We start from the raw sequence: 95,444 nt of genomic DNA on the forward strand, positions 1-95,444 counted from the left end.
CACAGATAAAAAGCTTCTGCACATCATGATGTTCAAATAAATAGGGTAACTGATAGCCGAGCCCCAAACCGAATATGATCATGGATTTAATCACATCCGGTAAGTTACCTTGTGACTCCTCAATATCATTCAGCACAGTCTCAACATCTGCGACTAATTGATAGTGAAAGTAACGTTTTAGTTTTATGCCTCGATAGCCCAGTACCAGACCATCTTTATTCGGACGCTGTGAAAAGCCGTCAATGCTTTGCTCGCACTCTTGCTCCGGCGCTTCACCGTACAACGACACAACTGATGAGACATGAAATACGTTTACATCGCCGTGCTGATTGGCAAGTGGAACCCACTTATCGGGCGTGTACTCACTGAATTCTTTATAAATGGCGGGGAAATACGTTTTCAACGCGGCCAAATTCGCCTCAAAACGTTCACTGTCCAGATAGTCAGACCGCCATGCCGGTAAATTCATCACAGGACGCCATAATGGCACTTGTTCATCTATTCGCGAAAGTTGACGGGCATTAAGTGCCCAATGCGTAAACCCTTGCCAGCTAAGTTCGGACAGCGCACTGACGACCTGGTTAAAGACGGGGTGATTCAGATGCTTATACAGGTAAAAGTGTTCAAACGACACATGCTCGGCCAACTCAGAAATATCAGTCGCAAGATCACGTGCATCTTTGCCAACCTGGAGGTAAAGCGCTGTATTTTTCCGTTTCGCAACATCCAGACAATGTTGCCATGAAACTGCAGAAATTGACGAGCGGAAATACGACGTATCCGGCTCATAAATGATGAAGTGATCGATCTGTACTTTTTCAAGCAGCATTTCAATGTGATAGCCCAGACCAATCCCCAACACAACCATGACGCCGATACGGTCCGGGAGCCGGGTAGAGGAGACCAGTTTTTTTGCGTAGGGGCTGGGGAGATCCGGGTGTGACTTTTCATCCATGCAAGTCGTGTCGGCTATGTCGTAACGCAGCGCATTTTCGCAGTAAGAAAGAAACTGAGAAGTAACCTCTTGCCGCGGATGCAGACCGTAAATAACGCGTGAACTTTGACGGTCAACGATATTTAATTCGCCAAATTTATTGCAAAAGACTGAGGCAGTTTGTACTTCTTTTCTGGCAAGCAGTTGATAAATTGACGGGATATGTCGCTGGAACGCATTCAGGTTGAGCCTGTGCAAGCGAAGAATCTCTGGGGCAGCATCCCGCTCCAGTTGTTTCTGCGCGACGTCATCTGTATCCAAATGGAACAGGATATTCTTTAGCATAGTTATTTGTACTTCTTGATTGCGGCCTGACTTCTTACGAAATGACTCATGTCATCTTTAGCCGAATCAAGCAATTTTCTCGCCACATCGATAAGTTTCTCATTGACCTTATACTCAGCGTCGGCAAAGGCTTTGCGCGCCGCCTCATCCAACGATAAAAGATGCGCCTGAATCAGCGCATCTCGTTGTTTTATAATGTCATTGAAAACGGAATACCAGTCTTCGGCATTGTCCGACAATACCTGCAACAACTGTTCGTTAAGTTGCGCAAGCGCAGGAGGTGTATAGGAGTGATTCAGATCGTTTTCGTTCACACAGCTTGTCGTTTTTGACGCTGAGCTTCGAATGCTTCCTGTTTGGCAGACTCTGGAATCTGAAGCCATGCATCACGTATTGGTGTTAACAGGCTAGTGATTTCATCCAGTATATTCAAGTCGTTCTTTATATGGGCGTCACCAAGACGCTCAATCATGTAGTCATACAGTGAGAACATATTCTGCGCCACTTCGCCACCGACCTCGAGATCAAGCGTATCTCTCAAATGCATAACGATAGCTGTCGCGCGGGAAATATAGTCACCTTTTACACCATACTCTTTTCGCTCCATAGCTCCTTTAGCGTAAGCAATCCGGTCCAGTGCGCCCTGCAACAGCATCAGAGTGAGACGGTGAGGGTCTGCGGTAGCGATATCCTGTTTCAAATTACCTTTACGGTAAGCATTAATACCTTTCAGAGACATGGTAACTCCTGCTGCTTAATTTTAAAGTGACGCTAACAATGCTGCGCCAGTCTGGTTCAGTTGCGCAACGGTGCGGTCCAGATTCAGATATTTATCACGAAGGATCTGTTCATAATTGAGCATACGCAACTCTAAGCGCTCACGGTCATCATTGATTCGATCACGGTTATCCTTCGCTGATCGCTCACGTAAACTCAACAGGCCGCTGAACGAGGTATACTGGTCGGCAAATTCATACAGGCGTGTTGCTATCCCTTCGTTTTCGTCGGTAAACAGTTTGGCAATTTCGTCAAAGCTGTCATCCAGCGCATCCTGTAGCCGATCTTCGCCCGACCCGAGGCCAAAATCCGTAGAGCCTATTTCCAGCTTACCATCACTGTCTATTTCTATACCGAGCTGAAACAAACCACCCAGCGCAGAACTACTGACAGAGCCACCCACAATGGTAGCCAGTCCGCTTTGAATACCGCGTAACAAAGAGTCTCCCGCCAGTGCCCCGTCATCTTCCAGTTCAGACTCACCATAGCGGGTCAGCTTTTTAATCTCATCAATGATACTGTTGTAGTTTTCTACAAACTTACGGATCTTCTCATCCAGTCCTTCCTTGTCATAGCCAATTTCAAGGCGGCTAGTAAGCGGCGTCACGCCGTCAGCAGCCAGTGGCGACAGTTCGTTTGCTTCAAACGACACGTTCTGGATGGTATTTTCAAACTTGTTGGTATCGCTTTCTACCAGGATACCGTCGATGGTTGCCTGCGCATTTTTGGCAGAAGAGAAATAATCCGGATTGGCGGTATCAATATTATTGGTACCGCCCGTAGTCGACAGTCTGTCGAGCTCGGCGTTACCGAAGTCATTATTAATAGTGAGGTCATTACCGGCGCCGGTCACTGTGGATGAAAACACCAGTTTCGGGCCCGCAGCCGTGCCGGTATCAATAATATTGGCATTGATACCAAAGTTATCGCTGGCACTATTAATTTTTTCGCGAAGCTGAGTCAGCGTCATTCCGGCGGTTACTTCTACGGAGAAGCTTTGTGCGCCACCACCGACGTCAAATGTCAGTTGACCGGTGCCAGACGTGAGTACCGCGTCAGAGGCAGCCGTAAACGCGCCATCTTCGGTAGTAACCCGACTTCCGGCAGCCAGCTGCGTGACAGCGATGTCGTACTTTCCACGTAATGCAGAGTTAGAGGCTTCGGCAGAAAACACGTCAGCGTCTTCTGAAGGATTGGTAATTGTCGGCTCCCGGCCGTTGATGTCATTGTCTGAGCGCAGCTCATCAACAATATCTTTGAACTCTGAGAGCTTAGACTTGATCTGTCCAAGGCCGGAGATTTCCGCTTCAATCTTTTCCTCGCGTGCGTTCAGCCGGTCTACTTTCGGTTTTCTCTCCGCTTCGAGCAGCTGACGAACAAGGTCATCAAGCGCAAGCCCTGAACCCACACCCAACGATTGAATAGTCATACGTTACCTCATCACACCTTGTTATTTATGAGCACTCCTACCCGGTTTCCAATATCCTGCTGCAGTTCCTGGATACGTTCGGCAAGTTTTAACACCTCCTCGGAAGGAATTTGCCGTATTACGTCACCAGATTCGCCGTCTTTTACCGTTACCACCGAGCGATTGGTATCTTCATCAATGGTAAACGCCAGGTTTCGGTTTTGGGCCTGTAAGAACGCTTCAACCTCTTTAACCGCCTCGTTCAGCTGAACACTGCGATCCTCTCTGTTCTCGGTATCGGCCTGCTGTTCGGAAACTTGAACAGTATTTTGTGACGCACGGGTTACCGTTTCCCCCACAGACTGTGGCGTCGACGTCTCCCGTGAAGCAACGTCACGAAGCGGCGTTTCCTGCTGTCGTACACGGGTTTCAGTTGCGTCATTTCTTACACTGTTGCCGTTTGTATTACTAGCAAGAGCCTGGCCATTCTGAATATTTGCAATTTCCACGTCACCACCCTCCCATTGAAACGACAAAACGGGGCCGCAGCATGGCGGGCACCCGTTACATCTCAACTAAGGTAATTCTAGTATAGCTTATCCCAGCAGCGATAATGCTGTCTGAGGACGCTGGTTTGCCTGACTGAGTACAGAAACAGATGCCTGCTGGATGATCTGGTTACGCGTCAGCTCTGCTGTTTCAGCAGCAAAGTCAGTATCACGAATACGTGAACGCGCAGCAGACAGGTTCTCAGAAACGTTAGCCAAGTTACGAATAGTAGACTGGAAGCGGTTCTGAAGGGCACCCAGGTCAGCACGAATGCCACCGATGGTAGAGATAGCGGCATCGATAGACGTCAGTGCACCACTGGCGTCAGTAGACACATCCACACTGCCTACGCTCAGACCAGACGCACCAAAACCGCCACTGCGTGACAGATTAACAGAAATCGTCTGACCGGCGTTTGCACCAACCAGGAATGACGCAGAGAAGCTGCCGTCCAGAATGTTAACGCTACCAAACTGGGTATCGCTGCCCACACGCGATATTTCAGTCTTCAGAGCGGATACTTCTTTTTGCAGCGCAAGCTTGTCGGCAGATGAGTTAATGCCGTTTTGCGCCTGTACCGCCAGCTGACGAATACGCTGTAAGCTGGTGGTTACTTCTGCCAGAGCACCCTCTGCTGTCTGCGACAGTGAGATGGCGTCATTCGCATTACGAACAGCCTGATTAAGACCCTCTACCTGAGATGTCAGACGGTCAGAAATCTGAAGACCGGCAGCGTCATCGGCAGCACTATTGATACGAAACCCTGACGACAGTCTTTCAAACGACGTGCTCAGGCGGTTGTTTACGTCAAACAATTGACGCTGCGCATTCAGCGCAGAGACGTTTGTGTTTACATATAAAGACATAGTTACCTCCTAGGGACTCGATGATGACTGTGCTACCATCAACCCCTTCCAGTTCCAGTTGCCTGGTTCACTACTCCCGGACAACCCCTCTTAAAAGTAATATAAATTACCCCTCAACTAGTGGTATCGGCCCGCCCTTGAGCATCTTTAGTTTTTTTTTGAAAAAAACTTCAATTAATTTGCAAGCCATTGTTTTAAATAAATTTTAATAACGAAAATATCTTAGAATTCAGTGGACAGCTCAGACAGGGAGATAGCGGGAAGCACGACAACGCCACTACCTGACTTGTCGGATATCTCACAGAGGTTTAAACTTGGCACGCGTAATGCTTTTGATTTTGCGTGTAATGCTGGCAGTCGCGATTTTGTCGGATTACACCAACAATAACAGTGATGCAGTAAGACGTTGTGTCGGATGACCCGGTAAGAACAAGAAAAAAGGCCGGAACATGATATCCCGACCAATTGCTCACGTTAGGAGATTGAGCAAAACTGTTTTCTGTCGGCTGGCAGGTACTTTAGTAGGATTAACTGGCCTCTCAACCAAAACTTCTACACTCTCAGTCCTGTTAGTCGGCGTTTTCTTGGCGCTGCGGCCAGCTGGCCGCAGCATCCTGGGATGGCCTCTCAACTCCTTCCCTTTACTTTTCCTTAACCACCTAATAGTGACAGGGCCGCCTGTGGGCGCTGGTTCGCCTGCGACAGTACGGTTGTTGTTGCCTGCTGCAGGATCTGGGCGCGGGTCAGTTCTGCCGTTTCGGCGGCAAAGTCTGTATCCTTGATGCGCGATCTTGCCGCTGATACGTTCTCTGAGATATTGCTCAGGTTACGAATGGTTGACTGGAATCGGTTCTGAATCGCACCGAGGTCAGCACGCAATCCACCGATAGCGGAAATCGCGCCGTCAACAGTGGTCAACAGTGATGATGCATTTGCCGCAGATAGTACATCGCTCGTCGCCAGTCCTAAACCGGTTGCACTAAGCCCGTTTACTCCGGCACGCGTCAGAGCCTGACTTGAAAGGTTTACGGAAATTGTCTGACCGGCATTCGCTCCGACCAGGAACCTTGCGGAATAGTCCCCGGAAAGTATCGCGTTGCCGGCAAACTCTGTGGTAACCGCAATTCGCGATATCTCTTGTTTCAGTGCAGACACCTCTTTTTGAAGTGCTAAGCGATCCGATGATGAATTGATCCCGTTTTGAGACTGAATGGCCAGCTGGCGAATTCGCTGCAGTGAGGTAGTAATTTCCTGCATCGCGCCTTCAGCTGTTTGCGCAAGAGAAATCCCGTCATTTGCGTTTCGAACAGCCATATTCAACCCCTGGATCTGGGATGTCATACGATCTGAAATTTGCAATCCTGCAGCATCATCAGCGGCACTATTGATTCTGAATCCCGATGATAGTCGCTCAAACGACGTACTCAGGGAGTTACCCACATCGAACAGCTGACGCTGTGCGTTTAGTGCAGAAACATTGGTATTTACATAAAGGCTCATAATGGCTCTCCTAACAGTTTATATGTGCGCTGTTTTTATTGTTTTATGCGCGTTTTTAAAAACCTGGTATACAACATGCTTAATATTTCTTGTCAGTGACTATTCTCTGACACCCTTCACACTGGCTCTGCCTTTGTGACGTTGGAAAGTCCAACGCTCTTGCTGACGGCAGGTATGTTGTTCCAGACCTCATACCTCTCACTACCTCCTGGCCTCATTCCTGCCAGTCAGCAGTTCCAGTCTGAGTACAAATTCCAGACACAACTCTCCCGTCAAAGCCCTCCTGGCTTTGTTTTCTATAGTGCTTTGTGTGAATTCAGTGGCTACCGGTGATAGCGAACGCGATGCGTCTTCCGGTTATGCCGGTCTGATTAGCAGAGTGTCGACGGACAGATTATCAGCATGGTATTTCTCCTAACGATTTTATTGACGGCATGGTTTTATTGTTATTGCCGCTGCAGCCTCAGGCTTATTATTGTTATGGATGCCTTACTGCTTACTTCAGGGGTCGGTGACTGTGTCATCTGCCGCCTGTATAAACGTTATCGTCCGGACAGGAAAAATCCTTTAGCGGAAATTTGCTAAATAATGCATTTTTTCTTTGGCGGTTAAAAAAGGTCGGGCTGGCGCCCGACCCATCGCTCTACGTTAGGAGAGAGTGAGCGACCTCTCGCGTGGGGATTGATTCCGGCACACTACCTCCTGGCCTCATTCCCACGCGCTTAACCTTAACCCAGTAACTGAAGTGCGGCCTGTGGACGCTGATTAGCCTGAGACAGTACAGTTGTACTTGCCTGCTGGATAATCTGATTACGGGTCAGTTCCGCAGTTTCTGCAGCAAAGTCTGTATCTCTGATACGTGAGCGTGCTGCTGACACGTTCTCTGATACGTTGCTCAGGTTACGGATGGTTGACTGGAAGCGGTTCTGAAGCGCACCCAGGTCTGCCCGAATCCCACCAATGGTAGAGATTGCAGCATCGATATCTGCCATTGCCGCACTGGCATCAGTAGATACGTCGATAGAACCAACGCCTAAGCCAGAAGCACCGTAAGATGCGCCGTCAGACGATGACAGGTTAACTGAAATGGTCTGCCCGGCATTAGCCCCAACCAGGAAAGCAGCCGAAAATGAGCCATCAAGAATGGCAACACCGTTAAACTGCGTTTGCTGGCCGATACGGCTTATTTCTGACTTCAGCGCAGACACTTCTTTTTGCAGTGCCAGCTTGTCTGATGACGAATTAATGCCGTTTTGAGCCTGCACCGCAAGCTGACGAATACGCTGCAGAGCAGTTGTTGTTTCCTGCAGGGCACCTTCTGCTGTCTGAGACAGAGAAATCGCATCGTTAGCATTACGGACGGCCTGGTTCAGACCCTGGATTTGTGATGTCATTCGGTCAGTAATCTGCAGACCCGCAGCATCGTCAGCAGCGCTGTTGATCCGGAAACCTGATGAAAGACGTTCAAAAGATGTGCTCAGTGAATTGCCCACGTCGAACAGCTGACGTTGTGCATTTAATGCAGACACATTGGTATTGACGTATAAAGACATAAGTCTCTCCTACACTCTCAGTCCAGCATGCGCTGGCCGCCGGGGATTCCGGCTGTTACAAACTTAGTAGTCATCAATACCTGAGGGGTAATTGATGAACTGGCTCTCTCAGTAGTGTTATCGACGCAGGGAAAGATCCCTTTAATAAAAATTTGAAAAAAACCGTCTGGCCAGCCACCCTGTGGTCACTATACTTAGCTAACCGGTCGTTTTTTCTGGTGATTTTATGTTCAGCGACGTCCTTACACACCGCACGATCCAGCGTATTTCATCGGTGGCACCGCACAGTGCTTTCTGTGATTTGATCCGCCTCGATCCGGATACCCTGTTATGCTGCTACCGACAGGGTGATACGCATGTGAGTCCGGATGGCATTATTGAAATCTCTGGCATAGGCAATGATGGCCGGGTACGCTTTCGTCAGCGCTTACACCTGCCCGGTGCGGATTTGCGTGATCCCAAACTCAGTCGCGATGCGCGTGGCACGCTGTGGCTGCTGGCCTACGCGAAATATCCCGAGACCAGGAAAATGGTGAGCTGGTTTTCGACAACCGGAAAAAGCTGGTCTTCCTGTCATGACACTGGCGTCAGACGCGACTGGTTATGGCGCACCGTGTGGCACCAGAATGAATCGTGGGGACTGGCCTACCACCGCGCGCGCAATACGTTGGATCTTTACCGTGGTCATCTGGGCAAGCGGATGTTTCTGCATCATGAACAGGCGTTGTCGAAAGACAAACACCGGCTGGGGTATCCCAACGAGAGCGACCTCTTTTTTGATCAGAACCAGACTCTTTGGGCCTTGGTAAGGCGCGATGCCGACACCTTTACTGCACAGTTAGGAAAAGCCGATGCCCCTTACACACGCTGGCAATGGCAGGATCTGGGAGAGTATATTGGCGGTCCCGCATGGCTGCCCCTGACCGGCGATACCATGCTGGTAGCCGGCCGACGCTGGGACGGTAAACATCTGCGCACCTGTTTGTGGTTACTCAACCGCACTTCCGGTGCACTGGAAGTACTCATGACACTGCCCAGTGCTGGCGACAACAGCTACCCCGGACTGGTGATCACCGGTGACACACTGCACGTAGCGTACTACTCTGAGCATGTCGACCGGCAATCGCGGGTCTACCTGGCAACGTTGTCAGGCCTTGAGAAGTTAAGAGATGTAATTAAACAGTGACAGGTTTGCAACACGGGGAAACGAGGCAAGCGCAGCATTAAGCGCGGTTTCCTGTTTAGAAAACTCAATCGACGCCTCCGCGTAGTCGACATCTTCTATCGACGAGCGCGCCTCTTTAGCCGCAATTTCCAGATCAAGATTGGTTTCATAGACAGAGCGCGCGGCATTCAGGCGTCCGCCGACGGAAGACCGTTCAAGCGATACACGCTCAAGCGCGTTATCAATGCCTACAATCGCGTCATTAATCGCGTCATTGTACGCATCGCCGTTTGTCACTGGTGCATTAAGCACGTTGTAGAGATCGTTAATCGTTTCTGCCAGATTCTTTTTTTGTGGGGAATCCAGGGTAAAGTCGACCGTATCGCCAACGCCACCATTAACGGTAAACTCCATGCCCTTGATGGTCACCGGCGTGCCTGACGTAAACGATGATGTACCGACCACCGCGCCGGTACCGACATTGGTCAGTTCAATGGTATTGCCCGCCAGCACGGTCAGACGATAGTCGTTGTTTGCGGCGGTTACCGCGTCATAATTTTGTTTGTAAAAATTATCAAACGTACTCTGTTCTGCCACTCTGGCACTGTCGACCGTCGCGCCACCCGCCGTACCGGTAACGGTAAAGTCATGACGGGCGAGTACATTCTGGAATACTTCATAGCCACTGGTCGACGCCTGGATCCGTGCACTGTCTGACACCTGCACAAAGGTATTACCGCCGTCACCGGCAAAGGTAATCACATCACCCGTCGATGCCGGGTTCATAGAAAACGCCTGAATATCGGACTGGTAGCCGGCAAAAATATAGTTGCCGTCGGCATCCTGGGTATTCATCAGGTCAAAGGCTTCGTTACGCAACTGCTCAAGTTCGGCTGCGATAGCCTGACGGTCGGTGTCTGACAGGATACCGTTGCCGGCTTGCACTGCCAGCACGCGCGCGCGCTGCGCGGTATCAACAATATTGCCCAACACGGCCTCCTGCTGCTCGAGCGCGCCGGTCAGCAAATCATTATTTCGCTGATATTGCGTTAACTGGTCGAGTTCTTCGGTATAACGGATCACCTTCGCCGCGCCCACCGGGTCATCCGACGGCCGGTTCAGTTTTTTCCCCGTTGACAGCGCTTCCTGGGTATCAACCAAACCGCGCTGATTTTCCATAATGGAACGGATATTCTGACTGTAAATCTGACCTGTAGAAATACGCATACTCAATTACCTGGCTGCTGACAGAATGGTATCAAACAAATCCTGCGCCGTAGTAAGAATTCGTGCTGCTGCCGCGTAAGACTGCTGGAAGCGGATAAGGTTTGCCGCTTCTTCATCCAGACTCACACCAGAGACCGATTCAAACCAGTTTTCAGACTGCACCTTCATGGCTTCGGCAGCCCGTAACGATGTATCGGCCGATGCCGCATCTTCTCCAACTCTGCCGACCAACGAAGCATAGGCGTCGTGAAAGGTTCTGGGATCATTAGTGGGTTCACTGCTCACCTGAACCAGCTTTTCATTTTGCATACCGGCCATGGCCAGCGCATTGGTATTATCGGCAAAGCCATTGGTATTGTAGCCAATAGCAAAGGTGTCGCCAGCCTGGGGAACGCCCTGCAGACTGAAGTCATACCCCGGATAGTCATCCAGCGCTGAGAATGCGGCAGGCCAGGCTGGCCCCGCGCCACTCGCTTCAGCCTGGGCCAGCAGATTAGTGTAGTCAGTGACGCCACTTACCGTGGTAATTACGTTGGGTGGCGATTCTCCGTCAAGCACTTCAAAACTGGTCGATGAGGTAAACCGCACCTGGGCTGGCGCGCCCACCGTCGCACTGGGCGAGCCGGCAAGATCATGAATACCACCGGCACCATCAAACGCCGAGCCGGTTGCCGACACTTCGGTGTTCGTTACCGTGACACCACTGACACGTGCGCCACCGAGGTTATTCTGTGATGGCTCAACCCGGATTGGCGCGGCAAATGCCAGATCTTCCGGACGATTGGAAATCAGCGAAATGTTAGCGCCGGCGCGTTTGGTCGGTTGCAGCAAAAATTCATTATCAACGGCATACCCACTGGCATCGGTGAAATCAATTTCAAACCCACCGGGCAGTTCCGTAAAGCCTGTCGCTGATACGGTAATACCGGTATAGATAATGTCGTTACCACTGCCGTCCTTTTTGGGCGTGCCGTCACCATTTAATAATTCAACGGTAATTTCATCCGGCACTCCGCCCGACACACTGGTCACCGTAATTTTATAATCAGCGTCTGTCAGCTCGCTGCCTTTGCCTTCTGTCACCTGCCCGACGACTGACAGCGTCGGGTCAGTGCCTTCGTACGTCAGACCATTCACCGCAGGTAATGCAAACAGGGCACTTCCAAGCTGCCCGTCCAGGTCCATCCCCAGCTTATTCTGCGTATTCATGGCGTCTGCAAATGCGAGTGCGAGCTGACCGACATCCCGTTGTGCCGGTCCCAGGACCTCATCACGATAACGGAATAACCCACCGAGCATTCCGCCGAGATCGGTTTCCAGCACGTTAATGCGGGTCTCCGCCTTAGCCCCGGTGAAACCATTACGCAGTTGTAATTCCTTAAAGCTCAGGTCGGCGTCAGTCCCAACTTCAAACACGTTAAAGCTGCCGTTATCCATGATCAGCGAATCGCCAGATGTCAGGCTGACAGAAATAGCGCCCTGCTGATCACGGCTCTCACGCACCTCAATAGACATAATTTCAGCGAGCGCATTCACCGCTTTATCACGCTCATTGAGCAGCGCAGTGGGCTCGTCACCACGCGGATTATTGCCATAAGCAACAATGACCGCCTGATTCAGCTCACCAATGTTTTTGATCAGCGCATTTGCCTGGTTAACGACACTGGTAAATTCAAGGTTCAGTTCCTCTTCCTTGAACGACATGTAGTTGCTCAGGGTTTCCATGTTCCGTAGCAATGACTCAGCGCCGGTCAGTACCTGTTCACGTGACGCGAGGTTCGTCGGGTCATCTGCCGCGGTCTGCAAAGCAGCAAAATATTTACTTAAACCGGTAGACAGCGCATTTGCCTCATTAGCCAGCATGTTATCCAGGGCATCGGCTTTTTCGGCATAGACCTCAAACTCGGCAACCGCGGTAATATCACGGCGCAGCTGATTCTGTGCAAACACATTAATTATGCGCTCTGTACCGCCAATTTCGACGCCATAGACATTGCTGCTGTCGATGCCCGTACGCTCCCGGACATAGCCCTCGGTATTGACGTTCGCGATGTTTCTGCTGGTCGTTTGCAGCAGCTTATTGCTTGCGTTTACACCGCTTGAGGCAATCGAGAAAAGGTCTGTGCTACTCATGAAATCAACCTGCTATGGTTAGTCATCTGCCTGGGGCAGCAGCGTTTGTAGTCGGTCACTGTGATAGACAGACATGATTTTATCGGCGTAACCAGGGTCAGTGGCATAGCCTGCCTGCTGAAGTGCCTCGGCATAGCCTTTGGCATCCTGTCCGTTATTGAGCGCCTGCTGATAACGTGGCTGCTCAGCAATAAAGCGCCCATAATCTTCTACCGCGTCACTCAGCGAATCATAGGCACGAAACGCAGCTTTTTGTTTGCTCGCAACGCCGTCAACAAACTCAAGGGTATCCACCGCCGCTGATTTTCCGGTCCAGTTGTTGCCGGCCTTGATGCCGAACAAATTATGCGTTGGTTTACCCTGACCATCGTGGATAACGTATTTACCCCATCCGGTTTCAACCGCCGCCTGAGAAATAATCGCCCGTGCATCCAGACCCAGTTCTGCGGCAACCCGCTCAGCATGCGGACGCAGTGCCTCAACAAACGCATCCGGCGAGGAAAACAATGCGTCTTTATACGCGGGTAGCGCCTGATGACTCTGGCTGTCGATTACCGCAGCCTGGGCCTGCAGGGTGTGCTCGCGACGTTGCTGGTTGAGCGACGCGATATTGCCATCGCCGCGCAGCACACTCGCCGGGGTGTAGTTCTCATCTTTCTGACCCAGTTGCTGAATAATGATTTCCGCCAGCCCTAATCCGTCTCCGGACGACAGATCTGCCGCCAGTTGCTGGTCATGCATGTCGCGGTAAAACTTCATGTGTTCTGAGTTAAACGGGCTATCTTCGTCGGCCAGTACATCCTGTGCTTTGCGCATGGATTTCAGCATCATCTGCACAAAAATGGCTTCAAACTGCTGCGCGGCCTCTTCCAGGACCTTGTCATCGCCACTGGCAATGGCATCACGCATCTTGTTGATGCTGCCAAGATCGTGCACATTGCGGCTTAACTCTAACTGGCTTTTGGTGTTCAGCACGTCCATCAGATCACCACTAGTTCACCGCGTAATGCACCGGCCTGCCGAAGGGCTTCAAGAATTGCCATCAGGTCGCCTGGCGCGGCACCCACTTCATTCACAGCACGAACCAGCTGATCCAGAGTCACACCCGGCTCAAACTTAAACATGCGTGAATCATCCAGATTGACATCGACTATCGACTGCGTTGTGACCACAGTGTCACCGTCAGCCAACGCATTGGGCTGTGATACCTGCTGATTTTCTGCAATGGTCACCGTCAGTCCGCCATGGGTAATCGCGGCAGGCAGCAGTCGCACATCCTGACCAATGACGATGGTGCCGGTTCTGCTGTTTATCACAACCCTCGCAGGCGCATCGGCCGGCGTGAATTCAAAATTTTCCAGCGTTGCAAGAAAACCGACCCGCTGGCCAATATCGCGTGGCGCAGTGACGCGCACCGATGCCGCATCAACTGGGGTTGCAATGACATAACCCTGATCCGGCTGGGCACCGAGTTTTTCGTTAATCGTGTCTGCCAGACGCTTTGCGGTTGAGAAATCCGGATAGTGCAGATTCAGTGTCAGTGAGTCACCGTTCGCGAAGCCTGAAGGGACAGCGCGTTCGACCAGTGCACCATTAGGAATGCGTCCGACGGTTGGCGTATTAACGACAATTTTAGAGCCATCACCGCCCTCAGCACCAAAGCCACTGACTACCAGGCTCCCCTGGGCAACGGCATAGACCTGCCCGTCAACACCTTTCAGAAAGGTCTGCAACAGCGTACCGCCCTGCAGGCTGTCCGCCTCACCGACTGACGACACGGTCACATCAATGGTTTGTCCGGGTTTAATAAACGGTGGCAACTCGGCATGGACGGCAACGGCGGCCACGTTTCTGATACGCGGCTGCTGGCCCGGATCAAGCCGGATCCCGAAGTTATTCAGCATGGTTCTGAACGTCTGACCGGTAAATGGGCTTTGCTCCCCCGTCCCCGGCAGACCAACAACCAGACCGTAACCAATCAACTGATTGCTACGGACGCCCTGAACACTGGCAACATCCTTGATGCGCTGCGCAGCAGCGAACTGGCTGGTAAACAGCACGGCAATCGCAATAAAACGGATAAGCTGTTTCATCAGGTTCCCCTTAGAATGGCCACAAACTGGACGAGAAGAAACGGGTCAGCCAGCCTTTTTCCTGGGCTCTGGCAAAGGTCCCGGTTCCGCTGTACTGGATGCGTGCATTGGCAATGCGGGTAGAAAGAATTTCATTCTGCGCATTAATATCGACAGGACGCACAATGCCTGTCAGACGAATATATTCATCGCCATGATTCAGCGTGATCCACTTTTCGCCGCGGATCACCAGATTGCGGTTTGGCAGAACATCCACCACCGTGACAGAAATACTGCCGTTTAAGCTGTTGCTCTGGTTTGCCTGTGCATCACCGGAAAATTCGTTGGTGGAATCCACCCCAAGCTGAATTGACTGATTACCGATGTTGACGGCATTGCCGCCCAGTCCGGTAATCGGCTGCAAATCAACACTGGTCTCTTTGGTGGTTGAGGTCCCCGCGGTTTTCGTCGCGTTGGTATTTTCACTCAGCCGGACTGTGATGATATCGCCGACCTGTCTGGCAGTGATTTCAGAATACAGGCTGCTGGCCATATAAGGCCGGAACAGCGTGCCGTCTTCAACAATCTGGTCGCGCGGATAATCCGGCACCACCGGCGCGAAGCTGGGGTCATTGGCCTGCACCGGCGGCTCTGAAGTACTCATGCAGCCTGACAGTGCAACAAGACAAAAGACAGTGATGAAAGCACGCATAAAATCACCCGTTAAAGTTGCTGAATAACCTGACCAAGCATCTGATCCACCGATGAAATCACTTTTGAGTTCATCTCGTACAAACGCTGACTTTCAATCAGGTTAACCAGTTCCTCAGTAACATTAACGTTAGAGGTTTCCAACGTGCCCTGAGAGATTGTCCCCAATCCCTGTAAACCGGGTATTCCCTGAATAGGCTGGCCACTGCTGCCGGTCTCGATGTACAGGTTCTGCCCTATCGGCTGCAGGCCGGTGGGGTTAACAAAGTCGGTGATGTTGATCTGGCCCAGTACCTGCGGCTCTGCCTGACCACGCACGGTTGCACTGACTTCACCGTCCTGAGAGATGGTGATCTGCTGGGCATCTTCCGGCACTGCAATTTGCGGCTGCAGCGGGAAACCTGCACCTGGTGTCACAATCTGTCCCTGATCATTAAGCGTAAACTGACCGTTTCGGGTGTACGACACCGTGCCATCCGGCATCAGAATTTCGAAGTAACCCCGCCCCTGGATAGATACGTCGAGCGCGTTGTCTGTGGTAAGCAGGTTACCCTGGGTATGCGCTTTCTGGGTTGCCACAACTTTCGAGCCGGAGCCCAGCATCAGGCCTGAGGGTAACTCGGTATCCGCAGATGAACGGCCGCCCGGCTGATTGATGTTCTGGTACAACAAATCCTCGAAAATCGCGCGGTCTTTCTTAAAACCGACGGTTGAGGCATTGGCCAGGTTGTTCGATACCACGGACACGTCGGTCTGCGCCGCGTCCAGTCCGGTTTTACTGATCCATAATGCTGGATGCATAATCCCCTCCTCACATTGCCGCCTGCGGCAATATTTCGTCAGTCGTTAAATAATTCTGAGCAGCATATTGCCGCGTGTATCCAATTCGTCAGCCTGCTTCATCAGTTTCACCTGCAGTTCGTAATGACGCTGCAGGTTCATCATGTTCACCATCTCGTCAATCGCGTTGACATTAGATCCTTCAAGCATGCCCGACATAATTTTGACTGAGGCGTCAGCCTGCGCGGGTTCACCGCTCACCATCCGGAACAAGCCGTCGTTACCCCGTTCCATTTGACGCAAATCCGGATTAACCAGCTTGATGCGTCCCACTTCTTCAGATGCATTTGCCGGCGCGCCGAGTGGACGGGCTGAGATGGTGCCATCAATCGCGATATCCAGGTTGTCGAGCGGCACCGGCAGATAAATCGGACCGGTATCCCCCAACACGATGCGGCCATTGACATCCGTCAGTATGCCGTTGTCACTCAACTGAAAATTACCGTTACGTGAGTACGCCTCATTACCCATGTCATCCTGGACCGTGATCCATCCATCCCCCTGCACGGCCACATCCAGTTCGCGGCCAGTCTGAATCATAGGACCCGACTCATAGTTATTGGACGGACTCTCGGTCATGGAGAACACACGGGTCGGCAAGCCTTCGCCGTAGGCTGACATGGCTCTGGCCTGTTCAAGCTGAGCTTTGAACCCGGTGGTTTGCGAGTTGGCAAGGTTGTTCGCCCTGACGCTGGTTCCTAACAGGTCCTGTTTCGCGCCGCTTGCAGCAATGTAGAGTAATTTGTCCATGACTGTCTTTTGACGAAAATGAATGATTACCCTGATTGCTTGCAAAGCAGATGCCAAAGTTGAATCAGGACAGATGTCAGTGCAGGGAATAAAAAAGCCGCAACGAGTGTGCGGCTTTGTAAGTGGGGTTGTTCAGCGTTATCGGATATTCAGAATTGTCTGATTCAGCTGGTTATTCACTTCCAGCGCACGTGAGTTCGCCTGGAAGTTACGCTGGGCAATGATCATGTCGATCAGCTCGGTCGTCAGGTTAACGTTCGCCTGTTCCAGTGCTGAGGAATTGATTTCACCGAAAGTACCTGTGGTAGCTTCACCCGCCAGGGCTTCACCGGACTCCAGGCTTTCCTGCCATTGGGTTGAGTTCTGCTGCGTCAGGCCCTGCTCATTCGCGAAACGAACCAGTGCAACGCGCACAATCGGTTCCGACGTACCGTTAGAGAACGTCGCACGCACCAGACCGTCAGGCCCGATATCGATTCCCGTCAGACGGCCAACCGGCAAACCATTTTGTTCCAGTGAGGTCACTTCAAAGGCTGAAGCAAACTGGGTTGGTTCGTTTGGCGTTGCAGAGCCTGTACTCAGGTTGAAGTCAATGGCGATTTGCTGAGTATCATCCGAACCATTTGTCAGAATGCCTGCACCCAATGCTTCCGTCACCAGTTTTGTATCCGTCGAGGTATTACCATCAGCTGATTCAATCCCGATAAAATCACCACCCGCGCTAAATTGCAGTTTTGCCGCCGTCACCGCGTTACCGGTATTGGTACCGGCGACATGCACGGCGGTTGCCGGGTCTGCGTCGGTGCCGTCGGCATTGGTCATGTCTACCAGTGTGTCATCGACCGACGTGACCATGTACCACTCGTTGTCTACGCCAGCAGCATTGTCTTTGATGAAGTAATAGGTCATGACGTGGCTGTCACCCAGCGAATCGTAAATGGTTACTGAGGTACTCGCGTTGTAAGTCAGTGGATCATCGGGATCAAAATCGAGCGGATCCAGGCCCGCGTCACCGGCAGGCAGGTTCATTCTGAGGTCAACCTCAGAGGTTTGCTGTGGCGAACCCGACGAGTCAGGGATCCGCACAGGTACTGTAGTACTCAGTGCAACCGATGCACTGGTGCCGTCATCATTCACCGGGAAACCCAGCAGGTTGTCGCCGTTGCTGTTGACCACAAAGTTGTTCTCATCGAGTTTGAACTGACCGGCACGGGTAAACGAAAAATCGCGTGACGTAATTTCAGGTACGGTGGCGAAGAAACCATTACCGGTAATCGCCAAATCCAGCGCGGTATTAGTAAACTGCAGACTACCCTGTGAGAACTGCTGTGCAACGTCCTGTGTCAGTACACCATCACCGACTTTGGTTTTACCACCAGCCAGCAGAGAAGCGGCATACACATCACCGAATTCTGCACGGGACTCTTTAAAACCAACGGTGTTAACGTTGGCAATGTTGTTGGCGGTGACATCCAGATCTTTCTGAGCTGCGGACACGCCGCTTAGTGCGATATTAAAAGACATTGTTCACTCTCTCCTGCTAACTGCCTATCTGAATGACGTCGCTAAGACTAATGCTGACATCACCATCGAGGTTCAAAATAACGCCCTGGCTGCTGCCAGCCAGACTGACACTACCAACATGACGGTTGATAGCGGTTGCAATTTGGGTGCCTTCGCCGTTGACCTTACCGGTCGCGGTGACGACATATTCTCCGGGCGGCATAGGATTGCCGCGTGCATCGGTACCATCCCATTCAAACTGAATGTTGCCCTGGCCCTGTGTGCCGGCATCAATAGAACGAATCACTTCGCCATACTGGTTCTGAATGGTAATTTGCATGTCCTGAACGGTTTGCTCATTGACTACCACCCCGGAAAATCCTGCACCTTCCTGCCCCATGTAGCCAACGTTGCCCTGCACCAGTACATTCTGGCCGATCAGGCTGGATGCCTGCAGTGCCTGATTCGATGTCATTGACGTAGCAAACGCGCTGAACTTTTCATTCAGTTGTGAAATACCATCTGCCATCGTGAACGATGTCATCTGGGCGACCATCTGGTCGTTGTCGACCGGTTTGGTCGGATCCTGGTTTGACAGCTGCTCAGTCAGCATGGCAAAGAAATCTTCCTGGCTCAGATTTTGTTCACTGCCGTCTGACACCTTGACCTTTTCTTCCTGCCAGTAAAGGTCTTTATTGAGGCCGACATTATCGATTATGTTCACCGTGATATCCTCACTTCACCGCAACGGCAAATTATTGCCCTTGTCCTAGCTGCAGTACGCGGCGGAAAATCCGTTTTGTGGTATCCGCAACCTGTACGTTGGTTTCATATGCCTTCGACGCCGACATCATGTTGGCCATCTCTTCCACCACGTTCACGTTAGGTTTGTAGATGTAGCCATTTTCATCCGCCAGCGGATTGTTGGGGGCGTACTCAATCTGCAGCGGCGCGTTGCTTTCAACAATGCCCCGAACCTGGACGCCAACCCCTTTGCTCTGATCATCACTCGCGCGACGCAGCTCTGTCGCAAACACCGCATGGCGTGCGCGGTAGGTGTCGTTTTCGTTGCTGCTGACTGAATTGGCGTTTGCGATGTTGCTGGCCGTAGTATTCAGACGAACGCTCTCCGCTTCCATACCGGTGCTGGAGATGGACATGACGCTAAACAGACTCATTATGCTTGCCCTCCGGAGCCTAGGGCTTTCTTCATGCCCTTAATTTTGCCATTCAGAAACTCGATACTGGCCTGATAGCGCATGCCATTGTCCAGGAAGCGGTTACGCTCGTTCTGAACTTCCACGGTATTGCCGTCGCCAGTGTCAGGTTGGGTAGGAATGCGATATTGCAGTTCGGCGCTGGACACCATACGACCGCCAATATGCTTGTCATGAGTACGCACCATTTCCTGCCCCTGCGCGGCACGGGCTGATTTCATGGCTGACGCAAAGTCAATATCTCTGGCCTTGTAGCCTGGGGTATTTGCATTTGCCAGGTTTCCCGCAATCACTTCCATGCGTTCGGTGCGCAGTGTCAGTGCTTTTTCGTGAAAACCGGTTAGCTGGTCTAAGTTGATTGCCATACTCAATACTCCTACGTTTGCAGGAGATAAAGCAAAGGCAATGCCAACTGTTTATCTGAAGGGAATCAAATTAGCTTTTGCGTTGATAATAAAGGCCTGGGTGGCACTTCACCATGGCAAAAAGATCACCGGCACTACTGATTGACTCGGACGCTCCGAGGAAAAGAATGCCGTTTGGCTGCAGCGAGGCGGCAATTTGTTGCAGTATTTTCTGTTTCACTTCCGGAGAGAAGTAAATCAGCACGTTACGGCAGAATACGATATCAAAGCGACCAAGGCCGGCATAAGAATGCAGCAGGTTCAGGCTTTTGAACGTCACCATCTTGCGCACGTCAGCATTGACCTGGAGCATGCCGCTGTCGTGGGCGCTGAAAAACGCCTCACGACGCTGTGCAGACAATCCGCGCGCCAGCGAAAGCTCATCATAAAGCCCCTGCTCGCATTTTTTCAGCATGGTCGACGACAGATCCGTCGCGACAATTTCCACACCACTGCGAAACGCGCCCGGGTTTGCACGCTTATACTCGAGAATAGACATGGCGATGGAATACGGTTCCTGCCCCGACGAACAGGCTGCACTCCAGATGCGCAGACGCGGCTGTTTCGCCGCCAGTGTCGGCAGGATATTTTTTATCAGCAGGTCGAAAGGATAATTATCACGGAACCACAGTGTTTCGTTGGTCGTCATCGCGTCAATGACACGCTGCAATAACTGGCGATCTCCTCCTTTGACAGCGCTGTTTATCAACGCATCCAGAGAGTCAATATCAAACTCGTATAACAGGTTCGACAGACGGCTTCTTACCAGATACTGCTTATTATCGCCAAGAACAATACCACACTGCTGCTCAAGAAAGTTACTGAAGCTCCGGTAACTATCCTGGGAAACATCTTTATTCTTCAAGCTGATCAGGCTCCGTTATTCGCTTTTGGTTTGCAGCCACTTCTGAACCGCAGTGGCCAGCTCATCCGGATGGAACTTAGCGATAAAGTCATCCGCCCCAACTTTTTGCACCATGGCCTGATTGAACACCCCACTCAGTGAGGTATGCAGCACCACATGCAACTTCTGAAGCTCGGGGGTGTTTTTAATTTCAGCGGTCAGTGTATAACCATCCATTTCCGGCATTTCAATGTCGGAAACCAACACACCGACACGGTTGGTGACATCACCGTATTCTTCGGCGATCTGCTTGAGCCGCTTGAGTGCCTCCAGGCCGTTTTTGGCCATTTCAATTTCGAGACCGAGTGAAGTCAGTGCTTTTTTGACCTGGTTACGGGCAACCGCTGAGTCATCAGCAATGAAAATGATCTTGTCTTCATGACCTTCTGTTGTCAGTCCGGATGCAACTTCTGCACTGACTTCCGCATTCAGTGGCGAAATTTCATTCAGAATTTTCTCTACATCCAGAATTTCGACCAGCTCGTTTTCCACCTCAGTAACGGCGGTCAGGTAACTGGCTCGCCCTGTGCCCTGAGGCGGCGGCATAATTGCGTCCCAGTTAGTGTTAATAATGCGCTCGACAGCACCGACCAGAAATCCCTGTACGGAGCGGTTGTACTCTGCAATCACAATGAAGGCGGTAGAGAGGTCTTCAATTTTCTTGCCCCCGGTCGCCATACTCAGGTCAATCACCGAAATGGTTTGCCCGCGAATATGCGCAACACCACGAACCAGCGAATTCAGTTTAGGCATCGACGTGAGTTTAGGGCACTGAAGCACTTCACGTACCTTAAACACATTGATCCCAAACCGCTGTCGGCCATTCAACCGGAATAACAGCAGCTCAAGCCGGTTTTGCCCAACCAGTTGCGTCCGCTGGTTAACAGAGTCAAGAATTCCAGACATGCATCACCTCTAAAAAAATTCGGGCATGATCATTGCGTACCCGTCAGGTAAAACCATAACACCAAAGAACACGCTGTAAAACGACAGAAAAATGACGCTTACCGCTGTTTTTGAAGTCGGTTTTTTAACACTTGTTAGTAATCATAGTCAAAATGGCATCAACTGAACACGAAAATGTATTTAATGAACAAAGTTATTTTATTACGCAAAACATTCACGTTGGTCTCGATGCTGATATTGCTATCGGCAGGGTTTTCATTTCATGCAGTCGCATCAGACAATCATAAACGCATAGAAATGGGCGTCAGTCATTACCTGCAGCAGGCACTGTCTGATATTGATGGGGATACAGACGTCAGCATTGACGTTATCGGCGTCGACGAGCGCATTCAGGTACCGGAGTGTCCACAGGGCTTTGATTATCACGCTGATGCAGAGTCTTTGTCCCAGCCCTATATTTCGGTCAGGGTCAGTTGCAGACAGTCGGACTGGTACCTTTTCTCGAGTGCTCAGGTAACCCGGACCCGCCAGATTGTCGTGACCGCCGGCATGCTAAGCCCGGGAACGGTGCTGACTTCAGAAAACCTGCGACTTGCCGATATCGATGTAAGACGCCTCAGACACACAGCCTACACGGATATCAGGCAGTTGCTTGGGGCCCGAATGAAGCGCCGGATTCGTGATGGAAGCCCGGTCCAGGCAAATATGTTATGCTTTGTGTGTAAGGGCGATCGTATTACAATCACAGCAAACATGGCTGGCATGGAAGTCAAAACGGCTGGCATTGCTCAGCAGGATGGCGTGGTTGGTGATACCATAGAAGTTGTCAATGCCAGTTCGAAGAAGTCTGTCATTGCCGAGGTCGCCAGCGCGCAGACGGTTGTCGTTAATCTTTGACTGTAACGCGGAAAGCTCTGCTACAAAAAGACGTATAAATCACTAAAGTTACGTCTTTAACGGCCGATAAACTAACTGAGGTAAATTAGGTAGTGGAATTTTTCTATGGCTATCAATAATGTAAATAACAATGGCATTCCTAAGCAGCCATTGGATAATGCGAAAGTTAATCAGCAAAACCATAATCAGGCTGCGCAACAGCAGGCTGTGGCAAAATCGGCTGTGGCGCCACGACAGGATTCCGTGTCGCTGACGCAGTCTGCGCAACAACTGAACCAGGTTCAGAAGCGCAGCAACGAAGCCCCGGTGAATCAGGAAAAAGTGGATAAATTAAAAAAAGCCATTCAGAATGGAGAGTATCGGGTTAACCCCGAGGTACTCGCTCAGAAAATCGCCCGTATGGAATCTGAGATTTTTGGTGGTAAATCGTAAGGTGGTGAATGCAATCGCTCCAGTCTCTGCTGACAAGGCAAATTGAAAACCTGAACGAACTGGTTTTATTACTGGAGTCGGAGCTTCACCACATCAGCAGCCGCGATGCGGAAGCACTGATGACACTGCTGGAAAAGAAGTCTCAGATCCTCGAAGACATACAGGCGCTGGATAAAAACATCGACACTGCCTACCAGGCCGCTACCTCAACTTCCCCGGCTGACCCAGAGACACAATCTTTAATCGATAAAGCACAAGCGCTTGTAGAAGACTGCAAATACCGAACTGAAATAAACCAAAAAGCAGTCGAGCAGGGTCAGCTTCGTCTGTCTCATCTTCGCAACCTCATGCTTGAAGTAAGAGCCAAAGAGTCGCTGACGTATGACAAAAGCGGCAAGCCCAAAGGCTCTGGTCTCGGACCTGGCGTAAGCGCCTGACACACATGCCCTTGATTCTATGCCCGGCTCGTTGCCGGTTTTTTTGCTTGCCTGCAAAACTACACGACATCGCTTAACAAATAAAAATTACAGTTTTATGACACTTTATTGAAAATTTATTGGACAAGAAATAAACGTTGTCTTATTCTCAATAAGCCAAAATAGATAAGGAGGCTTAGTATGGTTAAATCATTGAAGAAATTTTTTAAGCGTAAGCATCCCTACATCGTGGCGTTCTACCTAGGTAGAAAAAATACACAACGTATTTTTGATTGCAAGATTAAGAAAAAGTCTGAGTTAATTTCTAACTGAGTAGTCGTTTCACCCCGGCACCCGGACAGCTTTCACTGCCCGCGACCGGTTACCACAGATGTAACGGAGCTTCTGCCGCTGTCGCCGTCAGTGCCCATTGCAATTTACCAGCATACAGTCTGTATCAGCGACAACGTAAACAAATTTCTTACGCGACTCCGCGTAAAGCAGAAACAGGAAAGGCCCGTACCGGGCCTTTCTTATGTCATTAGCTGACTGATCGTCAGTAATACTTCACGTCACGGATTTTACGGGGTCTGGCGGTGGTCAGATAAATGTCATAGACACGTTTCATATCCAGTTCCAGTTCCGTCACGTACGTATCATCACCTACCGGATAGGTCTTCACCACTTTTGCGCCGCGAATAACGCCTTCAACCGATGAACGCAGCTGCGCATTATTCACGATCAGACTGGACAGTGACTGTTCTCCCTGAATTCGCTGGCCATACACCTGTTCAGCTAATTCCCTGTAAGCATCGAGTTTTGACGCTTTCATCGCCAGTAGCGTTTTGGCCTCATCGTTATCACCGGCCTGCGCGTCAATCGGCGCGTAACCTACCGCCGTTAAAACCGGATAACTGTCTGGTTCGATGGTTTCCCACTCCACATGCTTAGTCAGAAACTGACTGCAACCTGACACCATGAGCAACCATACGATGCCAATTACTGCAATAATGGCTCTGGCCATACCGTCAGATGTAAACTTTTTCTCTTTCATGTGCTTATCCTGCTGCCAATTGCAACCACCTGCGCGGTGTACACTACCGGCCAGAAACATCGCCAATGAGAGCGTCCGGCCAAACCTGCACAACACAATGCAAACACTGTGCCTTTCATTTTTTAAAACAGGAATGAAAAATGCAGCAGACGCCTGGAGTCCCATGGTTGTATCCCGACGTCGTCAAAATGTCGACAACAGTGCGCATCAATAACGTGTCGGGATACGTGCTGAGAAGAAGTTAAGAGTAAGCATTATGTACAAAACCCTATCACCGCTGACAACCCGCAATGTGACACGCTGGAGCGTGTTCCGTTTCGTGTCTGCTGAAATACTGGTGGTTGCTTGCCTTTTTATTCTGCCTGCGTGGCAAGTTTCTGCCGCCTGGTTTGAAGCGTCCGGTCAGGCGGTTATTGTTGACGGTGACAAAGCGTCGGCACGTCAGCAGGCCACTGAAGAAGCCATTAAACAGGCGATGCTGTTTTCCGGCGCATCAGTACGCAGTATTCAGACACTGACCAACGGCTTGCTGAGCGACGACAGGTTCCAGGTTGCCAGTACCGGTGAGGTTGCACAGCTTGAGCTAATTGATGAAGTCTGGGATAACGACTACGTTACCGTAACAATTCGTGCTGACATTTTTGTTCAGGCCAGTCAGTGCAGCGTTGCAGCGTACCGTAAGACATTGTCTACCACGGTGTTCCCGGTCAGTAACCGCCAGCACATGCAGGACGGTCAGATTCAGTCGTTGCCTGAAGTCTTTGTACGACGTTTGCAGGAACGTTTTCGCGACACATCGGATACCGTGTCTCTGCACTATATCGCACCTTATGCAGCACAGTGGGGTGAGGCGACGGTGGCTGCACAGGCCCCGGCGCTCGCCCGACAGACAAAAACCCAGTATGTGATTGCCGCCGAACTTTCTGATCTCAGCGTCGAACGCCATGCAGCCACAATGCTGACGTTCTGGCAGGGGGAACAGGCAAAGCGGCATTTCGGCATTTTGATCAGGGTCATTGATGGAATGAATGGCGGTACGCTGTTAGAGAAGCAGTATCGTACCAGCGCCCCGTGGCAGCAAGACCGGTTTACCAACGTTGATGTTACGTCGCAGACGTTCTGGCAAAGCCCGTATGGGCGTGCTGTGAGTAAAGTCGCCAATAGCATAGTGACCGACATTACCGACGCCGTTGCCTGTCAGCCGCTGATCGGACGGGTCATTCTTGCACAGGGGGACCAACTTCAGGTGTCACTGGGTCGCGACCACGGCGTCAGCGTCGGAGACGAGTTATTTATTTACAAAACCCGCCAGATCACCGATGCCTTTGGCCAGCATTTCCAGCAATATAATATTTATCCGGGAAAGGTCCGCATTGTCGCGGCGTATGCTGACACGTCAACCGTCGAACCGGTGGAAGGGGCCATCCTGAGCAATATTCAGCCTAATGATTTCGTTGCCTTTCGTTAGACGACAGGTGGTTCACCTAAAGCAGGGTAACTGACAGCTCGGTGGATTCTTTGAATTCGTTAAACAACCGGTGACGGTGATTGCCGTCGGGCACCACGGCATAACAAGGAGGTCTGGGCGAGACTTCCTGCAGTTCGAACCAGAGCGTATCAAGTGCCTCTTTTCCAGGCACGAGAAACGTCTCGCCCCATGTCGTTGAATAAATGACCACCTGCTCTTCCACTGTGGCCTTTATTCGGCTGATGTTGAAATTAATCACGATCATACAACTGCTGACCCGCTCCGGCGCCAGTAACGCATCGCGTGGTAAGGTACTGACCCTGACCGGAGGAAACACGCTTTCCAGATGCTTCACCAGCCCTTCCATGTCGAACTCGGTAACTGGCTCGGAATCATAATCCATCAGAATGGATGATCGGGAGTCAAGGATACGGTTAGTCACACACCACAGCATCAGTTCAATCGGGGACGCAGCCTGCGCAATTCGGCTGCCTTCCAGCGCACGTCCGGACTTGCTGAGCTTGTCTCCGGCATAGACAGTCCACAGCTCGGTGTTGTTTTTGCGTCGGGTCACTTTCACCGTAACGCAGGAACAATACAGTTTTTCATCAAAGGCGCTGCGTAAGAAATCAATTTTATGGTCCTTACGGCCATAAAACGTATTCAGACGACGGCCCAGTACGGTCATATCCTCTTTGCTGACTGACTGCTTTTCCATTGTCAGCTGCGCGGAAATACGGCGATAGCACTGAAGCAGAAAACGGTGAATGCGGCGGCTCATTTTTACCCGTTCCTGGAAACTCCAGTCATGGATATTGTCCAGATGTCGCAAATCGGCACGGGTCCATCCCCACTGTTTGACATAGCCCGCGAGAATACGGCGCTTAAACGTGATCTTTTCGTCCTCACCCAGTGGCACACTGAGTGTGCATCCGCACTTTATATACAGACACTGCTGCAACAGCAGCACCACCTCGTCCTGCTCCTGTGCGCTAAAGTGGGCTATCAGCTGGTCAAACATCAGCGCATAAGGGTCAATGTTCGCCACCTGCCCCGGCGCTTCTGCACCATGATGCACCCGTTTTTTTAACAGATTACACAGCGGTTGTTCCTGGCCCAGGTTGTCGAGAAAGACTTCAAGTTTGGCCATTTTTAGTACCGATTTAAACGGCGAATCCATGGCTTTACCCAACTGCCATATGGCTGCGCCGAACAATTCATTGGGATCGAGTTGTTCAAGGTTGCCCAGATCCATAAACCAGCTGGCATCTGGCGAGCCTCCTTTTTCGAGACTATTCAGCAAAGAATAATACTGAGCATCACTGGTTGACTCGGGGGTCAGCCACCAGAACGGCGCTTTCCCGGCCACCACAATATTCGTGGTGTAAAATTCTGCTTTCAGGAACACTGCTTGCGCTGAGCCCGCGCTTTCACCCTCAGCCACCCCAAAATCATTCTGACGCACTTTATCGATTTCCGTCAGAAAAAAATGGACTTCGATGTTGTGATGCTGCTCGGCCCATTTTTCAATTGCGGTGAGTTTAGTCTGCAGCGCCGCCATCGCTTCCGGCGACAAGGCACTGCCATCTACACAAACCCAGTAATCAAAGTCAGAATCGTCTGCTTGTGCGATGGTGCCGATACTGCCCATTAAAACCAGGGCATCAATGGCACGCTGACGCGGCCAGATTTGTTTAATGTCGTCTATCAGCGCCTTTTGAAGCGGAAAGGACTCTGCCAGCGCCTGTGTCACTTCTGTACGCAACGAGTAGTTATTGAGCCCGTAGGGAACGTCATCACTGTCGACGTAACCGGGTAAATCAGGGTGATTGATATGAAGTAAAAACGGCAGCACGTGAAAGAGAGGACGTCTTTCTTCCGGCAACAGCACCAACGCCCGCTCAATTCTGGCTTTGTTATAGCGTAAAACCCGCAATAGCCGTATTGTCAGGTTTTGCTGTAGAGAAAGAGTTTGCTGCGACGTCATGTGTTGTTTTTGCGTCCTGTAGTACGTCCAGAATACCGTTTTTTTAACGCTAACGCCCGAAGTTTAGCGGCATCGGGCAATTTTCGAAACTCTGTTTGATCATAACGAATAGTCTGTCGGTCTCTTTCTCCACGCTGTTACACATTTTGTCGTCACATCACACGGTTAACATTACAAACAATTCTGTCTACAATAGCGCTCCAACGACGTCCCCATAGTTTAACCGGATAAAACAAGAGCCTCCTAAGCTTTAGATCTGCGTTCGAGTCGCGGTGGGGACGCCATTTTCATTATTTACCCAGATAACTGTCCATTACCCTCGCCCAGTCGTCGCTTTCGATTACCCTGAGCAATGACATATTGATCTGCTCCCGTAATGCACTGCCCTCAGGTAACGCAATGGCATAATCCTGGCGTTCAATGATGTCCGGCAAAATTTGCAGCTGGTGACGGTAGTCCTGCTGAATGTAGTATTGCAGGATAGGCTTGTCGTAAACCAGCGCGTCAATCTTCCCCTGCTGCAGCAGGGACAGTCCCTCGTTTACCGACCCGATATTCTGAAACCCGATTCCTTCCCGTTCCAGGAACCGCGCGCTGCTCGACTCACTGACAGTGGCGACCCGGACATCAGGTAAATCACCTAAGCCTCTTACCTGCGTCTCGAGCTGACTCACCGTCAGGCTGGTAGCAATTGCTGCGGTAAAGCTGCTGATAAGAATGATCGCTGCAAACATCCAGATAAAACCGACAACGCGACCACCCAGCGTGACGGGAGCCTTGTCACCATAACCCACAGTGGTCATAGTTACGGCAGCCCACCAGAAACTGGCACCCAGTCCACTGGCCGTGCTGCCACCAAACATCTCTGCGTTGCGTTTGCGTTCAAACAGCCACAATACACTGCCTACGGCGAACAGTAACAAACACAATCCTGATAGAGCGGCGAAAAATTCCCACGAGAACAATCCTGCAATGGCAGCGCCAAGACGATCTTTTTCACTGGGAACCGCAATGGCCAGACCGGTTGTGAAATAAGGATGAGAAAAGTCCAGCCGGGTTTCCCGATCAGCACTGACAGTAATGGCGGCAACCGCACCATCGAGTGACTGCGCTGAGACATCCGCGATCAGTGCGTCCAGACTTTCTTCCTGTAACGTGAACGTCAATCCCGCATCGTCCGCAATGCGTCGCCACAGTTCAATACTGAGGCCCTCAAAATCACCTGAGGCCTGTTTTATGACGAAGGGTGGTGCGGTTTTCGTTCCAATCACCAAAGGCGTCGTATCCGTCGATTGCGCCATCACTGCCCCTGAAAACAGAAAAAACATCAGGCTGGTCAGTATCATATTGCGTAAAGTAACAGCATGTCTCTTCATTTTACTCACCACGGTATATCCACACTGATTTCTACCCTAACAAACTGCCCCACTTTTTGCTGACTCAATTTCAGGTTTTCTGCGTATTCAACGTATTGACACTAAAACCCGGTTACTGGGAAGATCGGCGTTCATGCAGGAGGAGAAGTATGCGCGACATCGACAACACAACGGCAGACAACGACGATGATATTGCATCGTTTATGCAGGAAATGGGCGATGTGACCCCACTTTCAGACAATGATACGGTGACGCTGCACGATCCTTCCCTGACACTTGAACAGAAGCGTCAGCGCGCGCAATCCGTCACGGTCACGCAAAATAAAGTCCGCAATCCACTTAGTATGGAAGGCCTTAAGCCAGTGAAACCCGATGACTTTCTTAGTTACCAGCAACCCGGCATTCAGGACGGCGTGTTCAAAAACCTAAGACTGGGCAAATATGCCATTGAATATCGCCTGTCACTGAAGGGGCTTACCCTGGAGCAAAGCCGTGACGCCATTTATCAGACGATAAGGACCTGCCATGAAAAAGGCACGCGTGCATTGCTGATTGAGCATGGACTGGGGTTGTCTGGAAAGCCGGTACCGGCAATGAAGAAAAGCTATGTGAATCACTGGTTGCTGCAACTGGAAGAGGTCATTGCTTTCCACTCTGCACAGCGCCAGCATGGTGGCCTGGGTGCAACCTACGTATTACTGAAAAAACACCCGCAACAAAAACTGATTAACCGCGAAAAGAATCGTCGGGGTCACTCCTGATTGGGTCACAACTGACTGGGTCATAACTGATTCAGGGCGCTGCGCGCCGCATGCCGAATCAGCTTGTTCAGCGCTGTGAAATAGTGGTCAGAGTCTCGTTAAGCGTGCCAGACTTGGCAGAAGAACTGAATACAGCAGTCAGAAACATAAGCACTACTGCAATAGCGACACCGGTCAGGCCAAATCCTTTAGTGGAACGATTCATTGTCGTCTCTTATTATTGTCGTGCTGACGGATTTTCCGCATTCGCACAAGGGTTGATACTAACTCTCTGTAAACTCGATGTATTCCTTTACACGAATACTGTAAATCAGGCAACCCGTAATGACAAGGCGTACAACTCAATTTTTGACGCCTTGTCATGAATTTGACACACCCGTCTGTTAACCCACAAATGCCCGGGCATTTCGGAACAGGCGCATCCAGGCCCCGTCTTCCTGCCAGTCAGACGGATACCATGAGTTGGCCACGGCCCGGAAGACACGTTCCGGGTGCGGCATCATGATAGTACAGCGACCATCAGTTGACGTCAGGCCAGTAATCCCCTGCGGCGACCCATTCGGGTTTGCGGGATAATGGGTAGCCACCTTGCCATAGTTATCCACATAACGCAGTGCCACCTTATTTTCATTTTGCAGCGCCACCAGCGCCTCGTTACTACTGAACTCGGCCTGGCCTTCGCCATGAGAGACAGCGATAGGCATTCTCGATCCTGCCATCCCCTGCATCAGTACCGAGGCAGACTCCACCACTTCAACCATCGCCACGCGCGCTTCAAAGCGGGCAGACTGATTGGTCACAAAGTGCGGCCAGTGTTCGGTACCCGGAATCAGTGATTTAAGGTTCGACAGCATCTGACAACCATTACATACCCCAATACTGAACGTGTCCTGGCGGTTGAAGAACGCGGCAAACTGGTCACTGGCCAGCGAATTGAACAGGATCGACTTGGCCCATCCTTCACCCGCGCCAAGTACGTCACCATAAGAGAATCCGCCGCAGGCAGCCAGACCCTGGAACCCGTTCAGTGATACCTTGCCACTGAGGATATCGCTCATATGCACATCAACGGCGTTAAAGCCGGCACGGGTAAATGCCGCCGCCATTTCAAGGTGTGAGTTCACACCCTGCTCACGTAAAATAGCCACCGACGGTTTTACTCCGGTAGCAATAAACGGTGCGGCAACATCCTGATTCACATCATAAGTCAGTGCCGCATGCAGGCCCGGATCAGCCGCATCTTGCTTCGCTTCATGCTCCTGACGCGCACATTCAGGGTTATCACGCAGTGACTGCATATGGAACGTTGTTTCCGCCCATGCCAGTCTCAGGTTGACGCGACTATCGGCAAACACAACCTGACCATTGCGGCGAACAGTGACCTGATCATCAGTGGCCAGTGTGCCAATATCATGCACACAGGTTAAACCTGCTTCAGTGAATGCAGTGGTAACCGCCGCCACGTCGTCGGCGCTGACCTGAATTACTGCACCCAGTTCCTCATTGAACAGCAGGTTAATGTCATCACCATCCAGATTATCCAAATCAACCTGAATACCGGTTTTACCGGCAAACGCCATCTCGGCCAGCGTGGTCATAAGACCACCGTCAGAGCGGTCGTGGTAGGCGAGTAGCTTACCATCGGCAATCAATGACTGGATGGTGTCAAAGAAGGCCGCCAGTTTTTGCGGTGAATCGACGTCAGCCGGCACATCACCTAACTGCGCATAAACCTGTGCCAGGCATGTTCCGCCCATCCGGTTTTTGCCTTCGCCCAAATCAATCAGTAACAGTCGGCTGTCACCCCGGTCGGTGCGCAATTGTGGTGTGACCGTTTTACGAATATCCGTGACGGCGCCAAAGGCTGAAATGATCAGAGACAGCGGTGCGGTAACCGCTTTGCTGTTGCCGTCCTCGTCTTCCCATGCCGTTTTCATCGACATCGAATCTTTACCCACCGGAATGGTCAGATCCAGGGCCGGACATAATTCTTCACCCACCGCTTTTACGGCCTCATATAAACCGGCATCCTCGCCTGGGTGACCGGCTGCTGCCATCCAGTTTGCTGACAGCTTGATACGCTTTCTGTCACCAATATGCGCTGCAGCAATGTTGGTCAGCGCTTCGCCAACGGCCAGGCGTGCAGAAGCGGCATAGGACAGAAGTGCAACCGGAGTTCGCTCACCCATTGCCATGGCTTCGCCGTGATAGGTATCAAACCCGGTAGCGGTAACCGCGACATCGGATACCGGTACCTGCCACGGCCCGACCATCTGGTCGCGGCTGACCAGCCCGGTAACCGAGCGGTCACCAATAGTGATAAGAAAGGTTTTTTCCGCCACCGTAGGCAGACGAAGTACCCGGTACACGGCTTCAGCAACCTGGATATTGTCGGTCTGCAGCGCCTCGGTCTGGCGGGTCCCGGAGGTCACGTCCCGATGCATTTTAGGCGGTTTACCCAGCAGCACATCCAGCGGCATATCAATGGGCTGATTGTCGAATTTATTATCATTCAGCAGCAGGTGTTGTTCCTGGGTTGCTTCTCCAACCACCGCATATGGCGCACGCTCACGCTGACAAATCGCTTCGAATACCGGCATATCCGTGTCGGCAACCGACAGGACATAGCGCTCCTGTGACTCGTTACACCAAAGCTCAAGCGGTGTCATTCCCGGCTCATCAGACAGCACATTACGCAGCTCAAATTTACCGCCACGACCACCGTCATTCACCAGCTCTGGCAGCGCGTTGGACAAACCACCGGCACCCACATCATGAATAAACTGGATAGGGTTGGCATCGCCGAGTTGCCAGCAGGCGTCTATCACCTCCTGACAGCGACGTTCCATTTCCGGGTTGTCCCGCTGCACAGAGGCAAAATCGAGATCTTCATTCGACTGACCGGATGTCATCGAGGACGCTGCGCCACCGCCAAGGCCGATATTCATGGCCGGGCCACCCAGCACAATCAGTTTTGCCCCTACCGTGATTTCGCCCTTCTCAACATGGGAGCGGCGAATATTACCCAGTCCACCGGCAATCATAATTGGTTTGTGGTAACCGCGGACTTCCACGCCATTAAAACTGTTGACTTCCTGCTCGTAGGTACGGAAATAGCCAAGCAGATTAGGGCGACCAAATTCGTTGTTAAATGCGGCGCCGCCTAATGGTCCTTCCAGCATAATATCCAGCGCACTCACGATACGCTGCGGTTTGCCATACTCCTGCTCCCATGGTTGCTCGGCACCAGGGATGCGCAGGTTTGATACGCTGAAGCCAACCAGACCGGCTTTAGGTTTTGAGCCCCGGCCTGTCGCACCCTCGTCACGAATTTCACCGCCCGAGCCTGTCGCGGCGCCGGGGAAGGGGGATATGGCAGTGGGGTGATTATGTGTTTCGACCTTCATCAGAATATCAATATTTTCCTGATGATATTCATACTGATGGCTCTGCGGTTCCGGGAAAAAGCGGCCGGCAGACCAGCCTTCCATGACCGCCGCGTTGTCTTTATACGCAGAAAGCACAAAATCAGGCAGGGTTTCATAGGTATTTTTGATCATCTTAAACAGGGATTTGTCCTGCTTAACACCGTCAATCGTCCAGTCAGCATTAAAGATTTTATGTCGGCAGTGCTCGGAGTTGGCCTGTGCAAACATGTACAGCTCGACGTCGTTCGGGTTGCGTCCCAGACGAGTAAAACTCTCAAACAGGTAATCAATTTCGTCATCCGCGAGTGCCAGGCCAAGCGTCTGGTTGGCCTCTTCAAGGGCCTGTTTGCCCTTACCCAGCACGTCGACAGACGTGAAAGTGTTGGGTTCTGCATGGGCAAACAAAACGTCAGCGGCTTCCAGCGACGAAAACACCGTCTCGGTCATGCGGTCATGCAGCAGCGCCTGGATTTCTGTCTGCTGGGCGTCAGTGACCGCCTGTGCGGTTTCAACATAGTACGCACAGCCACGTTCGATACGGATGATGTCTGTCAGACCACAGTTATGGGCAATGTCCGTCGCTTTTGAGGACCAGGGAGAAATGGTGCCGGGACGCGGTGTCACGAAGAAAAGCGCGCCTGCGGGCGTTTCACTTTGTCGGCTGGGTCCGTATGTCAGCAGTTTATCCAGTGTTGCCTGCTGGTCACGGTTGAGCGCCGCACGGGTTTCAACCAGGTGAACATACTCAGCGTAAAGCCGTTTGACCTCTATGCCGGATTGACCCAGCCTGGTAATCAGTTTAGTTTGATTAAATTCTGACAGTGCGGGAGCGCCTCGAAGGACCAACATAGTGCTTTACCTGATTGTTAGTGGCGGCATGACAAGGCTGCACTGCCCTCTGCACGGCTCATCTGATGAATCAGCCCGGGGACATCGCGCCGTCGTCGCACCAACCGACATTAGTTGACGAGTATTTGCGCGCGGATTATAGAGGAAATCACTCCGGTTGATAACCGCCCGATGCACATTCAACATGTTTTTTTATTGGCCAACAGGACAAACATAACGAAGTGATGCCGTTTTCATCGCAACGCCTTTTTTTACCGCTGCTACTGCTCGGCTTCATGGCCTGTTTGATTGCTGGCTGTAAACCGCCTGAGCAGAAAAACGCGTTAACCGCTCTGACCGAACGCAATGTGCTTAAAGTCGGCACCCTGTATGGTCCCGCCACCTACTACAACGGCCCCAATGGCCCCGTGGGATTTGAATATGAATTACTGGCGGGCTTTGCCGATTACCTGAATGTTGAGCTAGAAATCTATCCGTTTTATTCCTATCAGATGGCGGCAGAACAACTGGCAAACGGGCAACTGGACGTCATTGCCACCGGTGATGCGATTGCCGAGGATGAAGCGGGCGTGTTTGTCTATGGCCCGCCATATTTACACGTGGATCAGCATCTGGTGTTTAAAAACGGCGGCCCTCGTCCGCAGGCACTGACGGATCTCAACGAGCCTGTCGTTGTCGTTGCCGCAAGCAGTCAGGCCAGGCTGCTACGCCAGGCCTTGGGCACAGCAGATGGTCAGCGCTGGACAGAAAGCCATGATGCAGACGCCGAAGAATTGCTCCAGCAGGTCGCCAGCGATGAATTAACCTATACCCTGGCAGACTCCAACAAGCTTGCCATGCAGCGCCGGCGCTTTCCCAACCTGAGTGTGGCCTTTACGCTTTCCCGTGCCCAGCCAGTCGCCTGGGCAGTCAGCCCGCAAACCGACGATTCATTGCGTGCCGCTATGGTTGCGTATTTTGGCCTTACCCATCAGTCAGGCCGGTTTAAAGCCCTGGAGGACAAATATTTTGGTCATATCAGGCAGTTCGACTTTGTCGATACCCGCGCATTTATTCGCGCAACAGAGAGCGTATTGCCAAAATTTGATAGCTGGTTCAAACGCTATGCGGGTGATATTGACTGGCGACTGCTGGCTGCCATGAGTTACCAGGAAAGTCACTGGGACCCCAAAGCCACATCGCCGACAGGCGTGCGCGGCTTAATGATGCTGACCCGGGATACCGCGAAAGACTGGGATGTTGCCTCCCGTACCGACGCACAGCAAAGCATCCGCGGTGGCGCACGCTATTTCTCCAGCCTGAAAAGCCGGATCCCGGCCCGCATTCAGGATCCCGACCGCACCTGGATGGCGCTGGCGGCCTACAATATTGGCCTGGGACACCTTGAAGACGCCCGCGTGCTGACACAGCGACAGGGCGGCAACCCGGACTTATGGGTCGACGTAAAACAGCGGCTGCCGTTGCTCAGGCAAAAACGGTATTACCGCCAGACGCGCTTTGGCTATGCCAGGGGAGATGAGGCGCTGCGTTACGTTGAAAACATTCGCCGTTATTACGATACCCTTCGCTGGCTGGACGAGCAGCAATCAGCCACTAACCCTTGAAATCTGTCATTTAAGCGTCATATCTGTGACATAGGCTAATGGAACGGATACCCTGTCGCCGATGTCATAACAGGGAGCTGTGTTTCGTAAATGGAGGAAACGAATGAAAAGAAACCGCTTTACCCATCGCCCCGTGCGATTAAAAAATAACAACCAGCGCCGGCTGATGCTGAAACGCGCTCACCAGCGCGTACTAAAACGTCGCAGATTATTTGTCAGCGACGAGATGTTTACTGATCTGGCGCAGGCTTCATAGCGCGCAACGCCTCTTTTTCCCGCTTTTTTTCCTGTCGTCTGCGTCGGAAAAACGCAGAAATCATGTCACTGCACGCTGTCTGAAGCACGCCTCCGGTAATCTCAACCTGATGATTCAGATCCGGATGATTGAGCAGGTTCATGACCGAGCCGGCCGCGCCGCTTTTTGCATCCCAGGCCCCAAACACCACACGACTAACCCGGCTGTGAACCAGCAGGCCTGCACACATCGGACAGGGCTCCAGCGTCACGTACAAGGTGGTACCGACGACCCGGTAATTCTGCAGGCGTTGTGCCGCCTGTCGCAACGCATTCATCTCAGCATGGGCAGACGGGTCGTGATCACCAATGGGCGTATTCCAGCCTTCACCTAATACCTGGTTATCCTGCGACACCACCACCGCACCAACCGGGACTTCGCCAAGCTCAGCGGCTTTATCAGCCAGCGACAGTGCATGGTGCATCCAAAACTCATCAGTATTCAGGATTTGCTCACTCATTGGCAAAACTCACTAGATTTTTCGTCTTTTTCACTACCTGATACAGGAAGTTCATCATGAGAAACAAAATAAGCATTATATTTCAAAGAGTTAAAAGTTGGCAAAGGGATTGCTGATTATCTCATATGCTGTGTTTAACAGGTCCGTTAGCGTCTGCCAGCAGTCTGCACTGATTTTTATCGGACAAAATGCCTGTTTCGACATAGACTAACAGATAACCGACAACCGAGAGGGAATTATCGTGAATATGACCGCCATTGCCATTGTTGCCATCATCGCCTGGGCGCTTGTCTCTATCGTTGATGCCAGAAAAGATAAAAAGAAAGGCGTTACGAATAAGAATCAGGAGGCACTGGAAGCCGAAGTCGCCCGACTGAAAGATCGTGTCGCTACACTTGAAAAAATTGTCTGTGACGATAACTACGATCTTAAGAAGCAGTTCGCAGAACTGGAAAAAGACAAAGTTGCCTGAACGCTGAGGGGGAGTTATCCCCCTTCCAGCAAAAAGCGCTCTGCCCGTTCTACCCGCCGGGGCTTACCCGCAATAATCAACACATCACCACTTTGCAATATGGCATCGTCATCGGGCTCCTGTGCCTCTGTGCCGTCCCGCCGTAACCCGCGCAACGTGACCCTGAGCCGTTTCCATTCAAGTTCACCAAGGCGTTTCCCAATGCATGAGGCATTACTGTTCAGTACTACCGCATGAATGAACTCGAGTTTATCTTCCGTACCGTAAGAAATTTCGGTGGTTTCGCCCGGATAGAAACCATGCAGATGGTCATATCTGCCTTTGCGCTCTGCGCGAACACGCTTGAGGATCCGCGACATGGGGACACCGGCGTAATGCAGCACCTGTGAAATCAGCATCAGACTGCCTTCCTGCAGTTCTGGCACAACCTGAGTCGCCCCTGCCTGATACAGCGCATCTAGCTGGTAGTCTCGCTTGGTTCTTACCATCACTTCGGTCGCCGGGTTCAGTTGACGGGTCGCGCTGATCACCTGCGCGGCCCGATCAGGCTGGTCGAACGTCACCAGTACCAGTTTCGCCGTTGCCACGCCGGCATTATCCAGAATGTCACGCTGACTGGCATCACCAAAAATTACCGGCTCCCCCGCGTTGCGACTCTCATGCACCCGCACCGGATCGCCATCAATCGCAACGAATGGAATTTTTTCTATTTTGAGCATGCGCGCCACAGACTGCCCTACCCGGCCAAAACCAGCAATAATGACATGGTTATGCAGTGACTGGCGCTGTCGGGTGCTGAGTGCTTCTGTGGTCTGTGCTTTTTTACCGGCGATCCGCTGCGCAAAATCAAGGCTGCGACTCACCATAAACGGCGTCAGCGCCATACTGATGACCCCCATACTGATGAGTAACGTAGACTGCGCCGGCGTGAGGACATCATGCGTGGTCGCCAGCGCGGCGATAACAAAACTGAACTCACCTATCTGACACAGTTTAAACCCCGCCGACCAGCCATCGATAGGATCACTGTGAAACAGCCCTGCGGCGATGCGGACAATCACCACTTTCACTGCCATGATTGCTATCACCCCCAGCACAATCCAGTGACCGTTGCGAACCAGTTCTGTCAGATCCAGTTGCATCCCCACGGTGACAAAAAACAGTCCCATTAAAATGTCTCTGAATGGCCGGATATCTGCTTCGAGCTGATAGCGATACTGGCTCTCACCCAGCATCATACCTGCCAGAAACGCGCCAAGCGCCATCGACAGGCCAAACGCGTATGTCAGACCGCCGGCCAGAAGCGCAATCAGAATAGTGGTCAGTACAAACAGTTCATCGGTGCGGGTACGGGCCACTTCTCTGAACACCCATGGCAACAGCCATTTGCCGACAGACAGCAGCAGCGCAACCACAAAAATACCCTTGAGCAGCGCTTCCCCCACCACCTGCATCACGCTCAGGCCGGGTCCTGCGTCCAGTAATGGAATTGCAATCAGAAAAGGAACGACAGCCAGATCCTGAAACAGCAGCACGCTGATGGCCAGCTGAGAACGGCGGTTATTCAGCAGACCCATTTCCGTGACCTGTTTAATAACGATGGCCGTTGAACTGAGCGCCAGCATACCGCCAATAATTACCGCCGGTGCCAGCGCCACACCCAGCAGGTAGGCAACGCTACTGAATAAGGCTACCGTAATCAGAACCTGGCCACTGCCCACACCGAATACCAGCGTTCTCATTGCCATCAGCTTAGGTAATGAAAATTCGAGGCCCAGCGAAAACAACAGAAATACGATGCCAATTTCCGCCAGCAAATGCATTTGCTCCGGATGGGCGAACAGCGCGAACAGTTGCGGCCCGGCCAGCACACCCGCCGCCAGGTAGGCGAGGATTGGCGGCAGATGCAGCCGTTTAAAACTGGCAACGCACAGAACTGCCAGAAACATCAGCATCACGACATTAACAAACCCGCTTCCAACCATTCCTTTTCCTTCATCCGTATCGGGGCATACCTTTTCAGGCATGGAATTTGCTCATCTACTGCGTTGACCGCTGACTGACAGGTTTTTGGCAGCTGGTCTGCCGCTGGTCATTACGACAGCCGGTAACGTTTTAACGCATAAGGGGCAGCATTGTGGACTTCACTACTACTATCTACGATAGCACAGCACAGGACAATTATTATCCGGCATCCAAAGCCGATTCTGTTGTTTCTGCCGACCAGTTGTGTACTTTCATGACACAACTCCTGAGTACCATGGCGCTGCCATCCCTGTGTGCGGCCTATTTCCGTCAGCTCGAACAACTGCTGCCTGTCAGCGCGCTGGACCTGTCCGACTTCGATGAAGATCTGATGATGGGAACCCCGTTTAAGCCGGGCGACATCAGCGTTGAGCTTGCGCTGCCGGACAATTGTCAGAACAATGATGAGGATACGCGCTGCGCCAGATACAGCCTGGCCCGTACACTCGATAATGAGCGTTACACCTGGCTATTGCAGTTGCATCAGCTGTTCAGCCAGCAGTTTGCGAACCTGCTCGAGCACGAGCGTATCCGTCAGGCTGCGACCAAAGACATGCTGACCGGATTAGGTAACCGCAACGGATTTGATGAGGCACTGACCCGAATGATTGGTCGTGCGCAGCGCCATCAGCAATCATTTGCATTGCTTATCATTGACTTAGATAACTTTAAACACGTCAATGATACGCTCGGCCACCGCGAAGGTGATGCCGTGCTGATCAACGTAGCAAACCAGATCAGGCATTCCCTGCGCAATGAAGATGAAGCCTTTCGCTTTGGTGGCGATGAGTTCTGCTGCCTTATCGACTGTCAGACGCTGTCACAGCTCAATGCTGCAGCGGACCGGTTACAGGCGCTGATTCGACAGAGCCCTTATCTGCGCCGACACAACATTTCATGTAGTCTGGGCGGGGCGGTATTCAGAGACGGTGATGATCAGAATATGTTATTTGACCGTGCCGACGCGGCCCTCTACGACGTGAAACAAACCGGCAAAAACAGCTATCAGGCGGCATAATTTGCCGCCAGCGGCAAACTAGGCCCGCTCTGAGTGCGTGATCCCAAGCGACTCAAACCCGACAAGGCGCTCTATGCGTTGCGGTAAAATAATCGCAGCAGGCGTGTCATCCCGGTACAAAACCCCCACTCTCTGACGTTGCCACGGCGGTACCAGCCAGGCTTTCAGCCACTTGTTCAGCGGCTTACTAAAACCTGACGACAACGGTTTGACGCTGACAGGCGGCATCCCGGTGACAACCTTATACGATACGTTACAGGTCTCTGGGTCGTCGTCCGCAATACAAACGTCACAACCCAGCCAGTCCAGCGTCACAGTCTCTCCCGGGACAACGAGGGTGACGTCTGGCACCTGCACCTCGCTGGCAGGGACGGCGTAAAGGCGGGCATTGAAACGCCGGACAGTCACTTCCCCTACCCTGACTTCGGGCTGCGCGTCTGCTCTGGCTGCCATCATCGCCTGAATTTCGTTTAACTGCGCGTGTGACGGTATCGTCCCGACAAAACTGCTCAGCCACTGACGCAGCAATGCCCGTTGCCATTGAACACTGTAACGAAGCAAGCCGTCAGTGCACACGCTGCCGGTGTTATCCACCAGCGCCGACAGCTTTTCCTGCGCTTCCTCCTCAATCAGCGCCGTTTGTTCTGCACACAATGCCGCACTGCGCGACACCGTCGCAGCAAACTGCGGCCAGCGCGTCTGTAGCAGTGGCACGACCTCATGCCGTAAGAAATTGCGTTCGAAGGTGGTATCCTGATTGGATTCATCCTCAATCCAGCGTAACCCGCTTTGTGTTACAGCCTCGGTAACAGCAGCTTTGGTCATATCAAGCAGCGGTCGTAACAGCCAGACGCCGTCGCGCCGTTGTTCACGTCCCATTCCGGCCAGCCCCTTGGGCCCGGCGCCACGTTTCAGTTGCAACAGTACGGTTTCCAGCTGGTCCTGCTGGTGATGTCCAAGCAGCAGCGCCGCCTGGTGCTTACGACAATGTGCGGTTAATACCGCATAGCGGGCTTCCCGTGCCTGGGCCTCGGTGCTGACACGGGCGGTGCGTTTAATTGTTACTGACTGTGCGACAAAAGGAATGTCTTGTTCCCGACAGACCGACTCACAATGCTGCTGCCAGTACGTCGCGTTGTCGCTGAGTCCGTGATGGACATAGACGGCCTGCAGCGGGTATCCGTGATGTTGCGCAACGTGCCGGGCTATCAATAACAGTAAGGTGGAGTCGACGCCACCGCTATATGCAACAACCAGGCTCTGAACGGAGGGGGTAATAGCAGAAAGCTGCTGTTCGAGAACCGAAGCAGCAGCCTTGGCAGCAGCCGTAAATGTGGTATGGCTCATGGGGCGATGCCCCGTGGATTAACAGTAACCAAAGCTCATCAGTCGCTGATAACGCTCTTCCATCAGATTGGTGATATCCAGCGAACGTAACTGACTAAGCTGTTGCTTGATGGTCGCTTTCAGATTCGCGGCCATGCCATCATGGTCACGGTGTGCGCCACCCAGCGGCTCTTCAACAATCGCATTGATAAGCCCCAGCTCTTTGATTTGACCGGCGCTGACGCCCATCGCCTCTGCCGCCAGCGGTGCTTTTTCTGCACTCTTCCACAAAATTGACGCACAGCCTTCGGGTGAAATCACCGAGTAGGTTGAATACTGCAGCATATTAACGCGGTCGCCTACGCCAATAGCCAGTGCGCCACCTGAGCCACCCTCACCAATCACGGTGCAGATGATAGGAACTTTGAGTTCAGCCATTTCAAACAGGTTTTTAGCAATCGCCTCACTCTGACCACGCTCTTCAGCACCCACGCCAGGATAGGCTCCCGGGGTGTCGATCAGGGTAATAATCGGCATTTTAAAGCGTTCAGCCATTTTCATCAGGCGCAGCGCCTTACGATAGCCTTCAGGCTTCGGCATACCAAAATTACGCTTTATTTTTTCATGGGTGTCACGACCTTTCTGGTGACCAATGATCATCACCGGAATATCGTCCAGCATGGCAGGACCACCAACAATGGCTTTGTCATCAGCGTATGCACGATCGCCCGCAAGCTCGTCAAAATCAGAAAAGATACGGCTGATGTAATCCAGGGTATACGGACGCAGCGGATGACGAGCCAGTTGTGAAACCTGCCACGCATCCAGATCAGCAAAAATCTTCTTGGTCAGTTCTGCACTTTTTCCTCTCAGGCGGTTAATTTCTTCTTCGATACCTACATCGAATTCTCCGCCCTGATTGACCAGCCGCAGCTCTTCGATTTTTGCTTCTAATTCGGCGATTGGTTGTTCAAAATCCAAAAACTGTATATTCATTCTTTGTCCTATTTATACTGCTCCGGCGTAGTTTCTGCCTTAGTCTACCGGGTTTTCGGAGCATTCTGCGTATTAGTGGTGATACTCCAGTGCCACTGCCCGCTCCCCCACACACTGTTTCAGATCATGCAGTAGCTGATCTTCCGGCGTTACGTACCACCGGGCGCCACATGCCAGTGTCGCTTCGGCGTCGGGATGGCGAATATGCAAATGCACCGGGGTGCTGCCACCATTAAACGACTGTAAAATATTTTTCAGCGACGCCAGTGTTTTGCTATCACATCGCTGCGTATCTAATGCTATCGACAACGCCCTGGCATTCTTTTCCCGGGCCTGGACAATGTCCATCACGTCACGGGCGGTGATTGTATTGCCCCCGGAGAAATCATCAAAGCTGACCTGTCCGCGAATAAGCAGGATTCGGTCAGTCTCCAGCATCGACTCAAACTGTTCAAACATGTCAGGAAAGAACCTGACATCCATGCGTGCGCTTTTATCATCCAGCGTCACAATCGCCCAGCGCCGGCCTTTTTTATTGGTCATCACCCGCACGCCCAGCACCAGACCGACTGCGGTAGCCTGCTGCTCCTTACCGGTGGGCTTGAGATCAACCAGACGACCATCCGCATAATGGCTGATTTCCTGCGCGTACTGATTAATCGGATGCCCGGTAAGGTACAGCCCAAGCGTGTCTTTTTCACCTTCCAGCCAGACTTTTTCAGGCCACGGCGGCACGTCGGCGAATGCCTGCTCCACGTCCTCCGGCTCAGTCGTCAGCAGGCCAAACATGTCTGACTGACCGTAGGATTCTGCTTTCGCATGCTGATCTGCTGCCGCAATCGCGTCTGGCAGCGAGGCCATCAGTGCTGCACGATGCGGACCTAAATTATCCATTGCACCGGCCAGTACCAGTTTTTCCAGCACCCGCTTATTAACGCGTTTCACGTCCACTTTAGCACAAAAATCGAACAAGTCAGTAAACGCACCCTGGGTTTCCCGCGCCTCAATAATGGCTTCAATCGGGCCTTCACCCACGCCTTTAATTGCACCAATGCCATAGACAATTCGTCCCTGACTGTCGACCGTAAACTTATAGCGCCCGGTATTCAGATCCGGCGGCAGAATTTCCAGTCCCATGCGATTACATTCATCAACCAGGGTGACGATTTTGTCGGTGTTATCCATATCCGCCGACATAACGGCGGCCATAAACTCGGCCGGATAATGCACCTTCAGCCAGAGTGTCTGGTAGGACACCAGCGCATAGGCTGCCGAGTGTGATTTGTTGAAACCGTAACCCGCAAATTTTTCCACCAGGTCGAAAATTTTCATCGCCAGGTCAGGGTCAATATTGTTATTTTTTGCCCCTTCAGCAAACACGGCGCGCTGTTTCGCCATCTCTTCGGGTTTCTTCTTACCCATCGCCCGGCGTAACAGGTCAGCGCCACCCAGAGAATACCCGGCCATCTCCTGAGCAATCTGCATGACCTGCTCCTGATAGAGGATAATCCCGTAGGTCGGCTCAAGGATTTCTTTCAGACATTCGTGCTGATACTCAGCGTCCGGATAAGAGATTTCCTCGCGGCCATGCTTTCGGTCAATAAAGTTATCAACCATGCCCGACTGCAGTGGTCCCGGACGGAACAGGGCTACCAGAGCGATAATATCTTCGAAGCAGTCCGGTTTCAGTCGCTTAATCAGCTCCTTCATCCCGCGGGACTCAAGCTGGAATACCGCTGTCGTCTCTGCATTTTGCAGGGTTTTGAAACTTTTCTTGTCTTCCAGCGGAATAGCAGAGATATCTACCGTATCGCCTTTGCCTTCTTTGATCATGTCGATCGCCCACTGGATAATGGTCAGTGTGCGCAGTCCAAGAAAGTCAAATTTAACCAGCCCGGCCGTTTCCACGTCGTTTTTATCAAACTGGGTGACCGGGTTTTTGCCTTCTTCATCGCAGTACAGTGGCGAGAAGTCGGTGATCGTGGTGGGCGCAATAACCACGCCCCCTGCATGCTTACCGGCATTACGGGTAACCCCTTCAAGGATCCGTGCCATGTCGATAAGATCTTTGACTTCCTCGTCCTGGTCATAGAGCTCAGGCAGCCGTGGTTCAGCCTCAAAGGCTTTCGCCAGCGTCATGCCGGGATCAGGCGGAATAAGTTTGGATATGCGATCGACAAAACCATAGGGATGGCCAAGTACCCGGCCAACATCACGCACTACGGCTTTGGCGGCCATGGTACCAAACGTGATAATTTGCGATACCGCCTGACGGCCATACAGTTCCGCTACGTGGTCAATGACCTCATCGCGGCGATCCATACAAAAGTCGACGTCAAAGTCAGGCATCGATACCCGTTCGGGGTTAAGGAATCGTTCGAAAAGCAGATCGAATTCAAGGGGGTCGAGGTCGGTAATTTTCAGGGCATACGCAACCAGTGAACCGGCACCCGAGCCCCGTCCGGGACCAACAGGAATGCCGTTATCCTTACTCCACTGGATAAACTCCATAACGATTAGAAAGTAACCCGGAAATCCCATTTGGTTGATAACATCCAGCTCAATACGAAGGCGTTCATCGTACTCGCCACGCTTTTGCTGTCGCTCTGCCTCATCAGGAAACAGGAACGCAAGACGCTCTTCAAGCCCTTCCTGCGAGACTTTAACCAGAAAGTCTTCGGTACTCATGCCCCCTGTCGGGAACTGAGGCAGAAAGTACTCCCCCAGCCTGACCGTTACATTGCAGCGCTTGGCGATCTCCACAGTGTTTTCAAGCGCTTCCGGCAGATCGCTGAAAAGCTCCGCCATTTCTTCAGGTGTACGGAGATACTGCTGCTCGCTGTAGCGTTTCGGACGGCGTGAATCATCCAGCGTGTACCCGTCGTGAATACAAACCCTGATTTCATGGGCATCGAACCCCTCACGATCAATAAAGCACACTTCATTGGTCGCCACCACGGGCAGGCCTTCCGCGTCTGCCAGTTCCACCGCCAGATGCAGGTAATCCTCTTCGCCCGGTCTGCCGGTGCGGATGAGTTCAAGATAGAAACGATCCGGAAAATGGGTTTTATAAAACGCCAGCGCATCCTGAGTCAGACGCGCATTATTTTTCATCAGGCCAACACCGATATCGCCGGCCTGCGCACCGGACAACACAATCACCCCTTCACTGTGTTCAGCCAGCCACGCCTGATCAATCACCGCTTTGTGGTTAATGTTGCCGCGCAGATAGGCTTTTGATATCAGAACGGTGATGTTCTTATAGCCTTCATTGTTCATTGCCAGCAGCGTCAGCCTGAACGGATCATCGCCGAATGCCTCGTTAGTGACCCAGAAGTCACAGCCTATGATGGGTTTAATCCCGAGGTTGTGCGCTTCAGAGTAGAACTTAACCAGGCCACACAGGTTCATCTGATCGGTAATGGCTACCGCCGGCATTCCCCGCTGTGCCACATTCGCAAGGATAGGCTTGACCTTATTCAGGCCGTCCATCATTGAAAAGTCACTGTGTACGCGTAGGTGTATGAATGAAGACATGCAGGTTATTTACTCTTGTTGTGCTGCAATCAGCGCCTGTACAGGTTTAAAAGACTTACGATAGCATGGCAGAACACCATGTTCAGCCAGGGCTGCAAAATGGGCTTTTGTCGGATACCCTTTATGTGCAGCAAAGCCATAGTGTGGGTATTGCCTGTCCAGTTCAAGCATATCGTTGTCGCGTTCGACTTTGGCAAGTATCGACGCCGCCGAAATTTCGGCGTGTAGCGCATCGCCTTTGACAACGGCCTCAGCACGGTACTGCCAGACGGGTACGCGGTTTCCGTCTACCCTGACAAAACTGGGCGTCACCATCAGATTATCAACCGCACGTGTCATTGCCAGCATGGTGGCATGCAGAATGTTGAGCGAATCGATTTCTGCTGGTGTCGCGCGGCCTATCGCCCAGCACACGGCATTTTCGCGAATTTTCCGGGCCAGCGCGACACGCTTTTTCTCACTCAGCTTTTTAGAATCAGTCAGGCCTTCGATGGGTTTTGACGGGTCGAGGATGACCGCGGCGGTCACCACGTCACCCACCAGCGGGCCGCGCCCGACTTCATCGACGCCAGCAATCAGATCAGTCACGTATTTCTCCCAGTACGGCCTGTGCTGCGGTTTTGTCGGCATGGCATCGTAATGTCTTATGTAATGCGGTAAAGCGACGGATTAATGCGTGATTGTCCGCATCAAACAGTGGTAACAGTGTATTTGCCAGCGTGTCAGGATTAACGTCATCCTGCAGCAGTTCCGGGATCAGCGCGTCGTCAGCCAGTAAGTTGGGCAACGTGAAAAACGGCGCCTTATAAAGTCGCTGCATGATCCGGTAGGTCAGGGGTGACAACTTATAGGCCGCCACCATCGGCCGTTTACACAGCATTGCCTCAAGCGTTGCCGTACCCGATGCCAGTAAAATAACGTCACTGGCAATCATCACATCGCGCGCTCCACTGTTAACCACATGGACCTTCATCCCGGCAGGCAGCGATGCGTCTTTAAGAAGTGCCATGATTTGTTCATAGCGCGCAGTATTCGCCGCTGGGATCACAAATTCGCAAGCAGGCTTGCGCTGGTGTACGTTAGCCATGGTCGCTGCGAACACCGGCAGAAGATTATTCACCTCGCCACGGCGGGATCCAGGCAGTACAGCAAGCACCGGCACATCCTCAGGTAAACCAAGTTCGGCACGGGCAGCCTGCTGGTCTGGTTCCAGCGCAATGGTATCGGCCAGCGTGTGACCGACAAACGTATACGGGACATCATATTTGTCGTACACCGCCTGCTCAAACGGGAAGAGTCCGAGAACCCTGTCTGCCGCTTTGGCAATCTTGTGGATGCGCTTTTCGCGCCAGGCCCAGATGGTAGGTGATACATAGTGGACTGTGGGTATGCCCTGCTTCTTTAGCGCAGTCTCGACACGCAGATTAAAGTCAGGCGCATCCACGCCGACAAACACGTCCGGCGGATGGCGTTCGAAATGGGCAAGCAACTGCTTTTTCACTTTCAAAATGGCAGGCAGGTGCGACAACACTTCAACCAGGCCCATGACAGACAGCGTTTCCATGTCGAACAGAGTACGGCATCCCGCGGCCTGCATATGCGGCCCCGCGATGCCCTCGATGATCGCATCAGGATGCAGTTTTTTGATTTCTTTGATCATGCCGGCGGCAAGCACATCGCCTGACGGTTCTCCGGCAACGATCCCAATGCGCAGCGGGCGTGGTGTGCTCATCGTTAACGGATAATGCCGCGTTCAGCCTGTTCCAGGAAGGTAATCAGCAGTTGAATTTCTTCTGCGTCTGACGCACTTTCACGCAGTTTCGCAATGGCTTCTTCAACCGTATTTCCTTCACGGTACACCACTTTGTAGGCGCGTTTTATCGCCATAATGGTCTCTTTGCTGAAACCACGGCGGCGCAGTCCTTCAGAATTGATACCCTGTGGGATATTTTTGTGACCGCTTACCATCACAAACGGAGGCACATCGCGAAGAATAATGCCGCCTGCACCTAAGAATGCATGCGCGCCTATTTTACAGAACTGATGGATACCTACCGCACCACCGACAATCGCAAAGTTATCGATATGGACGTGTCCCGCAACGGCCACATTATTAGCCAGAATGATGTCATCACCCAGCACACAGTCATGGGCGACATGAGAATTTACCATCAGCAGATTACGCGACCCGATAATGGTCACACTGTTGTCCTGCACGGTACCACGATGCACTGTCACGCCTTCGCGAAAGACGTTGTCATCGCCAACGATAAGTTCAGTGCGTTCGCCGGCGTATTTTTTGTCCTGGCAATCCTCACCGATGGAGCAGAACTGATAAAACGTATTATTCCTGCCAATTCTGCTTGGTCCCCGGATAACGACATGGGATGTCAGCCGGCAGTTATCACCAATCACGACATCGTCATCGACAACACAAAACGGACCAATTTCGACATTCTCGCCAATCGTGGCCTTGTCTGAAATAACGGCAGTAGGATGAATCACGTTAGACTATCTCTCTAATTGCACACATGAACTCTGCACAGCAGGCGTCTTCGCCGTCAACTGAGGCTGTGCCTTTAAATTTCCAAATCCCTCTGCGCTCTTTCACCAGTTCGATATCAAATTCCAGCTTATCGCCAGGCACAACCGGACGCTTGAATCTGGCGTTATCGATACCGGCATAGAGATAAAGCTTGTCTGACTTACCCATGGTTTTAAAACCCAGGACGCCAGCGGCCTGCGCCATTGCTTCAAGAATCAGTACACCGGGAAAAATAGGACGCCCCGGAAAATGGCCGGTAAAGCAGGGCTCGTTAATCGTAATGTTTTTATACGCTTTGATTGATTTGCCGAGCTCATAGTCTGTTACCCGGTCAACCAGCAAAAACGGATACCGGTGAGGTAGCAGATCAAGAATTTCCTGAATATCGATGGAATTAAGTGAGTTGGCCAAAAAAGTTCTCCTTTGCCGTATTCTGTGCGCTTTACGATGTCAGCGGACACAGTACACCTGTTTATAGTAAAACGGCCGGCAACCATACGCTTTTAAACGTAAAAAACAAATCAGACCAACACCTGACGATGCTGATCTGGTTTGTTCATCGGGCTGGTATTCCTTGCCCTTCAGATGCTATTGCACCTGTTAGTTTAGTTTGTTTACCTGTTCCAGTACTTCTTCTGACAGGTCATAGGTTTCTTTTGAGAACGCCACAGCATTCTGGTTCAGCACCATGTCATAGCCTTCACGGGCTGCAACTGCATCAATCGCCTGTTTGATCAGACCCAGCAGTTTATTACGCTCTTCGTTGCTGCGACGCTGGATATTTTGCTGCAGTGGCTGGCCTTTTTCGGTCAGCTTTTCACGCACTTCCATGATCTTGTTCTGCAGGTCCTGTTTTTCCTGCTCGCTCATGGTCGCCGCATCACGCTGAAGACGCTCGGCATAAAACTGTCCATCACGCTGCAGTTGGTTCACTTCCTCAATCTGAGTCTTGAACTCCTCCTGAATGCTATTGGAAATTTCAGCAGCCTGAGGCATGGACTGGAATACACCCTGTACGTCAACAACACCGATTTTCTGTGCTGCCATCGCCGATGTGCTGATAAGCGCACTGCCTAACATCGCGGTTGCGAAAAGTTGTTTTGCCAAGTTTTTCAAAAGGAACTCCTTTATACGTCTTGTTATGTAGGCGTTAGCCTTTGGGTAAAATTAAAAAGTTTGTCCGATATTGAACGTGAAGAATCTTGCATCATCACCGTCACGTTCCTGAATGGCTTTCGAGAAGCTGAATACCATCGGACCCATAGGTGAAATCCATTGTACAGAAATACCCGCGGAACTACGATACTGCTTCCAGTCAGAATAGTCCAACAACTTGCCGAAACGGGTGGATGGCTGATTAAACTGACTGTAATACTCGTAGTCAAATTCTGTATCCCAGACGTTACCTACGTCAACAAATAAGCTGGTACGAACCGAATTATCCATATCTTCGTCAACGAACGGTGTAGGCACAATCAGCTCCACGCCACCGAGTGCCATGGCGTTACCGCCCAGGCTTCGACGGACGATAGACAGACTGTCGCGTGACGGATCGGCCGGATAACGCTCGCCGTCCGGACCGGTCACAACGTCACTGTTTGACAGGATAACACCGCGCGGACCTACCGTATTGTTCTGGAATCCACGCAGGGTGTCTGCACCACCGGCGGTAAAGTTCTCGGTAAACGGCAGAATTTGTTCATTACCGTTAATCTCCCCGTAACCATTACCGTAGCCGACACGCAGTCGGGTCAGCACTGACCAGCGCTGATTGCGGGTCAGTGGGAAATACCAGCGACCGTCAAAAATGGCTTTAAAGAAGTTTACGTCTGAGTTCGGCGTGGTGACACTCAGCGAAGCGCGCTGCGTCGACCCTGCCGTCGGGAACATACCGCGGTTCAGAGTGCTGCGGCTCCACGCTACGCTGGCTTCGTAACTGGTGTATTTCACTGCCGCATCCGGATCATCTGAGCTCAAAAACTGACTGTAGAAACGTTCAGTCTGCTCGTAGAATCCACGGTTAAACAGCTCCACATCGTTATAACGCAAACCAAAGTTTATCCGGTTAAATTCATTAATCGGATAACCGATATTGGCACCAATTGACCACTGTTTTGAATTGTACTGGATAACGTTAAAGTCAGAGCCATCAAACTCACTGTAGCTGATTGAGCCACCCAGGCTGATACCATCAATGGTGAAGTACGGGTCGTTATAGGTAATCTGTGCCGATTGCTGATAAGAAACGGTGCTCAGGTTAATGCCCACCCGCTTACCGGTGCCCAGGAAGTTGTCCTGCTGAATACCGGCCTGCAGACTAAGGCGCGTACGGTCACCATAACCGATACCGGCGTTGAACGAGCCGGAAGGCTGCTCTTTCATATTGAAGTCAATATCAACTTTGTCTTCTTCACCCGGGATCCGCGTCGTTTCAAACTCCACTTCGTCCAGGTAAGTGAGACGTGACAACTGTGCTTTTGACGATTCCAGCAACGTGTTCGACAGCCACGCGCCTTCCATCTGATTGACGTTCTGACGCAGCACACTATCTGCCGTGATGGTGTTGCCATTAAAGTTAATCCGGCGCACATAAATCCGCTTGCCCGGGTCAACCGACAGCGTCAGCTTCACGGTTTTCTCTTCGTCGTTAATATCCGGTACAGTGGTTACTGTAGGATAGGCGTAACCAAAACGTCCCAGGTACTTGCTGATAAACTCTTCCGTGTAGGTAACCTCAGCCTGGTTATACAGCTCACCCGGTGTCAGCGGCAGGACACGCTCAATATACTCCTCGTGACCCAGCACATCTCCAACCAGTTCAACTTCTGAGATGGTGTACTGCTCACCTTCAGACACATTCATGGCAATGTAAATCCCGCTCTTTTGCGGGGTCATAGAGACCTGTGTCGAATCGATATTGAAACGCAGGTAACCTCTGTTGAGGTAATAGTTACGGATGGTTTCCATGTCCCCCTGCAGGGTTTGCTGCTGATAGCGGGTTTCTGACATGAAGTCCCACCAGGGGGTGTCATACTGCAGTTCGAGATCTTCCATCAGCTCGTCGTCAGAAAAGATCTCATTACCAACAATGTTAATTTGCTCAATCTTAGCGGCATCACCCTCTTCAAACAGCAGCTTAAGGTCGACCCGATTACGTGGCAGCGGCGTAATAATCGCGGTCACTTCGGCGTTGTATTTACCAATGCTGTAGAAAAAGTCCTTGAGGCCGTTTTCGATCGAGGTCAGTACGGTTTTATCGAGTGGATCACCAACACGGATACCATTGTCTTCAAGGCTTTCATTAAGCTGCTCATCTTTAATGTCGTCATTACCATCAAAGATGATGTTGCTGATGGTCGGCCGCTCATTCACCTTGACGACCAGAGTATTACCATCGCGCAGTACTTCAATATTTTCAAAGTGGGTAGACGAGTATAGTGAGCGGATAAGTTGCGCAATGCGAAACTCATTCAGACGGTCCCCCACCTGCACTGGCAAATAGGTCAGCGCTGCACCAAGTGCTACCCGCTGTAATCCTTCTACTCTGATATCTTCAACAACAAATTCGCTGTCTGAATCTGCAGCATTGACCAAGCCAGCACTGGACAACATGATTCCGGCTGCTACTAATTGTTTTAACTTCATCTATTCTTCTTTTCCTGGCCGCGTAATTTTTGCTTGCTCTGGTTATTCTTCACTTAGCTGATCCGGGCAATATCATTAATGATGGCGATACCCATGATCATGAACAGGAGAGCCCCTCCTATTCTGAAACCCCATTCCTGGACGACCTCAGGAACCGGTTTGCCGGTGATCCATTCAATCGTGAAATACATCAGGTGTCCGCCATCCAGCATAGGCAGCGGAAGCAAATTGATGATACCCAGGTTGACACTGATCAGTGCCAGAAAACTGAGGAAATACGCCAGTCCGTAGCCCGCACTGACGCCTGCTCCCTGTGCAATAGAGATAGGCCCGCTCAGGTTTTTTACCGACACATCGCCGGTGAGCAGCTTGCCAATCATCTCAATACTCAGCGTCATCAGACGCCATGTTTTATCCAACGCTCTGGACACGGATTCCAACAGACCATACTGATGGGTAAACAAGTATCCCGGAGGCCAGGCTTCGAATGCAGGACTTACTCCCAAATACCCTTTCTGCCCCTCTGGCGTTTCCTGACGCGCAATGGTGGCATTAACGGTAAGGGTCTGTCCATCCCTTTGCACAGTTAGTGTCGCAGTTTCGCCCGGCTTATCACTGATCATTTCCACCAGCGACGCCCAGTCGGCTATCCTTTCACCGTTTAGCGCTGTCAGCGTATCGCCTGCTTTCAGCCCTGCTTCAGCCGCGGGTGAGTCTTTACCAACCAGCGACAGCGTCAGGGTTGGGTCAGGCCGGAAAGGCGTAATACCCAGACTCCGTAAAGGAGACTGTTTATCCGGGTCAAAGTTCCACTCACGAATGTTTAAGGTTATCTGACGGGTAACGCCGTTTTCGCCTTTCACCGTTAAGGGCGCCTGCTCTCCACCGACATAGGAAACCAGCTCAAAGTTCACCGCTTCCCAATCAGGGGTGTCGCGCTCACCAATAGCGAGAATTTCATCCCCGTCTTTCAGTGCAGCCCGTGCGGCAATGCTGTCAGGCTCAACCTGCTTGATGACCGGCTTTACCGTTTCCAGCCCCACCAGATACATCACAAACAGCGCAAATACCGCGAACACAAAATTAATGCCCGGGCCTGCGGCGATAATCGCCATACGCTGCAATACCGGCTTATTATTAAACGCCTGATGCGCCTGTTCAGGCGGCACATCATCAACGCGCTCGTCCAGCATACGGACATAGCCGCCCAGCGGGATAGCGGCAATTACATATTCTGTTCCTGACTGGCTGCGCTTGCGCCATAACGGCTTACCAAAACCAATCGAAAACCGCTCGACAAAAACCCCACAGCGGCGGGCGACATAAAAATGTCCCCATTCGTGCACGGCAACCAGAATGCCCAATGCAACAATAAATGCGCCCAGGCTCCATATAAAACTCAGCACTACATCAACCCTCTGATAATCTGTCCAGCCACTTCACGGGCCGTGCTGTCCTGCTCAAGAATCTGTTGGAGTGAAGAAACCTCAAGAGGTTCCAACAGATTTAAGGTTTCTTCGTTTACGCGGGCGATGTCGCAAAATCCGATTTTGCCATCCAGGAAGGCCTGTACCGCGACCTCGTTGGCCGCATTCAGTCTTGTCGTAGCTGCCTGACCACTGCGACAGGCCTCTATCGCCAGTGTCAGATTGGGATAGCGGGCCTGGCAGGGTACCGAGAAATCCAGTGACGCAATGTCGGAAAAATCGAGCGCCGCGACACCGGCGTCAATGCGCTCGGGATAGGCCAGGCCGTAAGCGATTGGCGTACGCATATCAGGCGCGCCCATCTGCGCGATCACTGACCCGTCAACGTACTGCACCATCGAATGCACCGTACTTTGGGGGTGCAGTACTACGGTGATGTCATCCGGCGATGCACCGAACAGCCAGCAGGCTTCAATAAACTCCAGCCCCTTATTCATCATTGTGGCCGAATCAACCGTGATTTTACGGCCCATTGACCAGTTAGGGTGAGTGCAGGCTTCCTCTACCGAAATCGCCTCAAAGGTATCGAGCGGACGGGTTCTGAACGGGCCTCCGGAGCCCGTCAGCAGGATCCGGGAAATCCCTGACGCGGCAAGCTGGCCGTATTCGAACGTTGCCGGCAGGCACTGAAAAATAGCGTTATGTTCACTGTCGATAGGCAGCAGGGTCGCACCCGACTGATTCGCAGCATCGATAAACAATGCCCCGGACATCACCAGCGCTTCTTTGTTCGCCAACAGCACACGTTTACCGGCTTTCACCGCTGCCAGCGTCGGCAGCAGTCCGGCAGCGCCAACAATAGCGGCCATCACGGTATCTACCTCAGCGGCACTGGCTACTTCTTCAAGCGCATTTTGACCACATAGTATGTCGGCACTGACATCCATCCGGGCTGCCAGTTTGACCGCCTGTTCATAGTAAGACGCATCTGCCAGCACAACATAGCGGGGAGAACAGGCTTTGGCCTGCTTCATTAACTGTTCAACCTGACGGTGACCAGTGATGGCAAACACCCGGTAACGCTCCGGATGGCGGGCTATCACATCAAGTGTGCTGCAACCAATAGAGCCGGTTGCGCCTAGAACCGTGACTGTCTGCATTACGCCATCCAGGTCACATAGCAGAATGCGAAGACCGGAAACGCCGCGGTCAGGCTGTCAATTCTGTCCAGCACGCCACCGTGCCCGGGCAGGATTTTCCCGCTGTCCTTAATACCGGCGCAGCGTTTCAGCATACTTTCGTTAAGATCCCCGAGCGCGGATACCGCCACCGTGAGAATACCGACGGCAAGATGTAACCAGATACGCGAGGCATCGACATGGTAGTGCATAGCGGCAAACGCAATAATTGCCAGCGAGGCCGTGACACCACCGAGCAGGCCTTCTGTGGTCTTACCCGGCGACACATTCGGACGCAGCTTATGACGACCAAACTTCACACCAACGAAAAACGCACCAATATCAGCAGCCCAGACAATGCCCAGCACATAAAAAATCAGAGACGGACCGTAGGAGGGATCGACATCGTCCAGACTGGTACGCAGTGCGACAATCGCCACCCACGTAGGGATCAGGGTTAACAGCCCGAACACACTGCGCACAGCACGGCTGTCCCGCCAGAACTTGGTATAACGCGGATAAGCGATGATCATTGCCAGCGAGATAACCCACCAGACCATAGCACTGGCAAGGATCCACCAGTACAGTGAGGCCAGTTGTCCCTGATACCAGATTTGTTGTTCAGTAACCGCCAGCGACAACCCCACACAGATTGCAAAGGCGACCAGCGTCGTGATGATTTTCTGTGGCCGTGTACACAGGCCGGACAGGTTCGCCCATTCGTAGGCGCCAATGGCGATAACACCGGCAATGGCAAGCTGAAACCAGAAAACGGGAAGAAAGAGGATGGCGGTTAACGCCAGGGGCGCAAGGATTAATGCTGTTATAATTCGTTGTTTTAGCATATGTCGCTCTCGGCGTTTGTGATGTGGCCTGGCCTGTTACCCGAAAGCACGGCTCATTGCCCTGCGGCGACTATCTGTTCGCCGGTCAATCCGAAACGGCGCTGACGAACACTGAACTCGTCCACCGCCTGTTGAAATACATCTTCGTTGAAATCGGGCCACAGGACATCGGTGAAATACAGTTCAGCATAGGCACACTGCCACAGCAGGAAATTGCTGATCCGATGTTCCCCGCCGGTTCTGATTAACAAATCCAGCTCCGGAAGGCCGCTTGTCGACACGTAATGGTCAAACATTGCTTCATCAATCTCGCCGGGGTCAACCTGGCCGTCACGCGCTTTCTCTGCAAGCTGACGGGCGGCATTTACGATGTCCCAGCGTCCACCATAATTGGCGGCAATATTGAGCACCAGATCCTGATTTTCACTGGTCAGCGCCTCAGCACTACGTATTTTTTTAACCAGTTCATCGTCAAACGCGGATACGTCACCAATCACTTTCAGGCGTACCCCGTTTTTATTCAGGCGTCTGACTTCATTGTTCAGCACCAGATTAAACAGGCTCATCAGCACACTGACTTCTTCTTCAGGCCTTTTCCAGTTTTCACTGGAAAAGGCAAACAGCGTCAGTGACTTAATCCCGGTTTTGCGGGCAAAACGCACCACGGAACGCACCGACTCGACACCGGCACGGTGACCGAAGGTACGAACCTTCCCTTTTTGCTGGGCCCACCGGCCGTTGCCATCCATAATGATGGCAACATGCTGTGGACCAGCCGTCTCGCCCTGTTGAGGCTCCCTGACGGCGGCTTTTGACCGCTTACCAATCATGATGCCACTTATACTTCCATCAGTTCTTTTTCTTTATCCGCCAGCATCGCATCGACTTTTTTGATGAAGTCGTTGGTCAGAGACTGAATATTTTCTTCGCCTGCGCGGCTTTCATCTTCACTGATTTCTTTTTCTTTGAGCAGCTCTTTGATGTCGCTGTTGGCATCACGACGGATATTACGAATCGCAACACGTCCCTGCTCAGCTTCATTGCGCACGACGCGAATCAGGTCTTTTCGACGCTCTTCTGTCAGCGGCGGCAGCGGAATACGAATGGCACCACCGGCGCTCATTGGGTTCAGACCAAGGTCCGACTGCATGATGGCTTTTTCAACAGCCTGAATGGCACTTTTATCAAACACAGTCAGTGCCAGTGTACGGCTGTCTTCTGCTACAACGTTGGCAACCTGCTTGAGCGGCGTATCAACACCGTAATAAGGCACCATAATGCCATCCAGCAGGCTTGGGTGCGCACGCCCGGTGCGAATTTTGCTCATCTGGCTTTTCAGTGCACTGATGCTTTTATCCATGCGCTCACGCGCATCTTTTTCTATTTCATCAATCACAATATTTTCCTATCTGCGTAATTAACTGTTTATCTTTTCAGCGCTGTCGATAATGGTGCCTTCTTTTTCGCCCATTACCACACGCTTCAGACACCCGGGCTTGTTCATATTAAACACCCGGATAGGCAAACCATGGTCGCGGGCCAGCGTGAAGGCTGACAGGTCCATGACTTTAAGTTCTTTTTCCAGCACTTCCTGGTAGGTCAGCTGATCATACAGCGTTGCCTCCGGGTTTTTAACCGGATCATCACTGTAAACCCCGTCTACCTTGGTGGCTTTCAGAACTGCATCGGCTTCAATTTCGATGCCGCGCAGGCAGGCAGCAGAGTCCGTCGTGAAGAATGGATTACCAGTGCCGGCAGAGAAAATCACCACCCGCCCTGACTTCAGAAGACTGATAGCTTCTGCCCAGTTGTAGGCATCGCAAACGCCGTTAAGCGGAATCGCCGACATCAGACGGGCGTTGACAAAGGCGCGGTGCAGCGCATCACGCATAGCCAGTCCGTTCATGACAGTTGCCAGCATGCCCATGTGGTCGCCCACCACCCGGTTCATTCCGGCTTTAGCGAGGCCCTCGCCGCGAAACAGGTTACCGCCGCCAATCACCAGGCCAACCTGAACACCCAACTCCACCAGTTCTTTGATTTCCTGGGCCATGCGATCCAGTACCTTAGGATCAATACCAAAGCCTTCGCTGCCCATCAGGGCTTCACCACTGAGCTTTAACAGAATGCGTCGGTATGCAGATTTAGGTGTGATACTCATTGTTAGAATTGTCCTCGTGACTCGGCTTGTCGCAGTTCTTTTATCGCTGTGAATAAAAGTACTGTGACAAACCGATTCGCTCAATCTTATTGTGTAACAAGAATGATAAATTTACTGCGTTTACTTATAAAAAAGCACCTCCGAAGAGGTGCCCGTAGTGTATCTGACTATCGCACGTTGCAAAAGTCAAACGCCCAATTATTTCTTGGCCGCTTCCATCTGTGCTGCAACTTCTGCCGCGAAGTCTTCAGTCTTCTTCTCGATACCTTCACCCACTTCGAAACGAACGAAGTTGATCACGTCAGCGCCTTTGCTCTTCAGCAGTTCGCCTACGCTCATTGAAGGATCCTTAACGAAAGGCTGCCCAGTCAGGCTGACTTCGCCAGTGAATTTCTTCATGCGGCCTTCAACCATCTTCTCTGCGATTTCAGCTGGCTTGCCAGACTGCATCGCAATTTCGATCTGGATTTCTTTTTCTTTCTGAACAACTTCAGCAGGTACGTTCTCAGGCTTAACGAACTGTGGGTTCGACGCGGCAACGTGCATAGCTACGTCTTTCGCCAGTTCTTCATCACCACCGGTCAGGATAGCGATAACTCCGATACGACCACCGTGCACATAAGCACCCAGGTTGTCGCCTTCAACGTTGATCACGCGACGAGGTGCAATGTTTTCACCAATTTTCGCAACCAGTGCTTCACGTACTTCAGACACTTTACCACCTTCGATAGCGGTGTCGTTCAGTGTGTCAACGTCGTTGATGTTGTTGTTTGCTGCGGCTTCCAGTACCTGGTTACCGAACTTCAGGAAGCTGTCATCGCGCGCAACGAAGTCAGTTTCACAGTTCAGTTCCATCATGGTTGCACGGTTACCGTCAACTTTAGTCAGGATCACACCTTCAGCAGCAATACGGCCTGCTTTCTTGGCGGCTTTCGCCTGACCTGATTTACGCATGTTCTCAATCGCCAGCTCGATGTCACCATCGGTTTCAACCAGCGCTTTCTTACAATCCAGCATGCCAGCGCCAGTACGCTCGCGCAGTTCTTTTACAAGTGCTGCAGTCACTGCCATTTTTCAATTCCTCAGCAATAAATTAGTAAATAGGTAAAAGGGGCAGTATGTGCCCCCTTAATCGCGTCGTCTGTCTGCCTCTGTTACCAGTGGCAGCGTGCGGCAGAATTACTCTGCGGCTTCTACGAAGTCGTCCTGCTCAGCCTGCACTTCCAGGTTGTTTTCACGACCCTGGTTGATTGCATCTGCTGCCGCAGCAAGGTAAAGCTGAATCGCACGGATCGCGTCGTCATTACCAGGAATGATGTAGTCAACGCCATCTGGGTTAGAGTTAGTATCAACTACGCCCACTACAGGGATACCCAGGTTACGTGCTTCAGTAACAGCGATGTGCTCGTGGTCAGCGTCGATAACAAAGATTGCATCAGGCAGACCGCCCATGTCTTTGATACCACCCAGGCTGCTTTCCAGCTTGTCCATTTCACGCTGAAGCATCAGCGCTTCTTTTTTGGTCAGCTTGTCGAAAGTACCGTCCTGGCTTTGCTGTTCCAGATCTTTCAGACGCTTGATTGACTGACGAACTGTTTTCCAGTTAGTCAGCATACCGCCCAACCAACGCTTGTTTACGTAGAACTGGTCACATTTCAGCGCAGCTTCTTTAACCGCTTCACCAGCAGCACGTTTAGTACCAACAAACAGGATTTTACCTTTCTTAGCAGCAACGCCAGACAGGTAGTTCAGTGCGTCGTTGAAAAGGGGAACGGTTTTTTCTAGGTTGATGATATGAACCTTGTTACGCGCACCGAAGATGTAAGGCTTCATCTTAGGGTTCCAGTAACGGGTTTGGTGACCAAAGTGCACGCCGGCTTTCAGCATGTCGCGCATTGAAACATTTGCCATGATTAATTCCTCTTGGGGTTAGGCCTCCATACACCCCGAGCATCGATCCGGCTATTCCGGACACCCCGATACTGGTTGTTGGTGTATGTGTGTTGTTTAAGTATAAAGTTATGCTTTTCCGATGACTGGCGAACGGTGTCCGGACAATCAGGCGAAAAAGGCGCGCGCTTTATATCATGACAGCCGCACAAAGACAAGTTTTAAGCAGTAATTAACCGCGTGAGCGAAGGCGGTAAAAAGGTCAGAAAACAGGCGGGTGACTATACACCGCGGGCACGAACCGCTACCATATTGCTCCATTGACTCTATGTAGCGCTGCCCCATCCGACGGGACAGCAGTAAAGCTGAAGAAGACTGAATGAGGTTCTGGTGACAGCGATTATCAAAACACCTGAAGAAATTGAAAAAATGCGCGTAGCCGGCCGTCTGGCTGCTGAGGTGCTGACGATGATCACACCCTATGTGAAAAAAGGGGTGACCACTGACGAATTAAATACGATTTGTCACGATTATATCGTCAACGAACAAAACGCCATTCCGGCGCCGCTTAACTATGGCAACCCGCCGTTTCCGAAGTCTATCTGCACGTCAGTTAATCACTGCATTTGTCACGGCATTCCTTCGGATAAAAAGCTCAAGGACGGTGATATCATCAATATTGACGTGACCGTGATTAAAGACGGTTACCATGGTGATACCTCGAAAATGTTCGTGGTTGGTAAGCCCTCCATCCTGGCCGAGCGCCTGATTCGGGTTACCCAGGAATGTCTGTATAAAGCCATTGAAGCGGTCAAGCCTGGTACCCGTCTGGGCGACATTGGTCATATTTGTCAGACCCATGCTGAGGCGCATAACTATTCAGTCGTTCGTGAATATTGCGGCCATGGTATTGGCGCCAGCTTCCATGAAGATCCTCAGGTGGTGCATTATGGCCGTCCGGGTACAGGTGAGGAGCTGGTCCCCGGCATGTGTTTCACCATCGAACCCATGGTCAACGCCGGCAAGCGGTATTCAAAAATCCTGCCTGACCAGTGGACCGTTGTCACTAAAGACAGAAGCCTGAGTGCACAATGGGAGCATACGCTGCTGGTTACCGAAACCGGTGTGGAAGTGCTTACCCTGCGTGAGGAAGAGACCCTGCCACGCGTTATTAGCCACAGCTAACAAACGTTGCAGCCTGAGCATGGTGCATCAGGCTGCATCACACCACCAAGCCCCCTCACCTATTAACTATTTATTCACATTTTCCTTTATTTTATGCGGCGTTAAAGGATACGCTTCTCCCGGATTTCATGCTATTGTGCATCGCCTATTGTCGTTCAGAAACAGGTGACCGCCATTTTGACACTGCAAAGCCTTCTCGATCAGGTCGACACCCTGACCTCAACCGATGACATTGCGCCCATCAAGGCCTGTGTGGAAAACAGCTATGACTGGCTAAACGCGTCATTCGAAGCGACCCCGGTTAATCAGCTGGTCACCGGCAGAGCCTTGTTCATTGATGCGCTGCTGTGTCGCCTGTGGGAATTGTTCGGTCTGGATCAGGTCAGCGATTTGGCATTATGTGCCGTCGGAGGCTATGGCCGCGGTCACCTGCAGCCACATTCTGATATCGATTTGCTCATCGTCAGCAAGCGCTCGGCAAGCCCCCAGGTACAGGACAGCATTAGCCGGTTTATTACGCTGTTATGGGACATCAAGCTGGATATCGGTCAGTCTGTACGTACCATCAAAGAAACCGTGAAGCTTGCCAAAGACGACATCACCATTGCCACCAACCTGGTTGAAAGTCGCCTGTTGTCAGGCAGCGACGCCGTGTTTGAGCAGTTATGGGATGAGGTCAACGGGCGCCAGACCTGGAGCAGTAAAGCCTTTTTTCAGGCCAAGTACGACGAACAGCAGACCCGTCATGCCAAGTTTCATGGCACTGCCTATAACCTTGAGCCCAACATCAAAGAAAATCCGGGGTGTCTGCGTGATATCCAGACTATCGGCTGGGTTGCCAAAAAACATTTTAAAGAGTACGACGGCTGGAACCTGGTCGGTCACGGATACTTTACCGAACAGGAACACAGTGAACTGATCACCTGTCGCATGCACCTCTGGAAAATGCGCTGCGCGCTTCATCTGGTGGCTGGGCGCAGTGAAAACCGCCTGCTGTTTGACTACCAGCCCGATGTCGCACAAAAAATGGGCTACGGCAATGAAGGCAAAGCGTCCGTAGAAAAAATGATGCGCGACTTCTTTCGCACAGTGCGCCGGGTTTCCGAGCTTAACCGCATGCTGTTACAGCGCTTTCAGTACGAATTGCTGAATCAGTCGGTTGCCCATGTGGATATTATCAACGACGACTTTGAGCTGCATGACGGCCTGATTTGCCCGCGTCACGACGACGTGTTTCCGCAACCGGAGGCGATTCTCGACTTTCTGCAGACTGTGACGGACACGCCCCAGGTCAAAGGGTTAGACACCAGTTGTATCCGTCAGCTTCGCAATGCACACCGGCGTTTTGAAAGTGACTATTTTGTGTCGCGTCCGGCATGCCGGACGCGCATCATGTCACTGTTCAGAAACCCGGCTTTTTTTGATTTTGGCTGGGACATCATGCACCAGTACGGCATTCTGCAGGCCTATCTGCCGGAGTGGGATGCGATTGTTGGCATGATGCAGTTTGACCTCTTTCATGCGTACACCGTGGATGAACACACACATCGGCTGGTGAAAAACGTGAATCAGTATTTCAACGGCAGCAATACCGCCTTTCCTCGCTGTACCCGTATCTGTCGCAACTTAGATAAGCCTGAAGTGCTGTATATTGCGGCCATATTTCACGATATCGCCAAAGGGCGTAATGGCGATCACTCGGTGTTGGGTGCGCAGGATGTTCATCATTTCTGTGCGCTGCATGACGTCGACAAAGGCGATGCGGAGATGATCAGCTGGCTGGTAGAGAATCATCTGCTGATGTCGGTGGTAGCGCAGCGCCGTGACATTTATGATCCTGACGTAATCAATGATTTCGCCGGTAGCGTGCGTAGTCACACCCATTTAAATCTGCTTTACGTACTGACTCTGGCAGATATCCGCGCGACCAATGACAACCTCTGGAATGACTGGAAAGCGTCGCTCTTACGTGAACTCTATCTGATGACGCAGAAAGCCCTCGACAATGGCCTGCAATGCCAGTCTACGCTTAGCGAGCGGGTCACAGAACACAAGCAGCAGGCACTGGCGCTGCTGACAGAGCGTGGCCTGGCCAATGACGCACTCGACACACTCTGGCAGCGTCTGGATGATGACTATTTTGTGCGCTTCAAACCGACACAAATTGCCTGGCACAGCGAGGAAATCCTCAACGCACAACACAGCTGGATGTCACCCGACGATACCCGCTTGCTGGTAAAAGCGAATGACCACAGTGCGAAAGGCGGCACCGAAATTCTGATTTACGGAAAAGACCGTAAAGCCCTGTTTGCCCAGGTGGCATCGGTGCTGGACAGCCGCAACTGCTCTATTCATGACGCCCATATCACGGTGACGAAAGACGGATATGTATTTGACAGCCTGCTTGTTTTAGAGAACGATGGCGCCCGGCTGTCATCCGAATCCCGCATCCGCTCGTTAGAAAAAGCCATTTACGAGCAACTGGAAAAGCCGGGACGTGCCCACGATAATAAGCGTAAATTGCCGCGCCAGATGCGCACCCTGGATGTGCCAACCAAGGTACGCTTCTTTCCGGCCGGTGACGATGCCACGCTGGTCGAACTTGAGGCACTGGATGCCCCCGGGATCCTGGCCAAAGTGGGCCATGCCTTTGTCGACATGAATGTGACCCTGAAGCTGGCAAAGATCTCCACCATCGGGGAGCGCGCCGAAGATATTTTTATTGTTTCTAACGACGCGGGTCTCGCTTTGACTCAGGATGAGCAGGTCGCACTGAAGAAACAGATTTTATTTAAACTCGATCAACTTGAAGATATTTCCATACCATGACTGACTTAAAAGCTATCATCGAAAACGCGTTTGAAAATCGCGACGATCTTTCACCGTCCTCCGCACCGGCAGAAGTGCGTCAGGCTGTCAGCGACGCTATTGCCCTTCTGAACAGTGGCCAGGCGCGGGTGGCGGAAAAAATCGCGGGTGAATGGGTGGTCCATCAGTGGCTGAAAAAAGCGGTACTGCTCTTTTTCCGTCTGCACAATAACGACGTGATGGACGGCGCAGAGAGCCGCTTTTTCGATAAGGTCCCACTAAAGTATGCCAACTACACGCAGGAAGACTTCGCCCGTGATGGTGCCCGTATCGTTCCGCCTGCGGCAGTCCGTACCGGTTCGTTTGTAGGCAACAACGCCGTGATCATGCCGTCTTACGTGAACATTGGCGCCTACGTGGGTGAAGGCACCATGGTTGATACCTGGGCTACCGTCGGTTCATGTGCGCAGATTGGTAAAAACGTGCACCTGTCAGGCGGTGTAGGGATTGGTGGCGTGCTTGAACCTCTGCAGGCCAACCCTACTATTATTGAAGACAACTGCTTCATCGGTGCCCGTTCTGAAATTGTTGAGGGCGTGATTGTCGAGGAAGGTGCGGTGATTTCAATGGGCGTATACATCGGTCAGAGCACCCGCATTTACGACCGCGAAACCGGTGAAATTCATTATGGCCGCGTGCCTGCGGGCTCAGTCGTGGTGCCCGGTAACCTGCCGGGTAAGGACGGCCACTACAGCCTCTACGCCGCCATCATAGTTAAGAAGGTGGACGCCAAAACCCGCGCAAAGGTGGGTATTAACGCGCTGCTACGCAGCGCAGAATAAGCTGAAACTAAAAGGCCTGAGTCCGATACAATATCGAAATCAGGCCTTGGTCGCCGCTTAGAAATGAGTCCAACTTTATGGGGTCACTTCAGATGGCTGCCTTTTTTAATTAGCTAACCAGCTTGTCCTTAATACTGTTCACCCAGTTAACCACGTCTTCTTCCGGCTCCAGAGTTTCAATGGCATCCACCTCCAGCATATCGGCCACGGGTTCTGCCTGCAGCTCGGTCAGCAGTTCCTGAAACTGACGCCCCGCACCACAGAACGAATCACCGTAACTGCTGTCGCCCAGGGCCGCTACTGCAAAAGGCTTTCCGGTCAGCATTGGAAACTGTGATTTAAGATCGGCAAATACCCATTCAAGGTTTGGCGGAACATCGCCCTGCCCGGTGGTGGATGTGATCACCAGAATGGCTTTTGCATCCGTGAAGTCTGAGACATCTGGCTCACTGAGCACCTCGGCTTCCACGCCCTGTTCACCCAGTGCTTTTTCCACTTCTTCTGCAACATTCTGGGCGTTGCCATACACAGAGCCTGCAAAAATTGTTAACGCTGTCATCACATCCTCTCATTCTTGGTTAAATTGGTAACGTCAGGGTTTACCTGCGTCACATTCATAGGGTTGCCATTGCTCCAGCAACGTTGCCATTGCACTGTGGACCGGAGACGAAATACTTAGCCACCGGCCAGTGACAGGATGATAAAACCCCATCCCGGTACAACTTAAGGCCAGATTCGAAAAGTTAAACCTGTCGCGTAAAAATTTATTCTGCTTTCCATCACCGTGCGTGGTGTCACCAATGATAGGGTGACGAAAGTGGGCCATATGACGGCGTAACTGGTGCTTTCTTCCGGTCGACGGCGACAGTGACACCAGTGAGAAACGTGAAGAGGCATATCGCCCACTGCTAAACGGTATATCAAACCAGCGCAGCCCCTGATACCCGGTGACGGCCGTTTGCGAGTCCTGCTGTGGCCTGCGATCTTTATCCGCATATTTGTCCAAGCGGTATGGCAGCGCATAATCCATCAGTCCCGTATGTTTAACCCATCCCCTGACAATCGCCAGATAACGTTTCTGACATTGCTTTTGCATCAGTTGCTGTCCCATCAGACCTGCCATCTGGCTGTCATAGGCAAACACCAGTACACCGGAGGTCGGCCTGTCGAGGCGGTGCACTGGGTACACATAACGGCCAATCTGGTCGCGCAGCATCTGCACTGCGAACTCGGTTTCATGCCGGTCTATGGGACTGCGATGTACCAGCAAGCCGGGCGGTTTATTGATCGCCACCAGCGCATCATCCTGATAAACAATCTCCAGCGTCATGGTCATACCCCGTCCTGCTTTGCCAGGCTATCGACGTCTGACAGCACCGAGATGATATCCGCCGCCGCGTGGGGCGTCTGGCGTGGCAGGAATACCTCTGCGGCCGGAACCAGCTGCATCGCGGGCACGGCTGTGCCGGTTTGAAGCAGATCACGCATACGTGGCAAAAAGATAAACTGCAGCCAGGCCGGAAACGTCAGGGTATCGGCGGCAAAAGGCACGTCACTGTCGAGCTGCCAGGCGGCGGGCGTGGCCTGCTCCCAAAGCTGGTGCTGCCTGAGAACAGATTCCAGCTCACTAAGCAGCGGCAACAGCGGATGATCGCTGGATGGATACGGCAAAACGTCTGACCTATGCTTTTCTTCAACGGCGCGGAGTATAGCATTGGCTGATGCCATAACGATATGCCCGGATGTCTGGCATGATGGTACAACACACTGCTAGAATACGCCGCCTTAGGAACAGGGGGCATCATGAGCGCGACATCCATCGATTCTATCAGTGAGTTTTTGCTGACCGCGGGCACAGAGTACCGGGTATTTGATATGGGCAGGGGCATCTATCCGGTTCCGGCACAAACTTTTCTTGAAATAGAAAATGCTGCCAGCCTGCCGCCCCACCCTCGTCAGCAGCATGCCTGGTATGGACTGGTGTTCTGGAACAAGCAGTCATCGTCACAGCACTACATCTGGTTTATCAAATTACCGCTGGATGAACAGGGACTGGTGGTCAGTGCGGCCCGCAATCACTTTTTACAGATTATTGTTGATGCACTTGGCAGCATGCTTCAGCCCGGCGAGGAAGATGCTGACCACAAGCGGGAATTACCGGACAACCCGTATTCCTTTGTTCCGCCTCAGGGTCAGCTTGCCCAGTTTAATGCCCTGGTCAGAAAACACCTGGGTCAGCCGCAGGTTCAGGGCGTCAGTGATGTTGTCGCATATATCAAGGCGCCTGCGCTGCATCAGTGGGAAACGTTGCCTGTCCAGGCCATTCATGATGTTGCGGTACGACTGGATGAAGACAACGCTGTCACGATGAGCGTGGTGACCAATTTTGGCCATTTTGCCCCGGATTTTCAGAATGCGCTGATGACCGCGTCGGAGAACACCACGCTGCCGGATGCACTGTGTGCGCTATACCTCAATAAACTCGATGATCCGCTGACCGTCTCACTGGATGCGCTGCGCGGTCTGACGTCGCGCGCTGCGTCAGCGTCACTGCGCCATGCGCTAGGACAGTTACTCAGCCGCCCTGATGCGCTTAGCCTGGATACCTTAAGCGTCATTGCAGGGCGTCACTTCGTTCAGTTTGACGATGCGCTCACCTTACAGTTTTTAGAATGTACCGCCAGAGCCGATGCCGACCTTGGCTATAACGGTGCATTGTTTGCCGGGCTATTTTCTGACCTGGTGCAAATCCCGGCACTGCGAGCGATGGTGCTGGCAACCCTGCGTTCACCTGATCGCAGTCAGACACTGGCCGCCGCTATCGGGAAACTCTTCAGCGCAACAACAGGAAGCACATCATGACGCTCGGCGAACTGGTCACCTGGCTGCTGGTAGGGTTTATTGCGTTTCAGTTCTGGCGGATCCGCAGTATTTCCGAAGCCATCGAAAAATACCTGGCAGAATACTGCGCGTCACATCAGTTACAGCTACTCAGCGTGGCACGCAAGCAAACCCGCCTGAGTTTTAAAACCGGCAAACCCCAGTGGCATAGCCTGTATCTTTTTGAGTTTTCCTCAACCGGCGAAGACCGCTATCAGGGAGAACTGGAATGCATTGGCATGCGGATCATACGCACGCATGTGCCCGTTCATAAAATTCATTAATTAAATGCACGTCATACAACCTTGTTTTCAGGTGGTCATACTGGACGAAGTTTCAAACTGACGCTAATTTATAGTCAGAATCAACGTCAGGAACTGGAGGAGAAAAATTTGGCAGCCCCTCACGGTAAAACAGTGGTATGCACAGAGGGAAGTATCATCCTGACGTCATTTCATGGCGCCTTTAATGCGGATGGCATTAAAGAATATATTGAAAAGGTCAAAGCAGAAATTGCCCGCTTCGCCGGTCAGCCGTTTAAAATGCTGGTTGACGACACCGACATTGAAGGCGGCACCCCAGACGCCTACGAAGAACTCAATCGCTATAACGAATGGCTTAATACCCAGCCCATCGTGGCGAAAGCCTTTGTGGTTAAACAATCGGTTGTAAAAGACATTGTGTTATCCCGCACACCGGCGCTGAAGTCTCAGCAGATTGCGTTTTTTCACGAAAAAGCAGAGGCCATTGACTGGCTGAACGGACTTGAGGACACACACCCTGGGGACTAAAAAAGAAAAGCGGAAGCATTAATGCTTCCGCTTCCTGCATGAAAAACGAGTTCCTTTCTCAATCTTCCATGGCGCTGCAAATTCCATCTTGCAACTGTTCTGTCCCTGAGCATTCCCTGTACAATCCGTGTTACGTCCCTGCGTTCCCTGACCACGGTACACCCTGTACCATGCTGCCAGTCCTTTGGGGGTCCAAACCACGCATCCAATGCGCTTGTTCCTTTGGCAATCCTTGCGGTCGTTCATCCGTGACCGGTAATTGCTGTTACGTGCTGTGACGTCCTGTTTTCCCTTCGCTCAGCCTGAGCATTGTCGTGTGGTTCGTCGTCCTGACGTCTTGTCCCTGTGACGAATACAATAGTAGTCCTATGGCAAAACTCTGCGACAAGAAAAAACGCTTTTTTTCTTCACTGACGCGGGCTTACAAAAACCAAAATCAAAAAAAGCCATATTTTTCAAAGGCTTTATACTTTAGTCTAATAATCACTGGCGAAAAGTAGGCGGAATTTCTCACACATTTGTACGACATTTCGTACAAGGAAAGTCGGGAATTCGGATTCGGTGGAGGAGCTTGTTTGATAATTCTCACTCCAGGTGAGAATCTCGTTCACTGCATGTATTTTGATGGGCAGGTCAATCTACTACAAAGCACGGATTTATCATCCAAAGCTAGGGCGATTCCTGCAAACTGATCCTTGTAGTGGTAAATAGCCTGACGGAGATGTAAATGATAAAGGAAATATGGACGTGGTCTGTGTACCTCTTCCTCCCATTGTTAATTTTATTAATGGTTGCCACAGTGTCAGCCAATACAACTGGTCTACTTAACTATGTAGGGTGGTTACTTAGTTTCTTATTTGCTCTGAATTGCTTAGCTCTTGTTTTGTCGCCATTAGGATTGCTTTTGCTGAACGAAAAAAAGGGTGTTTTTTATAAACTGTTAATGGTTCTGTATTTGGTTTTATTTAATATACCTGGAAGTATAGCTTTGTATATTTTCTTCAGGAAAAGCTTTGGTTACTCGAATATTCAATAAAACACTATGGTGAATAGCTCACTAGTTGACAGAAGCTGCCGCAATTCAGTCCAGTGCCGCTAGTTCACCACTTCAACCATCAACAATGCTTGAGCCAGTATCAGGTGTTAGTAGAAGCATCAAAATTATAAAGTCACTGGTTTCAAGAATTGTGTAAAGAAATCTCACAACGAGTGAACATAGTTTTGGTGCTTATCCACTGCAAGCCGCATATAAAGCTATACGCAATGAATGAGATTCTCACCTGGAGTGACAATTACCATTTACTAATCATCAAACCTTTTTCGCACAGCGTCAGAAATTGCACTACACCTTATTGAAGATTATCCGGCAGACCAACGCAGAGGCCCTATGCCAACAGAACCTTTTCAGCGCGCACTTCGCGATGCCTACGCAAATGGCGCGGCGGGAGCCTTTGTGGCTTCACTGGTCTGGCTTGCTGCCGCAGTGACACTCCACCTGAGTACCGTCTCACTGGCGTTTCCCGTGCTGTTTTTCGGCGGCATGCTTATCTTCCCGTTGTCCGTGCTGGTGCTGAAATTCATGATGAAACGCAGCGCCAGCGCACCAGGGAATATCGGGGCAACCATTGTGATTGACACCATCCCGCCCATGATCGTGGGCTTTTTCGCAGCCTGGCTGCTTCTGCCTCACCATACTTCGCTGGTGATGCCCGTTGCCACACTGGCGGTTGGCGCGCATTACTTTGGGTTTCGCTCTGCGTATGGTGACAACGCGTTCGTTGTTCTGGCAGGTATCGTATGTCTGCTTGCTCTGGTGAGCGCACTCACTCCCTGGTTGTCGTCGTTGCTGTTGTTGTATCTCGTTGCGGGTACCGAACTGATATTCGGTGTCGTGCTGCTTCAACGCAGCGCCCGCTGAGCGCACTCATCATCGTATTCTGCTTGGCGCGTGCTCAAATCTCCTCTAGGCTATACGGGGTGTAACGCGCAACGTTGGTGGTGATTTGCGACCTTTTCTTTCCCTGTACATTACAAATCTGTTTCTGGTTGGTGGCACCGGGCTACTGACTACCTACCTTGCGCTCTATCTGGGGCAGCATGATGTATCCACGTTCTGGATAGGTCTGCTGACGTCCTGTTATTACGTTGGACTATTGTGTGGTTCAAAGGTCGGTTACTACCTTATCAAGTCGGTCGGTCATATCCGTTCGTTTGCCGCCAGCACCGCGGTGGTGATTGCCTGTGTTGCCACTCATGGGGTGTCTGACAACCTGACACTGTGGCTAGTTCTGCGTTTTCTGGTGGGTACCGGCATGATGTGTAATTACATGGTGCTTGAAAGCTGGTTAAACGAACAGGCCAGTCACGAACAACGCGGCCGGGTCTTTTCTCTGTACATGATCACCTCCTATCTGGGCACCGTGCTGGGACAACTCGCCCTGTCTCAGTTTCCGGAGCTGGGTTATGCCCCCCTGTTTCTGGTCTGTGTGGCGATTTCGGTGGGCATTGTGCCTATCTCTGTTACAAGGCGTATCCACCCTAAACCACTTAAGCCGCTGGCCGTCAGTTTTTTTGCCTATGCCAGACAGATCCCTCAGTCACTGACCGCTGTGCTGTTTGCCGGGATCATCAACGGGAGTTTTTACGGCCTGGCCCCCACCTTTGCCAGTAAAGCCGGGTTTGACGCCACCGGTATCGCGTTGTTTATGTCAGTCACCATATTCGCCGGCCTGCTGGCCCAATGGCCGATGGGAATGTTGTCAGATCGTGTGCGTCGCAGCGTGCTGCTTCGCTCCAATGCCATCGCGTTAATCCTGATTGCCGGCAGCATGGCGCTGTTACCGCTCTCTCAGCCGGTAATGCTTAGCATCAGTTTTCTGTTCGGTATTTTTGCTTTTACCCTTTATCCTCTGTCATCCGCCCTCGCCAACTCGCGGGTGAGTGATGAAGATCGGGTCGGCGTGTCCTCAGCACTGTTGGTAGCCTTTGGCACGGGCGCAGGCATTGGCTCGGCGGTGCTGGCGCAAATCATGGAGTTCTTCGGGCACACCGCGCTTTACGGTGCTATCGCCTTGCTGGCCGCCGCCATGTTCGGGCTGTTGTCGTTTATAAACCTGCGGCAAAAAGCAGAGCGACCCACGCATGACGATTATGTGGTCAGCGCCTCAGATATCACCACGTCACCGCTTGCCGCCACCATGGATCCGCGTATTGAAGAAGCCACCGCACAGGAACAACTGCTGGTGACCGATGAGGATGACACCGCATCCGGGCAGGTAAATCAGTCCCCCTGACCTGCCCTTCCCCTTAACCCGACTTGAAAAGCGTCAGTCCGGACACATTTCCTGATGAACATCTACAGGGAACGTCCATGTTAAAAACGTTTATTTTGCTGATATTGTTGTGGTGCGCGTGTGTGCCCTCACAGACCATGGCTGATCTGCGGTCCGACGAGCTTATGCTCAGTCAGCAGGAAGTCTCGGAAGCGATCACCACATTGATGGACCAGTTAGACCGCACGTATTTGTTTCACCAGCGCGTACCGTCGGTTAACGCACGTTTGCTCGCGGAGCGCAACAGCCCGTCGTTTCAGCGCGAATTTCAGTTCGGACGTTTTCAGCGTACCCTCACCGCTATCCTGGTTGACGAAAGTGATGACACGCACTTTGAAATTATTGAGCGACAAACGGCCCATGATGGTCAGGCCGCACCCGGCAGCCTGCCCGGCGGTATTGCCACGGCCTGGCTGAATGACACTGTTTTCTATCTGGCGATTGATGGCGACCTTGACCTTCCACTTGCCCGAGCGGCCTTTGCGGACGCACTCAACGCCGGTAGTGATGCAACTGCAGTGGTGATTGACCTGCGTACTGCGGGGTTTGGCAGTGTGCCTTTGTCGCGTTATTTACTGAGTTATTTTGTCGCCCCCGACATGGCACTTGCCAACATCGTCTACCCGCACTCCCGGACCGAGCGCCTGATGCCGGTTAACCTCAAACAAGTGCGGCCCAGCACCGATATTCCGGTGTACATTATTCATTCTGCGTTTGTGGGTGGTGCGTGGGAGTTTTTCAGCTATACGCTGAAACATGCCGGCCGCGCCACCATCATTGGTGAGCCTACACTGGGGCAGGCTTACCTCACAAAAGCGCTTCCTTTAAGCGACCATGTTGCTGCAAAGATGGTGTATGCAGAGCTGCGTCATCCGGAAACGGGCGAAAACTGGCAGGGATGGGGCGTATTACCGCATTACAAAACTCGCGCCACAGAGGCACTGGATTGCGCACGTATGCTGACGGGTGCAGACAATGGCGAGCGTGTGGTGTGCCAGCCTGCTGACAATTAACCGTCGCGCCGCTTAAACATCACCGTACCTTTAACGCGGCTGGTTTCAAGTTCGCCGACCTCGGCGTAATGGGCATCATCAAAAAAAGGTTTGTGCTTGTCCACGGTTACCAGCACCGCTACGCCTTCGCTTTTCTCACTTTCTTCAAGAATGCTGTCAATGGCGCCCAGCAGCACGTGTCCAAGGCCCTGATTCTGGTAATCGGGGTGAACAGCAATAAAGCTCACCATGTGAAAATCTGTGGCGGGAACCATGGCTCTGACTTTCTCTTCTTTTTCCACCATCTGGCGGGTACCAAACAGCCCTGCCGTCAGCAGCATTTTTAGCCGCCAGTGCCAGTAGCGGCCAGCACCAAACGCGGCATCCGGGCCGGTCAGGCAGCACACGGCAATAAGGCGGTCGTCATCAAACAACCCCACCATTGGCTGTTCCGCAATCCAGAACGCATTCAGCTCTTCACGAATGGCCGAACGCAGTCGGCTTTCATACCCTTCTTTTTCTGCCTGAAAAATATCTACAAACAGCGGATCATCAAAGTAAGCATTATAGAGAATGGACGCGGCGACCTTGAGATCGTCTTCGCTAAGATAAATGGCTTTAATTGCGCTCAGATCGCACTGTGTGAATTCAGCCGTCGCGTTATTGGTCATGGTATGCCCCCGGAAATGTCGCTTAAGGCTGACGACATTACTGACGCCAGCCTGAAACATGAACCATCACCTTACGCGAAATAAGAGAAATGTAAAATACTTGTTAATCAAACACGCGATGGCGATGGATCAGATATGCGCGTAAGCACTCTCTCCCCAGCCGATGAGCGCGCCGTCCTTAAATACCAGTGGCGTACATTCGTCTTTGGTCGTGACGCCATCGTCCATGGTACGTTGCGTGCGATAGAAGAGTACCCGGTACACCCCGTCGGCCCGCTGATGCAGTTCGTTGAAGTCTGCCACGCCCATCCGACGCACCACTGACTCGTAACTCATCTCGACTTCAAGGTCTGCAATGTGCTTTCTGTTGTTATATTCGCGGTCTTTCCAGTCTGAAGAATAGTGACTGTCTCCATCACCGCCAACCGATACGACACAACCTGAAAGGGCAAACGGTGCTGCCAGCGCCAGAACTAAAACCAGTTTTTTCATTGTTATCTTCCTAATGAATGAGAGTGTTGAGGTTTCCTGCACACAAACAAAAATAGCGCCAACTTTTATCTTATTGTTTTTATTAAGAAAACAAGATGTTCCACTTTTCAGCACACACAATAATTTAGTCATGTTCACCAGAATATGGTGAAAATGCCAAGATAAAACGCCCGGGAGGCTGGATAAGCTGCGTGGCAACTACGCACGTCCGGACTGACTGAGTGACTATAGACTTATTTAGAGCCACCCTAGTATCCTGTCTCATCATGCTTACGGGTAGGAAAAAATAGCCATGTCACAAAAACAGGAACAACTGGCCGCAGTGTGCGCTGAACTAAGGCAAAAAGGCCTGCCGCTTAGTGTGGCGCTGGTCAGGTCACGCGCGCCGTTTCCGGTTTCTATCACAGAAGCCATTGAAACCATCAAACGGGTAAAAAATGGCAGTACAACGCCGGCGCCAGTACCGGAAAAATCGGCATCGCTCAGCAGGGTAGACGCACTTGAACAGCGGATTGAGACACTCGAAGCGCGTCTGGCGCAGCTTGAGCAACAACTGGCTAAGCAGTAGCCCCGGAATTAGCTGATACGCGGCGTCAGGCTGGCTAAGAAGGACGCCAAATCATCGGCGATAACTTTGGTGGGCGGCTTGCCGACCGGCTCCAGTACCACCTCTCCCGTATCATTGCGCACGCTCAGAATATAATCATCTTCGTCGGTCACAGCAAAAAACAGCGTGGGAACCTGCTTTAAGCGGCGCTTCATCAGCACATGACCAATCAGGTTTTCCTGCAGACGGGCAAAATCCTCGTCATTCCAGACCTGCAATAACTCACAGTCACCTTCGGATGCTGTCGCAGCAAGGTTATTACTGTAATAACGCGTGAAGAACTCACAGAACTGATCATTGAGGGTAATCCCCAGCGCAGACTCCACATTTGCAAACTGGTTTTTTCCGTTCTGCGGGCTCGGGCGCCAAAGCACCTGCTCACCTGCCGCGCCCTCGCGCCGATAGCATGGTGATGGCCAGTCAGGATCATACTCCACCAGCATGTCCTTTTTGCTGCGGTCATATAAAGCCAGCGTATTGTTTACAAAGTTATCCAGCTGATGAGTCAATATTGTCGTCATAATGCATCCTTTGCGGCGTTTTGCGGTACACTATAGCTATCTGTGATGAAGTCAAGCTGACATCAGCCTGATCAAGTCTGACGGTTGTTTCTGCCACCCCGCTGTGGGTAAACCAGACTAGCAGCCGTCTTGTTTCAGAAGTAAAACTATTGGTGCCTATGTCGAAAATTTCCACCCCAGTTTCTATTCAAGCGCCTGACAACCTGACGTTAGGAAAAACAGTAACGTATGAGGCGCATTACAATCCGGCCCTGCTGCAGGGTGTACCGCGCAGCCTGAGCAGAGACACACTGTCGTTGTCACCTACCGCGCTGCCTTTTGATGGCGTAGACATCTGGACCGGCTACGAATTATCCTGGCTGAACCCTAAAGGCAAACCCCAGGTCGCCATTCTTGAATGCAGTGTGCCCGTCAGCACGCCCAACCTGATTGAATCAAAGTCGTTCAAACTCTATCTGAACAGTTTCAATCAGACGGCGTTCGACTCCGTCGATGATGTGTCTGCCACATTACAGAGGGATCTCAGTCAGTGTGCCGGTGGCAATGTGACGGTCAGTGTGCACCAGCCTTCGTCGTTCGGCGCATTAAAAATGATCGAACCCGATGGCATTGTGATTGATGATGAAGACGTTGAGATAACGCAGTATCAACCCGATGCGTCGTTACTGGCTACCCTGTCAGAAGACACCGGGGAAACCCTGGTCAGTCATTTGCTGAAGTCCAATTGCCTGATCACCAGTCAGCCGGACTGGGCGACGGTTCAAATTCGCTATCAGGGACCGCGTATCGACCGGGCTGCGCTGTTGAAGTACCTGATTAGTTTCAGGCAGCACAACGAATTTCATGAACAGTGTGTTGAGCGCATTTTTTGCGATATTCTGGCGCATTGTAAACCGGAAAAACTGACCGTGAACGCGCGCTACACGCGGCGTGGCGGTCTGGATATTAACCCGTTTCGTTCGAATTTCGAAACGCCCTATGCGAATCACCGACTGGCACGTCAGTAGTCGTTACGTGCCCATTTACATTTTTATCAGTGCAGAGGATGCCGATGGAGTCAAAGCAGTTAAAGGCCTATAAACAGCACAGTTCACAACTGGCGCAGTTTATCATTCGACTAACCAGCTTCTATGAAGGTCTGAAGCCGGATATTGACAGCGAGCTGCAGATCCTGCGCGGCCATCTTGCTGGCACGCCCAACTTTACGCTGGCTCAGGCCAGTATCAACAAACTGGGTAACCTGCTGCAAAGCACTGATACATCGGTGAAAAAATTCACCCGCGAAACAATCGCTGAACTCGAAAGCGCAATAAAGCGACTACAGCAAAATCTGGATAATGATCCGGCACTCAAACAACAGGCCACTGAACAACTGATTGTCCTCAGCCAGCCAATATCAGACATGTTCAGTCTTTACCGGTTACTGGGCAAGGGGCTTACCCTGTACCGTGACAGTCTTGGCAAGCTGGCACCACCGGCACCGGAGCCTGACAACAAACCTGCAACAGAAAAGTCGGGCGCGCTGTACAAAGCCATCTACCAGGAACTGAACCAGCTTATCAGTAATTACGCTGACAAAAAGCCGAACGACCCCCAGTTGATTGCCATTCGACAGCGCCTTGATGAGGGGATGGATGAGGACACGCTGCTGCAAAGCTGTATTGTTATTATTCGTATGGTCGTGCAGGAGGCCATGTCTGAGGCCAGTATTACCGGCAAGGTCATTCACAAACTGCACCATTCACTGGGTAACCTGCAATCGGGCATGACCGATACTATCACTCAGTCGCAACAGCAATTTGATGCAAGACAGGCCGCTACTGCCACATTGCGCCAGCAACTCGGGTCAATGGAAGATGCGGTGTCACAAAGTGACAATCTGGAAACGGTAAAACAACAGGCTCAGGCCTACATGCAGCAGTTATCCTCTACACTCGAAGAACAGGAAGAGGCCGATAAGACCGACCAGCAAGCACTGCTTGGTCTGTTAAGTTCGATGCAAAAACAGCTGACGCAGCTGCAGCAACAAACCAACACGTACCGCAAGAAACTTGCCGAACAGATCGTCTCCAGCCAGACCGATCCGTTAACCCGGCTGCCTAACCGGCAGGCCTATAATGAAAAAATCACCCAGGCATTTAAACTATGGCAGGAAGACGGTGACCCACTTGCCATTACCGTGGTAGACATTGATCACTTTAAATCGATAAACGACCGGTTTGGCCATGCGACCGGCGATAAAACGCTGCAACTGGTTGCCCGACATCTTCGTCAGAGCCTTGCAAAACAGCACTTTGTCGGACGCTGGGGAGGCGAAGAATTTGTCATGATTTTCAACGGCATCAGCGCAGACGCCATGACAGAAACCCTGGAAGCAATACGCGCCAAACTGGCTTCCATGCCGTTTAAGTTCAAGCAGGAAAAACTGTCAATAACGGCCTCTTTCGGGGCCGCAACATTTCGCAACAATGATCAGCCGGATGACGTTTTCAATCGCGCTGACGCCATGCTATACAAAGCAAAAAGCGAAGGAAGAAATCGCGTTATCGTCGAAAGCGCACAGGAATCATCATGAAAAAAGTGCAGTTAAATCCCGTTGGCTGGATGAGCCAGTTGTCACAGATTGAAGTTGCTCACTTACAGGACACCACGAACAGCGATCTTTACCGCACATTCCGAAACTGCTGCCTGGCCGTGCTAAACAGTGGTGCCGATGAAGATGATTATGAAACCCTGTTTGCGCCCTACGAAGACTTTGAGGTGCGCCTGCTGCGCCGTGAGCGCGGCGTCAAAATTGAGCTGATAAATCCGCCACACGGCGCGTTTGTTGACGATAAACTCATCAACGGTGTTCACGAACATCTGTTTGCTGTACTGCGGGACATGCTGTACATGGGCAATAAATATGCCTTTATGCATACCTGTGCCCCGGCCGAAAGTACCAGCATCACCGATATGGTCTTCGACATGCTGCGGCATGCCCAGGCACTGGAGGGGAATGATAACCTCAACACCGTCGTGTGCTGGGGCGGTCACTCAATAAAATCACACGAATACCAGTACACCAAAGACGTAGGTTATCAACTGGGCCTGCGCGAGATGAACATCTGTACCGGCTGCGGACCGGGTGCCATGAAAGGCCCGATGAAAGGTGCTGCCATCGGGCATGCTAAGCAGCGTTATCGCACAGGCCGTTACATTGGCATTTCAGAGCCCAGTATCATTGCTGCCGAGCCGCCGAATGCTATAGTCAATGAACTGATTGTGATGCCTGATATTGAAAAACGGCTGGAGGCATTCGTGCGTCTGGCCCATGGCATTGTGATTTTCCCGGGCGGGGTAGGTACAGCAGAAGAACTGCTTTATCTGCTCGGGATCCTGATGAATGAGCGTAATGCGCAGCAGCCGTTTCCGGTCATTCTGACCGGGCCTGCTGGTTCCGAGGCCTATTTTGAGGCAATTGATGACTTTGTGCGTGCCACACTCGGCCCGGCGGCCTGCGAAAAGTATCAGATCATTATTGATGACGATGCAGAAGTCGCGCGGGTGATGAAAGCCGGACTTGAGCGGGTGAGAAAATTCCGCGTCGCCATGGGCGATGCCTTCAATTTTAACTGGTCGCTCAAAATTGAAGAGGATTTTCAAAAACCGTTCAATCCTACACACGCCTCTATGCGTGAGCTTGCGCTGCATCAGGAGCAGGATACCGCGCAGCTCGCGGTGGTTTTGCGAAAAGCGTTTTCGGGCATCGTAGCCGGCAATGTGAAGGCCGAGGGGCTGCGCCAAATCAAACAACACGGGCCGTTTGAGCTTAATGGCGATGCTGCGCTGATGAAGCGAATTGATACCCTGCTGCAGTCGTTTGTTGAACAGCAACGCATGAAACTGCCGGGCAGCAAGTACATCCCTTGTTACACGATAACCCGGGAATAATCCGCGGCCGCACATTTAAAGCGTTCCGTCTGCGTTGCATTTTAGTTACACTAAACCGATATCACCGAAGAAAACACCGTAATGAGCAGCAAGGTAATCCGACTAATCGTTGCAGGCATCGCGTTTTATGCCCTGTTTGTGTTCCTGGTTATCCAGTTTTATCCGGATAAACCGGAAAATATGGACTGGCAGGATCGTGAAGAGTACAACAAGGTGCAAATCACCAAGTTGCGGCTTGGCAGCACCCGCGAGGAAGTCCTGGCCTTACTTGGTTCGCCTGACATCACAGAGGCCAAGATGCGCAGCGGCACCTCGATTCAGGTCATGTTCTACCGCACGCAGCACGTCCGTGCTGACGGTCTGACAACGCAGGATGAATGTACGCCGCTACTGTTTGAAAACGAAAAACTGATTGCCTGGGGTGACGGTGCCTATCAGAGTTATCAGCAAAGCTGACAATGCCTGACGCCCGCCCGGATGGCTTGCTTCGCGGCATCGATGCGATTGCCGCAGGGACAGCCTCACAGCCACCTGCGGAACTGATTAATCAGGCGCTGGTGGTATCGGGACAGGTACTGGATTACTGCCATGCTGATCCGGATCCCGCACTGGCCTTTTTTGCCTGTCGGCCGGTACGTCAGTCGACCACGATAAAACAGCTTCGCGCACTGATCCTGCTGACCCTGACCTGCCGCACCGATAAACTCAATGAACACACTTTGCTGCATCTTGTCGCAGCCACATTGTTGACACTGGTTACCGGCCACGACAACGCACGTGAGATACACAAAAAGCTGCGCAACACCCTGCGCGAGCGCGGACTTACTCTCTGGATAAGTATACTCAGGCTCGGCAAGGCGCTCAGCCATCCCCAGGGACATCAGTTGTTATCCAAAGCTGGTCTGCGGCATTTTCCTCAGCGCGTACTCAGCCTCTGCCACCTGGCTCTGGTCTACGATGCAGTTCCGCCTTCAGCCTGTCTGCGCAGCTACCTGAACCGGGCACGCTCAGACAGTTACCCGCTTTACAGCCACTGGCCGCTGCTCCCGGCCGGACCGCTATGTGGACAGGTAGTACATACGATTGATGAGCGGGCGGGCGTCGTGATTGCCGTCAGGCAGTGTCACCTCGCAGTGGTGTATATGGAGGATGGCCGTAAAAGCCTGTGTGTCTGGCTTGAAAGAAGTCAGGTTCGCAGCAGTCAGCGGCCGCCGGTCACCTTCGATAAATGGCTGGCACTGTATGCGGCACATGAGGATGATCTGCAGGTTGAGGGTACCGCCTCCCTGTTCCCCACCACCTATCCTGTTCATCGGCCTCCTGTCAGTCTGACATCCATCATTGATGCGCTGGCAAGTGGTGATACTGATGTCGGTGACATTTCAGCACTTATCGATAAAGAGCCGGCGTTTTCTCACTTTCTGCTGCAGTCCGCCAGCCACGATAACCGTATGCAACTGCAGGTTTCGTCGATTAAACAGGCGATACTGACCTATGGTCTGGAGCGCGTCGGCGACATGCTGGTCCGGCATGCCCTGTTTAACCGCCTGACACAGCACCATTTCCCGCTCGAAGCGGTTTGCGCGCAGTTTGCAACCCTGATGGCGACCATTGCGTCCTGCCTGGCCGAGCTCACCGTCTCGCGTTTTACTCCCCAGTCGGCCGCTCTGGTCGCGACATTTTACTGCGCGCCGTTGTTTACGCTGCCGGGGCTGAAAGTGTATCAGCGCCTGCCCCTTGCTCAGGCTGGCTATTACGACCCTAATCAGTTTCTGCAGGTCAAACAGTCTGAGCGCTGGCAGGACCTGGCAGGAGAACTTGCCAGCGGCTGGCACCAAAGCGCCAGCTGGCGGGCAATACTGCATCATGCCGGCAAACCGGCTGCCACCGTACCGGCCTCGCTACGCAGAGAACACTGTATCCTGCAGCTGGCATTTATCTGGACACGACAGTGGCTGTATGGTGAGGGTAAACCCAGTGATGAACTCAATAATATTCTTCAGGGCGCGCAGGAAACACTGTCAGTTGGCGTCAGCGAGAAAAACACCATCCGGCACCAGGTCACTGACCAGCTCTACTGTGTGCTGCCGCGTTAATCAGACACTATTCGTCACACTAGACGCCGACATTCACCAGAAAAATCCTGCAGCACTACCGCTTGGCGCTATCATCGTATAGAATACCCGCGTTTAATTGCTGGCCAGCTTCGTTTAGCGCTTTCCTTCGGGCTTCACAGGCACACACGCCGGCAAGAGTGTCTAAAATGGCGCGCGTCGTGCGCCGGGTAAAATCAACTACCTAACGATTTATACAGAATTACCAGAGGATCCCCCCACATGACCCAGCAACGCATAACTGTTATTCGCGGTGATGGCATTGGCCCAGATATTATTGATGCAACGACGCAGATCCTGGATAAAGTCGGCTGTGATTTTGCGTACGACTACGCAGACGCCGGACTGGTTGCACTGGAAAACCACGGTGAACTTCTGCCACAGGCAACACTTGATCTTATCGAAAAGAACAAGGTGGCACTGAAAGGTCCCCTGACAACACCGGTTGGTGAAGGATTTACCTCAATCAATGTCAGCCTGCGCAAACATTTCAAGCTGTATGCTAACGTACGTCCTGTGCTGTCGTTCAAGGGAACGAAGGCACGTTATGAAGACATCGACATCATCACTGTGCGTGAAAACACCCAGGGCATGTACTCTGGCCTCGGTCAGGTTGTCTCTGAAGACGGCACAGAAGCCGAAGCACTGAGTAAAATTACCCGTGAAGGCGCTGAGAAAATTGTTGAGTTCGCCTATGAGCTGGCACGTCGCGAAGGCCGTAAAAAAGTCACTGCCGTTCACAAAGCGAACATCCTCAAGTCTACATCCGGTCTGTTCCTGAAAGTCGCCCGTGAAGTTGGCGAACGTTACCCTGACATTGAATCAAGCGAGATGATCGTTGATAACTGCTGTATGCAGCTGGTTATGAATCCGCATCAGTTTGACGTTATCGTAACGACCAACCTGTTCGGTGACATTCTGTCAGATCTGTGTGCCGGTCTGGTTGGCGGACTGGGCATGGCGCCTGGTGCAAACATCGGTAAAGACTGCGCTATTTTTGAAGCCGTGCACGGTTCTGCGCCTGACATTGCTGGCAAAAACCTGGCAAACCCAACGTCGGTTATCCTGGCTGCTGTACAAATGCTGGAATACCTCAACATGGGTGACAAGGCGGAGAAAATCCGTTCTGCACTGAAAGACGTTATCGAGTCAGGCGATCGCACAACCCGTGATCTGGGTGGCGAAGCAGGTACCACTGAATTTACTCAGGCTATCCTGGAACGTCTGTAATCGCGAACGCGATAATCATTTCAAGGGCGCCCTGAGGCGCCCTTTTTTGTTTTGACCTGTCCAAACTCTGGACTACTGTCTCTGCAGTGCCCGCCCTATAGTGAGGATGTACAAATTGTGTACGTTATCATACTAAGGACAGACCTTATGAAAACCCTCGTATTATCAACCATTGCATGTACCTTGCTGTCACTCCCTGCTCCCCTTGTTCAGGCTGCACAGCCAGCGGCGGCAGTACAGACACAATCAGGCGAAACCCGCGTCATTAATATCAACACGGCCACCCTCGAAGAGCTTACGCAATTGCCTGGTGTCGGTGAAAGCAAGGCGAAAGCCATCATTGCATATCGCGAACAGGCCGGCGGTTTCCTGGAAGTCGAACAGTTGACGGAAGTGCGCGGTATTGGTGACAAACTGCTGGCGAAAATTCGCGATCACATCGACATCCACTAATTGCTGTCAGCGGGGGCGTGCCGTTCCCCGCTCCCCTGACACACTTTTTAACAAACCTCCTCTATCTCCGTATCATGCTTTCCTCTTAAATAGAAAAAACGTGTAATAATTTTCCGCCAGACCGGACTACACTGTCAGACCATCAAAAACAGGAATCAGGATGATTGAAATAAAACACCTGGCAAAAAAGTTTGCCGTGGAATCACCCAAGAAGCTCAGTGAGCAGGAACAGAAAGATCCGCGCCTTAAGGGGCGTTTCTTTCATTCAGTAAAAGATGTCTCACTGCAGTGCGAGAAAGGCCAGGTACTGGGTTTACTTGGCCCGAACGGCGCAGGTAAAACAACTACGCTACGTATTCTTTCTACTGCCCTCACGCCGGATAAGGGCGAAGTCACCATTAACGGGCAGAACGTCCTGGAAAATCCGGTCATTGCACGCAAAAAGATTGGCTTTTTATCCAGCTCAACCGGCCTCTACGGACGACTCAGCGGGCGCGAAAACATTGCGTATTTTGGCAAGCTGCACGGCATGAGTGACGCCGCGATCAAGGCGCGTATCGATGAGATGGCCAGTTTGCTGGATATGCACAGTTTTCTTGATCGCCGCGCCGATAATTTTTCTTCAGGCATGAAACAAAAAGTCTCCATTGCGCGTGCCGTTGTGCATTCACCCGAGCTGGTGATCCTTGATGAGCCCACGACCGGGCTGGATATCATGGCAACCAGCACGGTGATGAGCTTTATTCGTCGTTTAAAAGACCAGGGCACACCGGTGATCTTTTCTACCCATCACTTAGATGAAGTGGCCGAACTGTGTGACCGGGTCAGTGTGATTAATGTCGGCGAGACCGTCTTTGATGGTTCGCTTAAGGAATTTGAACACCAGTCTGATGGCCGTATGCATGACAGCTTTATGGCTATTCTGAACGGTTCGCAGCATAAGGAGGCAGACAATGTGGTTAATCTTTAAAAAAGAGTTTACTGAACTTCTGCGCGACCGGAAAACCCTGATATTTATGATTGCACTGCCGGTACTGGTGTTTCCTCTGATGCTGGGTGTGACGGTATTTTTTACCAGTTCTGCGGTTCAGAAAGCAGAAAGTGAAGTACTGACGTTTGCGGTTGTAGGCGACCGGTTCGCTCCCGAAATCGGGGCTGCCATGCGCGCGGCCACCGACAAGTTTGAAGAGGTAACGCTTAATGGTCAGGACGATTATGCCACGCTCATCCGGGATGATGTGGTTGATTTTGTGCTGGTGATCCCGGACACGTTCACCTCTGACATTCTCGATAGTGGTCAGCACTCACTTACGCTGTACCTCAATGATGCCGGACTGAATAAAGTATATAGCCGGGTCAACGACGTGATAAGCCGGCTGTCTGAGCAATTCCAGCTTCAGGCATTTTCCTCACTCGGCGTGACCGAAGACCAGCAGAAAGCCCTGCTTGAACCCATTGTCATTGAACGTGAAAACGTAGCCGACCAGCGTGAGGTCTGGGGAGAGCGGTTGGGCGGAATGCTGCCGTACTTTGTCTTTTTCCTTTGTCTCCAGGGTGCAATGGCACCGGCCGCCGACCTCGGCGCTGGCGAGAAAGAGCGAGGCACGCTGGAAACCCTGCTTATCTCTCCCATGCCGCGCTACAAACTGGTATTGGGCAAGTTCTTTACCATTGCCGCAGCCGGGGTGATTTCTGCGCTTATCACCGTCACCAGCATGGCGGTATGGGGCCTGCTCATTGCGCAGGGTATGGCCATTGAGTTTGTCAGTAATATTATGGCCATGATTGGCATGGGAGATTTTGTGCTTATCTTCCTGATGCTGGTGCCGGTGGTGGCGATATTTGCGTCGGTACTGCTGTCGCTGTCTATCTACGCCCGCTCATTTAAAGAGTCCCAAAGTTACATGGGGGCGGTAATGATGGTTGTCATATTCCCGGTGATTATTGCCATGATGCCCGGCGTGGAATTAAAGGGAGGCTGGATTTGGGTGCCGCTGACCAATGTTGCCCTTGCCATGAAAGAGTTGCTGAAGGGCACAATGGACTACTTTGCCCTGTTTGGTATTTTCGCCTCTACCACGGTGATTGCCGCGGCGCTGATTGGCTTTTGCATCTATTGGTTTAATAAGGAAAAGGTGCTGTTCCGCTAGTGTGGACGGCATTATACCTGATGGGAAATGCGCTTTGCGGCGCTTTCCCAGCCTTCCGGTACACGCCCCTGTAGCACATAGGAATACGCAATTAATTCTGCAATCACGAAGTACAGCGCATCCGGAATTTCCTGATTGATGTCCAGCGTACTCAGAATATCGCTAAGATAAGGATCCTCGTGCACCAGCACCCCGGCATCGTTAGCTGCCTGAATAATGGCATCAGCCAGGTCGCCATACCCTTTGGCCACCACTTTCGGGGCTGATTTTTTGTTTTCAGCCTGATAACTAAGCCCGATAGCCTTCCTGGATTTTCTGTTCATACCATAGTCTCAAACAAATGATGGCGCTGTGTATTGAGGGTGTCGGGCACCTGCCCGCGCTGCAATGAATGCCTGGAGACGGTCAGGCCAGACGCTTCCAGTCTGCGCAGTAAAAACGGTAACGTATCCGCCACTTTTGTAAGTAAGCGCTCACTGGATGCATAGATATCAATTTCAATGACATCCCCTTCAATCCGGCTCTTGGCTAACAGGGGGCCTGAGTCGCCGGTATCCAGTCGCATGGTCAGGTTCCAGCAGCGGCTTTGGCCGGGCTGAGTAACGGAGGGCTTGTTGCCCTGCCCGTCCCGTTGAATGACCAGCTCAGCAGGTCGTTCATCGCTGCCCACAAACGGAACCTGATAAAACAACGTATCCTGTCCCTGCAACTTATTCTCGGCTTGTCCCAGGCGTGCCTGCTGGTGAGAGGCCAGCAACGTTTTCAGAGCATTGAGCAACGTATTTCGACTGTCGGCCTGCGCCAGTTCCTGTGCTGAGCGCGATGGTGAAGCGGCCGGTGTCTGCCCGGCTGCCGGACGGTTAAGCGGGCTGTCGCTACTGTCGGCGCGCGCGGATAACGCCGGTTGTCGTGCCACGGCGCGTCCTGCCAGCGAAAACTGCAGCAATGTTACCAGTGCGCTCAAAAAATCATTACCGGTGGCAGGGCGTGTCAGTGCAGACACCGACAACGGCAGTGGAGCAGCAGAAAGCAGCGCTCTTATCTGCTCAGCAGCGGGTGACGTCATACGCACAGAAGGCTTTGCTTCCGTTACGCCAGTATCCTGCGGGGTCACCTGTGCATGCTTTCCCTCACCGGCAAGTCCGGTCAGTGCGCGCAACTTTTCAGCCAGCGCACCGAGTCCTGCGCCTGCTGCACCTGGCTTTTTCGCGGTTGCCGTCGAGGGTGCATCTTCGACGCGGAGGTGACGCCCCTCCAGTGAAGGTGCTACTGCGCTTTCACGTCTGAACGCTGGCAACTTGCCCGCCTCGGCCAGAAACGTTGTTTCCGCCCGGGTAAGCTGACTGATCGCCTGACTTAAAGCAGGTGACAGCGCCTGGGCAGGCAGAGACTGGAATTGAGAGAGCTGCTGAACCAGCGCATTAAGCGCCTCTCTCGGTGACCCGGTCTGGGCCAGCAACTGGCGCGACAACTGTACGATTTTCTGTTGAACGTCCTGAGCCTGAGTCGGTGACAGCACCGCCTCGCCACCACTTACCGCACCTCTGCTCATCGGCATTACAGATAATACCGGCAATCGCTGCACCTCGCTGCGTGTGAGCGTCAGTGCGTCGGATGCCGGCACTCCCTGGAGCGGGCCATTCACGCGCGCAATTGCCTGCTGACTTGCCACGAGCGCCGTCAGCCGGTCACCGGAAAGCCGAAGATGAGCAAGCTGACTGCCCTGCCCGGCAAGCTCCCTGGCTTCTGGTATCGGGGCCAGTAATGCCGACAGGCGCTGGCCATTTTCACTGCGTATAGTGACACCGTTGGTTTCAAGCAGATGCCGGATTACCTGGCTGGATGCCTGCTGCGATAATTTCACCGGGGCGTTGGGCCCGTTGCCGGAAACGCTTACCTGAATGCCCTGCGCACCATCGGATGTGAGACTGAGTGTTAACGTACTCCCGGCAGCCACTGATAGTAGCCCGCGGGGCAGCGTTAACTGACCGGCGGTCAGGGCGATGGTAAGCTGTGTCGAACTGACCTGCGTTACTCTGGCCTGGGTAGTGAAAGCGAACTGTGTATCCGATGAAGCAACCAGTTTCATCAGTTGTTGCGTCAGCTGCGCCTGCTGGACATCGTTCAGGCGGCCACTGACCCGCTGATTCCGGGTTGTCAGCAATACAGCCTCCCCCTCCGTGGAACCGGGGAGTCTGGTCATAGAATAGGGCTGTGAGGGCGTTAGCGTGACAGCCTGATTCTTGGCCACAATCCAGTTAGTACCGGTGGCCGACGCAATCCGCCACTGTCCCTGTTCAGGAATTATACTGACCGGGGTCTGGCCTGACGAGGCCACAGCGCGTCCGAGTGCCTGTTGCACGGCATTTAACTGGGTCGGTTTATCACTGCCGGCAGGCAGTTGCACATCCACAACATTCATACAGGCACTATCGGCGGCTTTGCGGGTTACCTGAAGTAAATCATATTTACTGCGTTTAGGCGAACCCGCCGGGTGCGATTCCGACTGGCTGTGGTAGAATGCGCCGGTGAAATAAATTACCACGGTGAGGAGCCCTGTTGTTGGGACTGGTTGCTGACAATCTGACATGCGTCAAACGGGATCGGGTGCTGTTTGACGCGCTTTCGTTTTCTCTGTCACCGGGGCAGCTTTTGTATCTGCGTGGACCGAACGGCGCCGGCAAAACCAGTCTGCTAAGACTGCTGACCGGACTGAGCGAGCCGGATAAGGGCATAATATGCTTTGACGGCACACCGATTAATACATCAATGTCTTACCAGCGTGAACTGGTGTATCTGGGTCATAAAACCGGACTCAACGGCAATCTGACTGCGCTGGAAAACCTGCGTTTCTGGCTGGCTCAGCACGAACAGCCCTACTCCACCGAGGCTACGCTGACAGTGCTGGAAAAAGTGGGGCTTGCCGGAATGGAAGAGATGCCGGTGAGAATGCTGTCGGCCGGCCAGCAGCGTCGTGTCGCGCTGGCGCGCCTGTGGCTGAAACCCGCGCGCGTCTGGATCCTCGACGAGCCTTTCACGGCGCTGGATACAGACGGCATAGCGCTGCTCGAACAGGCTTTCGCATCACATACCCAAAACGGCGGTATGCTGATGACAACCTCCCATCAGCCGCTCTCCGATGCCTGTGGTAATGTCGACTATCTGGATTTGGAGTTTCGCTTTTGAGTCCGCTGATTACTGGTGTATTTCGTCGGGATATGGCCATTGCATTCAGACAGAAATCTGAACTGGTACAGCCGATGGTATTTTTGTTGATGGTGGTGACCCTTTTTCCACTCGGTGTTGGTCCCTCACCGGACGTGTTACAGCGTATCGGTCCCGGCGTTATCTGGATCGCCGCCATCCTGTCATCTCTGATGGGGATGGAGCGCCTCTTTCGCGATGATTTTCAGGATGGTTCGCTGGAACAGCTGATTCTCTCCCCCGTGCCGTTATGGCAGGTGGCTGCGGTTAAAGTGGCCGGACACTGGCTGGTCAGCTTTATTCCCTTGCTGGTGCTGTCGCCGTTGCTTGCGATGTTTCTGAACCTGACCAGTGCGATGTATCTGGCGCTGATGGCCACATTATTGCTGGGCACGCCGTTACTGTCGTTTACCGGGGCAATTGCGGTAGGCCTGACGGTCGGGCTGCATCGCGGCAGCCTGCTGCTGGCGCTGTTACTCATACCGGTTTTTATCCCGTTGCTGATATTTGCCACGTCTGCGGTGGATTCTGCCGCACTGCAATTACCTTATCACCCTCAACTTGCTATCATAGGCGCCATGTTACTGATGTCCATGGCGGTATCGCCTTTTGCGATAGCTTACGCGCTTAAAGTGAGTCAAAACTGATGTGGAAGTGGCTTCACCCTTACGCTAAACCCGAACGCGCCTACGCGCTTTGCTCAACGCTCCAGCCCTGGTTCTGGGCCATTGCTACCGTCTGCCTGCTGACAGGTACGGTGTGGGGACTCGCCTTTGCGCCACAGGATTACCAGCAGGGTGACTCGTTCCGGATTATTTACATTCATGTGCCGGCCGCTATTTTGTCGATGGGCACGTATGTCGCCATGGCGGTTGCCGCCCTGGTTGGTCTGGTGTGGCAATGGCGTACCGCGTACATGAGCATGATTGCGATGGCACCGGTCGGTGCAGTGATGACCTTTATTGCGTTATTTACCGGCGCGGCCTGGGGTAAACCCATGTGGGGGGCCTGGTGGGTCTGGGATGCGCGACTGACGTCTGAACTGATCCTGCTATTTCTCTATTTCGGGGTGATTGCCCTGTATGGCGCCTTTGAGGATAAGCAGCAGGCCGGCAAAGCCGCCGGCATCATGTCACTGGTAGGGGTCATCAACATCCCGATTATCCATTACTCGGTTGAGTGGTGGAACACCCTGCATCAGGGCGCCACGATCAGCAAGTTTGATAAACCATCAATTGCGACTGAAATGCTGTGGCCATTATTGATTAACTTAATCGGTTTTGCCTGCTTTATTGCGGCAGTAACCATGATACGGTTGCGCAATGAAATTCTGACCCGTGAACTCCATCGTCCCTGGGCACAGGCGCTGGCAGAAAAAGAACACGGAGACACGCATGCAGTTTGAGAGTTTTGAGGCATTTCTGCACATGGGTGGCTACGGCTTTTACGTGTGGCTGTCATTCGGCATCACGCTAATCGCAATGGTGGCCATCAGCGTACAGAGTCATCGTCACCATGCACGGTTACTTAAAAATATCGTCAAAGAGAAGGCACGGCAGGCCAGGATCCGTGCGGCCAGAAAAAACTAGTGCTGCACGGTATGCAGCACACCATGTGAAGTACTGATAATCATGAATCCACGAAGAAAACAGCGGTTAACTTTAGTCTTTTCCATCGGCGTTCTTGTCGCTGGTGCCATTGGCCTGATGCTTTATGCGCTTAATGACAGTATCGATTTGTTCTACACGCCTTCGGAAATTATTGAAGGTAAACAGGGCAAAGTCCCTCAGATTGGTCAGCGCCTGCGTATTGGCGGCATGGTCGTTCCCGGCTCGGTTAACCGCGACAGTGAGACGCTGGCAGTAACCTTCGATTTGATTGATACCGGCCCCACCGTCACTGTACGTTACAACGGCATTCTGCCGGATTTGTTTCGTGAAGGTCAGGGCATTGTCGCCACCGGTACGCTGGCTGACGCAACCACCATTAATGCTGAGGAAGTGCTTGCCAAGCATGACGAAGAATATATGCCGCCTGAACTGGCTGAGAAGATGAAAGGTATCAAGCACGTAAAACCTGACAACGCAGGCGAATAACTATGATCCCCGAACTTGGTAACATTGCGCTGACGCTGGCACTGGTTACATCAATTCTGCTGTCCGTTTATCCATTATGGGGCACATTCCGGCAGCACGACGCCCTGATGGCCACGGCCCGACCGCTTGCCACCGGTATGTTCCTGTTCACCCTGACAGCTTACCTGTGCCTCACCTGGGCATTTATCAATGACGACTTCAGTCTGGCCTATGTCGCCCAGCATGCGAACTCCAACCTGCCGCTTTACTACAAGATCACCGCGGTCTGGGGTGGTCACGAGGGATCGTTCCTGCTGTGGGTGCTGATGCTGTCGATATGGTCTGTGGCGGTTGCCATATTCAGCCGCGGCATTCCGCTGGCAATGGTCGCGCGGGTGTTGTCAGTACTGGGCATGGTCAGTGTTGGTTTCTACCTGTTCATGCTGCTTACCTCCAACCCGTTCGACAGCATGCTGCCCTTTTACCCTGTTGATGGCCGGGACCTTAATCCGCTGCTTCAGGATTTTGGCATGATCATCCACCCGCCTATGTTGTACATGGGCTACGTTGGATTTTCTGTCGCCTTCGCCTTCGCCGTATCGGCACTGATTTCAGGTCAGCTCGACTCAACCTGGGCGCGCTGGTCGCGTCCCTGGGTTATCGCCGCCTGGTGTTTTCTGACTGTCGGCATTGCGCTTGGCAGCTGGTGGGCATATTACGAGCTTGGCTGGGGCGGCTGGTGGTTCTGGGATCCGGTCGAGAATGCGTCGTTTATGCCATGGCTGGTCGGCACCGCACTGATGCACTCGCTGGCGGTGACAGAAAAACGAAAGGTGTTTAAGTCCTGGACAGTACTTTTGGCAATAGCGGCGTTTTCATTAAGCCTGCTTGGCACATTTCTGGTCCGCTCCGGCGTTATTGTGTCTGTGCACTCTTTTGCCAGCGACCCTGCCCGCGGCCTTTTCATTCTCGGAATTCTGGTTGTATTGTCAGGCTCGGCGCTATTGCTGTATGCCCTGCGTTCTTCCGAACTAAGAAGTCGGGGAGGCTACTCGCCGTTTTCGCGTGAAGTGCTGCTGATAGGTAACAACGTCTTTTTGTGCGCAGCGACACTGGTTGTTTTTCTCGGCACCCTGCTCCCGCTGATCCATAAAGAGCTGGGACTTGGCTCGATTTCTGTTGGCGCCCCGTTTTTTGACCAGATGTTTACCCTGCTGATTGTGCCATTTGTGCTGATGCTTGGATTGGGGCCGCTTACCCGCTGGAAAAAGCAGTCTGCGGCGGCGCTTAAAAATCAGATGCTGCTTGCATTTGGTTTGAGCCTGAGCGCAGGTGTGCTGGTCAACATGACCTATGATGCGCCTGAGTACATGGCAGTATTGGGTATGGTGCTGGCATTCTGGATCCTGATTACCAGCGTGCAGGAAGTGCTGCAACGGATTGAAGGTATGCCTTCAATTCAACCGTTATTCACGCGTTTGCGCGCCCTCAAACCCAGTCACTGGGGGATGGTGCTCGGTCACCTGGGTTTTGCGGTTACCCTGATTGGTATCACGCTGGTCTCGAATTACGAAACAGAACGTGATGTGAGAATGGCGCCCGGAGAGACCGTGACGCTGGGAGAGTATCAGTTTGCGTTCCGCGATGTTGTTAAACGACAAGGCCCTAACTTCAGTGCTGATGTGGGTATTTTCGATATTTATCAGAATGGTGAGAAAATCGTCCACCTGGAGCCAGAGAAGCGCCTGTATCTGGTACAGCGTATGCCCATGACGGAAGCTGGCATTCACTCCACATTGCTGCGTGATGTCTTTATTGCGATGGGTGAGCCACTGGATAACGGTGCATGGGCAATACGTATTTACATCAAGCCATTTGTTATCTGGATTTGGGGTGGCGCAGCAATCATGGCGCTGGGCGGCGCGCTGTCAATCAGTGATCGTCGTTATCGCATGGCAAAGGTGGCACGCGTGAAACACGCGCTGTCTGCCATGACCACTGCGCGCTCTGCGGACATTACTCACGCCAGCAACAAACAGGCTGAATCATGAAAAAATCGTACATTGTTATTTTGCCGCTGGTGTTATTCGCGGCACTGGTCGTATTTTTATTTCAGGGGTTGTTCTCCGATCCGCGTGCGCTTGACTCACAATCTACCGGAAAACCACTCCCCGCCTTTGCGTTGCCTGATCTGATGTCACCGGACACCCAATACACGCCGGACGATCTCAAAGGCGACGTCACAATCCTCAACGTGTGGGGCGTCTGGTGTGTGACCTGTGCCGTCGAGCTACCCTACCTGACGCACCTGAAAGACACGCAGGGCGTGCGCTTTGTCGGCCTGTACTTCGACCAGGATATTGACCCGGATTTTGGTACCAAAACCCTTGCCCGTGTTCAGCAGGAAGTAAACCGGATGCTCAGCCGTCACGGTAACCCTTATGCGTTCAACATTTACGATGTCTATCGGGACACCTCACTTGATCTTGGTGTCACCGGCGCCCCTGAGCACTTCGTTATTGATGCAGACGGGGTGATCAGAATGCATCACATCGGTGATATTAACGAACGTGTCTGGCGAAACAAAATCGGGCCGCTGTACCAGCAGCTTAAACGCGAAGCGACAGGAGCAGCCCAATGAAAGCACTGATGCTGCTTGCGGCCGCGTTGCTGTCGTTTACGGTGATGGCGACCGAGGATAACTTTGCGTTTGATGATCCATCAAAACGCGAGCAGTTTTTGCGCCTGACGGCAGAGCTTCGTTGCCCGATGTGTCAGAACCAGAATATTGCCGACAGCGACGCCATGATTGCGGCAGACATGCGGCGCAAGGTTTATGCACTGCTAAAAGACGGCAAAAGTGAGCAGGAAGTGATTGATTACATGAAAGCCCGTTATGGTGATTTTGTACACTACCAGCCGCCCGTCACAGCAGCAACGATGTGGCTGTGGGCACTGCCTGTGCTGTTTGTAATCATCGCGCTTACCCTGCTGGTACGTCGTAAACACAGTGCTGCCAATGACGAAGACATTGAACAAAAGCTGGCCCGCGCAGAGGCCATGTTAAGGCAGGATAAAGAATGACCTGGTCCGTTTTTTATATGGTGGTTGCCGCATTTATCACACTGATAGCGGTATTGGTGGTGCTCCCCTGGCTACGCCAGCGACAGTACGCCAGAGAAGATTATCTGAGCAACACACAAATTGTCCGTCAACGCTTGGGAGAACTCGAACGTGAGTATCAGGAAGGCCTGATTTCCGCTGAAGACAAAGTTCAGGCCGAGACCGAACTGAAGCTCTCACTGGTTGATGAAACCCGCGATCAAAAGGCGGCCCGTAAGGGCGCGTGGCTGCCTATAGTATGTGGTGGTGTGCTGGCACTGGTTGCCGGCATCTGGGTCTACAGCGATGTTAACCATATTCCACAACTGTCCCAGGCCAGTGATGCCATTGACCAGTTACCGGCGCTTAGCGACAAACTCGCAAAAGGACAAACCGACTCATTGACCCAGCAGGATATTGTTAACCTGGCACTGGCCATTCGTCAGCGCCTTCGTCAGACACCAGACGATGATCGCGGCTGGATGTACTATGGCCGTCTGATGATGTCACTGGGTCAGGATGAGCAGGCGCTGGCCGCTGTTGAACGCGCCGTATCAATTTCGCCGCAAAAAACGGAGAACCGCATTACCCTGGCCCAGATACTCATGGCAGTCGGGGATGAGGGCAGCTTGCAGCGCGCGCAATCACAACTGGCCTCGCTGACCGAAGCGCAGCCTGACAACGACAACCTGGCCCTGATGATGGCGGTGGTGTCGGCGCAACTCGGCGATGTCGCAACCACCAGACAATTTTTCAGTCAGGTACGCGATAAACTGCCGCCGGACAGTGATATCCTGCGCAGTCTGACTGCCCGGCTCAGTGAGTTGGAAGGTGAGCATTCAGGCCCCGCCAGGAACGCCGTCAGCGACCTGAAAACGGGCTTTACCGTGACCGTATCAGTAACCGATGAGCTGGCTGCTGAGATACCTGACTCCGGGTTTCTCATCGTTTTTGCCCAGGACGCCGTATCAGATAACAGAATGCCTGCAGCGGTAGTAAAAATACCCTTACCTTCGCTGCCTGTGACGATCAGTCTGAGTACTGACAATGCGATGATGCCTCAGTACTCACTTGATAATCTGGAAAAGGTTCGTATTTCGGCCCGCATTTCAATGGACGGTAATGTCGCCCCGGCCCCGGGTGAATTAGAAGGTAATGTTATCGAGAGCGTGTCACCCGGCACCATGACGTCATCGACAATCATCATCAACAAGGAACTCTAGTGATTATTCGACTAAAAGCACTCTTTATTGTTTTGCTCGTGTCTGTGGCAACCCTGTCAGGCTGTGCCAGCCAGAGCGCCCAGCAGCAGGCCGCCGCGAGTGAAAATACCGAGGGGGACCCACGGGACCCTCTGGAGCCACTCAACCGTATTGCCTGGGACATTAACTGGGAGGTTCTGGATGCCTACTTCTGGCGCCCGCTGACGGTGACTTACGTGACAGTGATGCCTGACTTTGCCCGCACCGGCTTGTTGAACGCGGCCCGCAACGTTCAGGAACCGGCCAACATGATGAATAACCTGCTGCAGGGCAAGGTCGACCAGGGTATGGACAGTCTTGCACGCTTTGTACTGAACAGCACGGTGGGTCTGTTCGGTACCATCGATGTCGCTGCTCATATCGGCATTGAACGTCAGGAAGAAGAATTCGGTGAAACCATGGGGGTATGGGGAGTCGGCACCGGTCCGTTCCTGATGTTCCCGTTGATTGGCCCCAATGATCCGCGAAGCTTTACCGGTCAGGTTGCCGATGGTTTTGTATACCCGATGGCGGTGATTAACTCTAACTTTGCGATTGCGCGTTATCTGGTATCAGCCATTGAGGCTCGGGCGCGTCTGCTTGATCAGGAACAGCAGATTGAGCAGGCCATCGATGATTATGCCTTTGTGAAAAACGCCTATTTTGAGAACCTGAAGTTCAGGGTCACCGATGGAAAGAGCGCAGAAAAAGAACTTGAGGAAGACGAGCTTGATGACTTTGCTGAGTTTGAGTCGATGCTTGAGGATATTGAGCAGGATGACGACGGCTCTAACCAGTAAATACAAGATAATAAAAAAGGGCGCGTCGCGCCCTTTTTTATTATTGTGACCCGTCCTAAATAAAGTTGACACTTTCCAGCTTCTTTTTGGAGAGTGTAATGAATACAAGTACTAAACGAACTCAGCGGGATTATTCACTGGCCTTTAAACTGGCGGTTGTCGACC

At 52.1% G+C, this 95,444-nt stretch carries 92 protein-coding genes and 1 tRNA gene (1 of these 93 only partly in view); 40 read left to right on the forward strand and 53 right to left on the reverse strand.

Going from position 1 to position 95,444, the window contains the following annotated elements; translation table 11 throughout:
* The 8 genes from AB1N33_RS05515 to AB1N33_RS05550 form a co-directional block, all read right to left on the reverse strand.
* On the reverse strand, positions 1-1,279 hold the 5' portion of the coding sequence (locus AB1N33_RS05515) for a 6-hydroxymethylpterin diphosphokinase MptE-like protein (protein ID WP_411270542.1). 2,186 nt of this gene lie to the left of the window's left edge; only the first 1,279 of its 3,465 coding nucleotides appear in the window; it begins with the start codon at positions 1,277-1,279; its stop codon lies beyond the left edge, outside the window.
* 2 nt (positions 1,280-1,281) lie between these two features.
* Complete coding sequence (locus tag AB1N33_RS05520; RefSeq protein ID WP_411270543.1) at positions 1,282-1,593, reverse strand: hypothetical protein; 312 nt, start codon at positions 1,591-1,593, stop codon at positions 1,282-1,284.
* Complete coding sequence (fliS, locus tag AB1N33_RS05525; protein WP_411270544.1) at positions 1,590-2,018, reverse strand: flagellar export chaperone FliS; 429 nt, start codon at positions 2,016-2,018, stop codon at positions 1,590-1,592. Before fliS ends, AB1N33_RS05520 begins: the two co-directional genes overlap by 4 nt.
* 21 nt (positions 2,019-2,039) lie before the next feature.
* Positions 2,040-3,485, reverse strand: a complete 1,446-nt coding sequence (gene fliD, locus AB1N33_RS05530; RefSeq protein ID WP_411270545.1) for a flagellar filament capping protein FliD — start codon at positions 3,483-3,485, stop codon at positions 2,040-2,042.
* Between the two features lie 11 nt (positions 3,486-3,496).
* Complete coding sequence (locus AB1N33_RS05535; RefSeq protein ID WP_411270546.1) at positions 3,497-3,973, reverse strand: flagellar protein FlaG; 477 nt, start codon at positions 3,971-3,973, stop codon at positions 3,497-3,499.
* 87 nt (positions 3,974-4,060) lie between these two features.
* The gene (locus tag AB1N33_RS05540) at positions 4,061-4,879 is read right to left on the reverse strand and encodes a flagellin N-terminal helical domain-containing protein (RefSeq protein WP_411270547.1); all 819 of its coding nucleotides are present in this window, start codon (positions 4,877-4,879) and stop codon (positions 4,061-4,063) included.
* A gap of 651 nt (positions 4,880-5,530) precedes the next feature.
* The gene (locus tag AB1N33_RS05545; RefSeq protein WP_411270548.1) at positions 5,531-6,379 is read right to left on the reverse strand and encodes a flagellin N-terminal helical domain-containing protein; all 849 of its coding nucleotides are present in this window, start codon (positions 6,377-6,379) and stop codon (positions 5,531-5,533) included.
* A 728-nt stretch (positions 6,380-7,107) separates the two neighbouring features.
* Positions 7,108-7,932, reverse strand: coding sequence for a flagellin N-terminal helical domain-containing protein (locus tag AB1N33_RS05550; RefSeq protein WP_411270549.1), 825 nt, complete (start codon positions 7,930-7,932; stop codon positions 7,108-7,110).
* 226 nt (positions 7,933-8,158) lie between these two features.
* On the opposite strand from AB1N33_RS05550, the gene AB1N33_RS05555 reads away from it, so the two are divergent.
* Entirely contained in the window at positions 8,159-9,118 is a 960-nt protein-coding gene (locus tag AB1N33_RS05555) for a hypothetical protein (RefSeq protein WP_411270550.1), read from the forward strand.
* Here the strand turns inward: AB1N33_RS05555 and flgL are convergent.
* The 13 genes from flgL to AB1N33_RS05620 all read right to left on the reverse strand — a co-directional run bounded on the left by flgL (position 9,095) and on the right by AB1N33_RS05620 (position 21,764).
* Positions 9,095-10,324 carry a flagellar hook-associated protein FlgL gene (gene flgL, locus AB1N33_RS05560; RefSeq protein WP_411270551.1) on the reverse strand — a complete coding sequence of 410 codons (1,230 nt, stop codon included), beginning with the start codon at positions 10,322-10,324 and terminating at the stop codon, positions 9,095-9,097. The two genes, AB1N33_RS05555 and flgL, sit on opposite strands and share 24 nt — an antisense overlap.
* Before the next feature lie 6 nt (positions 10,325-10,330).
* Positions 10,331-12,457 carry a flagellar hook-associated protein FlgK gene (flgK, locus tag AB1N33_RS05565; RefSeq protein ID WP_411270552.1) on the reverse strand — a complete coding sequence of 709 codons (2,127 nt, stop codon included), beginning with the start codon at positions 12,455-12,457 and terminating at the stop codon, positions 10,331-10,333.
* A gap of 18 nt (positions 12,458-12,475) precedes the next feature.
* Positions 12,476-13,438, reverse strand: a complete 963-nt coding sequence (flgJ, locus tag AB1N33_RS05570; RefSeq protein ID WP_411270553.1) for a flagellar assembly peptidoglycan hydrolase FlgJ — start codon at positions 13,436-13,438, stop codon at positions 12,476-12,478.
* Positions 13,438-14,550, reverse strand: coding sequence for a flagellar basal body P-ring protein FlgI (locus AB1N33_RS05575; protein WP_411270554.1), 1,113 nt, complete (start codon positions 14,548-14,550; stop codon positions 13,438-13,440). The genes flgJ and AB1N33_RS05575 overlap by 1 nt, the downstream gene beginning before the upstream one ends.
* 10 nt (positions 14,551-14,560) lie before the next feature.
* Complete coding sequence (flgH, locus tag AB1N33_RS05580) at positions 14,561-15,241, reverse strand: flagellar basal body L-ring protein FlgH (protein WP_411270555.1); 681 nt, start codon at positions 15,239-15,241, stop codon at positions 14,561-14,563.
* Positions 15,242-15,252: 11 nt separating this feature from the next.
* Positions 15,253-16,041 (reverse strand): flagellar basal-body rod protein FlgG, encoded by a 789-nt coding sequence (gene flgG, locus AB1N33_RS05585; protein ID WP_411270556.1) that lies wholly within the window; start codon positions 16,039-16,041, stop codon positions 15,253-15,255.
* A 45-nt stretch (positions 16,042-16,086) separates the two neighbouring features.
* The gene (gene flgF / locus AB1N33_RS05590; protein ID WP_411270557.1) at positions 16,087-16,830 is read right to left on the reverse strand and encodes a flagellar basal-body rod protein FlgF; all 744 of its coding nucleotides are present in this window, start codon (positions 16,828-16,830) and stop codon (positions 16,087-16,089) included.
* A 138-nt stretch (positions 16,831-16,968) separates the two neighbouring features.
* Positions 16,969-18,354: a flagellar hook protein FlgE gene (flgE, locus tag AB1N33_RS05595; RefSeq protein WP_411270558.1), complete on the reverse strand. Its 1,386-nt coding sequence runs from the start codon at positions 18,352-18,354 to the stop codon at positions 16,969-16,971.
* Positions 18,355-18,370: 16 nt separating this feature from the next.
* Positions 18,371-19,057 carry a flagellar hook assembly protein FlgD gene (locus AB1N33_RS05600; protein ID WP_411270559.1) on the reverse strand — a complete coding sequence of 229 codons (687 nt, stop codon included), beginning with the start codon at positions 19,055-19,057 and terminating at the stop codon, positions 18,371-18,373.
* Positions 19,058-19,088: 31 nt separating this feature from the next.
* The gene (gene flgC, locus AB1N33_RS05605) at positions 19,089-19,511 is read right to left on the reverse strand and encodes a flagellar basal body rod protein FlgC (protein ID WP_411270560.1); all 423 of its coding nucleotides are present in this window, start codon (positions 19,509-19,511) and stop codon (positions 19,089-19,091) included.
* On the reverse strand, positions 19,511-19,915 hold the full coding sequence (flgB, locus tag AB1N33_RS05610) for a flagellar basal body rod protein FlgB (protein ID WP_411270561.1): 405 nt from the start codon (positions 19,913-19,915) through the stop codon (positions 19,511-19,513). Before flgB ends, flgC begins: the two co-directional genes overlap by 1 nt.
* Before the next feature lie 70 nt (positions 19,916-19,985).
* On the reverse strand, positions 19,986-20,819 hold the full coding sequence (locus tag AB1N33_RS05615; protein ID WP_411270562.1) for a CheR family methyltransferase: 834 nt from the start codon (positions 20,817-20,819) through the stop codon (positions 19,986-19,988).
* A gap of 15 nt (positions 20,820-20,834) precedes the next feature.
* Complete coding sequence (locus AB1N33_RS05620; RefSeq protein ID WP_411270563.1) at positions 20,835-21,764, reverse strand: chemotaxis protein CheV; 930 nt, start codon at positions 21,762-21,764, stop codon at positions 20,835-20,837.
* Positions 21,765-21,947: 183 nt separating this feature from the next.
* Between AB1N33_RS05620 and flgA the strand changes: the two genes are divergently transcribed.
* The 3 genes from flgA to flgN all read left to right on the forward strand — a co-directional run bounded on the left by flgA (position 21,948) and on the right by flgN (position 23,530).
* Complete coding sequence (flgA, locus tag AB1N33_RS05625) at positions 21,948-22,661, forward strand: flagellar basal body P-ring formation chaperone FlgA (RefSeq protein ID WP_411270564.1); 714 nt, start codon at positions 21,948-21,950, stop codon at positions 22,659-22,661.
* Positions 22,662-22,766: 105 nt separating this feature from the next.
* A complete protein-coding gene (gene flgM / locus AB1N33_RS05630; protein WP_411270565.1) occupies positions 22,767-23,093 on the forward strand; it encodes a flagellar biosynthesis anti-sigma factor FlgM in 327 nt (108 codons plus the stop codon).
* A gap of 8 nt (positions 23,094-23,101) precedes the next feature.
* Entirely contained in the window at positions 23,102-23,530 is a 429-nt protein-coding gene (flgN, locus tag AB1N33_RS05635; RefSeq protein WP_411270566.1) for a flagellar export chaperone FlgN, read from the forward strand.
* 535 nt (positions 23,531-24,065) lie between these two features.
* On the opposite strand, the gene AB1N33_RS05640 is transcribed toward flgN, so the two are convergent.
* On the reverse strand, positions 24,066-24,488 hold the full coding sequence (locus tag AB1N33_RS05640) for an LPP20 family lipoprotein (protein WP_411270631.1): 423 nt from the start codon (positions 24,486-24,488) through the stop codon (positions 24,066-24,068).
* 331 nt (positions 24,489-24,819) lie between these two features.
* Here AB1N33_RS05640 and AB1N33_RS05645 point away from each other — a divergent pair, with 331 nt between their 5' ends.
* Positions 24,820-26,031, forward strand: coding sequence for a flagellar assembly protein T N-terminal domain-containing protein (locus tag AB1N33_RS05645; RefSeq protein WP_411270567.1), 1,212 nt, complete (start codon positions 24,820-24,822; stop codon positions 26,029-26,031).
* Between the two features lie 16 nt (positions 26,032-26,047).
* On the opposite strand, the gene AB1N33_RS05650 is transcribed toward AB1N33_RS05645, so the two are convergent.
* Positions 26,048-28,018 (reverse strand): class I adenylate cyclase domain-containing protein, encoded by a 1,971-nt coding sequence (locus tag AB1N33_RS05650; RefSeq protein ID WP_411270568.1) that lies wholly within the window; start codon positions 28,016-28,018, stop codon positions 26,048-26,050.
* A 208-nt stretch (positions 28,019-28,226) separates the two neighbouring features.
* On the opposite strand from AB1N33_RS05650, the gene AB1N33_RS05655 reads away from it, so the two are divergent.
* Positions 28,227-28,302: transfer RNA gene (locus AB1N33_RS05655), tRNA-Arg, on the forward strand.
* 6 nt (positions 28,303-28,308) lie between these two features.
* Here the strand turns inward: AB1N33_RS05655 and AB1N33_RS05660 are convergent.
* Positions 28,309-29,394, reverse strand: a complete 1,086-nt coding sequence (locus AB1N33_RS05660; protein WP_411270569.1) for a transporter substrate-binding domain-containing protein — start codon at positions 29,392-29,394, stop codon at positions 28,309-28,311.
* Positions 29,395-29,543: 149 nt separating this feature from the next.
* Here AB1N33_RS05660 and smrA point away from each other — a divergent pair, with 149 nt between their 5' ends.
* The gene (smrA, locus tag AB1N33_RS05665; protein ID WP_411270570.1) at positions 29,544-30,155 is read left to right on the forward strand and encodes a DNA endonuclease SmrA; all 612 of its coding nucleotides are present in this window, start codon (positions 29,544-29,546) and stop codon (positions 30,153-30,155) included.
* Between the two features lie 67 nt (positions 30,156-30,222).
* Here smrA and AB1N33_RS05670 read toward each other — a convergent pair whose 3' ends face one another.
* Together AB1N33_RS05670 and purL are read right to left on the reverse strand one after the other, a co-directional pair.
* Positions 30,223-30,360 carry a hypothetical protein gene (locus AB1N33_RS05670; protein WP_411270571.1) on the reverse strand — a complete coding sequence of 46 codons (138 nt, stop codon included), beginning with the start codon at positions 30,358-30,360 and terminating at the stop codon, positions 30,223-30,225.
* Between the two features lie 178 nt (positions 30,361-30,538).
* Entirely contained in the window at positions 30,539-34,432 is a 3,894-nt protein-coding gene (gene purL / locus AB1N33_RS05675; protein ID WP_411270572.1) for a phosphoribosylformylglycinamidine synthase, read from the reverse strand.
* A gap of 224 nt (positions 34,433-34,656) precedes the next feature.
* Between purL and mltF the strand changes: the two genes are divergently transcribed.
* Positions 34,657-36,036 carry a membrane-bound lytic murein transglycosylase MltF gene (gene mltF, locus AB1N33_RS05680; RefSeq protein WP_411270573.1) on the forward strand — a complete coding sequence of 460 codons (1,380 nt, stop codon included), beginning with the start codon at positions 34,657-34,659 and terminating at the stop codon, positions 36,034-36,036.
* Positions 36,037-36,139: 103 nt separating this feature from the next.
* Positions 36,140-36,292 carry a hypothetical protein gene (locus tag AB1N33_RS05685; protein WP_411270574.1) on the forward strand — a complete coding sequence of 51 codons (153 nt, stop codon included), beginning with the start codon at positions 36,140-36,142 and terminating at the stop codon, positions 36,290-36,292.
* Here AB1N33_RS05685 and tadA read toward each other — a convergent pair.
* A complete protein-coding gene (gene tadA, locus AB1N33_RS05690; RefSeq protein WP_411270575.1) occupies positions 36,267-36,791 on the reverse strand; it encodes a tRNA adenosine(34) deaminase TadA in 525 nt (174 codons plus the stop codon). The genes AB1N33_RS05685 and tadA overlap by 26 nt on opposite strands.
* A gap of 247 nt (positions 36,792-37,038) precedes the next feature.
* Between tadA and AB1N33_RS05695 the strand changes: the two genes are divergently transcribed.
* A complete protein-coding gene (locus tag AB1N33_RS05695) occupies positions 37,039-37,263 on the forward strand; it encodes a hypothetical protein (protein ID WP_411270632.1) in 225 nt (74 codons plus the stop codon).
* 14 nt (positions 37,264-37,277) lie between these two features.
* On the opposite strand, the gene AB1N33_RS05700 is transcribed toward AB1N33_RS05695, so the two are convergent.
* Complete coding sequence (locus AB1N33_RS05700; protein ID WP_411270576.1) at positions 37,278-39,290, reverse strand: monovalent cation:proton antiporter family protein; 2,013 nt, start codon at positions 39,288-39,290, stop codon at positions 37,278-37,280.
* A gap of 110 nt (positions 39,291-39,400) precedes the next feature.
* On the opposite strand from AB1N33_RS05700, the gene AB1N33_RS05705 reads away from it, so the two are divergent.
* Positions 39,401-40,306, forward strand: a complete 906-nt coding sequence (locus AB1N33_RS05705) for a GGDEF domain-containing protein (RefSeq protein WP_411270577.1) — start codon at positions 39,401-39,403, stop codon at positions 40,304-40,306.
* A gap of 18 nt (positions 40,307-40,324) precedes the next feature.
* Here the strand turns inward: AB1N33_RS05705 and tilS are convergent, their stop codons facing one another.
* From tilS to rpsB, 17 genes are all read right to left on the reverse strand, one after another.
* Positions 40,325-41,653 (reverse strand): tRNA lysidine(34) synthetase TilS, encoded by a 1,329-nt coding sequence (tilS, locus tag AB1N33_RS05710; protein ID WP_411270578.1) that lies wholly within the window; start codon positions 41,651-41,653, stop codon positions 40,325-40,327.
* 18 nt (positions 41,654-41,671) lie between these two features.
* Positions 41,672-42,628 (reverse strand): acetyl-CoA carboxylase carboxyl transferase subunit alpha, encoded by a 957-nt coding sequence (gene accA, locus AB1N33_RS05715; protein ID WP_411270579.1) that lies wholly within the window; start codon positions 42,626-42,628, stop codon positions 41,672-41,674.
* A 72-nt stretch (positions 42,629-42,700) separates the two neighbouring features.
* Positions 42,701-46,123, reverse strand: a complete 3,423-nt coding sequence (gene dnaE, locus AB1N33_RS05720) for a DNA polymerase III subunit alpha (RefSeq protein ID WP_411270633.1) — start codon at positions 46,121-46,123, stop codon at positions 42,701-42,703.
* Positions 46,124-46,174: 51 nt separating this feature from the next.
* Positions 46,175-46,753 (reverse strand): ribonuclease HII, encoded by a 579-nt coding sequence (rnhB, locus tag AB1N33_RS05725; RefSeq protein WP_411270580.1) that lies wholly within the window; start codon positions 46,751-46,753, stop codon positions 46,175-46,177.
* Positions 46,746-47,897, reverse strand: coding sequence for a lipid-A-disaccharide synthase (gene lpxB / locus AB1N33_RS05730; RefSeq protein ID WP_411270581.1), 1,152 nt, complete (start codon positions 47,895-47,897; stop codon positions 46,746-46,748). Before lpxB ends, rnhB begins: the two co-directional genes overlap by 8 nt.
* A gap of 2 nt (positions 47,898-47,899) precedes the next feature.
* On the reverse strand, positions 47,900-48,670 hold the full coding sequence (gene lpxA / locus AB1N33_RS05735) for an acyl-ACP--UDP-N-acetylglucosamine O-acyltransferase (RefSeq protein ID WP_411270582.1): 771 nt from the start codon (positions 48,668-48,670) through the stop codon (positions 47,900-47,902).
* Position 48,671: 1 nt separating this feature from the next.
* On the reverse strand, positions 48,672-49,121 hold the full coding sequence (gene fabZ / locus AB1N33_RS05740; RefSeq protein WP_411270583.1) for a 3-hydroxyacyl-ACP dehydratase FabZ: 450 nt from the start codon (positions 49,119-49,121) through the stop codon (positions 48,672-48,674).
* A 189-nt stretch (positions 49,122-49,310) separates the two neighbouring features.
* On the reverse strand, positions 49,311-49,826 hold the full coding sequence (locus AB1N33_RS05745) for an OmpH family outer membrane protein (RefSeq protein ID WP_411270584.1): 516 nt from the start codon (positions 49,824-49,826) through the stop codon (positions 49,311-49,313).
* 51 nt (positions 49,827-49,877) lie between these two features.
* The gene (bamA, locus tag AB1N33_RS05750; RefSeq protein ID WP_411270585.1) at positions 49,878-52,355 is read right to left on the reverse strand and encodes an outer membrane protein assembly factor BamA; all 2,478 of its coding nucleotides are present in this window, start codon (positions 52,353-52,355) and stop codon (positions 49,878-49,880) included.
* A gap of 53 nt (positions 52,356-52,408) precedes the next feature.
* Positions 52,409-53,761, reverse strand: a complete 1,353-nt coding sequence (rseP, locus tag AB1N33_RS05755; RefSeq protein WP_411270586.1) for a sigma E protease regulator RseP — start codon at positions 53,759-53,761, stop codon at positions 52,409-52,411.
* Positions 53,761-54,942, reverse strand: coding sequence for a 1-deoxy-D-xylulose-5-phosphate reductoisomerase (gene ispC / locus AB1N33_RS05760; RefSeq protein ID WP_411270587.1), 1,182 nt, complete (start codon positions 54,940-54,942; stop codon positions 53,761-53,763). The genes rseP and ispC overlap by 1 nt, the downstream gene beginning before the upstream one ends.
* Positions 54,942-55,805, reverse strand: coding sequence for a phosphatidate cytidylyltransferase (locus AB1N33_RS05765; protein ID WP_411270588.1), 864 nt, complete (start codon positions 55,803-55,805; stop codon positions 54,942-54,944). The genes ispC and AB1N33_RS05765 overlap by 1 nt, the downstream gene beginning before the upstream one ends.
* 53 nt (positions 55,806-55,858) lie before the next feature.
* Positions 55,859-56,635: a polyprenyl diphosphate synthase gene (gene uppS, locus AB1N33_RS05770; RefSeq protein ID WP_411270589.1), complete on the reverse strand. Its 777-nt coding sequence runs from the start codon at positions 56,633-56,635 to the stop codon at positions 55,859-55,861.
* Between the two features lie 8 nt (positions 56,636-56,643).
* Positions 56,644-57,201 carry a ribosome recycling factor gene (frr, locus tag AB1N33_RS05775; protein WP_411270590.1) on the reverse strand — a complete coding sequence of 186 codons (558 nt, stop codon included), beginning with the start codon at positions 57,199-57,201 and terminating at the stop codon, positions 56,644-56,646.
* A gap of 21 nt (positions 57,202-57,222) precedes the next feature.
* A complete protein-coding gene (gene pyrH, locus AB1N33_RS05780) occupies positions 57,223-57,966 on the reverse strand; it encodes a UMP kinase (protein ID WP_411270591.1) in 744 nt (247 codons plus the stop codon).
* 198 nt (positions 57,967-58,164) lie between these two features.
* Complete coding sequence (tsf, locus tag AB1N33_RS05785; protein ID WP_411270592.1) at positions 58,165-59,037, reverse strand: translation elongation factor Ts; 873 nt, start codon at positions 59,035-59,037, stop codon at positions 58,165-58,167.
* 108 nt (positions 59,038-59,145) lie between these two features.
* Positions 59,146-59,877 (reverse strand): 30S ribosomal protein S2, encoded by a 732-nt coding sequence (gene rpsB / locus AB1N33_RS05790; protein ID WP_411270593.1) that lies wholly within the window; start codon positions 59,875-59,877, stop codon positions 59,146-59,148.
* Between the two features lie 369 nt (positions 59,878-60,246).
* Between rpsB and map the strand changes: the two genes are divergently transcribed.
* The 3 genes from map (at position 60,247) to dapD (ending at position 64,691) form a co-directional block, all read left to right on the forward strand.
* On the forward strand, positions 60,247-61,041 hold the full coding sequence (map, locus tag AB1N33_RS05795) for a type I methionyl aminopeptidase (RefSeq protein ID WP_411270594.1): 795 nt from the start codon (positions 60,247-60,249) through the stop codon (positions 61,039-61,041).
* Positions 61,042-61,218: 177 nt separating this feature from the next.
* Positions 61,219-63,870 (forward strand): [protein-PII] uridylyltransferase, encoded by a 2,652-nt coding sequence (gene glnD, locus AB1N33_RS05800; RefSeq protein WP_411270595.1) that lies wholly within the window; start codon positions 61,219-61,221, stop codon positions 63,868-63,870.
* Complete coding sequence (gene dapD, locus AB1N33_RS05805) at positions 63,867-64,691, forward strand: 2,3,4,5-tetrahydropyridine-2,6-dicarboxylate N-succinyltransferase (protein ID WP_411270596.1); 825 nt, start codon at positions 63,867-63,869, stop codon at positions 64,689-64,691. The genes glnD and dapD overlap by 4 nt, the downstream gene beginning before the upstream one ends.
* A gap of 109 nt (positions 64,692-64,800) precedes the next feature.
* On the opposite strand, the gene AB1N33_RS05815 is transcribed toward dapD, so the two are convergent.
* Genes AB1N33_RS05815 through AB1N33_RS05825 form a run of 3 tightly spaced genes read right to left on the reverse strand, consistent with a single transcriptional unit; the run spans position 64,801 to position 66,362 of the window.
* Positions 64,801-65,250 (reverse strand): flavodoxin, encoded by a 450-nt coding sequence (locus AB1N33_RS05815; RefSeq protein WP_411270597.1) that lies wholly within the window; start codon positions 65,248-65,250, stop codon positions 64,801-64,803.
* Between the two features lie 33 nt (positions 65,251-65,283).
* Positions 65,284-66,021 carry a pseudouridine synthase gene (locus AB1N33_RS05820; protein WP_411270635.1) on the reverse strand — a complete coding sequence of 246 codons (738 nt, stop codon included), beginning with the start codon at positions 66,019-66,021 and terminating at the stop codon, positions 65,284-65,286.
* Between the two features lie 2 nt (positions 66,022-66,023).
* Positions 66,024-66,362 carry a YqcC family protein gene (locus AB1N33_RS05825; RefSeq protein ID WP_411270598.1) on the reverse strand — a complete coding sequence of 113 codons (339 nt, stop codon included), beginning with the start codon at positions 66,360-66,362 and terminating at the stop codon, positions 66,024-66,026.
* Positions 66,363-66,494: 132 nt separating this feature from the next.
* Here AB1N33_RS05825 and AB1N33_RS05830 point away from each other — a divergent pair, with 132 nt between their 5' ends.
* From AB1N33_RS05830 to AB1N33_RS05855, 6 genes are all read left to right on the forward strand, one after another.
* Positions 66,495-67,553 (forward strand): DUF3549 family protein, encoded by a 1,059-nt coding sequence (locus AB1N33_RS05830; protein ID WP_411270599.1) that lies wholly within the window; start codon positions 66,495-66,497, stop codon positions 67,551-67,553.
* On the forward strand, positions 67,550-67,855 hold the full coding sequence (locus tag AB1N33_RS05835; protein ID WP_411270600.1) for a DUF3301 domain-containing protein: 306 nt from the start codon (positions 67,550-67,552) through the stop codon (positions 67,853-67,855). The genes AB1N33_RS05830 and AB1N33_RS05835 overlap by 4 nt, the downstream gene beginning before the upstream one ends.
* A 108-nt stretch (positions 67,856-67,963) precedes the next feature.
* On the forward strand, positions 67,964-68,362 hold the full coding sequence (locus AB1N33_RS05840) for a SpoIIAA family protein (RefSeq protein ID WP_411270601.1): 399 nt from the start codon (positions 67,964-67,966) through the stop codon (positions 68,360-68,362).
* Positions 68,363-69,749: 1,387 nt separating this feature from the next.
* On the forward strand, positions 69,750-70,280 hold the full coding sequence (locus tag AB1N33_RS05845) for a DUF7010 family protein (RefSeq protein ID WP_411270602.1): 531 nt from the start codon (positions 69,750-69,752) through the stop codon (positions 70,278-70,280).
* Positions 70,281-70,365: 85 nt separating this feature from the next.
* Positions 70,366-71,655 (forward strand): MFS transporter, encoded by a 1,290-nt coding sequence (locus tag AB1N33_RS05850; protein WP_411270603.1) that lies wholly within the window; start codon positions 70,366-70,368, stop codon positions 71,653-71,655.
* Between the two features lie 77 nt (positions 71,656-71,732).
* On the forward strand, positions 71,733-72,707 hold the full coding sequence (locus AB1N33_RS05855) for a S41 family peptidase (RefSeq protein WP_411270604.1): 975 nt from the start codon (positions 71,733-71,735) through the stop codon (positions 72,705-72,707).
* On the opposite strand, the gene AB1N33_RS05860 is transcribed toward AB1N33_RS05855, so the two are convergent.
* Positions 72,704-73,357, reverse strand: coding sequence for a GNAT family N-acetyltransferase (locus AB1N33_RS05860; protein WP_411270636.1), 654 nt, complete (start codon positions 73,355-73,357; stop codon positions 72,704-72,706). The genes AB1N33_RS05855 and AB1N33_RS05860 overlap by 4 nt on opposite strands.
* A gap of 129 nt (positions 73,358-73,486) precedes the next feature.
* Positions 73,487-73,849: a DUF3192 domain-containing protein gene (locus AB1N33_RS05865; RefSeq protein WP_411270605.1), complete on the reverse strand. Its 363-nt coding sequence runs from the start codon at positions 73,847-73,849 to the stop codon at positions 73,487-73,489.
* 292 nt (positions 73,850-74,141) lie between these two features.
* Between AB1N33_RS05865 and AB1N33_RS05870 the strand changes: the two genes are divergently transcribed.
* A complete protein-coding gene (locus AB1N33_RS05870; protein WP_411270606.1) occupies positions 74,142-74,417 on the forward strand; it encodes a hypothetical protein in 276 nt (91 codons plus the stop codon).
* An 8-nt stretch (positions 74,418-74,425) separates the two neighbouring features.
* On the opposite strand, the gene syd is transcribed toward AB1N33_RS05870, so the two are convergent.
* The gene (syd, locus tag AB1N33_RS05875) at positions 74,426-74,977 is read right to left on the reverse strand and encodes a SecY-interacting protein (RefSeq protein ID WP_411270607.1); all 552 of its coding nucleotides are present in this window, start codon (positions 74,975-74,977) and stop codon (positions 74,426-74,428) included.
* Positions 74,978-75,135: 158 nt separating this feature from the next.
* Between syd and queF the strand changes: the two genes are divergently transcribed.
* The 9 genes from queF (at position 75,136) to AB1N33_RS05920 (ending at position 84,857) form a co-directional block, all read left to right on the forward strand.
* Entirely contained in the window at positions 75,136-75,984 is an 849-nt protein-coding gene (gene queF, locus AB1N33_RS05880; protein WP_411270608.1) for an NADPH-dependent 7-cyano-7-deazaguanine reductase QueF, read from the forward strand.
* Between the two features lie 44 nt (positions 75,985-76,028).
* Positions 76,029-77,552, forward strand: coding sequence for a GGDEF domain-containing protein (locus tag AB1N33_RS05885; protein WP_411270609.1), 1,524 nt, complete (start codon positions 76,029-76,031; stop codon positions 77,550-77,552).
* Entirely contained in the window at positions 77,549-78,910 is a 1,362-nt protein-coding gene (gene ppnN, locus AB1N33_RS05890) for a nucleotide 5'-monophosphate nucleosidase PpnN (RefSeq protein WP_411270610.1), read from the forward strand. Before AB1N33_RS05885 ends, ppnN begins: the two co-directional genes overlap by 4 nt.
* A gap of 81 nt (positions 78,911-78,991) precedes the next feature.
* The gene (locus AB1N33_RS05895) at positions 78,992-79,366 is read left to right on the forward strand and encodes a DUF3192 domain-containing protein (protein WP_411270611.1); all 375 of its coding nucleotides are present in this window, start codon (positions 78,992-78,994) and stop codon (positions 79,364-79,366) included.
* A gap of 2 nt (positions 79,367-79,368) precedes the next feature.
* Positions 79,369-81,006: an HDOD domain-containing protein gene (locus AB1N33_RS05900; RefSeq protein WP_411270612.1), complete on the forward strand. Its 1,638-nt coding sequence runs from the start codon at positions 79,369-79,371 to the stop codon at positions 81,004-81,006.
* Positions 81,007-81,246: 240 nt separating this feature from the next.
* Positions 81,247-82,254, forward strand: a complete 1,008-nt coding sequence (locus AB1N33_RS05905; protein WP_411270613.1) for an isocitrate dehydrogenase — start codon at positions 81,247-81,249, stop codon at positions 82,252-82,254.
* A 147-nt stretch (positions 82,255-82,401) separates the two neighbouring features.
* Positions 82,402-82,707, forward strand: coding sequence for a ComEA family DNA-binding protein (locus AB1N33_RS05910; protein ID WP_411270614.1), 306 nt, complete (start codon positions 82,402-82,404; stop codon positions 82,705-82,707).
* Between the two features lie 160 nt (positions 82,708-82,867).
* The gene (locus tag AB1N33_RS05915; RefSeq protein ID WP_411270615.1) at positions 82,868-83,677 is read left to right on the forward strand and encodes an ABC transporter ATP-binding protein; all 810 of its coding nucleotides are present in this window, start codon (positions 82,868-82,870) and stop codon (positions 83,675-83,677) included.
* Positions 83,661-84,857, forward strand: a complete 1,197-nt coding sequence (locus AB1N33_RS05920) for an ABC transporter permease subunit (RefSeq protein ID WP_411270616.1) — start codon at positions 83,661-83,663, stop codon at positions 84,855-84,857. The genes AB1N33_RS05915 and AB1N33_RS05920 overlap by 17 nt, the downstream gene beginning before the upstream one ends.
* Positions 84,858-84,868: 11 nt before the next feature.
* Here AB1N33_RS05920 and AB1N33_RS05925 read toward each other — a convergent pair whose 3' ends face one another.
* Both AB1N33_RS05925 and AB1N33_RS05930 read right to left on the reverse strand, forming a co-directional pair.
* Positions 84,869-85,180, reverse strand: a complete 312-nt coding sequence (locus tag AB1N33_RS05925; RefSeq protein WP_411270617.1) for an EscU/YscU/HrcU family type III secretion system export apparatus switch protein — start codon at positions 85,178-85,180, stop codon at positions 84,869-84,871.
* Entirely contained in the window at positions 85,177-87,402 is a 2,226-nt protein-coding gene (locus tag AB1N33_RS05930) for a hypothetical protein (protein ID WP_411270618.1), read from the reverse strand. The genes AB1N33_RS05925 and AB1N33_RS05930 overlap by 4 nt, the downstream gene beginning before the upstream one ends.
* A 14-nt stretch (positions 87,403-87,416) precedes the next feature.
* Between AB1N33_RS05930 and ccmA the strand changes: the two genes are divergently transcribed.
* The 10 genes from ccmA to AB1N33_RS05980 are packed head-to-tail and all read left to right on the forward strand — an operon-like array spanning position 87,417 to position 95,279.
* Entirely contained in the window at positions 87,417-88,043 is a 627-nt protein-coding gene (ccmA, locus tag AB1N33_RS05935; protein ID WP_411270619.1) for a cytochrome c biogenesis heme-transporting ATPase CcmA, read from the forward strand.
* Complete coding sequence (gene ccmB, locus AB1N33_RS05940; protein WP_411270620.1) at positions 88,040-88,708, forward strand: heme exporter protein CcmB; 669 nt, start codon at positions 88,040-88,042, stop codon at positions 88,706-88,708. Before ccmA ends, ccmB begins: the two co-directional genes overlap by 4 nt.
* On the forward strand, positions 88,708-89,466 hold the full coding sequence (locus AB1N33_RS05945) for a heme ABC transporter permease (RefSeq protein WP_411270621.1): 759 nt from the start codon (positions 88,708-88,710) through the stop codon (positions 89,464-89,466). Before ccmB ends, AB1N33_RS05945 begins: the two co-directional genes overlap by 1 nt.
* Positions 89,456-89,650 (forward strand): heme exporter protein CcmD, encoded by a 195-nt coding sequence (gene ccmD, locus AB1N33_RS05950; protein ID WP_411270622.1) that lies wholly within the window; start codon positions 89,456-89,458, stop codon positions 89,648-89,650. The genes AB1N33_RS05945 and ccmD overlap by 11 nt, the downstream gene beginning before the upstream one ends.
* Before the next feature lie 42 nt (positions 89,651-89,692).
* Positions 89,693-90,157: a cytochrome c maturation protein CcmE gene (gene ccmE / locus AB1N33_RS05955; protein ID WP_411270623.1), complete on the forward strand. Its 465-nt coding sequence runs from the start codon at positions 89,693-89,695 to the stop codon at positions 90,155-90,157.
* Positions 90,158-90,159: 2 nt separating this feature from the next.
* On the forward strand, positions 90,160-92,187 hold the full coding sequence (locus tag AB1N33_RS05960) for a heme lyase CcmF/NrfE family subunit (RefSeq protein WP_411270624.1): 2,028 nt from the start codon (positions 90,160-90,162) through the stop codon (positions 92,185-92,187).
* Positions 92,184-92,777, forward strand: a complete 594-nt coding sequence (locus AB1N33_RS05965) for a redoxin family protein (protein WP_411270625.1) — start codon at positions 92,184-92,186, stop codon at positions 92,775-92,777. The genes AB1N33_RS05960 and AB1N33_RS05965 overlap by 4 nt, the downstream gene beginning before the upstream one ends.
* Positions 92,774-93,220, forward strand: a complete 447-nt coding sequence (locus tag AB1N33_RS05970; RefSeq protein WP_411270626.1) for a cytochrome c-type biogenesis protein — start codon at positions 92,774-92,776, stop codon at positions 93,218-93,220. Before AB1N33_RS05965 ends, AB1N33_RS05970 begins: the two co-directional genes overlap by 4 nt.
* Positions 93,217-94,461 (forward strand): c-type cytochrome biogenesis protein CcmI, encoded by a 1,245-nt coding sequence (gene ccmI, locus AB1N33_RS05975; protein WP_411270627.1) that lies wholly within the window; start codon positions 93,217-93,219, stop codon positions 94,459-94,461. Before AB1N33_RS05970 ends, ccmI begins: the two co-directional genes overlap by 4 nt.
* Positions 94,461-95,279, forward strand: a complete 819-nt coding sequence (locus AB1N33_RS05980; protein ID WP_411270628.1) for an MlaA family lipoprotein — start codon at positions 94,461-94,463, stop codon at positions 95,277-95,279. Before ccmI ends, AB1N33_RS05980 begins: the two co-directional genes overlap by 1 nt.
* Positions 95,280-95,444 lie beyond the last annotated feature (165 nt).

The sequence above is a fragment of the Alteromonas nitratireducens genome, assembly GCF_040812025.1.
In the GTDB taxonomy this organism is placed as follows: Bacteria; Pseudomonadota; Gammaproteobacteria; order Enterobacterales; family Alteromonadaceae; genus Alteromonas; species Alteromonas nitratireducens.

Coding starts and splice junctions, on each gene's coding strand:
- fliS (WP_411270544.1), bottom strand. CDS start 2,018: ATGTCTCTGAAAGGTATTAATGCTTACCGTAAAGGTAATTTGAAACAG.
- fliD (WP_411270545.1), bottom strand. CDS start 3,485: ATGACTATTCAATCGTTGGGTGTGGGTTCAGGGCTTGCGCTTGATGAC.
- AB1N33_RS05540 (WP_411270547.1), bottom strand. CDS start 4,879: ATGTCTTTATATGTAAACACAAACGTCTCTGCGCTGAATGCGCAGCGT.
- AB1N33_RS05545 (WP_411270548.1), bottom strand. CDS start 6,379: ATGAGCCTTTATGTAAATACCAATGTTTCTGCACTAAACGCACAGCGT.
- AB1N33_RS05550 (WP_411270549.1), bottom strand. CDS start 7,932: ATGTCTTTATACGTCAATACCAATGTGTCTGCATTAAATGCACAACGT.
- AB1N33_RS05555 (WP_411270550.1), top strand. CDS start 8,159: ATGTTCAGCGACGTCCTTACACACCGCACGATCCAGCGTATTTCATCG.
- flgL (WP_411270551.1), bottom strand. CDS start 10,324: ATGCGTATTTCTACAGGTCAGATTTACAGTCAGAATATCCGTTCCATT.
- flgK (WP_411270552.1), bottom strand. CDS start 12,457: ATGAGTAGCACAGACCTTTTCTCGATTGCCTCAAGCGGTGTAAACGCA.
- flgJ (WP_411270553.1), bottom strand. CDS start 13,438: ATGGACGTGCTGAACACCAAAAGCCAGTTAGAGTTAAGCCGCAATGTG.
- AB1N33_RS05575 (WP_411270554.1), bottom strand. CDS start 14,550: ATGAAACAGCTTATCCGTTTTATTGCGATTGCCGTGCTGTTTACCAGC.
- flgH (WP_411270555.1), bottom strand. CDS start 15,241: ATGCGTGCTTTCATCACTGTCTTTTGTCTTGTTGCACTGTCAGGCTGC.
- flgG (WP_411270556.1), bottom strand. CDS start 16,041: ATGCATCCAGCATTATGGATCAGTAAAACCGGACTGGACGCGGCGCAG.
- flgF (WP_411270557.1), bottom strand. CDS start 16,830: ATGGACAAATTACTCTACATTGCTGCAAGCGGCGCGAAACAGGACCTG.
- flgE (WP_411270558.1), bottom strand. CDS start 18,354: ATGTCTTTTAATATCGCACTAAGCGGCGTGTCCGCAGCTCAGAAAGAT.
- flgC (WP_411270560.1), bottom strand. CDS start 19,511: ATGAGTCTGTTTAGCGTCATGTCCATCTCCAGCACCGGTATGGAAGCG.
- flgB (WP_411270561.1), bottom strand. CDS start 19,915: ATGGCAATCAACTTAGACCAGCTAACCGGTTTTCACGAAAAAGCACTG.
- AB1N33_RS05620 (WP_411270563.1), bottom strand. CDS start 21,764: ATGTCTGGAATTCTTGACTCTGTTAACCAGCGGACGCAACTGGTTGGG.
- flgA (WP_411270564.1), top strand. CDS start 21,948: ATGAACAAAGTTATTTTATTACGCAAAACATTCACGTTGGTCTCGATG.
- flgM (WP_411270565.1), top strand. CDS start 22,767: ATGGCTATCAATAATGTAAATAACAATGGCATTCCTAAGCAGCCATTG.
- flgN (WP_411270566.1), top strand. CDS start 23,102: ATGCAATCGCTCCAGTCTCTGCTGACAAGGCAAATTGAAAACCTGAAC.
- AB1N33_RS05640 (WP_411270631.1), bottom strand. CDS start 24,488: ATGGTGTCAGGTTGCAGTCAGTTTCTGACTAAGCATGTGGAGTGGGAA.
- AB1N33_RS05645 (WP_411270567.1), top strand. CDS start 24,820: ATGTACAAAACCCTATCACCGCTGACAACCCGCAATGTGACACGCTGG.
- AB1N33_RS05650 (WP_411270568.1), bottom strand. CDS start 28,018: ATGACGTCGCAGCAAACTCTTTCTCTACAGCAAAACCTGACAATACGG.
- AB1N33_RS05660 (WP_411270569.1), bottom strand. CDS start 29,394: ATGAAGAGACATGCTGTTACTTTACGCAATATGATACTGACCAGCCTG.
- smrA (WP_411270570.1), top strand. CDS start 29,544: ATGCGCGACATCGACAACACAACGGCAGACAACGACGATGATATTGCA.
- AB1N33_RS05670 (WP_411270571.1), bottom strand. CDS start 30,360: ATGAATCGTTCCACTAAAGGATTTGGCCTGACCGGTGTCGCTATTGCA.
- purL (WP_411270572.1), bottom strand. CDS start 34,432: ATGTTGGTCCTTCGAGGCGCTCCCGCACTGTCAGAATTTAATCAAACT.
- mltF (WP_411270573.1), top strand. CDS start 34,657: ATGCCGTTTTCATCGCAACGCCTTTTTTTACCGCTGCTACTGCTCGGC.
- AB1N33_RS05685 (WP_411270574.1), top strand. CDS start 36,140: ATGAAAAGAAACCGCTTTACCCATCGCCCCGTGCGATTAAAAAATAAC.
- tadA (WP_411270575.1), bottom strand. CDS start 36,791: ATGAGTGAGCAAATCCTGAATACTGATGAGTTTTGGATGCACCATGCA.
- AB1N33_RS05695 (WP_411270632.1), top strand. CDS start 37,039: ATGACCGCCATTGCCATTGTTGCCATCATCGCCTGGGCGCTTGTCTCT.
- AB1N33_RS05700 (WP_411270576.1), bottom strand. CDS start 39,290: ATGCCTGAAAAGGTATGCCCCGATACGGATGAAGGAAAAGGAATGGTT.
- tilS (WP_411270578.1), bottom strand. CDS start 41,653: ATGAGCCATACCACATTTACGGCTGCTGCCAAGGCTGCTGCTTCGGTT.
- accA (WP_411270579.1), bottom strand. CDS start 42,628: ATGAATATACAGTTTTTGGATTTTGAACAACCAATCGCCGAATTAGAA.
- dnaE (WP_411270633.1), bottom strand. CDS start 46,123: ATGATGGACGGCCTGAATAAGGTCAAGCCTATCCTTGCGAATGTGGCA.
- lpxB (WP_411270581.1), bottom strand. CDS start 47,897: ATGAGCACACCACGCCCGCTGCGCATTGGGATCGTTGCCGGAGAACCG.
- bamA (WP_411270585.1), bottom strand. CDS start 52,355: ATGAAGTTAAAACAATTAGTAGCAGCCGGAATCATGTTGTCCAGTGCT.
- ispC (WP_411270587.1), bottom strand. CDS start 54,942: ATGCAGACAGTCACGGTTCTAGGCGCAACCGGCTCTATTGGTTGCAGC.
- AB1N33_RS05765 (WP_411270588.1), bottom strand. CDS start 55,805: ATGCTAAAACAACGAATTATAACAGCATTAATCCTTGCGCCCCTGGCG.
- uppS (WP_411270589.1), bottom strand. CDS start 56,635: ATGATTGGTAAGCGGTCAAAAGCCGCCGTCAGGGAGCCTCAACAGGGC.
- pyrH (WP_411270591.1), bottom strand. CDS start 57,966: ATGAGTATCACACCTAAATCTGCATACCGACGCATTCTGTTAAAGCTC.
- tsf (WP_411270592.1), bottom strand. CDS start 59,037: ATGGCAGTGACTGCAGCACTTGTAAAAGAACTGCGCGAGCGTACTGGC.
- rpsB (WP_411270593.1), bottom strand. CDS start 59,877: ATGGCAAATGTTTCAATGCGCGACATGCTGAAAGCCGGCGTGCACTTT.
- dapD (WP_411270596.1), top strand. CDS start 63,867: ATGACTGACTTAAAAGCTATCATCGAAAACGCGTTTGAAAATCGCGAC.
- AB1N33_RS05815 (WP_411270597.1), bottom strand. CDS start 65,250: ATGACAGCGTTAACAATTTTTGCAGGCTCTGTGTATGGCAACGCCCAG.
- AB1N33_RS05820 (WP_411270635.1), bottom strand. CDS start 66,021: ATGACGCTGGAGATTGTTTATCAGGATGATGCGCTGGTGGCGATCAAT.
- AB1N33_RS05830 (WP_411270599.1), top strand. CDS start 66,495: ATGAGCGCGACATCCATCGATTCTATCAGTGAGTTTTTGCTGACCGCG.
- AB1N33_RS05835 (WP_411270600.1), top strand. CDS start 67,550: ATGACGCTCGGCGAACTGGTCACCTGGCTGCTGGTAGGGTTTATTGCG.
- AB1N33_RS05845 (WP_411270602.1), top strand. CDS start 69,750: ATGCCAACAGAACCTTTTCAGCGCGCACTTCGCGATGCCTACGCAAAT.
- AB1N33_RS05855 (WP_411270604.1), top strand. CDS start 71,733: ATGTTAAAAACGTTTATTTTGCTGATATTGTTGTGGTGCGCGTGTGTG.
- AB1N33_RS05860 (WP_411270636.1), bottom strand. CDS start 73,357: ATGACCAATAACGCGACGGCTGAATTCACACAGTGCGATCTGAGCGCA.
- AB1N33_RS05865 (WP_411270605.1), bottom strand. CDS start 73,849: ATGAAAAAACTGGTTTTAGTTCTGGCGCTGGCAGCACCGTTTGCCCTT.
- AB1N33_RS05870 (WP_411270606.1), top strand. CDS start 74,142: ATGTCACAAAAACAGGAACAACTGGCCGCAGTGTGCGCTGAACTAAGG.
- syd (WP_411270607.1), bottom strand. CDS start 74,977: ATGACGACAATATTGACTCATCAGCTGGATAACTTTGTAAACAATACG.
- queF (WP_411270608.1), top strand. CDS start 75,136: ATGTCGAAAATTTCCACCCCAGTTTCTATTCAAGCGCCTGACAACCTG.
- AB1N33_RS05885 (WP_411270609.1), top strand. CDS start 76,029: ATGGAGTCAAAGCAGTTAAAGGCCTATAAACAGCACAGTTCACAACTG.
- ppnN (WP_411270610.1), top strand. CDS start 77,549: ATGAAAAAAGTGCAGTTAAATCCCGTTGGCTGGATGAGCCAGTTGTCA.
- AB1N33_RS05895 (WP_411270611.1), top strand. CDS start 78,992: ATGAGCAGCAAGGTAATCCGACTAATCGTTGCAGGCATCGCGTTTTAT.
- AB1N33_RS05900 (WP_411270612.1), top strand. CDS start 79,369: ATGCCTGACGCCCGCCCGGATGGCTTGCTTCGCGGCATCGATGCGATT.
- AB1N33_RS05905 (WP_411270613.1), top strand. CDS start 81,247: ATGACCCAGCAACGCATAACTGTTATTCGCGGTGATGGCATTGGCCCA.
- AB1N33_RS05910 (WP_411270614.1), top strand. CDS start 82,402: ATGAAAACCCTCGTATTATCAACCATTGCATGTACCTTGCTGTCACTC.
- AB1N33_RS05915 (WP_411270615.1), top strand. CDS start 82,868: ATGATTGAAATAAAACACCTGGCAAAAAAGTTTGCCGTGGAATCACCC.
- AB1N33_RS05920 (WP_411270616.1), top strand. CDS start 83,661: ATGTGGTTAATCTTTAAAAAAGAGTTTACTGAACTTCTGCGCGACCGG.
- AB1N33_RS05925 (WP_411270617.1), bottom strand. CDS start 85,180: ATGAACAGAAAATCCAGGAAGGCTATCGGGCTTAGTTATCAGGCTGAA.
- AB1N33_RS05945 (WP_411270621.1), top strand. CDS start 88,708: ATGTGGAAGTGGCTTCACCCTTACGCTAAACCCGAACGCGCCTACGCG.
- ccmD (WP_411270622.1), top strand. CDS start 89,456: ATGCAGTTTGAGAGTTTTGAGGCATTTCTGCACATGGGTGGCTACGGC.
- ccmE (WP_411270623.1), top strand. CDS start 89,693: ATGAATCCACGAAGAAAACAGCGGTTAACTTTAGTCTTTTCCATCGGC.
- AB1N33_RS05960 (WP_411270624.1), top strand. CDS start 90,160: ATGATCCCCGAACTTGGTAACATTGCGCTGACGCTGGCACTGGTTACA.
- AB1N33_RS05965 (WP_411270625.1), top strand. CDS start 92,184: ATGAAAAAATCGTACATTGTTATTTTGCCGCTGGTGTTATTCGCGGCA.
- AB1N33_RS05970 (WP_411270626.1), top strand. CDS start 92,774: ATGAAAGCACTGATGCTGCTTGCGGCCGCGTTGCTGTCGTTTACGGTG.
- ccmI (WP_411270627.1), top strand. CDS start 93,217: ATGACCTGGTCCGTTTTTTATATGGTGGTTGCCGCATTTATCACACTG.